The sequence below is a fragment of the Galbitalea soli genome (assembly GCF_010686725.1).
Lineage (GTDB): Bacteria > Actinomycetota > Actinomycetes > Actinomycetales > Microbacteriaceae > Galbitalea > Galbitalea soli.
Window position 1 is genome coordinate 173,015 of the sequence record NZ_JAAGWZ010000001.1, and the last position, 115,343, is coordinate 288,357.

A 115,343-nucleotide genomic window follows, 5' to 3' on the forward strand; every position below is an offset into this window, starting at 1 on the left:
CCCCGGGGTCGGCGCGTTCTCCGCGGTCATGCAGCAGCTGAATGCCGTGCGCGGGGGTGAGCTCATCGAGCGACGTCTCGCCGGCGGACGACCGGTGCTCGGCATCTGCGTCGGAATGCAGGTCATGTTCGAGAACGGAGTCGAGCGCGGCAACACGACGCCGGGCCTCGGTGAGTGGCCCGGTGTGGTGGACGAGCTCGATGCCCCGATCCTGCCCCACATGGGCTGGAACACGGTGGAGGTCGCCCCGGGCTCCGCGCTCTTCGATGGCATCGAGGACGAGCGCTTCTACTTCGTGCACTCCTACGCCGCCCAGCGCTGGACGCTCGACGCGATCGCGCCCTTTCCGGTGCCGCGCGTGACCTGGGCGACGCACGGGGTTCCCTTCGTCGCCGCCGTCGAGAACGGGCCGCTCGCCGCCACCCAGTTCCACCCCGAGAAGTCGGGCGAGCCCGGCATCCAGCTCCTGCGCAACTGGCTGCGCACTCTTTAGTCCGATCAGAAAGCACACCACGATGACCGACACCCCGCCCCGCCTCATCCTGTTGCCCGCCGTCGATGTGGCCGACGGGCAGGCGGTCCGGCTCACCCAGGGGGAGGCCGGCAGCGAGACCAGCTATGGCGACCCGCTGAGCGCGGCGACCGAGTGGATCGAGAACGGCGCGGAGTGGATCCACCTCGTCGACCTCGATGCCGCGTTCGGTCGTGGCAACAACTACGAGCTCATCGCCGGGGTGGTGCGCAGCGCACCCGCCTCGGTCGACATCGAACTGTCCGGCGGGATCCGCGACGACGCCTCGCTGGCGGCCGCCCTCGCGACCGGTGCTCGGCGCATCAACCTCGGGACGGCGGCGCTGGAGAACCCGGAGTGGGCTGCGCAGGTCATCCGGCGCTTCGGCGATGCGATCGCCGTGGGCCTGGACGTGCGCGGAACGACCCTCGCGGCGCGCGGCTGGACCCAGGAGGGCGGCGATCTGTGGGAGGTGCTCGAGCGGCTCGAAGCCGCCGGGTGCGCGCGCTACGTGGTGACCGACGTGACCAAGGACGGCACCCTGCGCGGGCCGAACCTCGACCTCCTCCGGCAGGTGACCGAGCGCACCGACAAGCCGGTCGTCGCTTCCGGCGGAATCTCCAACCTGGATGACCTCCGCGACCTTCGCGCCCTGGTGCCGTCGGGCGTCGAGGGCGCGATCGTGGGCAAGGCGCTGTATGCGGGCGCGTTCACGCTCACCGAGGCCCTCGCGGTCGCGGGCGACTGAGCCGGATCGACCGAGGTGTCGGCGGTGAGCGGAGCCGACTCGGCGGGAGTGCCGTGGGCGGGGAGATCGTTCGACCACGCGCCGCCCTCGACCGACGACGGTTCCGCCCCCGCGGAGCTGCTCCGAGTGCTGGACCGATTCCGCGCCGGTGAGGTCGATCAGGCCGCCGTGGTCGCCGTCATTCGAACCGTTCGACTGCTGATTCCGCTCGTCGCGGTGCTCGGCGAGGCGGGGGAGAACGCGCAGGGGCGGCGTGTCGACAAGAGCCAGGAGCTCTCCATCGTCACGGTCGCGGCGCCCGATGGGCGTGCGGCGCTCCCCGTCTTCTCCTCGGTCGCCGCGATGACCGCGTGGAATCCCCGGGCACGGCCGGTTCCCGCCGCCGGGACCCGCGTCGCGCTGGCCGCGGCGAGCGAGGGCACCGAGCTGGTCATCCTCGACCCCACCTCGCCCGGCGAGTTCGCGGTGCGGCGCCCGGCCCTGTGGGCCATCGCGCAGGAGCGCGACTGGGTGCCCGCGACCACGGATCCCGAGGTGCTCACGGCCTTCCGCGCCAGCGTGCGGGGCGAAGTCGACGTCGTGCGACTCGCCGCCACCGCCGGCGACCCGGATGCCCGCCTCGCGGCGCCCGAACTGATCGTGCAGCTCGCGCTCCGGCCCGGCCTCGACCGCGCGTCGCTCGACGCGCTGCTGGGTCGCGTGCAGGAGCGCTGGGCCGCGGACGCGATCATCGCGGAGCGCGTGGACTCGGTGGCACTACGGCTCGCGAGCGTGGACTGAGCTGGGCTCCGCCGCGATGATCTGTCGCGGACCGCTGCGCTGCGCCCCCCCGGGCGGGGATGCCGCTCTAGTTGACCGGCCCGGTCAGTTTCTCGCCCGGTCCCGCGCCCACCGCATCCGGATAGGGCGATGCCTCGCGGAAGGCGAGTTGCAGCGTGCGAAGGCCGTCGCGCAACGGGCGTGCGTGCTGGTCGCCGATCTCGGGGGCCGCGGAGGTGACGAGGCCGGCGAGCGCGGTCACGAGCTTGCGGGCCTCGTCGAGGTCGAGCTGCTGCCCCGGGTCGTCGGCGAGTCCGAGCTTCACGGCGGCCGCGCTCATGAGGTGCACGGCGACGGTGTTGATCACCTCGACGGCGGGCACATCGGCGATGTCACGCAGCTCCTCCAGCGGTTCGGAAAAGTCGGGCTCGCTCATCGCTTCGTTCCTCTGCTATTCTTGATCCGGCTCCGAGGGCCCTGCCCTCGGTACGAAAGTGGAGATTCTCCCACCCGTCGACCGCATCTCAAGGTTACCGGGTTGTTACACCCCGCCAGTGCTTGCGACAGTTGCAGTGCCGATGTGCGCGGGAAAGCGATGTCTGCGATTTTCAGGTGGCGCTTTTCGGCGAGTATCCGCTGCGGGTGGCGCAAGGCAGGCCGGCCTCGGCCGGTGATGGTAGCCAGGGTGTGGTGCGGTTCGCCGCACGGAATCCTCTCTTTCGCGAGCACGACCGCATCCGCGTTCGTTCCCGGCCGGTCATCACCCACCGAAAGAGAGAAACGCATCAGCGATCCCCGTACCAATGACCGAATCCGCGTTCCGGAGGTCCGTCTTGTTGGCCCCAATGGCGAGCAGGTCGGTGTCGTCCGCATCGAAGACGCCTTGCGACTGGCCCAGGAGGCCGATCTGGATTTGGTCGAGGTAGCTCCCAATTCCAAGCCACCCGTCGCGAAGATCATGGACTTCGGAAAGTTCAAGTACGAGACGGCGCAGAAGGCGAAAGAGGCCCGGCGCAACCAGGCGAACACGATCCTCAAGGAGGTCCGTTTCCGCCTCAAGATCGACAAGCACGACTACGAGACGAAGCGCAAGCGCGCAGAGGGATTCCTCCAGGCGGGCGACAAGGTCAAGGCAATGATCCTGTTCCGTGGCCGCGAGCAGTCCCGACCCGAGCAGGGCGTTCGTCTGCTCCAGAGATTTGCCGAGGATGTGGCGGAGTTCGGCTCCGTCGAGTCAACACCCACCATCGACGGTCGCAACATGGTCATGGTCATCGGCCCGCTGAAGAACAAGGCGGAGGCGAAGGCCGAGGCCGAGGCACGACGGGCCGCCAACAAGCCGGCACGCACATCCGCCGCTCCCCAGACTTCACCCGCGGAGGCAGCGCCCCAGGCGCCCGCGGCTGCAGCACCCACCAACACGAAGGACAACACAGATGCCTAAGCAGAAGACCCACTCGGGCGCCAAGAAGCGTTTCAAGCTGACCGGATCCGGCAAGGTCATGAAGCAGGGCGCCGGCATGCGTCACAACCTCGAGAAGAAGTCGAGCGAGCTCACTCGCCGACTGAACCGTGAGGTCGTGCTCGCCCCGCAGGACGCCAAGACCATCAAGCGCCTCCTCGGCAAGTAGTAGACGCTCAGAGATTTAGGAAACCAGAGAAATGGCAAGAGTAAAGAGGGCGGTCAACGCCGCCAAGAAGCGTCGCACCACGCTCGAGCGCGCCGAGGGCTACCGCGGCCAGCGTTCGCGCCTGTACCGCAAGGCGAAGGAGCAGGTCACCCACTCCCTCGTCTACGCGTACCGTGACCGCCGCCAGAAGAAGGGCGACTTCCGTCGCCTGTGGATTCAGCGCATCAACGCCGCGTCGCGCGCGAACGGCCTCACCTACAACCGCCTGATCCAGGGTCTGAACCTGGCCGGCATCGAGGTCGACCGCCGCATCCTGGCCGACCTCGCGGTCAACGAGCCGGCCACCTTCGCGTCGATCGTGGCGACCGCCAAGGCGGCCCTCCCGGCCGACACCTCCGCGCCCAAGGTCGACGCAGCCTAGGCCTCGACACCGCGTTTCACGATCGCCCCGGCAGCTCTGCCGGGGCGATCGTCGTTGTGCGGGGTCGGCGCCGGAGGTTTCGTCCCCGCGCCGCCCCTACACTGGCCTCATGATCGACAATCCGCGCTCCCCGCGCGTGCGGGGAGTTGCCAAGCTCGCCAAGCGCGACGCGCGCGCCCAGACCCGTCAGTTCCTGCTCGAGGGCCCGCAGGCCGTCTCCGAGGCGCTCGCCTTCCGCCCCGAACTGCTCGTCGAGCTGTACGGCACGCCGACCGCGCTCGATCGTCACCCCTCGATCGCCCGCGCCGCGGCGGAGGCCGGGCTCGAGGTCGAATACGTCACCGAGCAGGTGCTCGACAGCATGGCCGACACGGTCACGCCGCAGGGGATCGTGGCGGTCTGCCGGCAGTTTCCCACGTCAGTCAAAGACCTCCTCGCGGGCTCTCCGCGCCTCATCGCCATCCTCGAAGAGGTTCGCGATCCGGGGAACGCGGGAACGATCATCCGGGCGGCCGACGCCGCGGGCGCGGATGGCGTGATCCTCACCGGTCGCAGCGTCGATCTCTACAACCCCAAGGTGGTGCGGTCGACGACCGGCTCGCTGTTCCATCTGCCGGTCGCGATCGGTGCCGACCTCGAGTCGGTCATCGAGCGCGCGCACGGCGCGGGGCTGCAGGTGGTCGCCGCCGACATCAAGGGGGATGACCTCCTCAGCGCCCGCGCCGACGGCCTCCTCGCCCGCCCCACCGCCTGGCTCTTCGGCAACGAGGCGCGCGGACTCACCGACGAGAACTACGCCCTGGCCGACCGCGCCCTCGCCGTGCCCATCTACGGAAGAGCGGAGTCGATGAACCTCTCGACCGCGGCCTCGGTCTGCCTGTACGAGAGCGCCTTCGCGCAGCACGAGGGGGGCGCCGCGCGCGGTGGGGGAGACGTCGCGCAGCCGGAGGCCGCGGAGTGAGCGACCTCACCGCTGCCGAGTCGCTCGCGCGCTCGATTCCCAAAATCAGCCTGCACTGTCACTTCACCGGCTCGGTCGACGCGCGCACCGCCGTGGAGCTCGCCCGCCGCTACGGTGTGGCACTGCCCGACGATCGCGGCGCCGACACTCTCTACGACCACCCCAGTTATGAAGACCTGGGGCGGTTCCTGGAGGTCTACGACATCGTCGGCTCGTGCATTCGCACGGTCGATGACTTCCGGCGCGTGAGCTATGAGGTGCTCATGGAGGCGGCCCGTCACACCGTGCTCTACCGCGAGATGTTCGTGAGTCCCGCCTCCCATGCCTTCGCCGATTACCCGACGATGCTCGAGGGGATTCTGCTCGGCGCCGCCGACGCGGAGGCGGACTCGGGCATCGTGTGCCGGATAATCCCGGCGATCCACCGCGAGCACAGCGTGGCCGAGGCCCGCGAACTCGTCGAGCTGGTGGTCGAGCACCGTCGCGACGAGGTGATCGGCATCGGCCTCGACTACGAGGAGGCGGCGGGTCCCCCGCACCCCTTCGCCGAGGTGTTCCAGTTCGCGAAGCGCAAGGGGCTGCACCGCACCGCGCACTCGGAGTCCGGCCCGCCCGCCCACATTCCCGTGCTTCTCGACGCGCTCGGCTGCGAGCGCATCGACCACGGCTACCACGTCATTCAGGATCAGCGCATCCTCGAGCGGGTCGTCGCCGAGCGCGTGCCCTTCACCTGCACGCCGGTGAGCAGCGACATCGGGCGGTACTCGGGCAGCGGAGACGGCACGCACGAGACGATCCGCGCGATGGTCGACGCCGGGGTCGCCGTGACGATCGATTCGGATGACCCGCCCATGTTCGGCACCGACGCCACGAACGACTTCCGGGTGCTGCACGAGACGCTCGGCTACGGTGCCGACCAGCTGCTCCGCTTCACTCGCACCGCCCTCGAGGCCGCGTGGCTCGACGCGGGGGATCGGGCGGCGCTGGGTCGGCGGGTGGACGCACTGGCGGCACGGCTGCCCTGAGGCGCTCGACTAAACTTGCGGCGTGTCAGATCCCATCTCCATCACCGAAGAGGCTGTCGACGAGGCGGTCACGGCGGCGCTTCAGGCCATCGCCGCAGCCACCACCTCCCTCGAGCTGAAGGCGGCTCGCACGGCGTTCACGGGGGAGTCCTCGGCGCTCGCGCGGCTGAACGCGCTCCTGCGCTCCGTGCCGGCCGAGCAGAAGGCGGCCCTCGGCAAGCTCGTCGGCCAGGCGCGTGCGCGCGTCGGCCAGGCGGTCGCCGCGCGCGAGGGCGAGCTCGTCGCGGCGGAGGAGTCGGCCCGGCTCGCGGCGGAGGCGCTCGATGTCACGGCGGTCGCGACCCGCTGGCGTGCGGGTGCGCGTCATCCGCTCAGCCTGCTCATGGAGCAGATGAGCGACATCTTCGTCGCGATGGGCTGGGAGGTCGCGGAGGGCCCCGAGCTCGAGAACGAGTGGTTCAACTTCGACGCCATGAACTTCGACGAGGATCACCCCGCGCGCGCGATGCAGGACACCTTCTTCGTCGATCCGGTCGAGTCGCACCTGCTCCTCCGCACCCACACGAGCCCCGTGCAGATCCGGTCGCTGCTCGAGCGCCCGCTGCCCGTGTACGTTGTCGCGCCCGGCCGGGTGTTCCGCACCGACGAGCTCGACGCGACCCACACCCCCGTCTTCCACCAGATCGAGGGTCTCGCGATCGATCGCGGACTCACGATGGCCCACCTGCGCGGCACGCTCGAGCACCTCGCCCGTGCGATGTTCGGCGAGGACGCCCGCATTCGCCTGCGGCCCAACTACTTCCCCTTCACCGAGCCGAGCGCCGAGATGGACGTGTGGCAGCCGAACGCGAAGGGCGGCGCACGCTGGGTCGAGTGGGGCGGCTGCGGGATGGTCAACGCGAACGTGCTGCGCTCCGCCGGGATCGATCCCGAGGAGTTCCAGGGCTTCGCCTTCGGCATGGGGATCGAGCGCACGCTCCAGTTCCGCAACGAGATGAATGACATGAGAGACATGGTCGAGGGCGATATCCGGTTCAGCCAGCAGTTCGGAATGGTGGTCTGATGCGCGTCCCGATCAGTTGGTTGCGCGAGTACGTCGACCTGCCCGAGGCGGCGACGCCGGAGGACATCCTCGCGTCGCTCGTCGCCGTGGGCTTCGAGGAGGAGGACGTGCACCGCTTCGGTGTCACGGGTCCGGTCGTCGTCGGCCAGGTGCTCGCCTTCACTCCCGAGCCGCAGTCCAATGGCAAGACCATCAACTGGTGCCAGGTAGATGTGGGCGAGCCGGAGCCGCGAGGGATCGTCTGCGGCGCGCACAACTTCGTGGTCGGCGACAAGGTCGTGGTCAGCCTGCCCGGCGCCGTGCTGCCCGGCCCGTTCCCGATCGCCGCGCGCACGACCTACGGTCACGTCTCCGATGGCATGATCGCCTCGGCTCGCGAGCTCGGGCTCGGTGATGAGCACGACGGCATCCTCCGCCTCGCTTCGCTCGGCCTCGACCCCGCCGTCGGCACCGACGCCCTCGCCCTGCTCGGCCTCGATGACGTGGCGGTCGAGATCAATGTCACCCCCGACCGCGGCTACGCCTTCTCGCTCCGCGGTGTGGCCCGCGAGTACTCGCACTCCACCGGCGCGGCCTTCCGCGATCCCGCATTGCGGGTCCCGCCGCGCGAGGGCCGGGGCTTCGCCGTCTCGGTCGACGACGCCGCTCCGATCCGCGGGCGCGTGGGCTGCAGCGTCTTCGTCACGCGCGTCGTCCGCGGCATCGATCCGAGTCTGGCCACCCCGACCTGGATGATCTCGCGCCTCGCTCTCGCGGGCATCCGCTCCATCTCCCTCGTCGTCGACATCACCAACTACGTGATGCTGGAGCTGGGCCAGCCGACCCACGGCTACGACCTCGACCGGCTCCGTGGCGGCATCACCGTGCGGCGCGCGCGGCCGGGAGAGACGCTGACGACTCTCGACGATCAGGTGCGCGCCCTGCACCCCGAAGACCTCCTCATCACGGACGACTCAGGTCCCATCGGCCTCGCCGGGGTCATGGGCGGGGCGTCCACCGAGATCGGTTCCTCGACCACGAACGTGCTCGTCGAGGCCGCCAACTTCGACCCCGTCTCGATCGCGCGGTCGGCGCGCCGCCACAAACTGCCGAGCGAGGCGTCGAAGCGGTTCGAGCGCGGCGTGGATCCACTGGTCGCCACGGCCGCCGCAGCGCGAGTCGTCGAACTGCTGGTCGACCTGGGCGGGGGAGTCGCCGACGACCTCGGCTCGACCCTGATCGAGGCATCGGCCCCCGTGTCGGTGTCGTTGCGCGACGGCTTCGTCGCCGCCCTCATCGGCGTCGACTACTCCGCAGCCGAGGTCGAGGGCACCCTCGCCGAGATCGGTGCGACGGTCGAGCGGGTTCCGGGCGGCTACACCGTCACTCCGCCCAGTTGGCGGCCCGATCTGACCGACGCGGCGACCCTCGCCGAGGAGGTGGCCAGGATCGTCGGCTACGAGCGGATCCCCTCCGTGCTGCCGGTCGCCCCTCCCGGGCGGGGTCTCAGCCGCGCACAGCGTCTGCGTCGCTCGCTCTCCACCGCGCTCGCCGCGGGCGGTCTCACCGAGGTGCTCAGCTATCCCTTCCTCTCGCGGGGAACGGTGGACGCCTTCTCGCCGGCCGCCGACGCGCCGCTCCCCGCGGTGGCGCTCGCCAATCCGCTCGACGCGGCCGCACCGCTCCTGCGCCCGACCCTCCTGCCGGGTCTCGTCGAGACCGCGCGTCGCAACCTCTCGCGCGGACTCACCGATCTCGCGCTCTTCGAGGTCGGCACCGTCGTCCAGCCGGAGCCGGGCGCGCGGTACGGCTCGGCGGCCCTCCCGGCGGGTGGCGCGCACCCGGGCGACACCGCTCTCGCCGCACTGAACGCGAGCATCCCGCCCCAGCACTGGCACGTCGGGGCGCTGTTCCTCGGCGATGCCATCACCAAGCAGCCCGGCCAGCCGGCGGTGCCGAGCGGCATCGCGGATGCCCTCGCCGCCGTCTCCCAGATCGCCGCCGCCCTCGGCACGCGCATCACCGTCGATCGTGGCGAGCACTCCGCACTCCACCCCGGGCGCACCGCCCGGTTGCTCGTCGGCGAGGTCGAGGTCGGGGTCGCGGGCGAGTTGCTGCCCGCGCTCGCCCAGGAGCTCGATCTGCCACGCGTCGTCGCCGTCGTCGAGCTCGACCTCGACGCGCTCATCGCGACCGCACCCGCCGAGGTCACGCCCCACCCGATCGTCGCGATGCCGGCGGCGACGCAGGATCTGTCGCTGATCATCCCGATCGAGACGGCGGCCGGTCAGGTGCTCGACACCGTGATCGAGGGGGCCGGCCCACTGCTCGAGCACGCCTCGCTCGTCGACGACTATCGGGGTGCGGGCGTGCATCCGGGTCACAAGTCGCTCACCTTCGCCCTGCGGTTCCGTGCACCCGATCGCACGCTCACGCAGGCCGAGGCGACGGAGGCGAAGAACGCCGCGGTCGCGCTGGCACAGCTCCGTCACGGCGCGGTGCTCAGGGAGTAGTGCGACGCTCGGCCCGCCGCGCAACAATCCGTCGATTGGCGCACGAATGCTGCGCGGAGTAGGGTGTGAGCCATGGACATCCGCGGACTGCGACAGGGCGAGCTTCGCCGCCTGGTCATCCGCGCGCGCCGATCGTAGGCGACGCCCGCCGCTGATTCGTCAGCACACTGTTCCGGCAGTGCGGAGCGTCGCCGCCCACGGTCATCTCGTCCGTTCCGATCAATAAGGTAGAGCCATGTCTCTCTCCGTTGCCGTGGCAGGTGCCAGCGGCTACGCCGGTGGTGAGGTGCTGCGGATCCTCGCCTCCCACCCCGAATTCACCGTCACGACGGTGACCGCCCACGCGAACGCCGGTCAGCCGCTCGCCAGCGTGCAGCCGCATCTGCGGTCGCTCGCGCACCTCACCCTCGTTGACACGACCGCGGAGAACCTCGCCGGACACGACGTCGTCTTCCTGGCCCTGCCGCACGGCAAGTCGGGCGAGATCACCGAGCAGCTGGGTGGTGGCGCCCTCGTCATCGACTGCGGCGCGGATCACCGGCTCACCGATGCGCGCGACTGGGCCGCGTTCTACGGCGGCGAGTACCACGGCGCGTGGGCCTACGGTCTGCCCGAGCTGGTCCACGCGGGCGGTGGAGCGCAGCGCGAGCTGCTCGCCGGCGCGACGCGCATCGCGGTGCCGGGATGCAACGTCACCGCGATCACGCTCGGACTCGCCCCGGCCATCCGTGCGGGCCTCGCATTCGCACAGGACATCGTCGCGGTGCTGGCGGTCGGACCGTCCGGAGCCGGCAAGACCCTCAAGACCGAGTACCTCGCGAGCGAAATCCTGGGCTCGGCATCGGCCTACGCCGTCGGCGGCACCCATCGCCACGTCCCCGAGATCCGGCAGAACCTCGCGGTCGCGGGCGGCGGCGATGTGAGCGTGTCGTTCACCCCCATGCTCGTGCCGATGTCTCGCGGCATCCTCGCCACCTCGACCGCACCGCTCGCGCCCGGCGCGACCCTCGTGTCGGTGCGGGATGCCTATGAGGACGCCTACGGCGACGAACCCTTCGTGCACCTCCTGCCGCAGGGACAGTTCCCCCGGGTCGCCGACACGATCGGTGCGAACACCGCCCTGATCGGCGTGGCCATCGACGAGGCCGCGGGCCGGCTCGTCACGATCACGGCGATCGACAACCTCGTGAAGGGCACCGCGGGTGCCGCCATCCAGTCGGCCAACATCGCGCTCGGTCTCCCCGAGACGCTCGGCCTCTCAGTGAACGGAGTCGCCCCGTGAGCGTCACCCATCCGAAGGGGTTCGCCGCGGCGGGCCTGGAGATCGGCCTCAAGAAGAGCGGCGGCAAAGACCTCGCCATCGTGCACAATCTCGGCCCCTCCATGGCGGCGGCGGTCGTCTTCACCAGCAATCGGGCGAAGGCCAACCCGATCATCTGGTCGCAGCAGGTCATCGCCGACGGCATCGTGGGCGCGATCGTGCTCAACTCCGGTGGCGCCAATTGCTACACGGGGGCGGCGGGCTTCCAAGTGACTCACGCCACGGCCGAGGCGGTCGGTCTCAAGCTGGGGGTCTCGGCGGGCGATGTGCTCGTGTGCTCGACCGGGCTGATCGGCGACCAGCTCCCGCTCGACACGATCCTGGCCGGGGTGTGCGCGGCCGAGCTCAGTGCGACGGGCGGGGAGGACGCCTCGCTCGCCATCATGACGACGGATTCACGACCCAAGCGCGCGGTGCACGAGGGCGCCGGCTGGTCGATCGGTGCCATGGCGAAGGGGGCGGGGATGCTCGCGCCCGGCCTTGCGACGATGCTCGTCGTCATCACGACCGACGCCGACCTGCCGTCCGACCTCCTCGATGCCGGCCTCCGGCGCGCCACTCGGGTGACCTTCGACCGCCTCGACTCCGACGGCTGCATGTCGACCAACGACCAGGTCTCTCTGCTGGCGAGCGGCGCATCCGGAATCTCTCCCGACCCGGAGGAGTTCGCCGCCGCGCTGACCGCGGTGTGCGCCGATCTCGCCGCGCAGCTTCAGGCCGACGCCGAGGGCGCGAGTCACGACATCGTCATCGAGACGGTCGGTGCGGCGAATGAGGATGACGCCGTCGAGGTCGGCCGTGCCGTCGCCCGCAACAACCTCTTCAAGGCCGCGGTATTCGGCAACGACCCCAACTGGGGCCGGGTGCTCGCGGCCGTGGGCACGACGGCCGCCGAGTTCGACCCCTACGCGATCGACGTATCGATCAACGGGGTCATGGTCTGTCGGAGTGGCGAACCGGGCGACTCGCGCGAACTCGTCGACCTGTCGCCCCGGCGCGTGCACCTGCTGATCGATCTCAAGTCGGGGGCCGCGACCGCGACGATCCTCACCAACGACCTCACCCACGACTACGTTCACGAGAACAGCGCCTACTCCTCATGACGATGCCCCTCAGCGACCTCGATGCCGCCGCGAAGGCCCAGGTGCTCATCGAGTCCCTCCCGTGGCTCAAGCGCTTCGCCGGATCGATCATGGTCGTCAAGTTCGGGGGCAATGCCATGGTGGATGACCAGCTCAAGCGTGACTTCGCCGCCGACATGGTCTACCTCCGTCACGCGGGCATCCGGCCGGTGGTCGTGCACGGGGGCGGCCCGCAGATCTCGGCCGAGCTCGCGCGCCGCGGGATCGCGAGTGAGTTCCGCGGCGGCTACCGCGTGACGACACCGGAGGCGATGGCGGTCGTGCGCGAGGTGCTGGCCACGCAGGTCAACTCCGAGCTCGTGGAGCTCATCAACGAGCACGGCGCCTTCGGCGTGGGGCTGTCGGGCGAGACCCAGGAGCTCTTCGGCGGCCGGCGGCGCGGCGTGCTCGTCGACGGGGTCGAGGTCGATCTCGGTCTCGTCGGCGATGTCGTCGAGGTCGATCCGGCGATCGTGCTCGAGGTGCTGGACGACGGCTTCATCCCGGTCATCGCGTCGGTGGCACCCGACCTCGACGCCCCCGGCAGCGTGCTGAACGTGAACGCCGACTCCGCGGCCGCCGCGCTCGCTGTGGCCCTCGAGGCGGCGAAGCTCGTCGTGCTCACCGACGTCGCGGGGCTGTACAGCGACTGGCCGCGGCGGGATTCGCTCGTCTCCCACCTCACCGCCGCCGAATTGACGGAGCTCTTGCCGACGCTCGAATCGGGAATGATCCCCAAGATGGCCGCGTGCCTCGAAGCGGTGGAGGGCGGCGTCGAGAAGGCCGCCATCATCGACGGCCGCATCCCGCACTCGATCCTGCTCGAGATCTTCACGCAGCAGGGAATTGGAACAGAGGTAGTCGCCGCATGACCACATGGAATGACCGGTTCGCCCAGGCGATGATGGGCTCGGCGCCTCCCCCCAGCCGGCAGCTGGTGCGCGGCGAGGGCTGCTACGTCTGGGACAGCGAGGGCACCCGGTACCTCGACTTCCTGGCCGGCATCGCCGTCAACGCACTCGGCCACGCCCACCCGGTCCTCGTCGAGGCGGTGAGCCGCCAGGTCGCGACGCTCGCGCACGTGTCCAACTACTTCGCGACCCCCTCGCAGATCGAGCTCGCCGAACGCCTGCGCCGCATTTCGGGCGCGGGGGAGGCGGGCCGCGTCTTCTTCGGCAACTCGGGCGCGGAGGCGATCGAGGCGGCGATCAAGCTCGCCCGGCTCAACAAGGGGCGCACGCGCATCGTCGCTCTTCACAACGCGTTCCACGGGCGCACGATGGGGTCGCTGTCGCTCACCGGCAAGCCTGCCCTGCGGGAGGCCTTCGAGCCGCTCCTGCCGGGTGTCGAGCACATCGACTCCACGATCGCCGCGCTCGAGGCCGCGATCGACGACACCGTCGCCGCACTCGTGGTTGAGCCGATCAAGGGCGAAGCGGGCGTCGTCGAACTGCCGGAGGGCTATCTCCAGGCCGCGCGCGAGCTCACGGCGCAGCACGGCGTTCTGCTCATCCTCGATGAGATCCAGACGGGAGTGGGGCGCACGGGGGAGTGGTTCTCCTTCATGCGCTCAGGGATCCAGCCGGATGCGATCGCGGTCGCGAAGGGCATTGCGGGCGGAGTTCCGATCGGCGCGCTGGTCACCTTCGGCTGGGCATCCGAGCTCTTCCAGCGCGGTCAGCACGGCAGCACCTTCGGCGGGAATCCGCTCGCGACCGCCGCGGCCAACGCGGTGCTCGGCGAGATCGAGCGCGCGGGGCTCATCCAGAACGCCGTCGTGCGTGGGCAGCAGCTCCGGAGTGCGCTGGCCGCCATGAACTCGCCGCTGATCGCCGAGGTGCGGGGGGCGGGCCTGCTTCTCGGCGTCGGCCTGTCGGCGCCCGTGGCGCAGCGCGTTTCCGACGCCGCACTCGAGCTGGGGCTCATCGTCAACGCCGCGAACGACACCAGTATCCGGCTCGCGCCGCCTCTCATCGTGGGCGACGACGAGATCGCGGAGTTCACCACCCTGTTCTCGAAGGCTCTGGAGGGAGCAGCATGACCCGGCACTTCTTACGCGACGACGATGTGACGCCCGAGGAGCAGAGGGCGATCCTCGATCTCGCGGAGACCCTCAAGAAGGACCGTTTCGGCACGAAGCCGCTCGCCGGCCCGCAGACCGTCGCGGTGATCTTCGACAAGTCGTCGACCCGCACGCGCGTGAGTTTCGCGGTCGGCATCGCCGACCTCGGCGGCAACCCGCTCATCATCTCGACGGCGAACAGCCAACTGGGTGGCAAGGAGACGGCCTCCGATACCGCGCGCGTGCTCGAGCGTCAGGTCGCCGCGATCGTGTGGCGCACCTACGCCCAATCGGGTTTGGAGGAGATGGCGCGGGGAACGACGGTGCCCGTCATCAACGCGCTGAGCGATGACTTCCACCCCTGCCAGCTGCTCGCCGATCTCCTCACCATCCGCGAGCACCGCGGTGAGCTCGCGGGATTGACCGTGACCTTCCTCGGCGACGGTCGCAGCAACATGGCGCAGTCCTACGTGCTCGCCTGCGCCGTAGCGGGGATCCACGTTCGGGTGGCTTCGCCGGCCGACTACGCGCCGGATGACGCCGTCGTGGCCGACGCCGATGCGATCGCGGCGCGCACCGGTGGCTCGGTCGTCCTGTTCACCGACCCGATCGAGTCGGTCGCGGGCGCCGATGTCGTCGTGACCGACACCTGGGTCTCGATGGGCAAGGAAGACGAGAAGGCGGAGCGACTCACCCGGTTCGGCCAGTACCAGGTCACCACCGAGCTCATGGCGCTGGCGAAGCCCGACGCGCTCTTCCTGCACTGTCTGCCCGCCGATCGCGGCTTCGAGGTCACCGCCGAGGTCATCGACGGTCCGCAGAGCGTGATCTGGGATGAGGCCGAGAATCGTCTGCACGCGCAGAAGGCCCTCATGGCCTGGATCCTCGACCAGGACTGACCCCCAATAAACTTTGACGCATCACGACAAGGAGAAACATGACTGAGCGCGTTGTCCTCGCCTATTCGGGCGGACTCGACACTTCCGTCGGCATCGGCTGGCTGAAGGATGCCACGGGCAAGGAGGTCGTGGCCCTCGCCGTCGACGTCGGCCAGGGTGGCGAAGACATGGAGGACATCCGCCAGCGCGCACTCGACTGCGGGGCGGTCGAGGCGGTCGTGGTCGACGCGAAGGACGAGTTCGCCTCCGACTACCTCATGCCGGCACTCAAGGCGAACGCTCTCTACCAGAAGCGCTACCCGCTGGTCTCGGCGCTCAGTCGCCCCGTCATCGCGCGACACCTCGCGCGAGTCGCCAAAGAGCTCGGCGCCGACTCGGTCGCGCACGGCTGCACCGGCAAGGGCAACGACCAGGTGCGGTTCGAGGCCGCGGTCGCGGCCCTCGCGCCCGAGCTGTCGAGCATCGCGCCGGTGCGGGACCTCGCGCTGACCCGCGACAAGGCGATCGTCTACGCGGAGCAGCACAATCTGCCGATTCGACAGAGCGCGAAGAACCCCTATTCGATCGACAAGAACGTGTGGGGTCGCGCCGTCGAGACCGGGTTCCTGGAGGATCCCTGGAACGCACCCATCGAAGACCTCTACGAGTACACCCAGGATCCGGCGATCGCGCGCGAGGCCGACGAGATCACGATCACCTTCACGGAGGGCATCCCCACCGCGATCGATGGTGTCGCCTACAGCCCGCTGCAAATCGTCGAGAAGATGAACGAGCTCGCCGGCCGTCACGGCGTCGGGCGCATCGACGTCGTCGAAGACCGCCTCGTCGGCATCAAGAGCCGCGAGGTCTACGAAGCACCCGCGGCGATCGCCCTGATCGCCGCTCACGAGGAGCTGGAGAGCCTCACGCTCGAACGCGACCTCGGCCGCTTCAAGCGCGGGATCGAGTCCGAGTGGGCCAATCTGGTCTACGACGGACTCTGGTACTCGGGACTGAAGCGATCGCTGGACGTCTTCATCGACGACACGCAGAAGTACGTCTCGGGTGAGATCCGTCTGTCGCTCCAGGGAGGCCGCGCGGTCGTGACCGGCCGTCGCAGCGAACAGAGCCTCTACGACTTCAGCCTGGCGACCTATGACACCGGGGACACCTTCGACCAGTCGCTGTCGAAGGGCTTCATCGAGATCTGGTCGCTGCCGAGCAAGATCTCGGCGCGGCGGGACCTGGCGGGGGAGTGACCCTGTCCACTCCCGATCACTCCTCCGGTGGATCGTCGGCGAAAGGCGCCCTCTGGGGCGCCCGCTTCGCCGACGGCCCGTCGACTGAGCTGGCGGCGCTGAGCAAGTCGACCCAGTTCGACTGGCAGCTGTATCCCTACGACATCGCCGGCTCGAAGGCGCACGCTCGCGCGCTCGCGGCGGCCGGGTACCTCACCGCCGGCGAAGAGGAGCGCATGCGCGCCGCGCTCGACGAACTGCGGGCCCGCATCGACAGCGGCGCGTTCGTCGCGCTCGAGTCCGACGAAGACGTGCATTTCGCGCTCGAGCGGGGCCTCGTGGAGATCGCGGGGGCCGAGCTCGGTGGCAAGCTGCGCGCCGGGCGCAGCCGTAACGATCAGATCGCGACGCTCATCCGGCTGTACCTCATCGACCACGCGGCCACGATCTCGCATCGGGTGATCCAGCTCATCGACGCCATCGCCGCCCAAGCGGAGGAAGCGGGCGAGGCGGCGATGCCGGGGCGCACCCACATGCAGCACGCGCAGCCGGTTCTCCTCGCGCACCACCTTCTCGCGCACGCCTGGCCGCTCGTGCGGTCGCTCGAGCGGATCCGCGACTGGCGCGTACGGGCATCCGCCTCACCGTACGGCGGGGGAGCGCTCGCCGGAAACGGCTTCGGGCTCGATGTCGCCCTCGTCGCCCGTGAGCTCGGACTCGACCGGCCGAGCGAGAACTCGCTTGACGCGACCGCGAGCAGGGATGTCGTGGCCGAATTCGCGTTCATCACCGCGCAGTTGGGTATCGACCTCTCCCGCTTCGCCGAGGACATCATCATCTGGGCCACCAAGGAGTTCGGGTTCATCCGTCTTCACGACGCCTACTCCACCGGCTCGTCGATCATGCCGCAGAAGAAGAACCCGGATATCGCCGAGCTTGCACGCGGCAAGGCGGGGCGGCTGATCGGCAACCTCACCGGCCTGCTCGCGACGCTCAAGGGGCTGCCGCTCGCCTACAACCGCGATCTGCAGGAGGACAAGGAGCCGATCTTCGACTCCGTGACGCAGCTGGAGGTTCTGCTGCCGGCGTTCACGGGCATGGTCACGACCCTGCAGTTCGACACCGCGCGAATGGCCGAACTGGCTCCCGCCGGGTTCTCGCTCGCGACCGACGTGGCCGACTGGCTCGTGCGCGACGGAGTGCCATTCCGAGAGGCACACGAAATCAGCGGCGCGCTCGTCCGGTTCTGCGAAGCGAACGGGCTCGAACTCGACGAGCCCAGCGATGAGCAGTACGCGAGCGTCTCCGCCCGCCTGCGTGGCGAGGTGCGGTCGGCGCTCACGGTCGAGGGGTCCCTCGCCGCGCGTTCGAGCCCGGGCGGCACCGCACCGCAGCGCGTCGCCGAGCAGCTCGCGCAGCTCACCCACCGTGTTCGCGACCTCGAGGAGAAGGCCCGATGACGCTTCAGGGAAAGAACCGTCCCGAACGACCGCCGCAGACCCGCACCCAGAAGATCGTGCAGTGGAGCATCTACGGTGTCGCAGCGGTGCTGCTGGTCATCGCGATCGTGGTGTTCATCTCGAGTGGCACCCACCTCTTCTGATCCGGCGGCGCTCCGGGCGGTGTTGGCGGCGCCGTCGGTGCAGGTGGCGCCGCTCCTCCTCGGCGCGCGCCTGAGCGCGAACGGCGTGACGGTACGGCTGACCGAGGTGGAGGCCTACCTCGGCGAGCTCGACCCGGGTTCGCACGCGTTCCGCGGCGAGACACCGCGCACGCGCGTCATGTTCGGCGAGCCCGGGCACCTGTACGCCTATTTCAGCTACGGCATGCACGTCTGCGCCAACGTCGTGTGCTCGCCTCAGGGCGTCGCCTCCGCGGTTCTCCTGCGCGCGGGTGAGGTGGTCGAGGGCGTCGAGCTCGCCCGCGAGCGACGGACGACCAGTCGGATGACCGCCGACCTCGCTCGCGGACCGGCTCGGCTGTGCGTGGCTCTCGGGATCACGCTCGGGGACGACGGTGCCGACCTGACGGGAGGGCGCGTGCGGCTCGACCGGGTGCCGGGCGGGGTACCGGAGTCGGTCATCCGCACCGGTCCGCGCACCGGGGTCTCGGGCGCGGGCGGGTCCGCGGACTACCCCTGGCGGTTCTGGATCGACGGCGATCCGACGGTGTCGCCCTACCGCGCGCAGGCGGTGCGGCGTCGCTGATCCCGGGGGCGCTCACACGTCGGCTAGCCTGTAACCCGTGCCAGCAGCATCCCTCGCTCCTGATCCGTCGGGTTCCGACGCCAGAGGACTCTCCGAACAGCGCAACGACGCCTCCTTCCCCGACCTGTGGTCGGAACTGGAATGGCGCGGCCTCGTGCATGTCTCCACCGACGCGGATGACCTGCGCGCCCTGCTCGCCGGTCCGCCCATCACCTACTACTGCGGTTTCGACCCCACGGCGCCGAGCCTCCACCTCGGCAATCTGGTGCAGCTCCTCCTCATGCGGCGCCTGCAACTCGCCGGGCATCGGCCCCTCGGACTCGTGGGCGGCTCGACCGGCCTCATCGGTGACCCGCGCCCCACGGCGGAGCGCACTCTGAACACCCGGGAAACGGTCGCCGAGTGGGTCGGCTATCTTCAGGCCCAGGTCAGCAAGTTCCTGAGCTTCGAGGGGGAGAACGCGGCCCGTCTCGTCAACAATCTCGACTGGACCGCTCCGCTCAGCGCCATCGACTTCCTGCGCGACATCGGCAAGCACTTTCGCGTCGGCACGATGTTGAAGAAGGACGCGGTGAGCGCACGACTGAACTCCGACGAGGGCATCAGCTACACCGAGTTCAGCTACCAGATCCTGCAGGGGCTCGACTTCCGTCAGCTCTACCTCGACTACGGCTGCGTTCTCCAGACGGGCGGTTCGGATCAGTGGGGCAATCTGACGAGCGGCGTGGATCTCGTGCGACGCGCCGAGGGTGCCTCGGTGCACGCGATCGGCACACCCCTCATCACCAACTCCGACGGGCGCAAGTTCGGCAAGAGCGAGGGCAACGCCGTCTGGCTCGACGAGTCGCTCACGAGCCCCTACGCGATGTACCAGTTCTGGCTCAACACCGACGACGCCGACGTGGTGGACCGGCTGAAGGTCTTCACCTTCCTGTCGCGTGCTGAGATCGAGGCGCTGGCCCGCCTGGTGGCCGACGAGCCATACCGTCGCACCGCGCAGCGCACGCTCGCGCTCGAGGTGACCACTCTCGTGCACGGACGAGGACCGGCGCTCGCCGCAATCGCCGCCGCGGATGCGCTGTTCGGGCAGGGCGAGCTCGCCGAGCTCTCGGCGGAGACGCTCGCGAGTGCGATCCGGTCACTGCCCAGCATCGTCGCGCCCGGATCGCTGACGGTCGCGCAGGCGCTCGTCGAGACGGAGCTCGTGGCGAGCCTCGGCGAGGCACGGCGGGCGATCGCCCAGGGTGGGGTCTACCTCAACAATGTGAAGGTCGGCGACGACGAGGTGACGGTGGGCGCGCACGCGTTGCCGGGCGGTTTCGCCATACTTCGTCGCGGCAAGAAGACGCTGGCAGGCGTAACAATCTCTTAGCCTGCTGAAACACTCCCGTGACAATTCGTCGGTATCCTGTAGCCATCGACGAGGGGAGAGTCGCATGGATGAGGCCGTGGTCCCCACCGATGCGCCTCCGCCGCGGGGCATGCCGGCGCCCTTCCCCCCTCCACCCGGCATCGCGATCGGCCGGTCTCCAGAGACGGCTTCTGCAGCCTTTGCGCCTTTCCCGCCCTTCGTCCCCACCTTCGACTCCGAGACGCCGGTGACGCCGGCGCCATTCCTGGCGATCCCCGATCAGAACGAACAGGCCGCGGCCCCGCACGCACTCGCGCCATCGATCTCTCCGGGGGTCGGCGGCTCACGTCCGCTCGACTCGGGATCTCCCGCCGCGTTCCCATTCGCTGGCGCATCCGCTCTGGCCTCCCCGTTCGCGGGCCTCGCCCCGCGTTCGTCCGCGGGATCCGTGAGCGATCCCGGCGTTGCGCCGCGTCGCACGCGCCGGCGATCGACCACGGCCGCCGACTGGGTCGCCCTCGTGCTCGCCGTGATCGCGCCACCTTTGGGAGTGGTCGTCGCGCTGGTCGACATCATCGCGAGTTCCCGGATGCGCGGCTGGAGCTCCAACCTGGCGAAGTCGGCGCTCGGGATCGCGATCGCGCTGTCGCTCGTCGTCGCGGGAGGCGTCGTGGTGCTGCAAGGCATCGCCGCCGATCGCGCGCGCGCCCAGGCCAGCCTCGCCGCCGCGGCGCCGCTGTGTGCGCTCCTGACCGCGAGCCCCGCCACGCTCGACAGCCCGACCTTCGGATGGCCTGCACCGGAGGAGTCCATCCCGCAGTCGATTGCGGCGATGAGGGCGTTCGATGTCGCCTGGCAGCGCAACGTCGCGGCCGCGCCGGCGGGGGTCAAGCGTTCGGTGCAGCTCGTCGAATCGGCGGCGCACGGAATCATCACCTCGGTGACCGCGACCCAGACGCTCGATGACGCCGCGAACGTCGGGCTCATGCAGCAGGCCGCCGCGGCCTCCGGTCTGAACAACTGGGCCGACGAGTACTGCACGGGGTAGCGCGGCCGAGCTGTCCTTCGCCTTCGCGCGACGCTCGCGTGGCCGGCCGACAGCCGTCCCGCGGCCGTGGGTGCGACCTTTGAACCCGCCTGTCTGGCGGTATCCGGATGCGACACGCCCGAGATGCGGCGAAATTTGCCCGACCCCCCGAACACCCGTAATGTAATCACCTGTCACCCCAAAGGTGCGGAAAAGCCGCAGAGCTTTCCGGCCTCAAGAGGGACTAAATCCAACTCCCAGCAGTCGATCTCTTGTAGAGCTCACAGTTCTTCTGAAAGCTCTCTTGAAAGCGCTGTGTCGGAGATTTAGGATGAATAACCCACTCCGAGAGGATGTCGAAACGGTTTGGCGAGCGGTTTTCACCGCGAGCGCTGATTTGACAAACACGATCGAAGTGATAGGTTAGACAAGTTGCCTGAAGCGGCGCCGGAAGGCGCGCCGGGCAACACAATAAAAGGTAAATGCCCTGGTTGAAGCTGCTCACGCAGTGGAGCCAGGTGCGTCCGATCCTTGAGAACTCAACAGCGTGCACAATGTCAAATGCCAAAAACCTCGTGCATTGATAACCGTTTCTAGCGGGGACAATGCAGGAGATTCCTTTGGAAAAAATTAAGACAACAAGCAAATGTCAGCAATGATGTTTGTTCTTGTCAGTATCAAACTTGCAGCGTTGTTCGTCTATTCCGACGGCTCGCTGCACTAGATGTGCCGGTCACTTGTGACCGTGCAATCAAACATTTACGGAGAGTTTGATCCTGGCTCAGGATGAACGCTGGCGGCGTGCTTAACACATGCAAGTCGAACGGTGAACGAGGAAGCTTGCTTCCTCCGGATCAGTGGCGAACGGGTGAGTAACACGTGAGTAACCTGCCCTTGACTCTGGGATAAGCGTTGGAAACGACGTCTAATACCGGATACGACCTACGAAGGCATCTTCTGTAGGTGGAAAGAATTTCGGTCAAGGATGGACTCGCGGCCTATCAGCTAGTTGGTGAGGTAATGGCCCACCAAGGCGACGACGGGTAGCCGGCCTGAGAGGGTGACCGGCCACACTGGGACTGAGACACGGCCCAGACTCCTACGGGAGGCAGCAGTGGGGAATATTGCACAATGGGCGCAAGCCTGATGCAGCAACGCCGCGTGAGGGACGACGGCCTTCGGGTTGTAAACCTCTTTTAGTAGGGAAGAAGCGAAAGTGACGGTACCTGCAGAAAAAGCACCGGCTAACTACGTGCCAGCAGCCGCGGTAATACGTAGGGTGCAAGCGTTATCCGGAATTATTGGGCGTAAAGAGCTCGTAGGCGGTTTGTCGCGTCTGCTGTGAAAACTGGGGGCTCAACCCCCAGCCTGCAGTGGGTACGGGCAGACTAGAGTGCGGTAGGGGAGATTGGAATTCCTGGTGTAGCGGTGGAATGCGCAGATATCAGGAGGAACACCGATGGCGAAGGCAGATCTCTGGGCCGTAACTGACGCTGAGGAGCGAAAGCATGGGGAGCGAACAGGATTAGATACCCTGGTAGTCCATGCCGTAAACGTTGGGAACTAGATGTAGGGACCATTCCACGGTTTCTGTGTCGCAGCTAACGCATTAAGTTCCCCGCCTGGGGAGTACGGCCGCAAGGCTAAAACTCAAAGGAATTGACGGGGGCCCGCACAAGCGGCGGAGCATGCGGATTAATTCGATGCAACGCGAAGAACCTTACCAAGGCTTGACATATACCGGAAAAGTTCAGAAATGTTCTCCCCGCAAGGTCGGTATACAGGTGGTGCATGGTTGTCGTCAGCTCGTGTCGTGAGATGTTGGGTTAAGTCCCGCAACGAGCGCAACCCTCGTTCTATGTTGCCAGCACGTAATGGTGGGAACTCATAGGAGACTGCCGGGGTCAACTCGGAGGAAGGTGGGGATGACGTCAAATCATCATGCCCCTTATGTCTTGGGCTTCACGCATGCTACAATGGCCGATACAAAGGGCTGCAATACCGTAAGGTGGAGCGAATCCCAAAAAGTCGGTCTCAGTTCGGATTGAGGTCTGCAACTCGACCTCATGAAGTCGGAGTCGCTAGTAATCGCAGATCAGCAACGCTGCGGTGAATACGTTCCCGGGCCTTGTACACACCGCCCGTCAAGTCATGAAAGTCGGTAACACCCGAAGCCGGTGGCCCAACCTTTTGGAGGGAGCCGTCGAAGGTGGGATCGGTGATTAGGACTAAGTCGTAACAAGGTAGCCGTACCGGAAGGTGCGGCTGGATCACCTCCTTTCTAAGGAGCATTTGGACCGCTCGTCTGTATACAGCGAGGCCACGGTTCCAGAGCCACTTCTCGAGCGAATGTCTCGAGGTGGTTAGCTCATGGGTGGAACATTGACATTGTGACCAGGTAAGAATCTCTCTCCTCAGTACGTCGACTTCGGTCGAAAGGAACAGGAGCGGGTGCCGAGCCTGGTCTTTGCACGCTGTTGGGTCCTGAGGGACCGGACCTCGCTCGAATGAGTGAGATCCCACCTCTGGATCCTGGTGTCGTCTTCGCTAAGAAGCCGGCAGGGGATACCGCCCGTATTTTGAGAACTACACAGTGGACGCGAGCATCTTAGATAGATGCGTATCGGCTTAGGCCGTACGCAGATATCACAAACAAAGACTTGGGTCATTCCACTTCGGTGGAGAGGCCCAAATCATTGGTCAATCTGCAGCGATGTCACCCTCGGGTGAGAGAGCTGCCGATCGATTCATACTCATGTGAAATCAAGTTTCTAAGAGCAGACGGTGGATGCCTTGGCATCTGGAGCCGAAGAAGGACGTATAAATCTGCGATAAGCCTCGGGGAGCTGATAATAGAGCTTTGATCCGAGGATTTCCGAATGGGGAAACCCCGCTGGGCGTTGCAAGACGACCTAGTGACTCCCGCCTGAATATATAGGGCGGGCAGAGGGAACGTGGGGAAGTGAAACATCTCAGTACCCACAGGAAGAGAAAACAACCGTGATTCCGTTAGTAGTGGCGAGCGAAACCGGAAGAGGCCAAACCGATCATGTGTGATAGCCGGCAGGCGTTGCATGGTCGGGGTAGCGGGACTTTTCAGCTGTTACTGCCGTACAGCAAGAGTTACAACGCAGCATAGACGAATGGCATTGAAAGGCCAGTCACAGAGGGTGCCAACCCCGTAGTCGAAATGTTGCAATGGCTCGAAGAGTATCCCAAGTAGGACGGGGCCCGAGAAATCCCGTTTGAATCTGCCAGGACCACCTGGTAAGCCTAAATACTCCCAGATGACCGATAGCGGACAAGTACCGTGAGGGAAAGGTGAAAAGTACCCCGGGAGGGGAGTGAAATAGTACCTGAAACCGTCTGCTTACAAACCGTTGGAGCCTCCTTAGTAGGGGTGACAGCGTGCCTTTTGAAGAATGAGCCTGCGAGTTAGTGATCAGTGGCGAGCTTAACCCGTTGAGGGGAATGCGTAGCGAAAGCGAGTCTTAATAGGGCGATTTAGTCGCTGGTCCTAGACCCGAAGCGAAGTGATCTATCCATGGCCAGGTTGAAGCGACGGTAAGACGTCGTGGAGGACCGAACCCACTTCAGTTGAAAATGGAGGGGATGAGCTGTGGATAGGGGTGAAAGGCCAATCAAACTTCGTGATAGCTGGTTCTCTCCGAAATGCATTTAGGTGCAGCGTTGCGTGTTTCTTGCCGGAGGTAGAGCTACTGGATAGCTGATGGGCCCCAAAAGGTTACTGACGTTAGCCAAACTCCGAATGCCGGTAAGTGAGAGCGCAGCAGTGAGACGGTGGGGGATAAGCTTCATCGTCGAGAGGGAAACAACCCAGACTACCAACTAAGGCCCCCAAGCGTGTGCTAAGTGGGAAAGGATGTGGAGTTGCATAGACAACCAGGAGGTTGGCTTAGAAGCAGCCACCCTTAAAAGAGTGCGTAATAGCTCACTGGTCAAGTGATTCCGCGCCGACAATGTAACGGGGCTCAAGCACACCGCCGAAGTTGTAGATTTCGTGTATTAGCTAGGCACCTTTGGTGTCCAGGCGCACGGAGTGGTAGGAGAGCGTCGTGTGGCGAGTGAAGCGGCGGAGTAATCCAGCCGTGGACGCCACACGAGTGAGAATGCAGGCATGAGTAGCGAAAGACGGGTGAGAAACCCGTCCTCCGAAAGACCAAGGGTTCCAGGGCCAGGTTAATCCGCCCTGGGTAAGTCGGGACCTAAGGCGAGGCCGACAGGCGTAGTCGATGGACAACGGGTTGATATTCCCGTACTGGCGAAAAACCGCCCAAGCTAATCCAGTAATGCTAAGTGTCTGAATCCCTTTGACGGATCCCTTCGGGGTGAAGCGTTGGGCCTAGCACACGACCCTATGCTGGTGCGGCTAGCGTATTAACAGGTGTGACGCAGGAAGGTAGCTGAGCCGGGCGATGGTTGTCCCGGTCTAAGGATGTAGGGCGAACGATAGGCAAATCCGTCGTTCACATAGCCTGAGACCCGATGGGTAGTCCTCACGGACGAAATCAGTGATCCTATGCTGCCAAGAAAAGCATCGACGCGAGGTTTTAGCCACCCGTACCCCAAACCGACTCAGGTGGTCAGGTAGAGAATACCAAGGAGATCGAGAGAATCGTGGTTAAGGAACTCGGCAAAATGCCCCCGTAACTTCGGGAGAAGGGGGGCCTGAGGCGTGAAGGGATTTACTCCTGGAGCGTTTGAAGGCCGCAGAGACCAGTGGGAAGCGACTGTTTACTAAAAACACAGGTCCGTGCCAAGTCGCAAGACGATGTATACGGACTGACGCCTGCCCGGTGCTGGAAGGTTAAGAGGAACGGTTAGCCGCAAGGCGAAGCTGAGAATTTAAGCCCCAGTAAACGGCGGTGGTAACTATAACCATCCTAAGGTAGCGAAATTCCTTGTCGGGTAAGTTCCGACCTGCACGAATGGCGTAACGACTTCCCAGCTGTCTCAACCGCGAACTCGGCGAAATTGCACTACGAGTAAAGATGCTCGTTACGCGCAGAAGGACGGAAAGACCCCGTGACCTTTACTACAGCTTGGTATTGGTGTTCGGTGTGGCTTGTGTAGGATAGGTGGGAGACTATGAAGCGTGGACGCTAGTTCATGTGGAGTCATTGTTGAAATACCACTCTGGTCATATTGGATATCTAACTACGAACCGTAATCCGGTTCTGGGACAGTGCCTGGTGGGTAGTTTAACTGGGGCGGTTGCCTCCCAAAAAGTAACGGAGGCGCCCAAAGGTTCCCTCAACCTGGTTGGCAATCAGGTGTCGAGTGTAAGTGCACAAGGGAGCTTGACTGTGAGAGTGACAACTCGAGCAGGGACGAAAGTCGGGACTAGTGATCCGGCAGTGGCTTGTGGAAGCGCTGTCGCTCAACGGATAAAAGGTACCTCGGGGATAACAGGCTGATCTTGCCCAAGAGTCCATATCGACGGCATGGTTTGGCACCTCGATGTCGGCTCGTCGCATCCTGGGGCTGGAGTAGGTCCCAAGGGTTGGGCTGTTCGCCCATTAAAGCGGTACGCGAGCTGGGTTTAGAACGTCGTGAGACAGTTCGGTCCCTATCCTCTGCGCGCGCAGGAAATTTGAGAAGAGCTATCCCTAGTACGAGAGGACCGGGATGGACGAACCTCTGGTGTGTCAGTTGTTCCGCCAGGAGCACCGCTGATTAGCTACGTTCGGAACGGATAACCGCTGAAAGCATCTAAGCGGGAAGCCGGCTTCAAGATGAGATTTCCATACCTTCGGGTGAGAGGCTCCCAGCTAGACTACTGGGTTGATAGGCAGGATGTGGAAGCGAGGACTAAAGACTCGTGCAGCTGACCTGTACTAATAAGCCGATAACTTGATAACACTCCATCCTTCGAGGATGAATGAGAAGATTTGCCCTAAAAGGCATGCGCTTGCGTCCACTTTGTGGTTCCCGATTTACGGTCGGGGATCAGAACAAGATTGACTAACGTCATGATTGTCTAATCACTTTTTGTAAATCAATAGTGTTTCGGCGGCCATAGCGAGAGGGAAACGCCCGGTTACATTCCGAACCCGGAAGCTAAGACTCTCTGCGCCGATGGTACTGCAAGGGGGACCTTGTGGGAGAGTAGGACACCGCCGGACTTCTTTGTGAAATGGCCACCCAGTGATGGGTGGCCATTTTGCTTTAACGTGTCGTCGAGGAGAGAACACGATCATGAGCGAACCTGGTGAGCGCGAGCGACGTCCGGGCGCCCGAAGTGGCACGCCCCGCTCCGGAGCCTCCCCTCGTGACGAGAACTCCCGGCCCGCCAAGGGGCGGCCCTCCGCCTCCGGCGCTCCGCGCCGCGACGGACAACCGCACCGCGATGGCCAAGCTCAGCGCCGAGACGACCAGGCTCCACGCCGCGATGGCCAGCCTCCGCGCCGGGATGACCAGGCTCCGCGCCGTGATGGTCAAGCTCGTCGTGATGGGCAGGCGCCGCGTCGCGATGGCCAGCCTCCTCGCCGAGAGGGCGAGAAGCGCCTGTGGACCCGAGACGGCAAGCCCGCACGCAACGATGCCAGCGCCCGGCAGCGCGAGACGCCCGAGGACCGCGACCCGTTCGGCACGCGGTCGGTGCGATCGCGACACGACGACCCGGTCATCCCGGACGGCGTGGAAGCCAGCGAACTGGATCGCGTCGCGCGCAATGAGCTGAAGACACTGAGTAAAGAGAACGCCGAGGGCGTGGCCCAGCATCTGGTGATGGCGGCCCGGCTGATCGACGAGGATCCGGCGCTGGCGCACCAGCACGCGATCTCGGCGGCGCGTCGCGCCGGCCGGATCGGCGTGGTGCGGGAGACCCTCGCGATCACGGCCTACGCGGTGGAGGATTACGCGCTCGCCCTGCGGGAGCTGCGCACCTACCGCCGGATCACCGGGCGCAACGATCAGTTGCCGCTCATGGTGGACAGCGAGCGGGGGATGGGGCGGCCGGAGCGCGCGCTCGAGGAGGGGCGATCCGTGCCGCGGGCATCCCTCGAGGTGGGTGTTCAGGTGCAACTGGCGATCGCGATGTCGGGAGCACGACTCGATCTGGGTCAGACCGAGGAGGCGCTGCTGGAGCTACAGATTCCGCAACTCGACCGCACGAAAGCTTTCGCGTACAGCCCTGAGCTGTTCGACGCCTACGCGACCGTGCTCGAGGAGCTCGGTCGGGCGGAGGAGGCCGCCGAGTGGTTCGAGTTGGCTGAGCGCGCTGAAGAGGCGCTGGAGCTCGCCGACGATCCCACCGCCGGAGATGTCATCGAGATCATCGAGGAGGACGGCGCCGAGCCCGGCGGCGGCGACGAACTCAGCCCCGATGACGGCGGCGACGGGAACCCCGGCGAAGGAGCGCGCGTCGATGGTTGACCCCTCTTCGCCGCTGTCCGGGGTCGATCTGCTGCTGCTCGATCTCGACGGCGTCGTCTATAAGGGGCACGACGCCATCCCATATGCCGTCGAGAGCATAAATGCGGCGGCGTCGAGCGCCCGGGTCGGTTACATCACCAACAACGCGTCACGGACCGACGCCGCAGTGGCAGCGCAACTCAGCACCTTCGGTCTCACCGTCGCGCCGAGCGACGTGGTGACTTCGCCTCAGGCCGCGGTCCGGCTCCTCGCGGGACTCGTGCCCGCCGGCAGCACCATTCTCGTGGTCGGCGGCGAGGGTCTGATCGTGGAGGTTGAACGGGCGGGCTTTCGCACGACGGACTCCGCGCTCGATGAGCCCGCGGCGGTCATCCAGGGTTTCGCACCGCAGGTGGGCTGGACCCAGCTGGCTGAGGCGTCGTTCGCGCTGCACACCGGTATCCCCTGGGTCGCGACCAACACGGACTGGACGATCCCCGTCGCCCGCGGAATCGCGCCCGGCAACGGGACCCTGGTCTCCGCGGTGCACACCGCCGTCGGGATCCTGCCCGTGGTGGCGGGCAAACCCGAGGCGGCGATTTACCACCAGGCCGTCGACCGATTCGGCGCGAGCCGGGCGCTGTTCATCGGCGACCGCCTCGACACGGACATCCTGGGGGCCAACCGGGCCGAGATCCCGTCCGCGTTGGTGCTGACCGGTATCGATGGCGCAAAACAGGTGATCGCGGCGAAGCCGGAGGAGCGTCCGACGTTCATCCTCGACGACCTTCGCGGACTGTTCGAGCCCTACCCGGTGATTCAGGCGGGCACCGACAGCGACGGGTCGATCGTGACGGTGGTGGGAGAGACGGTGATCCGCCGACGCGAGTCGGTGTTGACCATCGAAGACCGCGGTTCGAACCGGCTGGACCTGGTGCGGGCGGGCGCGGCGGCCGTGTGGACCTCGGGGCTGCCGATCTATGCTCTCGAGGTGCCCGCGGAGCTATATTCGTGAGCATGACCGACCCCGGCGAGGCGCGAGACACCGACACCGACACGAGTGCGCTGCTGTCGCGGTTGCGGGTGATCGAGGACCAGCCGCTGGAGGCGCGCGCCGAGGCCTTCGCGCACATCCACGACCAACTGCAGGCGAGGCTCGACGGCGGAGACACCCCGCGCGGCAATGCCTGACGCGCGGCTCGACGCGGCCCTCGCCGAGCGGGGACTCGCGCGGTCGCGCACCCACGCCGCGAAACTGATCGACGACGGCCTCGTCACCGTCGACGGACAGCCCCAGGTGAAGCCCTCCTACCGGGTGTCGGAGACGCAGTCGATCGAAGTCGCGGCGTCGGACCACTACGTCAGTCGCGCCGCCCACAAGCTCATCGCGGCGCTCGACGCGTTCCGGATTCCGATCACCGGCAGGCTCGCCCTCGACGTGGGAGCCTCGACCGGTGGATTCACGCAGGTGCTGCTGGAACGCGGCGCGCGCCGAGTCGTCGCCCTCGACGTGGGCCACGCGCAGCTCGCGCCGCTGGTGCGGGCCGACCCGCGGGTCGTCGTGGTGGAGGGGGAGAACGCGCGGTACCTCGACGAGGCGCGGTTCGCAGAGCTGAGCGGGTCATCCGACCGTCCCGACGTGGTGGTGGGTGATCTCTCCTTCATCGGACTCCCGCTCGTGATTCCCGCGCTTCGCGACGTCGCCGCGCCCGACGCCGATCTCGTGCTGCTGATCAAGCCGCAGTTCGAGGTGGGCAAGGGCGGTGTTCGCGAGGGGATCGTGCGCGATGCGGGGCTGCGCCACGACGCGGTGGCGACCGTGCTGTGGGCCGCCTGGGACGCGGGCCTCGGCACCGCCGGCCTCATCGACTCGCCCATCGCGGGCAACGCCGGCAACCGCGAGTATCTGGTCTGGTTCAGTGCCCGCGCCGGCAGCATCCCCGCGGAGTGGCGAGACGTCTTCAATGGCCTCGCCTGAGCGAGGGCTGCGCGACCGGGCTCCACAGGGCGGCGTCGCGGCCCGCACGCCGCAGTCGAATCCGACAGAATGGGGGGAGCGAATCACTGCTGAGACGTGACGAGCGCGACCACTCGAAGGGTTTCCCCTGTGACAGATCTCCCGACCGCTGAGCGGCACATCCTCATCGTCGCTCACACCGGTCGAACGGATTCTCTCGAGGCCGCGGTCTCGGTCTGCAGGCAGTTGCAGGAGGCAGGGCTCACGCCGGTGCTGTCGGGAGACGAGCTCGCCGACATGCGCGCCTTCGCGCCGGAGCTCGGGCCGATCGCGATGCTCGGAGACGCCGTCGCGATCCACGAACTCGAGATCGTGATCGTGCTCGGCGGCGACGGCACCATCCTGCGTGCCGCGGAGCTCACCCGGGGCTGCGGCGCCCCACTGCTCGGCGTCAATCTCGGCCACGTGGGGTTCCTCGCCGAGAGCGAGCGAGACGACCTCACCGACACGGTCGCGCGCGTACTCGCACAGGACTACGAGGTCGAAGAGCGCATGACGCTCAACGTTCGCGTGAAAGTCGACTCCGAGGTCGTCTACGAGACCTGGGCGATCAACGAGGCCACCGTGGAGAAGGCGAGTCGTGAGCGGATGCTCGAGGTCGTCATCGAGGTCGACGGGCGGCCGCTCTCCTCCTTCGGCTGCGACGGCGTCGTGATGTCGACGCCCACCGGCTCGACCGCCTACTCCTTCTCCGCGGGTGGGCCCGTGGTGTGGCCGAGCGTCGACGCGATGCTCCTCGTTCCGCTCAGCGCGCACGCGCTGTTCGCGCGTCCCCTGGTCGTCGGCCCGGATTCGGCTCTCGCCGTCGAGGTGCTCGACCGCACTCAGGGCACCGGCGTGCTCTGGTGCGACGGGCGCCGCACCCACGACCTGCCGCGGGGCGCCCGGGTGGTGGTGCGCAAGTCGCACACGCCCGTGCGTCTGGCACGGCTGGCCGAGGGTCCGTTCACGGACCGGCTGGTGCGGAAGTTCGAGCTGCCGGTCACGGGATGGCGTGGGGAGATCATCCGACCGTGATCGAAGAGATCTCCATTCGCTCCCTCGGGGTCATCGGGGAGGCCACACTGCCGCTCGGCCCCGGCTTCACCGCGATCACCGGTGAGACCGGCGCCGGCAAGACCATGGTCGTCTCCGCTCTCGGCCTCCTGCTGGGAGAGCGCGGCGACGCGGCGGCGATCCGCTCGGGGGCGACCCAGGCCGTCGTCGAGGGTCGCTGGCTCATCGATCCGGAATCGAGCGTCGCCGAGCGTGTTCGCGATGCCGGGGGCGACCTCGATGACGAGGGCTCCGCGGCCGGTCTCCTTCTCACGCGAGCCGTCACCCAGGAGGGGCGGAGTCGCGCGACGGTCGGCGGACGGTCGGCGCCGGTCAAGGTGCTCTCCGAGATCGGCGAATCCCTCGTGGTGGTGCATGGCCAGTCCGACCAGGTGCGGTTGCGCTCCGCGTCCGCCCAGCGCGAGGCCCTCGATCGCTTCGCGGGGGAGCCGGTCGCGGCCGTGCTCGGCGACTACCAGACCGTCTACCGCCGCTGGCAGGCCGCGCAGGCCGAGCTCGACCTCCTCACCGAGGAGCGCGATCGTCGCGGGCGTGAGGCGGATGACCTGCGCTCCGCCCTCGCCGAGATCGAGGCGATCGCGCCGCAGCGCGGCGAGGACGTGCAGCTCGCCGAGACGATCGACCGCCTCAGCAACCTCGAGGAACTGCGGCTCGCGGCCGCGCAGGCTCAGGAGCTCGTCTCGAGTCAGTCCGGCGAGGACGTGGGCGACGCGCTCGGGTTCCTCGACCAGGCGCGACGGCTCCTCGACCGCGCGAGCGAACACGACGCCTCCCTCGTGCCGGTGGTCGGGACCCTCGCTGAGGCGACCGCGCTCGCGGCCGAGGTCTCCGCACAGCTCGCCCACTATCTCGGCGGGCTCGACGCAGACGGTGCGGCCGAACTCGCCACGCTCCAGGAGCGTCGCGCAGAACTGGGGGCGCTCGTGCGCAAGCACGGGACCTCGCTCGATGATGTTCTCGACCGGTTCGAGAGCGGGGGCGAGCGCCTCATCGAGCTCGACGGCGACACGGACCGCATCGAGGCGCTCGGGGCCGAGGTGGGGGAGTTGCGCGAGCGGATCATCCTGCTCGGCGACCGATTGACGGAGCTGCGGTCGGCCGCCGCGACGCAGCTCGGCGAGCGGGTCACCGAAGAACTCGCTGCACTCGCGATGGCGACAGCCCGTGTCACCGTGCAGCTGAGCGACCGGCCCGAGTACGCGACGACGGGAAAAGACCAGGTCGAGTTCCTGCTGCAGCCGCACCCGGGCTCGGAGCCCCGGGCGCTGGCCCGCGGTGCCTCGGGCGGTGAGCTGTCGAGGGTCATGCTCGCGATCGAGGTGGTGATCGCGGCGACGGACCCGATTCCGACCTTCATCTTCGACGAGGTCGATGCGGGGGTGGGCGGTGCGAGCGCGATCGAGATCGGTCGACGCCTCGCGCGTCTCGCCACCACCGCGCAGGTCATCGCGGTGACCCACCTCGCGCAGGTGGCCGCCTTCGCCACCAACCATCTCACCGTCGTGAAGGACGTCGACGGCGCAGTGACCGCGAGCAGCGTTCGCCAGCTGAGCGGCGAGGATCGCGTGGCCGAAATGGCGCGGCTGCTGAGCGGACTGCCCGATTCCGAGAGCGGACTGACCCACGCGCGCGAGCTGCTCGACCTCGCCGCCGACGATCGCGCGACGGTCTGACCGGCGGCGCGCCGGTATCCCGCCCGCCTCGGGTGGGCGACCAGTTCGCGCGCCCGGATCAGCGCGTCGGGCGGTGCGGCTCAGGCTGTCGGTGGGATACGCTGTAATCCCGTGGTGGATAATTCTTCAGCGGTCGTAACCAAGCACATCTTCGTCACCGGTGGAGTCGTCTCCTCACTGGGCAAGGGACTCACGGCCGCCAGCCTCGGCAATCTGCTCACCGCGCGTGGGCTTCGGGTCGTCATGCAGAAGCTCGACCCCTACCTGAACGTCGACCCGGGCACCATGAACCCGTTCCAGCACGGCGAGGTGTTCGTCACCGACGACGGCGCCGAGACCGACCTGGACATCGGCCACTACGAGCGGTTCCTCGACATCAACCTCAGCCAGTCGGCCAACGTGACGACCGGACAGATCTACTCGCAGGTGATCGCGAAGGAGCGCAGGGGCGAGTATCTGGGCGACACGGTGCAGGTCATCCCACACATCACCGACGAGATCAAGCGACGCATGCGGCTGCAGGCGAACGACGAACCGCAGCCCGACGTGATCATCACCGAGATCGGCGGGACGGTCGGCGACATCGAGAGCCAGCCGTTCATCGAGTCGGCCCGGCAGGTGCGACACGAGCTCGGGCGCAAGAACGTGTTCTTCGTGCACGTCTCACTCGTGCCGTACATGGGCGCGTCGGGCGAGCAGAAGACGAAGCCCACGCAGCACTCGGTCGCCGCGCTGCGGTCGATCGGGATTCAGCCCGACGCGCTCGTGCTGCGCAGCGACCGACCCGTCTCCGAGGGCAATAAGCGCAAGATCGCGCTCATGTGCGACGTGGATGAGGCGGCCGTGGTCAACGCGATCGACGTGCCGAGCATCTACGACATCCCCACGATGCTGCACGATCAGGGACTCGACGCCTACATCATCGAACAGCTCGGGCTCGATGCGGGCGAGGTGAACTGGGACGGCTGGCGCAACCTGCTCGGCACCGTGCACGACCCGAAGTTCGAGGTGACGATCGGCCTGGTCGGCAAGTACATCGACCTCCCGGACGCCTACCTCTCCGTCACCGAGGCGCTCAAGGCGGGCGGCTTCGCGCACAACACGAAGGTGAACCTGCGGTGGGTTCCGTCCGACGAGTGCGAGACGCCCGAGGGGGTCATCCGCAACCTGGCCGACCTCGACGGGATCTGCGTTCCCGGCGGATTCGGCATCCGCGGGATCGAGGGAAAGCTCGGGGCGCTGAAGTTCGCCCGCGAGAACGGCATCCCCACGCTCGGCCTCTGCCTCGGCCTGCAGTGCATGGTCATCGAGTACGCGCGGGATGTCGCAGGGTTCCCGGGAGCCTCCTCGACCGAGTTCGACCCCGACACGGTCTACCCCGTGATCGCGACCATGGCGGAACAGGTCGACATTCTCGCCAAGGGCGACATGGGCCACACCATGCGCCTCGGTCTCTATGAGGCGGCACTCGCGCCGGGATCCCTCGTGGAGGAGCTCTACGGGGCCTCGACCGCGTCGGAGCGCCACCGCCACCGCTACGAGGTGAACAACGCCTACCGCGATGCGATCGCGAAGGCTGGCATGGTCTTCTCCGGAATCTCGCCCGACCGCACCCTCGTCGAGTACGTCGAGCTGCCGCGCGAGGTGCACCCCTTCTACGTCGGCACGCAGGCGCACCCCGAGCTGCGGTCGCGGCCCAACCGCGCGAACCCGCTGTTCCGGGGCCTCGTCGGGGCGGCGCTCGAGCGGCAGCAGTCCAGCCGCCTGTTCGAGGTGGCAGAGCCCGCCGATGCCTGACGGCGAGGCGCGCGGGCCGATCCGCGACGAGCGTACTCCGCCGCGGATCGTGAGCTCGGAACTCGCGTTCGCCGGACGGGTGTGGGACATCCGCCGCGATGTCTTCGAGTACAACGGCGAGCAGATCGCGCGCGACTACGTCGACCACTCGGGCGCGGTGGCCGTGCTGGCCATGGATGACGAGGGGCGGGTGCTGGTGATCCAGCAGTATCGCCACCCCATTCAGTCGCGCGACTGGGAGCTGCCGGCGGGGCTGCGGGACATCGCGCACGAGGATCCGCTCGTCGCCGCGCAGCGGGAGCTCGCGGAGGAGGTCGACCTCGTCGCCTCCGACTGGACGGAGTTGATCGACTTCTACACCTCTCCCGGCGGCAGCAACGAGCTCATCAAGGTCTACCTCGCCCGGGGGCTCAGCGCGACCGAGCAGGTCTACGAGCGGAGCGAGGAAGAGGCCGACATCGAGGTGCGCTGGGTTCCCCTCGACGAGATCGTCGACGGCGTGATCGAGGGCAGACTGCAGAACTCCATCCTCGCGATCGCGGCGCTCACCGCCCATGCCCGCCGCTGAGTACGACCTCACCCGAAGCCTCGACCGCTACCTGAGGTACGTCGCGATCGAGCGCGGCCTCGCCTCGAACACCGTCGCCGCCTACCGGCGCGACCTCACCCAGTACCTCGCCTGGCTCGAGGAGCAGGGCGTGCGGATGCCCGCCGAGATCCTCCCCGCACACCTCGCCGAGTGGCTCCGGCTGCTCCGCACCCGCGACGAGCGCCCGCTGTCGCCCGCCTCCACCTCGCGGATCCTCTCCTCGGTGCGCACCTTCCACCGCTACCTGCTGGAGGAGGGCCAGGTCGAGGTCGACGCGAGTGCGGACACCACCCCGCCGAAACTGGCCGGGCGCCTGCCCAAGGCCATCACCGTCGACCAGATGGCCGCGGTGCTCGCGGCGGTCGCGGGCGACAGCCCTCGTGAACTGCGCGATTCCGCCCTCCTCGAGCTGATGTATGCAACGGGAGCTCGCGTCTCCGAGGCGGTCGACCTCAACGTCGACGATGTGATCGACGGTGACGTCGTGCGCCTGTTCGGCAAGGGCGGCAAGCAGCGCATCGTCCCGCTGGGCAGCTACGCTCGAGCCGCGATCGACGCGTACCTCGTGCGGGCTCGTCCGGTGTTCTCGGTGATCGGCCCGTCGACGCCGGCGCTGTTCCTTGGGGCGCGGGGGCAGCGGGTGTCGCGCCAGAACGCCTGGCTGATCATCCGGGCGGCCGCGCGGAAGGCCGACCTTGCTGTGGAGATCTCGCCGCACACCTTCCGCCACTCCTTCGCCACCCACCTCCTGGAGGGCGGCGCCGACGTGCGCGTGGTTCAGGAGCTGCTCGGGCACTCCTCCGTGGCGACCACCCAGATCTACACGCGCGTCACCGCCGACCGGCTGCGCGACATGTACACGACGGCGCATCCGAGGGCCCGCGGATGACCGGCACACGCCGGGCCCGCCTCGACAGGCGCGCGCCCACGCCAAAGTAGACTGTCGTCATGGTCACCGCCGCTTCCCCCTCAGTCGGGCCGACGGGTCGGCCGATTCGCTCCTTTCCCGCCCCCGCGTCGCTGAAAGGGCACGGACCGGCCCGAATCATCGCCCTGTGCAACCAGAAGGGCGGCGTCGGCAAGACGACGACGACCATCAATCTCGGGGCGTCGCTGGCCGAGAGCGGTCGGCGCGTGCTGGCGATCGACTTCGACCCGCAGGGAGCCCTCTCCGCTGGGCTCGGCGTGCAGACGCACGACGTCACGACCATCTACGACCTGCTCCTCGGCACGGTGAAGGACGCGGCGTCCACGATCGTCCACACCTCGATCGCCGGACTCGACGTGATTCCGGCGAACATCGATCTGTCGGCGGCCGAGGTGCACCTCGTCAATGAGGTCGCGCGCGAGCAGATCCTGGCCCGCGTGCTGCGCCAGGTCACGGGCGAGTACGACGTGATCCTCATCGACTGCCAGCCCTCGCTCGGTCTTCTGACGGTCAACGCGCTGACGGCGGCGCACGGGGTGCTCATCCCGCTCGAGTGCGAGTACTTCGCACTGCGAGGTGTGGCTCTCCTGGTCGAGACCATCGACAAGGTGCGCGACCGTCTCAACCCGGCGATCACCCTCGACGGCATTCTCGCGACGATGTACGACGGACGCACGCTGCACGCGCGCGAGGTGCTGGAGCGCGTGGTCGACACCTTCGGTGACGACGTGCTCGAGACGGTGATCAGCCGCACGGTGAAGTTCCCGGATGCGAGCGTGGCCGGCGCGCCCATCATCACCTTCGCTCCCGAGCACCAGGCCGCGGAGGCCTACCGTCAGCTGGCGCGCGAGCTGATCTTCCGCGGCGCCGTCGCCTAGCGTGGTCGCGACCCGCGTTCCTGCCGCGGCGCCCGCCGCCGACGTCGAGGAGGCACCCTCCGGGTTCGCGGTGAGCCTCGCCAACTTCAGTGGACCCTTCGATCTGCTGCTCACCCTCATCGGAAAACACGAGCTCGACATCACCGAGGTCTCGCTCAGCCGGGTCACCGACGAGTTCATCTCCTACCTTCGCGGTCTCGATTCCCCGGAGGAGCTCGATCAGGCGAGCAGCTTCCTGGTCGTCGCGGCCACCCTGCTCGACCTCAAGGTCGCCGGGCTGCTGCCGCAGGGCGAGCTCGTCGACGCGGAGGACGTCGCACTGCTCGAGGCGCGCGACCTGCTGTTCGCCCGCCTGCTGCAGTACCGCGCGTTCAAGGAGGCGGCGCAGTGGTTCGGTGCGCGGATGGACGCCGAGTCCACCCGGCATGTCCGCTCGGTGCGATTGGAGGAGCGCTTCCGTCAGCAGACGCCGGAGCTGGTCTGGACCCTCTCGCTCGCCGACTTCGCCGCGATCGCCGCGCTCGCCTTCGCGCCGCGCGAGCTGCCGGTGGTGGGACTCGATCATCTGCACGCACCGCTCGTGAGCATCCGGGAGCAGGCCGCGCACGTCGTCGCCCTCCTGCGCGGTGGCGAGACGATGAGCTTCCGCCAGCTGATCGCGGGCGCCGACCAGAAGGGCGTCGTGATCGCGCGCTTCCTCGCCGTGCTCGAGCTGTACCGTCAGGGCTCGATCTCCTACGACCAGCTCGAACCGCTCGGCGAGCTGACCCTGCGCTGGACCGCCGAGCACTGGTCGGACGACAGCCTTGCTAACCTCGGAGCCGACTATGACTCCTGAGCCGCACCCCCTCGACCTCACCCGGGCCCTCGAGGCCATCTTCATGGTGGCGGATGAACCGCAGAGCCTCGTCTCGCTCGCGACGTCGCTCGGCGCGCCGGTCGCGGCCGTCCGGCAGGCCGTCGAGACCCTCGTCGCCGACTACGACGGCGAGTCAGGCGGGGTGCGCCGGGGATTCGAGCTGCGCGAGGTCGGCGGCGGCTGGCGCATCTATGTGCGCGACGAATTCGATGTCGCGGTGCGCGACTTCGTCCTCACCCAGAACCCGACGCGCCTGTCGCAGGCGGCGCTCGAGACGCTCGCGGTGATCGCCTACAAGCAGCCGATCACGCGGGGCGCGATCGCGTCGATCCGCGCGGTCAACGTGGACTCTGTGGTGCGCACGCTCCTCGGGCGGGGGCTGATCACGGAGGCGTTCACCGACAGCGAGACGGGCGCGATCCACTATGCGACGACCGACATGATGCTCACGCAGCTGGGCATCAACGCCATTGACGAGTTGCCGCCGATCTCGCCCCTGCTCGCCGACGGAGCGGAGGGATTCGATGACCTTCGATGAACCGCAGGCGGACGGTGAACGCCTGCAGAAGGTGATGGCCGCGGCGGGCGTCGCGAGCCGACGCGTCTCGGAGGACCTCATCGCGGCCGGCCGCGTGACCGTCAACGGCGAGGTCGTCACGGAGCCGGGGCGGCGCGTCCACGCGGCAACCGACCTGGTCTCGGTGGACGGCGTCGCGATCCAACTCGACACGAGTCGGCGGTACCTCATGCTGAACAAGCCGACGGGAATCGTGAGCTCGCTGCGCGACGAGAACGGCAACCCGGATCTCTCGCGCTACACGGCGCGCTACGAGGAGCGGCTGTTCAACGTGGGCCGTCTCGACGCGCAGACGAGCGGCCTGCTCATCCTCACCAACGATGGCGAGCTCGCGCACGTGCTCGCCCACCCCTCGTTCGGCGTCACCAAGACCTACGTGGCGAAGGTGCAGGGCGACGTGAGCGCCGCGACCCTGCGTCGCCTCACGACCGGGGTCGTGCTCGATGACGGCGAGATCGTCGCCGACAACGCCCGACTCCTCGGGAAGGCCTCTCGCGGCCAGTCGATGATCGAGATCGAATTGCACTCGGGTCGCAATCGCATCGTGCGTCGCATGCTGAACGCGGTCGGCCACCCCGTCGTCGACCTCGTGCGTCGCAGCTTCGGACCGCTGACCCTCGGCTCGCTGCAGGTCGGTCAGATCCGCGATCTCACGAAAGCCGAGCTGGGCGCGCTGCTGACGCTCGCGCGCGACCACGGCGCGACCCTGCGGCGCGGGACGGGGGAGGGCTCATGAGCGAGGCGAGAACGCGCGGACCCGTGCGGATCGTGGGCGCGGGGCTGCTGGGCGCGAGTATCGGGCTCGCGCTTCGCGCGAAGGGGGTGGAGGTCATCCTCGACGATGTCTCGCCCGCCACCGTCACTCTCGCAATCGACTACGGGGCGGGTCGCGCCGCGGCACCGGATGACCACCCCTCGCTCATCGTCGTCTGCGTGCCGCCCGACGTCACGGCCCGCACCGTCGCCGCAGAACTGGCCGCCCACCCGCACGCGCTGGTGACCGATGTGGCGAGCGTGAAGCTCGCTCCGCTCACCGAGCTGCGGGCGCTGGGCGCCGACGTGTCGCGGTACATCGGATCGCACCCGATGGCGGGCAGGGAGCGCGGGGGAGCAGTCTCGGCGCGCGCCGACCTCTTCGTCGGGCGCCCCTGGGTGGTGGCGAACCACGACGGCATCGCCGACCGGCGCACGGCTGACCTCACCATCGAGGCGCTCGCGCTCGACCTCGGCGCGGTGCCGATCGAGATGGAGGCCGCGGAGCACGACCGCAGCGTCGCGCTCGTCTCCCACGTGCCCCAGATCATCTCCTCCTTGCTCGCCGCGCGGCTCGAAGACGCGAGCGACGCGGCCGTCGGGCTCGCCGGCCAGGGGCTCCGCGACACCACGCGCATCGCGTCCAGCAACCCGGAGCTCTGGGTGCAGATCCTCACCGCCAACGCCGAGCCCGTGGTCGAGGTGCTGCGCGCCTACCGCGACGAGCTGGACGCGGTGATCGCCTCGCTCAGCGAGCACGCGGCACCCGGGGCGCGCCGCGCCATCGCCGAGGCGCTCGCGGGGGGCAATGCGGGTGTCGCCCGCATCCCGGGAAAGCACGGACAGGCGAAGCACTTCGCCTCGCTCGTCATCATGGTCGCCGACCGCCCGGGCGAACTCGCGCGACTGCTCACCGAGATCGGGGCGGCGGGCGTCAACATGGAGGACCTCCGGCTCGAGCACTCCCCGGGCGCGCAGATCGGCCTCGCCGAGATCGGTGTGCTGCCCGAGGTGGCCGGCCGCCTGGCCGAGGAGCTCGAGTCGCGGGGCTGGAAGATCGCGGGAGCATTCTCATGAGTATCGTCGTCGCCATCGACGGGCCGGCCGGCTCCGGCAAGTCGAGCGTGAGCCGCGCGGCGGCCCGGGCGCTGGGTTTCGCCTACCTCGACACGGGTGCGGCCTACCGCGCGCTCGCCTGGTCGGGGCTCGACCGCGGAATTCCGCTCGCCGACCCGGCGGCCGCGGCGGCGGCGTTCGAGGGTTTCGACTACTCCATCGGAACGGACCCCGACGACACGACCGTGCGGGTGGGTGCGGTGGACGTGACGGAGGCGATCCGCGAGCCGCGCGTGACCGAGGTGGTGAGTCTCGTGGCGCGGGTGCCCGAGGTGCGTGCGCGACTCGTCGAGTTGTTCCGCGGCATCATCGCGACGACGACCCGGCCGGGAATCATCGTGGAGGGGCGCGACATCACGACCGTGGTGGCGCCAGATGCCGCAGTGCGGATCCTGCTCACCGCAGACGAACAGGTTAGAATGGGCAGGCGTTCCGCGGAACTCTCAGGGGTTTCCGCTGAGACGACGGCTCGGCAGCTCGCCTCGCGGGATGCCCAGGACTCTCGGGTCGTTGACTTCATGAATGCCGCAGACGGTGTCACCACCGTCGATTCGACGGATCTCGACTTCGACCAGACGGTCGCCGCGGTCGTCGCGCTGGTGCGCGACACGACGCGGGTCGAGACCCCCACAGACTGAGGACACCCCATGGCAGACGAAAAAGACGACTTCCCCGAACTGGATGGTCAGCTCGTCGATCGTCTCAACGCACTGACGGAGGAGGAGGCGGCGCAGCGCGCGACCGCGCTCCGGGCCGGACTCGAGGACTACGACCTCGAAGACGACGACCTCGACATCCTGGAATCGGCGACCGAGGACCCGGACGCGATCGTCTACCTTCCCGCGCTTCCGGTGCTCGCGATCGTCGGTCGCCCCAACGTGGGCAAGTCGGCGCTCGTCAACCGCATCCTGGGCCGCCGCGAGGCCGTCGTGCAGGACACGCCGGGCGTCACGCGCGACCGCGTCAACTACAAGGCCGAGTGGGCCGACCGCCGCTTCACCATCGTCGACACCGGCGGCTGGGAGCCCGACGCGAAAGGCATCAACGCCTCGGTGGCGGCGCAGGCCGAGGTCGCGGTCGACCTCGCCGACGCGGTGCTCTTCGTCGTGGATGCGACCGTCGGGGCGACGGCGACCGACGAGCACGTGGTGCGGATGCTGCGGGGCTCGAAGAAGCCGGTCATCCTCGTGGCCAACAAGGTGGACGACGCTCGGCAGGAATCCGATGCCGCGGTGCTGTGGAACCTCGGTCTCGGCGAGCCGTGGCCGGTCTCGGCCCTGCACGGCCGGGGCGTCGCCGACCTCCTCGACAAGGTGCTGGAGGTGCTGCCCGAGACCTCCGCGGTCGCGAAGCGCGAGGTGGGCGGACCCCGTCGCGTCGCCCTCCTCGGGCGTCCGAACGTGGGCAAGTCGAGCCTGCTCAACAAGACCGCGGGCGAGGAGCGGGTGGTCGTCAACGAGCTCGCCGGCACCACGCGCGACCCGGTCGACGAGCAGATCGAGCTCGGCGGCAAGGTGTGGCAGTTCGTCGACACCGCCGGCATCCGTCGCCGCGTCAACCTCGCGCAGGGCGCCGACTTCTACGCGACCCTCCGCACGAGCGCCGCGCTCGAGAAGGCCGAGGTCGCGGTCGTGCTCATCGACGTGAGCGAGGTCATCAGCGTTCAGGACCTCAAGATCATCGACCTCGTGCTCGAGTCGGGCCGTGCCCTCGTGCTCGCCTTCAACAAGTGGGACCTTCTCGACGACGACCGGCGTCGCTACCTGGAGCGGGAGATCGAGCAGGACCTCTCGCACGTGTCGTGGGCACCGCGCGTGAACATCTCGGCGAAGACCGGGCGTCACATGGAGAAGCTGGTCCCGGCGCTCGAACTCGCGCTCGAGTCGTGGGACAAGCGCATTCCCACCGGAAAGTTCAACGCGCTGTTGGCCGAGCTCACGGCCGAGCATCCGCACCCGGTTCGCGGCGGCAAGCAGCCGCGCATCCTGTTCGGCACGCAGGCCGCGTCTCGGCCGCCGACGTTCGTGCTGTTCACGACCGGTTTCCTCGACCCGCAGTACCGGCGATTCATCACCCGGCGCCTTCGCGAGATCTTCGGCTTCGAGGGCAGCCCCATCAACGTCAACATGCGAGTGCGGGAGCGACGCAAGCGCTGATGACCGCGACCGCGCACCTCTCGTCCCTCGGCGCCTTCGTCGAGGCGTCCCCCTCCTCGTTCCACGCCGCCGCCGAGGCCGCGCGGCAGCTCGAGGGGGGCGGGTTCCGCCCTCTCGACGAGACGGAGGCGTGGGACGCGGGCCCGGGCCGCTGGTTCGTGGTGCGCGACGGCGCCATCGTCGCCTGGGTGACGCCGCTGGGTGCGGGCCCCGTGACGCCCTTCCGGATCGTCGGCGCCCACACCGACTCGCCCGGCTTCGCCCTCAAACCGAAGCCGACCACGGCGAGCAACGGCTGGTTGCAGGCGGGGGTCGAGGTCTACGGCGGCCCGCTGTACAACTCGTGGCTCGACCGCGAACTCGAACTCGCGGGTCGGCTCGTCTTTCGCGACGGCGAGACGGCGCTCGTCCGCACGGGACCGGTGCTGCGGATTCCGCAGCTCGCGGTGCACCTCGACCGCTCCGTCAACGCCGAGGGTCTCAAACTCGACCCGCAGCGGCATCTGAATCCCGTGCTCGGCCTCGCCGGGCACGATTCCGACATCGTCGGGCACCTCGCGGGGCTCGTCTCCCGCGACGGCTCCGAGGTGACCGGGTACTCCGTCGTCGTCGCCGACACGCAGCCCCCGGCACGATTCGGCATCGACGGCACGCTCTTCGCCTCCGGCCGGCTCGACAACCTCTCGTCTGTTCACGCCGGGCTCGCCGCCCTGCTCGACCTCGGCGACGACGTGGACGAGATCGCCGTGCTGGCCGCCTTCGACCACGAGGAGGTCGGCTCCGAGACGCGGTCCGGCGCGAGCGGGCCGCTGCTGGCCGATGTTCTCACCCGCATCGGGATCGGACTGGGCGCGAGCGAAACCGAGCGGATGCGCGCGCTGGCCGGGTCGTGGTGCCTCTCGGCCGACGCGGGGCACGCCGTGCATCCCAACTATCCTGACCGGCACGACCCGGCGAACCGGCCGATCGTGAACGGCGGCCCGCTCCTCAAGATCAACGCCAACCAGCGGTACGCGACCGATGCGCCAGGTGCGGCGGAGTTCGCCCGCGCCTGCGCGCAGGCCGGTGTGGAGTACCAGGAGTTCGTCTCCAGCAACGCCGTGCCGTGCGGGTCGACGATCGGGCCGCTCACCGCGACCCGTCTCGGAATCCGCACGATCGACGTGGGCATCCCCCTCCTCTCCATGCACTCCGCGCGCGAGCTGTGCGGTGCCGACGACCCCGCCGCGCTGTCGCGGGCGATGGGCGCCTTCCTGGCGCCGGCGGAGTAGCGATGTTCGAGATGCTGCGGCCGCTCGACCGCTTCGCTGCCGGGCGCCACGCCGACTACCGCGTCAGCGAGCACATGCTCGACCACCCGAGCACGCTGCGCAGCTTTCGCGGAATCCGCTGGATTCTCGCGGCGGAGGTGCTCGTCGGCGTCGCGGCCATCGTGATCGCGGTGGTGCTGCAGGCCCACGGCGTCACGGTGCAGTGGGCGGTGTGGTTCCGCAGCATTGCGGTGCTCGGCATCACGCTCACGCTCTACTACTTCGCCACCCGTGCTGCCGAGGGCTACTACTGGGCCTACTCGCGCCTGCGGCTGTTCAGTCGGATCTTCCCGATCGTCACCCTGGTCGTCGCCACTATCCCCGGCCTATACCCGCTGTGGATGACCATCGAGCAGGTCATCTTCAGTCTCCTCATGATCGGCATCGGCGACCTGCTGCTCACCGACCACATGCGCGAGGCGTTCCCGAAGCCGGTCGCGGCGAGCGGCGCCTGACGCGCGCCTGGTGACCGCGGGCTCGTGACAGACTGAGAGCGTGACCGCACGGCCCCCACTGCCCCCGCCGCATCTGCGCGACCCGGGCGACGCGTGGGTGGAGGGCCCCGACGGCACCCGTTACTGGGGTCGATACGGGGCCGCGGGACTGCTGGTCTGGCAGCCCGACCACGGCGTGCTACTGCAGCACCGCGTGGAGTGGAGCCACTTCGGCGGCACCTGGGGCATTCCGGGGGGCGCGCGCAAAATGGGCGAGTCCGCGGTCGAGGGCGCACTGCGCGAGGCCGCCGAAGAGGCGACCGTTCCGCCCGAGGTGCTGAGCATCCTGCACACCGCCGTCTTCGACCTCGGCTTCTGGTCGTACACGACCGTGGTCGCGCGCGCCGAGGCGCACTTCGATCCGGTGATGGCCGACCTGGAGAGCAACGAACTCCGCTGGGTCGCCGTGCACGAGGTGGATGCCCTGCCCCTGCATCCCGGATTCGAGGCGTCCTGGCCTGCGCTCCGCGAATTCCTGCACTGAGCGGACGCGACGCGTGCGGGGCCGTTCCTCGTTGCGGCCGGGAACCGGTAAGCTATTCGAGTTGCCCTCCACGGCAACGAGCCACGGGCTGTGGCGCAGCTTGGTAGCGCACTTGACTGGGGGTCAAGGGGTCGCAAGTTCAAATCTTGTCAGCCCGACGGAAACACGAGGATGAGCGCCGCCCCCACCAGGGCGGCGCTCATCCTTTTCTGCATTCTGAGATCTGGGATTCGGGGCCGCACTGGTCGTCCGCGGGCCTGCCCCCGCTTCCGCCGCGCGGGAGAACGCGGTAGGCAGGACGGACGGTAGCCGGACGTAGGCGAGATACGAACCGCCGGACAGAGGTTGTGTCATAATACTTTCCAAACAGAAAGTAATCCGACATGGCTGACCTCACTGCGACGGAACTCGCCGAGCGCCTCGGCGTGACTCGGCAGCATGCGCTCGGGCTGCTCCGTTCCGGCGCGATCGTAGGACGCCGACTGGCAAGCGGTGCGTGGCTGGCTGACGGGGATGCGGTCGCTCGCTACGAGATCGCTGCACGGCGCGGTAAAGGACGATCGCTCGATCCGAGCACGGCGTGGGGTCTGCTCTGGGAGCTCTCGGGACTCCGAGCTGACTGGCTAGGGGTGAGCACGCGCGCTCGGGTACGCCGCCGCGTTCGGGAATCGACGGCGGAGGACCTCGCCAAGGCGGTGGTCAAGCGCACGGTCGCGCACCGCTACACAGCGGCAAACGCGGAGAGCGCCGCCGCCGGGCTCATCGCGACCGGCCGTGCCGCCGCCGACACACTCGGGAGCGAACTCATGAGCGACCGGCGCCGCGTGTCCGGGTATGTGCGTTCCGGGAGTCCCGATGAGTACGCCGTTTCCCATTTCATGATCGCTGACGCCAATGGTCAGGACGTCGTCTATGAGAACACCCTCCCGATTGACTTCGGCGGAGACGTCATGCCGCAGGCCGTGATCGCGGCGGATCTCGCCACGAGCACCGACACGCGCGAACGCAGTGCTGGCCTCCGGGCAATCGAGGACATGAGGCAGGCATGGCTGGCCGCACGCTGACCGTCGACATGCGGGACGACGACCTGATCCCGGCCTGGGCGACCGTCATCGAGCTAGCCGAGATCGGCGCCGCCGCACAGTGGACGCTCGTCGGCGGCCTGATGGTCGCCGCGCACGCACGGCGGGCTGGAGTGCTCATGCGGCGTCCGACGAACGATGTCGATGCGCTTGTCGACTACATGACGAACCGCTCCAGTCTCTCGGAGGCGAGGGGCGCGCTTTCGACCATCGGGTTTCAGCTCAGCAGCGATGAGCAGCACGCATACCGGTTCCGTCACGAAGACGGCCGCAAGGTCGACCTCATGGTCGCCGACCATCTGCCGTCGCGAATGAGTCCACGCTTGGATCGCCGCCCGGCATTCGAGGCGCCGTCCGGTGAACAGGCGATCCGGCGTCGCGACGTCTACCGGTTGGAGTTCCACAGTGGCGCTGTCGTGGAGGTCGGCGTGCCGGATGAACTTGGCGCGCTGGTGGCCAAAGGTGCTGCCTGGCTGGCAGACAGGCGGGACCGGGACCGCCATCTCGACGATGCGGCAGTGCTGCTGGCGTGCGTCCACGACGCGTCCGACCTCGACTATGCCTCCACAAGTGCGAACGACCGCAAGCGCGTCGGCGCAGTCACCAAGGTGCTCGCTGGCGAGATGCATCCGTCGTGGGCGAACCTCGATGTCCCGGATCGACGACGCGGCCTGCTGAATCTCGCCCTGATCAGACAGGCGTTAGGGCTCTGAGCTGCGCGATGTGAGCCCTCGCCAAACACCGGCACTCGCTCCTCGAAATCACTCGATACCAGCCGAGCCGAACCGACACACCAGCCCCACGGCGTCAGCCTGGAATCCCTGATCAACCAAGAAATCCTGGCGGATTCCGAGGCCGTTCTAGTCGCAGGCGGGACCGCCCCACTTCCGCCGCGCGGGCGAACGCGGTAGGAAGGACGGACGGGTCCATCGCTGGGGAGGCACGCTCATGAGCGAAGTCGTGGTTCAGGCATTCATCACGCTGGACGGTGTGTCGCAGGCGCCGGGCGGGGTCGACGAGGATCGCGAGGGCGGCTTCGAGTTCGGCGCCTGGCAGTTCGACTACCCGCTCGGGGAGCTCATCCCGGAGTGGGAGAGCCGCACCGAGGCGCTGCTGCTCGGCCGGAAGACCTACGACATCTGGTCGAAGGCGTGGGGCGTCTGGGATGAGGATGCGCCGGGACTGCAGGGCGAGTTGACCCGCCGGTACAACCGCGTGCCGAAGTACGTGGCCTCGCGCACGCTCACCGAACTCGGCTGGGCGAACTCGCACCTGCTCGGGCCGGACGTGCCGGCCGCCGTGGCTGCGCTGCGGGAGCAGCCGGGCGGCGAGATCCGGGTGTGGGGGAGCACGGAGCTCATCCGAACGCTGGCCGAGCACGACCTGGTCGACGAGTACCGGATCATCACCTACCCGCTCGTGCTGGGCACCGGGAAGCGACTCTTCGCCGCGGGCTTCCCGCACACGCGACTCTCCCTCGTGGAGAGCTGGCCGCTCGACTTCGGTGCGATCGTGTCGCGACACCGGCGAGCCGGGAACTGAGGCGGGAGCGGGTCAGCCCGTGCCGGTCATCCGCCGACCTGGCGCACCTCGATGGGTGCGAAGCGGCTCTCGTGCAGGCGACCGGCGATCTCGCACGCCCGGTCGATGTCGACGCAGTCGAGCAGGTAGTACCCGGAGGCGAAGTCGGCCGAGTCGTACAGCGGCCCCGCGGTGATCGCGAGCTGCCCGTCGGTGGAGCGCACCACCCGGGCCCCTTCCCGCCTCGCGCTCTCTCAGACCCGGGCGGGGGCGGCCAGGTCGACCGCGACGGCGTCGCTCCCTGCTGCCGGAAGGCGGACGACCGCCGTCGTTCCGGTGACGCCGTCCGACTCGAGCGTGAAGGTGCCGTGCAGCGTGGCCGCGAGACCGGCCACGACAGCGAGTCCGAGCCCGGTGCCCTGGATGGAGGACGACAGGGTCGAGCGTCCGAACCGCTCCATCACATGGGGCAGTTCCTCGGGAGGAATTCCGATGCCGTCGTCGGCGACGGAGAGGATCACGCTGTCGCCGTCTTCGCGCGTCGTGATGGTGACCGTGCCTCCGGCGGGAGTGAACTTGATCGCGTTGGAGGTCAGGTTCGCGAGGATCTGGGTGACCTCCAGGGCGTACCCGGTCATCCGGGTGGAGTCGCGCGCGGAGAGATCGACGAGCCGAACCCCCTTCGCCGTCGCCATCGCGCTCAGGTCTTCGACGCACTCGGCCACGAGAGAGGACACGGCCACCGGTGCGCTCGCCACCGCAACGCTGCCGTGCTGCAGTTCGGCGAGCTTGAGCAGGTTGTTGACGAGGGCGAGGAGGCGCGTGGCATTGCGCGTGACCACCCTCAGGTAGCTGTTCTGCTCCTCCGTCAGCGGGGTCTCCTGAAGCTCCTCCGCGAAGCCCATGATGCTCGCGATGGGGGTGCGCAGGTCGTGGGTGACGGCGGACACGAACTCGTCCTGCCGCCGGCTCGCCTCGCGCAGCGTCGCCGCGGTCTGCGTCTCGTTCTGGAGCGCCGCGGCGAGTGCGCGCTCGGTCTGGTGCCGGATCGTCGTGTCGACGAGCTGGATCGTGTAGGCGTTCGGGCCGCCGACAGAGGGAATGCTGGCGATGAGCAGCTGGAGGTGGCGCCCCGAGGCGTCGTCCCACTCCTCGGAGGCCTGACCCGCCCGTCCGTGGGTCATCTGCTGGATGTGGGCGAGGATCCGGCCGTGGGTGGCCGCATCCACCTCCGCGGTGGTCGGGGACGCGCCGAGCGAGAGCATCTCGAGCGCCGCCGGGTTGATGTCGAGCACCTGCAGTTCGCCGGCGCTGGGGCTGAGGACCACGAACCCCACCTGGGCCTGACCGAGTCCGGCGCGGAGGGACCGTTCCGCCGCCGCGACCCGTCGCAGGAGAACCTCGCGCTCGTTGCGCAGGGCGCCCAGCACGAGCACCGACGCGCACATCGTGAGGAAGTACACCTGCACGAGCGTCGTCATGGACGCGGGGTTTCCGAGTTCGGTGCGGTGGAAGGGACCCCCACCGCTCAGCGTCAGGATGAGGGTGACACTCGCAGCGGTGACCAGTTGGATGACCACGACGGCGAGGGGGAACCGGAAGGCCGCCCAGAGCAGGAAGGGCAGGGGCAGGAAGGCGAGCGGCAGCGACTGGCCCGGCCAGAACACGCCGACGAACACCGCGGTCACGACGAGCGATTGGACGAGGAACTCCGACTTGGGGAGCGTGGTGCGCCGGAATCGCACGAGCACCAGAGGCACGATGAGCACCGTGGCCGAGAAGTGCGACGGCACGATCCTCGACAGCGCGGAGACCGGGTCGGCGTGCGTGACCAGCCAGATGCCGATCCCGCCGAGAATGCCCGCCATCGACGCGCTGAGGCCGCCCGCGATGAACACGCGCCGCACGTCGGCGAAGTGGGTGAGGATCGCCCGATGCCCCCGCCACAGGAGCACGCGAGCGAAGAGGTAGGTTTCCGCACCGTTGACCACACCGCCGATCACGGCGAGCGCGAGCGGTCGATGCGACACGAGCGCGACGGTGAGCATCGTCACGACGCCGATCACCGCGGCGACCACGAGCGGCCGGCGGTGCGCGAACAGCACGGCTGCGACCCCGACCCCGGCGGCCGGCCACCAGACGGCGACGACGCTTCCCGGCGGAGTCAAGGCATTGGAGGCGATGGCGAGAACGGCACTCACCGCCACGGTCAGCCCGATGACCCCCACTCGCGCGCGCGCCGAAAGATCGCGCACGCGAAGCACAACTGAACCGTCCACCCCACTCACCCCCCGATGACCGCTCCATGAGCGTAAAAACACACTACCCCGAGTGCAGTCGGGGGCCCAGCACCGCGGGGACCCCCCTTCACGGGGGAAATCGAAGCGGTTACTCGGCTTTCGGCGTCGCCGCGCGCCCGACGACCACTGCCGCGGCGATGGTGCCGATCTCGGCGAGCACCGTGACCAGGCCCTTCAGGTCGACGGGTTCACCCGCGCCGAGGCGCAGTCCGATCGCGTCCTCGCTGTGCCCGGCATCGAGGGGCAGTCCGACCAGGACGGCGTAGGCGTAGACGGCGAGGAGGGCGATCGACAGGGTGATGGCGAGGCCGAGCGCGCGGTCATCCCGGCGCAGGAGCACGACCGCGGCGAGCGCGAGCTGGGCGAGCCCCGCGACGAAGAACCCGGCACCGAGCAGGGTCGACTCGCCGAGGTGCTCCGGGGTCAGCATGAGGTGGATGCCCGCCGCCACGATGAGCGCCACCGCGAGCAGCACCCGCGCAACGTCCGCGCGCACGAGTCGCGTCGCGGTGCCGGGCACGACGATCGCGGTGGTGAGCAGTGCCGCGCCACCCGCCGCCATGAGCCACGGCCCCACGCCGGCGCTGGGCGCGGTGAGGGCGGCGGCAGGACCGGGCGCCGCGACGTAGGCGCCGATGCGGGCCGCGCTCAGGAGGCTGTCGGCGGCGATGAGCCCTCCCGCGAGGGCGGCGATCACGCGGAGCACGCGCGAGTCGCCGCGGCGTGCGATCGTCACCACGAGCGCGAGTCCGATGAGGCCGAGCACCGCGAGGGGGCCGCCGTCGAGGGCGATTCCCCGAACCGTGGTGAGCCCGTTGAAGAGCAGGAGCCACGGTGAGGCGGCTCCCGCGGTGAGGAGAAGGACCGCGGTGCCGCCGAGGCCGAGGGCGGGGAGCGATCGGGCACTCAGCGAGGGCGCCGGGTGGGCGAGGGAGTCGGTGGGGCTGAGCGGGGCGCGGGCGTGAAGGGTGCTCATGAGGGGTCCTGTCGGCACGGGGAGGGGGAACGGGGTTGCTTTTCAGCGGGGGACGCTGCGGGGCGCGATCGCTCGCGCCCCACAGCGTGCGAGGGGACGGGTCAGCGCTGTCCCACCACGTTGAAGAACAGGTACATGTTCGTCGGGATGGGACCGAGCACGCCGCTGTTCGAGGTGGCGAGCAGGGCATCCATCGTCGCCTGCGACTTGTCGGCGGCCAGCTTCGACCACGCGGCCTCGTTGGTGACGGCGACGATCTTTACCTGCCACCATCCGCCGGCGTTGCCGTCGAGGATGTGGCTGTGCGCGGGCAGCGGAACGTCGGCGACGGCGTCAGGCGACGCCCCGAGGGCACCTGCGATGCGCGACAGGTCGATGTTCATCGGGTGGTTGGGGCAGCTCGCCTCGGCACACATCGGGGCGGGGCTGGGGTTGGCGAAGAGCGGCACCAGCACATAGAGCACCGAGCGGTTGGGGTTCGCGACGGGGCCGACGTTCGCCGCCGTGCCCACCTCGCACCCGCTCGACGCGGACGAGCTGACGCTCGTGTCGCAGAAGTAGTTCTGCGGGTACTGGATGGTGACGGTCTGGCCATTGCTCCAGGCCGGCGTCTTCGCCGAGGAGACGGGATGCACGGTCGAACCGGAGGCGAACGCCGCCGTACCGATCGAGACCGATGCGATGACGAGTCCGGTGACGAGGGAGGCGGCGAGGCCGAGGCGACGCCGTCCCGCAGAGGTGAATCGATCCACGGTGATGATTTCCTTTCGGGCGCGGCCGGGGGTGGGGGAGACAACGCCTTGCCGGGGAGCGGACGGCCGCGGATCCGGTTCCGGTTCAGGTGACGGTTGTTCGGAGCGCCCGCCCCGGGCGATTGGTCGTGGTTCGCGCCGCGGCGTCGAGGCGGGCGTCTATCGCGCGACGCGGCCGGCGACTACCGTTGCCCGCATGATCTTCGACGTCGCGGCGGACTCCTATCAGCGGTTCATGGGACGGTACTCCGATCCGCTCTCCGCGCTCTTCGTCGATGCACTCGCCCCGACACCCGGTTCGCGCGCCCTCGACGTCGGCGCCGGCACGGGAGCACTGACCGCGCAGTTGGCGCGGGTGCTCGGCGAGGAGGCCGTGGCCGCGGTCGAGCCCTCCCCGCCCTTCCTGGCCGCGCTCCGCGAGCGGCTCCCGCGAGTGGATGCCCGGCTCGCGCCCGCGGAGGCCATCCCCTTCGCGGCGCACGCCTTCGATCTGACCGTCGCGGGGCTCGTCGTCAACTTCATGACCGAGCCGCTCGTCGGCATCGCGGAGATGCGCCGGGTCACCAGATCCGGCGGGCGCGTCGCTGCGTCGCTCTGGGATTTCTCGGGGGGACGCGCCCCGCTCTCGCTCTTCTGGCGAGCCGCCTCCGCGATCGATCCGGCGGCCGAGGATGAGGCGGCTCTCGTGGGCGCCCGGCCCGGGTACCTCGGCGAGCTGTTCGAGTCGGCCGGACTGCACGAGGTGCGCTCGGGCGAGCTGACCGTTCGGGTGCCCTACGCCGACTTCGAGGAGTGGTGGACGCCGTACACGCTGGGCGTGGGGCCCGCCGGTGCCTACGTCACGCGGCTGGACGACGAGGCCCGCGCCGCGCTCCGGCGCGAGTGCGAGGCGCTTCTCGGACCGGGTCCCGGCGCCATCGAGGGGACAGCGGTGACGACGGTCGGGGTCGTCTGAGTCCGAGGAGTTCGAGGGTGACGATCGCGAGCGCGGTCGCCACTGCCACGAGCGTTGCCGTCACGCCGCCGAGGGGTGCGAGTTCGAGGAAATCGGAGGCCAGTGGCACGAACAGCACCAGCCCGAGTCCGGCAACCGTCGCCAGGATGATCGCCGCGGTCGTCCGCGTGAGCGGCCGGGCGAGTGCCGTCAGAACCCACAGGGCGACCAGCGCGAGAAGGATCGTCGCGCCGGACCGCAGCTCTCGCTCCGGCACCCCCAGCGCCGACGCCGCGCGCGTGTAGGCGAAGAGGGTCACGCCGATCGTCGCGCCCGCCGGCACCGCGAAGCGCAGCGCACGCCCCAGGAAGCCGGCTCGATAGCGCCGCGCGTTCGGCAGGAGCGCGAGGAAGAAGGCGGGGATCCCGATCGTGAGGCCGTCGGTCACCGACAGCTGCCGGGGGAGGAACGGGAACGGCAGGGTCGCCGCACCGATCGCCACAGCGAGCGCGACGGCGTACACCGTCTTCGTGAGGAACAGCATCGACACCAGTTCGATGTTCGCCGCGACCCGGCGACCCTCGGCGACGATGCCGGGGAGCGCCCGGAAGCGCCCGTCGAGGAGGGTCATCCGCGCGACCGCCTTCGTCGCGGGGGCGCCCGACCCCATCGCGATACCGAGATCGGCTCGCTTGATCGCGAGGGCATCGTTGACGCCGTCACCGACCATCGCGACGACGTGCCCCGCGTCGCGCAGAGCCGCCACGATCGCGATCTTCTGCGCGGGGGTGACCCGACCCAGCACGAGACGGCTGGCGAGGGCATCCCTCAGCGCCCGCGGCTCGTCGGGCAAGTCGCGAGCGTCGTGGGCCGCCTCGACCGCCATGCCGGCCGCGCGCGCCACGGCGGCGACGGTCGCCGCGCTGTCGCCGGAGAGGATCCGCACCGCGACCCCCTCCCGCCGGAAGTACTCCAGCGTCTCGGCGGCATCCGGCCGGATCGTCTCGGTGAAGGTGAGCACGACCGCGGGGCCGAGCTCCGCGGGAAGCGCGACACCCTCGCCCGACGGTGCGGCGAGGGGATGCACACTGTGCGCGAGCACGAGGGTGCGGCGCCCCGTCGCCGACAGCTCGGCGGCGCGGCGGTGGAGCGCGTCATCCGCGGCGGGGAACAGCACGTCGGCGCCGCCCAGTACCCAGGAGCCGGGCGCGCCGTCGGCGAATTCGACGGCGCTCCACTTGCGCGCCGACGAGAACGGAACGCGGCGGATCGGGAGGAGCGCCGCCGTCGCCGGGAACGCGGACGAGAGGGAGCGCGCCGTCGCGTTCGACTCCTCGTCGGCCCCGTACCAGCCGAGCACCCGCTCCCAGCCCGTGGGCGCGGTCCCGCTCGCGGCGGCCGAGTTCTCCGCCGCGGCGAGCGCCTGCTCCTCCACGGCGTGTGCGGCCTCGAACGCGATGACGCCGTCGGTGAGCGTTCCCGTCTTGTCGAAGCAGATCACGTCGACCCGGGCGAGGAGCTCCACGGCGGCGAGTTCGTGCACGAGCACCCCGCGCAGGCCAAGCCGCGCCGCGCCCACGGCGAAGGCGATGCTCGTCATGAGCACGAGTCCCAGCGGGATCATCGCGACGACGGCCGCGATGGTGCCGACTGTCGCGCTGTGCCACTGCGCCGGGCTCAGGGCGGGCGTCCAGCCGCCCTCCGCGATCACCTGCGCGTTCAGCACGAGCGCGGCGATGGGAAGCAGGAGCCAGGCGATCCAGCCCAGCACGCGCGAGACCGATCGGCGCAGTTCGGAGTCGACGAGCGAGAACTGCCGGGCTCGGTCGGCGATGACGTTGGCGTAGGAGCCGCCGCCGACGCGCGTCGCGCGGGCGCGTGCGGTGCCGCTGAGCACGATCGACCCCGAGAGCAGTGCGGAGCCGTCCGGCTTGTCCACCGGGTCGGACTCGCCGGTCAGCATCGACTCGTCGACCTGGAAGCCGGTCGCGCTGTCGATCGTGGCGTCGGCGGGCACCTGGTCACCCGCGCGCAAGAGCAGAACGTCATCCACGACGACCTGGGTGATCGGAATCGCGACCGGCATGCCGTCGCGGAGGGCCACGACCTCGACAGGGTGAAGCACCGAGAGCCGGTCGAGGACGCGCTTCGCCCGCAGCTCCTGCACGATGCCGATGACGGTGTTGGCCAGTGCGCTCGCCCCGAACAGGGCGTCCTGCCACTGGTCGATCGTCAGCAGCGCGACGAAGCAGACCAGGATCACGCCGTTGAACAGGGTCAGCAGGTTGGCCCTCAGGATGCTGCTCACCGTGCGACTCGTGGGCGGCCGGAAGTCGTTGGTCTGACCCCGTTCGACGCGGTCGAGCACCTCGCCTCGGGAGAGCCCGCTACCGTCCAGTGGCACGGAATCGACTCCTCGGCGCGAGAGCCGCCCCTCGGGGGCGGGACGGGCGGAGGCCCATCATCCCCATCGTTCCCGCCCACCCGCGCCCGCGGTAGGGACGTTGGTCACGGCTGTGCGGCGCCGCACGCGCTTATCGTGCTCGCCGCGGTTTCCGGTCGGGGGCGATCTCGATCAGCTTGCCGCTGATGCGGGTGTCGCGCAGGCGATCGAGCACATCCGCGGGGAGGTCGGCGGGGAGCTCGACGAGAGAGAAGTCGGGCAGGATCTTGATGTGTCCGAAGTCCTCCCGGCTGAGGCCTCCCTCGTTGGCCAGCGCCCCCACGATCTGTCGGGGTTCGACGCGCTGACGCTTTCCCACCTCGATGCGGTAGGCCGTCATCGGGCCGCCCGCCGGACGCGCCCGGCGCTCGGGGCGGTCGCCACGGTCGGGCCGATCCGAGCGCTCGCGTCGGTCGGCACGATCGATCCGCTCGGGACGGTCACCCCGCTCGTGGCGCTCGGCGCGGTCGCGCTCCTCGCGGTCGAAGCGTTGCGCGCGCACCTCCTCGGCGGTGAGGAGCAACGGGGTCTCACCCTGAGCGACGACGGCGAGCGCCGCCGCGACATCCGACTCCGGAACGTCGTGATGCTCGACGTAGTGCGCGATGATGTCGCGGAAGCCGTCGATGCGGTCGGTCTGGCTGAGCGCCTCGGTGATGGCATCGTCGAATCGCGCGAGACGCGTCACGTTGATGTCGTCGACGCTGGGCAACTGCATCTGGGTGAGCGGCTGCCGCGTCGCGCGCTCGATCGCGTCGAGCAGTCGGCGCTCCCGCGGGGTCACGAAGCTGATGGCGGAACCGCTGCGCCCGGCGCGCCCCGTGCGTCCGATGCGGTGCACGTAGGACTCGGTGTCGATGGGGATGTCGAAGTTGACCACGTGGGAGATGCGGTCGACGTCGAGTCCGCGCGCGGCGACGTCGGTGGCGACCAGGATGTCGAGCTTGCCCGACTTCAGCTGCCCCACCGTGCGCTCGCGCTGGGCCTGAGCCACATCGCCGCTGATCGCCGCCGCGGAGTAGCCGCGAGCCCGGAGCTTCTCGGCGAGGGTCTCGGTCTCGCTCTTGGTGCGGACGAAGACGATCATGCCCTCGAAGTTCTCGACCTCGAGGATCCGCGTGAGGGCATCCACCTTCTGCTGGTAGGAGACGATGAGGTAGCGCTGCGAGGTATTGGCCGAGGTCGTCGTCTTGTTCGCGACGGTGATCTCTTCGGGGTCGTTCAGGTACTTCTTGGAGATGCGCCGGATCTGGGGCGGCATCGTCGCGGAGAAGAGAGCGACCTGCTTGTCATCGGGAGTGCTCGCGAGGATCGTCTCCACGTCCTCCGCGAAGCCCATCTTGAGCATCTCGTCGGCCTCATCGAGCACCAGGTATTTGAGCTCGGAGAGATCGAGCGTGCCCTTCGCGAGGTGATCCATGATGCGACCCGGGGTGCCGACCACGACGTGGACCCCGCGCCGCAGCGCGGAGAGCTGCACGCCGTAGGCCTGGCCGCCGTAGACCGGGAGCACGTGGACCCCGCGCAGGTGCGAGGCGTACTGCTCGAAGGCCTCGCACACCTGCAGCGCGAGCTCGCGGGTGGGGGAGAGGACGAGCGCCTGCGGGTTCTTCTGCGAGACGTCGAGTCGAGACAGGATCGGCAGGGCGAACGCCGCGGTCTTGCCCGTGCCGGTCTGAGCGAGCCCGACGACGTCGCGACCGGCGAGCAGCGTCGGGATGGTCGCGGCCTGGATCGCCGAGGGCGTCTCGTAGCCGATCTCGCGGACCGCGCGCAGAACCGGGTCGCTGAGACCGAGGTCGGTGAAGGTCACCGCTGAGAGGGCAGAGTCTGCCTCGCCCAGCGCCGTGGGATCCTGAGGCGTCATGCCCCCAACGGTAGTCGCTTCGGGCGTGCCGTGGCTTCGGGCGTGCCGTCGCGCGGGGCGTGCGGTCGTGCTGGGCGTGCCATCGCGCTGGGCGCGCCGCGAGCCGCGCCCCCGTCTCAGAGCTCGGCGACGAGCTCGAAGTCGTAGTGGTCGGCGCGAGCCAGGTACAGCGTCTGCGACGCGTGATTGCCGACGAACGCGACGTCGCCGCGCGGGCCCTCGAACCGGGTGCCGTCGACCACGCGGTCGGTCACGGCGACCTCGGCGCTCCCGGCGCGCCGCAGAATGGCGTGCAGGGCGAGGATCGACTCGTAGCAGGCCTCCGCCGCAGCACCCACCGCGGGCGCGTGCGGTCCGACCGCGCGCGCGTACCGGCCCGAGAAATCCAGAGCGTGCCCGGTCACGAGGCTGCGGAACCAGCCGCCCGTCGAGAACAGGTTCCGGGTGGCGCGGGCACCGCTCGCCATGAGCATGTTCTCCTCCATGAGCGAGCTAAGGCGGGTCATCCGCTCATCAAGGCCCGCCGCCGCGAAGGCGCGGTTGAACCGCACGGCGTTCTGACCGACCATGAGCACGAGCACGCTGTGCGCCCCGGAGGCGGCCGCGCTCGCGAGAGTCTCACGCACTCGGGCGTCGCTGTCGCCCTCGACGGCGAGGAAGCTCGCCCCGACGAACTCGATTCCGAGCTCGACCGCGCGGGCGCGCAGCACCGCGAACGTCGAGCGAGGCCAGGCGTAGTCGTCGCCGACGACGAACCAGCGCGACGCCCCGGTCTCCGCTCGCAGTCGCGCGAGAGCGGGGACGAGCTGCGCCGACGGAACCTCACCCGTGACGTACACCCCGGGGCGCGACTCCTCGCCCTCATAGGCGGCCGGGTAGCTGTAGGGGATGCGCGCCGCCACGACCGGGACGATGGCGTTGCGCACCGCCGAAGTGTGCCAGCCGCACAGTGCGTGCACGGCGCCCCGCGCCAGCCGCTCGCCCAGCTCGCGCCGGAGCGCGGCGAGCGGCTGCCCCGCGTCGATGACGTGCAGCTCCACCTCGCGCCCCAGCATTCCGCCCGCGCGGTTGATCTCCGCCACGGCGAGCTCCGACACCGCCTGACAGGCCGGCCCGTAGATGCCGCCGGGACCGCGCAGGGGGATGACCAGCCCCAGGTGGAACGCGCTCATGACCCCCCCTCGCGCGGTGCTGCGTGCGAGCCCGTCACGATGCGACGATTATAGGGAGACAGCCGAGGGGAGATGACGCGATGGCCACAGCGCCCGATGTGCCCGTCGATGCTGCCGCGCTCGATGCGCCAGCCGCGCCGGGTGCGGACGCCACGGCGCGCCCCGGGGTGAGTGCCGCGGTGCTCGACGGTGTGCGGCAGACCCTCGGCGAAGCCCGACGGCTCTCCGCGCGCCTGGCCTCCGTGCTCGCTCCCGAGGGTTTTCTCGTGGACGAGCTGCTCATTCTCGAGACCCTGCAGCGCCGACCCGGCCTCACCATGACGGAGCTGCACGAGGAGGTGCTGGCCGACAAGGCGACGCTCGGGCGGCGCATCGACGGCCTCAGCACCCGTGCCCTCGTCTTCCGCGAGGTAGATGCGACCGACCGTCGCGTGCTCAGGGTCTACCTTTCTCGCCGGGGTGCGGAGGAGCTGTCACGGCTGGCCGCGCTGCTGGCCGAGCCTTTTGCAGACTGACCAGCCAGACGCCCGCGAGCACGGCGGAGAGGATGCCCGCGGTGACGCCCATCGGCGGCACGGGTACGCCGATCGCCTCGCCCAGCTGCGCACCGCCGACGACGAGCGCGGTCACGATGGAGGCGGCCGCGGCGACACGCGCCGGGGTGGCGGCGTGTGCGGGCGAGAGTGCTGCCGGTGCGGGTGCGGGTGCCGGTGCCGGTGCCGGTGCGGGTGTGGCGCGTGCGGACGCGGCGGCGTGTGCGGCGGCCCGCGCGGCGGCGAGATAGCTGCGCCGGGCGAGCGCGCCCTGCACGGCGTCGAGCAGGCTCATGCCGGCCGCGAACAGCAGGGGAAGTGCGATCGAGGCCGCGAGGACGCCCTCGCTGGGCGCTCCGCCGCCCGAGCCCGCGCCCGTCGCCGTCGCCGCGAGCGCGAGGAGTGCCACCTCGGTCGCGGTGTCGAGGCCGAGACCGAACGCGATTCCGACGAGATAGAGGCGTGAGGGTCGCGCCACTCTGCCGAGGACGCGGCCCGCGGCGAGGGCGGCGACGGTGCGGGGCACGCTCGGGCCGGGCCCGGCCGCCCGAGGGTGCCGTGGTCGCCGCCGCGCGCCGATCAGCAGTGCGATGTTGACGATCGCGAGCAGCACGAGCACGAGCCCGGAGACGGTCGGCCCCCAGACCCGGGCGATGCGCAGGAGCGGGGCACTCTCGGGAAGAACTCGCGCGGCCACGCCCGTCGAGCCCGCGACGAGAAGGCACAGCGCGGTGACGACCGTCGAGTGCCCGAGCGAGAACCAGAGTCCGGCGCCGCGCGCCGGACGACCGCTCGCAACCAGCCCGCGCGTGGCGACGTCGATCACCGCGATGTGGTCGGCGTCGACCGCGTGGCGCAGCCCGAGCGCGTAGGCCGTCACGAGGGGACCGATCGGCAGCGCGGCGCCCAGGCCGCAGGTCACGCCCATCGCGACGCCGGCGAGGTGCAGTCCCATCACCGTGCTGGTGGTGGGCGAGGGCGCTCTCACCGGGCAGCGCTCCGCGGCACCCCGAACGGGCTCGCGTGGTAGTCGCCGCCGAGCCAGCGGTGCACGCGGCCGCCGCGCTCCAGCGCGAGCGTCACCGCGCCGTCGGGGTGGCCTGTGCCGGAATCGTCGCCGTCGGCGTCGCCGGGCTCGCCGGTGCTGACGCCGCCGTCGCCGTTGTCGGCGTCGTCGCCGTGGGCGCCGAGCTCGAGCACGCTGTCGAGCACCCGGTGCCCACCGAGCACCCCGGGCACGGGCCGCGCGCCGTCCACCGTCAATTCCTCGACGAGGAGCGGACCGTCGGGGTCGACGACGTCGGTACGGGCGACCGCTCGTCCGCCGCGCTCGCCGGAGCGACCGAGCACCAGGGTCTCGCGGAGCAGCAGGCGGGCGTTGTGCCCGAGTCGTGCGTGCAGGCTGCGGCGAACATCCGCGCCGTCGCAGACGACGAAGGGATGCGCGTGCCAGGCGACCCGCGCGCCCTCATCCACCACGAGCTCGGCGGCCCAGTGCGCGGTGCGCCCCTCGCCGTCGTAGGCGACCGTGCCTCCGACGTCGATGAGGGTGAGCCGGCACCCCGCCGCCACGCGGATGCCCACCCGCACGTCATCCCCGCCGAGCAGCATCGCTCCGCCGGCGACGAGCGCGACCTCGGCCTCCCGACGCGTGCGGTGCACGAGGCGGGCGGCCAGGAGTCCGCTCGAGAGGCGCACGCGCACCGGGGCGGCGTCGTCCCCCGGGGCGTCAACCGTGATCGTGGTGGTCGTCGGCGTCGTGCGGGTGTTCGTGATGAGCATCGTGGTCGTGGTCGTCGTCGTGCGCGTGCGAGTGGGGTGCCATCGGGCCCGGGTCGATGGGGGTGTGATCGCCCGACCGGTGGCGGTCGACCAGGGCGAGCACCCAGGCACGCAATTGCGCGACGGAGTGCGGGTCGTGCCGAGAGAGGGCGATGACGGGCGCGCCCGCCCGTGCGGTACGGGCATCCGCGACCATCGCGGACACATCCACGCCGACGTGCGGGGCGAGGTCGGTCTTGTTGACGATGAGCAGGTCGGCGCGGGCGATCCCGGGGCCGCCCTTGCGCGCCACATCCCCGCCGCCCGCCACATCGAGCACGAACAACTGCGCGTCGACGAGCGCGGGGGAGAAGGTGGCGGTCAGGTTGTCGCCGCCCGACTCGATGAGCACGAGGTCGAGCGGGGCGAAGTCCTGCTCGAGATCCTCGACCGCGAGAAGATTCGCCGTCACGTCGTCGCGGATGGCCGTGTGCGGGCACGCCCCCGTCTCGACCGCGCGGATCCGCTCCGGCGCGAGCACCCCCGCGGAGCGGAGGAATCGCGCATCCTCGTCGGTGTAGATGTCGTTGGTGATCACGCCGAGGGCGAGCTCGTCGCCGAGGGCGCGGCACAGCGTCGCGATGAGGGACGACTTGCCGACCCCGACGGGACCGGCGATGCCGAGGCGCAGGGAGCGGCTGGGGGAGTCAGGCACGGAACAGCCTTTCGGTCAGGAGGGAGTGGGCCTGGGTCCACCCCTCGGATTGCGGGGTCGACGCGGCGGGGATCTCCTCGGGCCGCCGGCAGGCGGCAACCGCCGCCACATGAGGTTCGGCGGCGGCGCAGGCGTCGAGGACGAATCCCGCGACCAGCAGCGGGTCCTGCGGTTCGAGCTTCAGAGCGGCGGATGCGGCTGCCTGCGCCTCCTCGTACACGACCAGCCGCACCAGACTCGCCGCCTCGATTCCCGCCGCCGCCGCGATCACCCCGAGCACGACGCTGCGGGGCGGTTGCGGGCCGCGGGGATTCATCGTGTCGCCCACCGCCGCAGCCCACACCGCGGTCGCGAGCCGCACATAGCCGCGGCCGAGCTGGCGTGAGAGCCGGCGCTGCACCGGCGAGGGGGTGCGGGCCGCCCACGCCGCGGTCACCGCGTCGAGCCCGGCGGCCGTGGTGTTCTGCCCCGGAGACCGGCGCGCGAGGTGCGCGGCGACGACCGCGGTGCCGGCCTCGGTGAGGCTGACGGTCGTGGCGCGGCCGATCATCCACTCGCGGATCGATTCGGCCGGCATGCCCCCGCGCAGCGCCGGTTCGAGTCCGGCCGAGGAGACGTGGCCTCCGGTCGGGAGCCGGCCATCGGCGAGGAGGAGAGCGACCGTCGCCGGATCGACCAGGGTGTCGGTGGGAGGCGCCATCAGAACAGGTTGTACCGCTGCGCGAGCGGCAGTTCCGTCGCGGGGCGCGGCTCGACCGGTACTCCGTCGATCGCGATCGCGAAGGTGTCGGGCCGGATCTCGATCGAGGGGAGCGCGTCGTTGTTGCGCAGATCCCGTTTGCCGATGTGCCGGGTGGGTGCGATCGGTCGCAGCGCGCGCCGGAGATCGAGCCGATCCGCGAGCCCGTCGTCGATCGCGGCCGGTGCCACGAAGGCCACGGCCACGTCGGCGCCGATCGCGTCTCCGAAGGCGGGTCGCATGAGCACGGGTTGGGGTGTGGGGATCGACGCGTTCGGGTCGCCGAGCGCGGCCCAGGCGATCACGCCGCCCTTGATCACGAGCTCGGGGCGGACGCCGAAGAAGCGCGGATCCCACAGGGCCAGGTCGGCCATCTTGCCGACCTCCACCGACCCGACCTCCCCGTCGATGCCGTGGGCGATCGCCGGGTTGATGGTGTACTTCGCGATGTAGCGCAGTGCGCGGTCGTTGTCGGCCGGTCTCGTCTGCTGCGCGGTGGGCCGGGCGAGCGCCATCACGTGGGCGAGCTGCCAGGTGCGCGTGATCACCTCACCGATGCGACCCATCGCCTGGGCGTCGGAGGAGGTGATCGACAGCGCGCCGATGTCGTGCAGGATGTCTTCGGCCGCGATCGTGGTCGCCCGGATCCTCGACTCCGCGAAGGCCAGATCCTCCGGTACCGAGGGGCTCAGGTGGTGGCAGACCATGAGCATGTCGAGGTGCTCGGCGACCGTGTTGCGGGTGTGCGGCAGCGTCGGATTCGTCGATCCCGGGATCACGTGCGGCAGCGACGCGATGCTCAGGATGTCCGGCGCATGCCCGCCCCCGGCCCCCTCCACGTGGAAGGCGTGGATGCCGCGACCGTCGATCGCCGCCACGGTCGACTCGACGAATCCCGCCTCGTTGAGCGAGTCGGAGTGCAGGGCGACCTGAAGTCCCCAGTGGTCGGCCGCCCGCAGCGCCGAATCGATGGCCGCGGGAGTCGCCCCCCAGTCCTCGTGGATCTTGTAGGCACCGGCTCCGGCGAGCGCCTGCTCGGCGAGCGCCGCCTCCGAGACCGTGCTGCCCTTGCCCATGAGGAGCACGTTCACGGGAACGTGATCGAGCGCGCGGAACATGGAGCGCAGGTGCCAGGATCCGGGCGTGACCGTGGTTGCCTTCGAGCCCTCGCTCGGCCCGGTCCCCCCACCGATCACCGTCGTGACACCGGTCGCCAGGGCCTCGTGCAGCTGGGAGGGCGAGAGGAGGTGAACGTGGGCGTCGATGCCGCCGGCGGTGAGGATGCGTCCCTCGCCGGAGATGACGTCGGTCGCCGGACCGATCACGAGGGAGGGGTGCACGCCGTCCCGGATGTCGGGGTTGCCCGACGCCCCGATCCCCACGATCCGTCCGTCGCGAATGCCGACATCCGCGCGAACGACCCCCCACCAGTCCAGCACCACCACGTTCGTGATGACGGTGTCGGGTGTTCCGTCGGCGCGAGCTCGATCGGACTGTGCCATCGACTCCCGGATCGACTTGCCGCCGCCGAACACGGCCTCCTCGCCGCCGACCGTCTCATCGCGCTCCACCTCGATCCACAGTTCGGTGTCGCCGAGGCGGAGTCGGTCGCCCACCGTCGGGCCGTATAGGGCGGCATACCGGGAGCGGTCAATCCAGACCATCGTTGCCGCCTTCCCGCGCCGAACGCACCGCGCCCGCCACGTCGGCCGAATCTGCCACGTCGACGGCCTCCTCGTCACCCACGTGCGCGCCCACGGCGTCCGCGCCCCACGGTCGGCGCTGGATACCCGGCACTCGCCGGGCGCCCCGCAGCGCGACCGCCGCCACCTCGCGGCTCGCCCCGGGCTCGAAGCGCTGCGAGGTTCCGGAGGGGATGTCCAGCCGGAACCCGCGCGCGGCCGCGCGGTCGAACCGCAGGCCGCTGTTCGCGTCGGGCAGGTGCAGATGCGAGCCGATCTGCACCGGGCGATCGCCGGTGTTGACGATGACGAGGGTGATGCGCTCTGCGGGGGAGCGATCGGCATTGAGCTCGAGTCGGCCCGGCGCGGCGCGCAGGGCGCCGGGGCCGGGTGGGAGGGCGTCGGACATGGCGGCTCCTGGTTACGGGATCGGGTGATGGAGGGTGACGAGCTTGCGACCGTCGGGGAAGGTGGCTTCGACCTGCACCTCGTGCAGCATTTCGGGCACGCCGAGCATCACCTGCTCTCGGGCGAGGACCTCGGTTCCGCTCGTCATGAGCTCCTGGACGGTCGCGCCCTCGCGCGCCCGTTCGATGATCCAGCAGCTCAGGAACGCCACCGTCTCGGGATAGTTGAGCCGGATACCGCGACCGAGCCGATCGCGGGCGACCATGCCCGCGGTCGCCAGCAGCAGCTTCTCCACCTCCGCCGGGGTCAGATGCATGATGAGAGCCTTTCGTTCACAGTGCCAGGACTCGGTGGGCCTCGGCGGCGGCACCGGGTCCGCCGGGGCCGCGATGGCTGAGCCGACCGGAGGTGAGGACGAGGAACTCGTCCGCGGCGGCGACCGCGAAGCCCACGTGCTGCTCCACGAGGAGCACCGAGAGCTCGCGCGCGCGGGTGAGGGTCGCGATCGCCTCCTGGATCTCGGTGACGACCGAGGGCTGGATCCCCTCCGTCGGCTCATCGAGCACGAGCAGTTCGGGGTCGGTCACGAGCGCTCGCGCGATCGCGAGCTGCTGACGCTGACCCCCGGAGAGCAGGCCGGCGGGGCGGGCGAGCAGCTCCCGCAGCGCGGGGAACAGGTCGAGCGCATCCGCAACCCGGCGGCGACCGGCCGCGCCGTAATAGTCGGCCACGAGCCGCAGATTCTCGGCCGCGGTCAACTGGCCGAAGGCCTGCTGGCCCTGGGGCACGTAGGCGAGCCCTCGACGCACCCGGAGGTGCGGCCGCAGCCTGCTCACCTCCGTGCCGGAGAAGCGGATGCTCCCCTCGCGAGCGGGCAGAACGCCGACGATCGCCCGCAGCAGCGTCGTCTTGCCCGCTCCGTTGTGACCCAGGATCGCGGTCAACCGTCCCGGTTCGATCGTGAACCCCACGTCGCGAACGACGGGGACTCGCCCGTAGCCGGTGCTGAGCCGCTCCACCTCGAGTCTCATCTCGTCTCCCTTCCCGTCGCCCTCGCCGTCGCTGTCGCCGTGGGCGCGTCGAGCGGAGCGCCCAGGTAGACCTCGATGACTCGGGGGTCGGACTGCACCTCGTCCACGCCGCCCTCGGCGAGGATGCTCCCGCGGTGCATGACCGTCACGGTGTCGGCGTAGTTGCGGAGGAACTCCATGTCGTGCTCCACCACCACGACGGTGCGGTCGCGGCTGATGCGGCGGAGGAGCTCGCCGGTCGCGGCGCGCTCCTCACCGCTCATGCCGGCGACCGGCTCGTCGAGGAGCAGGAGCCGGGCATCCTGCACCAGCAGCATGCCGATCTCGAGCCACTGCTTCTGACCGTGCGCGAGCTCGCCGGCGGGCCGATCGGCGAGGTCGTCGAGTCCGACGGTGTCGAGCGCGCGCAGCACCTCCTCCGGAACACCCCGTCGGCGGCGCAGCAGCGTCGTCGGGCGGCGGTGCAGCCCCGCCGCGATGTCGAGGTTCTGCAGCACGGTGTGGCCCTCGAACACGCTCGCGGTCTGGAAGGTGCGCCCGATCCCCGCGCGCACGAGCCGGTGCACGGGCCGGCCGAGCAGCTCGTGACCGTCGAACCGCGCGGTGCCGGTGCCACGGACGAGGCCGGTCAGGGCGTCGATGACGGTCGTCTTGCCCGCGCCGTTCGGCCCGATCAGGAATCGCAGCTCGCCCGCGGGCACGGTGAGGTCGACGTCGCGCACCGCGACGAAGCCGTCGAACTCCACGCGCAGGCCCGTGACCTCGAGCGCGAGTGGTCGCGTCGTCGTCATCGTGAATCCCCCTTCCGCCGCCGCAGCACGCCGCCGAGGGTGGCGAAACCCTGGGGCAGGAAGCCGAGCACGAGCACGAACAGCGCTCCCTGGAAGTAGCTCCACACGCTCGGGTAGTTGTCCTGCAGCTGGGCGCCGACCCACGACAGCGCGAGCGAGCCCAGCACCGGCCCCAGCAGCGTGGCCCGCCCGCCGATGGCGACGCCCGCGACGAACATGATCGAGGGGACGACCGCGACATCGGACGGCGAGATGATTCCCGCGATCGGCACGAACAGGGCGCCGCCGACCGCCGCGAACACCGAGGAGACGACGAAGGCGACCGTCTTCACGAGCGCCGGGTTGTAGCCCAGGAATCGAACGCGCATCTCCTGATCGCGCGTCGCGACGAGCAGCTCTCCGTAGCGCGATCGCATGAGCAGGCGCACGAGCAGCACCATGCCGATGAGGGTGCCCGCCGCGAGGAAGAACAGCAGCCGCTGATTGAGCGGATCGGCGAGCGAGTACCCGAAGAAGCCGCGGAAGTTGCTGAGCCCGGTGCTGCCCCCGGTGGACGCCTGCTGTCCGATCAGCAGGATCGCGAACGCGGCGACCAGGGCCTGCGAGAGGATGGCGAAGTAGGCGCCGCGCACCCGCCGGGCGAAGATCGCGTAGCCGAGCAGGGCGGCGAGCGCCGCCGGGAGCAGGATGATCGTGCCGATCGTGATCCAGGGGTCGCGGAACGGCTCCCACCACGCGGGCACCGTGCCCGAGCCGTACAGGCTCATGAAGGCCGGCACCCCGCCCGGACCCGCGTCGTCGAGCTGCAGGTGCATCGCCATCGCGTAGCCGCCGATGCCGAAGAACAGGCCCTGGCCGAGCGTGAGCATGCCGCCCTGTCCCCAGGCGAGACCGATGCCGACCGCAACCATGGCGTAGCAGAGGAACTGGGCCAGCAGGCCGAACTGGTAGCCCGAGAGCGCGGCCGGCGCGACGACGAACAGGATCAGGGCCGCCGCGAGCGTGCCGAGCCACAGCCGCGCCCTCGGGCGCAGAATGCGGCGGAGGCCCCGGGTGCGGGTCGCTGTCACGGCCGTGCGTTCGGCGGTGCTCATGCGATGCTCCTCGTGCGGAGGGCGATGAGGCCCTGTGGACGGAACTGCAGGAAGACGACCACGACGAGGAAGACGAGGGCCTGCGCCGTCGACTGCCCGATCGAGAACCCGATGAAGGATTCGAGGATGCCCAGGCCGAACGCCGCGACGACCGAGCCCCAGAGCTGTCCGATGCCGCCCGCGACGACCACGAGGAAGGCATTGACGATGTAGCTCGTTCCGAGGGTGGGGCTGATCGCCCCGAGCAGGGTGACGCCGACACCGGCGACGCCCGCGAGACCGGAACCGATGAAGAAGGTCATCCGGTCGGTGGCGGCGGTCGAGATGCCCGAGGTCTCGGCGAGATCCCGGTTCTGCACCGTCGCTCGGATGCGCCGGCCGAGGGGCGTCACGCCGAGCACGATACGCAGCCCCAGCACACAGCCGATCGAGAGCGCGAAGAGGAACACCCAGGTGCGCGGCACGTCGGCTCCCGCGATCACGAAGGGGTCGCCCGACAGCCAGGCGGGGGCGGTCACGTTCACGCTCGGAGCGCCGAAGAGGTCGCGGGCGAGCTGCTGGAGAACGAGCGAGACGCCGAAGGTGACGAGGAGCGTGTCGAGGGGGCGCCGGTGCATGCGGCGCAGGAGCGTGACTTCGAGCACGACCCCCAGAAGCCCGGCCGTGACGAAGGCGACCGGCAGGGAGAGCAGCAGGGACGATCCGGGATCGCCGAGCGCGCGCTGCACGAGATACGCGGTGTACGCGCCGATCATGATGAACTCCCCGTGGGCGTTGTTGATGACGCCCATCTGGCCGAAGGTGAGGCCGAGCCCGAGCGCGATGAGCAGCAGCAGCGAGCCGACGCACAGGCCCGACACGATGGTCGTGAGAACCAGGGTCATCAACGCGACCTTTCTGCGAGGGGGCGTGCCCGCCACCACGGTGGTGACGGCGGGCACGCCCGGTGGGTCTCCGGTCAGTTGCTGGGCGCCGCGCTCGCCCCGGTGGCGAGGCCCGCTGCCCAGGGGTAGTCGGGCCCGGTCAGGTACGGGTCGGGGGTGATGGCCGACGGCGACTGCCACACCGTGTCGATCAGACCGGACGGTTCGATGACGCCGATGCGGGCGGTCTTCGTCACGTGGTGGTTCTTGCCGCTGACTGTCATGGTGCCTTCCGGGGCGTCGTAGGAGACCCCGTCGCTGTTCTCCTGGATCGCCTTCACGTCGAAGGACTTCGCCTTCTCGACCATCGCCTTCCAGAGGAACAGCGAGGAGTAGGCGTCCTCCATCGGGTCATCGACCACCGCGTCCTGTCCGTATTCCTTCTGGAACGCGCTCACGAAGGCGTCGTTGGCGGGGGAGCCGATCGTCTGGTAGTAGTTCCAGGCCGTGAGCTGGCCCTCGATGTTCTGCACGCCGATGCCCTTGACCTCCTGCTCGGCGATCGACACGGAGAGCACCGGGACCGTCTTCGCCGTGAAGCCGGCGTTGGTGTACTCCTTGAAGAAGGCCACGTTGGAGTCGCCGTTGAGCGTGTTGAACACGGCATCGGCGCCCGACGCCTTCAGCTTGCTGACGATCGTGGTGAAGTCGACCGAGCCGAGCGGGGCGTACTCCTCGCCGACGATGTCGATGCCCTTCGCCTTCGCGTAGGCGTCGATGATCTTGTTGGCGGTGCGCGGGAACACGTAGTCGCTCCCGACGAGGAACACCTTCTTCTTGCCCTGCTGAGCGAGGTAGTCCATCGCGGGGACGATCTGCTGGTTGGTGGTGGCGCCGATGTAGAAGATGTTCTTGCTCGACTCCATGCCCTCGTACTGCACGGGGTAGAACAGCAGCCCGTTGTCGCGCTCGAAGACCGGGAGCATCGCCTTCCGGCTCGCGCTCGTCCATCCGCCGAAGACGGCGGCGACGCAGTCCTGCGTGAGCAGCTTGTCGGCCTTCTGGGCGAAGGTGTTCGGGTCGGAGGCGCCGTCGGAAGTGACGACCGACAGCGTCTTGCCGAGCACGCCGCCCGCGGCGTTGATCTGCTTCTCGGCGAGGTACAGCGCCTGCTGGACCGGCTTCTCAGAGATCGCCATGGTGCCGGAGAGCGAGTTGATGAACCCGATCTTGATCGAGTCGCCCGAGGTGTCGACGCACGACTTGGCGGAGGGTGCGCCGGACGCGCCCGCTCCGACTTTGGCGCCGGTACAGCCGGACAGGGTGAGGGTGGTGGCGAGCAGGGCGATGCCTGCAGCGCCGGTGATCAGGGTGCGAGGAAGGGACACAACGATGCCTTTCGTGTGGGATGGCCAGGAACTGGTCTGCGACCGAGGAACCGCACGACAGTTGTAGGCGACTCATGTTTCCCGTTTGTTTCAAATGAAAGTAGTTATGTGACGCGGGCGGCGATCACGCGTCGATTCGCGGATTGTTTCGTGCGGGTAAACAGTGCTCGCGCGATCTGGCGCGCCCGCGAATCGAGGTCTACATTCCTTAAACAACCAATCACTGGTTGTTTAGTTTTTTGGAGCCTGTTCGTGACCACTCTCGATGACGCGATCGATCGCCTCGCACCGCGGGCCTTCGAGGTGCTCGCCCGTCTCGTCGCCGAGCCGAGCATCGTCGGCCAGGAGCAGGGCGCGGAAGAGGTGCTCGCGGGCGAGCTGGACGCACTCGGCTTCGCGATCGACCGCTTCGCGATCCCCGCGGACATCGTCGACGACGAGGCTGCGGGAATCGCGCAGGGGAGCTACGAGGGTCGGTACGACATCGTCGCCGAGCGCGGCACCGGAAACCGCTCCCTCCTCATCAACGGGCACATCGATGTCGTTCCGGCGGACGACGCGACGCGGTGGACGAGTCCGCCCTTCGAGCCGACCGTGCGCGACGGCTGGATGATCGGCCGCGGCGCCGGCGACATGAAGGGCGGTTTCGCCGCGGGCCTGCTCGCCGTCCGGGCGCTCGACGAGGTCGCCCCCGGCTGGCAGCGCGGCACCCTCCGCTGGGTCGCCGCGATCGAGGAGGAGTCGACCGGCAACGGGACCCTGGCCTCGGGCCGCGCCGGACACCTCGCCGACGCCGCGCTGCTCCTCGAGCCCACCGATCTCGAGATCCTGCTCGGCGGCATCAGCCTCATCTGGGTCGGCATCGAGCTGGAGGGGCTCGCCGGGCACGCCGAGGCGGCCGGGGAGTCGGTCAATCCGATCCTCACCGCGCTCAGCGTGGTCGAGGCACTCCGCGGTTTCGAGGCGGAGATGAACCGCGCCCACCGCGAGGGCATCGATCGCGATGAGGCTTTCGGCGAGCTCGCCCACCCCTACAACGTCAATATCGGCACCTTCCACGCCGGCGACTGGGCATCGAGCGTGCCGCCGGTCGCGCGGCTGCAGGTGCGGGTCGGCCACCCGGCCGCCTGGACGAGCGAGGAGGCGCTCGCGCGGGTCGCGGCGGCGGTCACGGCCGGAACGGCCGATGTGGAGTGGCTCGTGGAGCACCCGCCGATCATCCGGATGACCGGCTACCGCGCCGAGCGCTACCTGCAGGACTCCACCGCACCCCTCGTCACCGCCGTCGCGGACGCGCACGCGGAGGCCCACGGCGCCAGGCCCGCGCTCGTCACGATCGGATCGACGACCGACGCGCGGTTCTACCTCAATCAGTTCGGGGTGCCGGCCCTTGCTTACGGCCCGCGCACCCGCAACATGCACGGCACCGACGAGGCGGTGGAGCTGGCGAGCATCGTCGAGTGCGCGAAGACGGTCGCGCGGTTCCTGCAGCGGTGGTTCGACGAGGGGAGCGGCGCGTGACGAACGCGGAGTCCGAGCCGGTCATCGGTGCCCTGCGACCCCTCGTCGCCGAGACGGCGGGCGCGCGCATCGCCGATCGCTTCGTGACCGCGATCGCGCTCGGGCAGTTCGTGGTCGGGCAGAAGCTACCGACGGTGCAGGAGCTCTCGAAGCTGCTGGAGGTGAGCCCGACGACCGTGCGCGAGGCGCTCACCCGGCTCGCCGCGCTCGGCTACGTGACGGTTCAGCGCGGTCGGCACGGCGGTACCGTCGTCACCTCGCAGTGGGGACCGGCCTCCGACTCGATGGTGCGCCGGGCGCTCGAGCCCGGCTGGGACCAGCTCGAGGTGACACTCGACTACCGCTCGCTCATCGAGCAGCAGATCGCGCGCACCGCGGCCGTGCGGCACACCGCGGAGGACGCGGATCGCATCCGGCGCGCGGTCGCCGGCTACGAGGCGGCCGACAGCGATCGCGAGTCCAGCCGGATCGCCGACCTCGAGGTGCACCAGGCGATCGCGGCGGCGACGCACAACGCGCAGCTCGCCGACCTGAGTCTGCGCATCCGTCGCGACGTGAGCCTCGGCTTCGATGCCGAGCCGTACAGCCCCGAGGTGCGGGCGCGCGCGATCGACCAGCACGCGCGGCTCGCGGAGGCGATCCTGGGGGCCCGCGCCGACGAGGCCGCCCGGCTCGCCGAAGAGCACTTCTCCCTCACCGCGGAGACCCTCCGCACCCTCCACACCCGCATCGAGTCCGCTGACCCGCGGCGGGTGTCGTCCGATCCGAATCCCACCGAAAGCTGACCGCAATGCCCGTGCTGAGTGCCAATGGAATCGACATGAACTACGCCGTCGACGGCGACGGTCCCGAGACCGTGCTGCTGATCAACGGCCTCGCCGACGACCTGGAGAGCTGGGGGTACCAGCTGCCCGCCCTCCTCGACGCGGGCTACCGCGTCGTGCGCTTCGACAACCGCGGGATCGGCGCGAGCAGCAAACCCGCCGGGCCCTACAGCACCGCGCTCCTCGCCGCCGACGCGAAGGCGCTCGTCGACCACCTCGGCCTCGACGACTACCACGTGATGGGGGTCTCGATGGGCGGGATGATCGCCCAGCGCTTCGCGCTCGAGCACCCCTCGGGCATCCGCAGTCTGACCCTGGCCAGCACCTACGCCGCACCCGGCCCCTTCTGCTCGCGCATGTTCGAGCTCTGGGCGGATACCGCGCGGGTGATGGGCGTGCCGACCGTGATGCGCGACGTGACGCTGTGGGCCTTCACCCTCGAGTTCTTCCAGCGCCGCCACGACGAGCTCGTCGAGTTCGAGACGGCGATGCGCTACATGGATCAGCCCGTGCACGCCTACCTCGCGCAGCTCGCCGTGATCCAGAACCACGACGAGACGGCGAACCTCGCCGAGCTGAGCATGCCGACGCTCGTGCTGACCGGTGAGCAGGACATCCTGATCCCGACGGCGCTCTCCCACGACCTGCACGAGCTCATTCCCGGCTCGGAATGGCGCACCACCCCGGGCGGCCACGGCTGCATCTGGGAATACCCCGACGAGTTCAACTCCGCATTCGTCGGCTTTCTGCGCGACAACGAAAGGACCAACTGATGACCATTCCCTCGGCCGCAGCACCCGACGCGGCCACCCTCGACTCCAAGAAGCTCGGCCTTCTCGGAGTCATGATGCCGGGCCTCGCCCAGATCGCCCCCGCCTTCAACCTGTTCTTCACCACGGGTGTCATGGCCAGTCTCGCCGGTGCCTCCGTGCCGCTCGTCTTCCTCATCAGCATGGTCGGGATGATCGCCACGGGCCTCAGCCTCGCGCAGTTCTCCAGCCTCTACCCGAGCGCCGGCTCCTTCATCACCTACATCAGCCGCTCCCTCGGGCCCCGCGTCGCCACCGCGACCGGCGTCATCGCGATCGTCGGCTACATCATCGCGTTCGGAGGGATCTACATCTTCGTCGGCAGCTACATCGTCGGGCTGCTGTTCCCGGGAGTCACCGATCACGGCAGCGTGACGGCGCTCACGATCGTGACGACCTTCGTCTACGGCGCCATCGTGACCGTGCCCGTGATCCTCGGCCTGCAGTTCGGGATCCGGGTGACGATCGTGCTCTACGTGATCGAGGTCGTTGTGCTGGTCATCCTGAGCCTCGCCATCATCGGGCAGGGCGGTGCGCAGGGCCTGTCCTCGGTGCCGTTCACCTGGCCGAGCGGGAGCGACGGGCAGAGCATCTTCCTCGCCTTCAGCCTCGCGGTGCTGGCCTTCGGCGGCTTCGAGGCATCGGCGCCGCTCGCCGAGGAGACCCGCAACCCGCGTCGCAACGTGCCGATCGCGGTCGTCGGAGCGGTCGTCGTGAGCGGCATCATCTACGTGCTGGGCTCCTACGCGATCGTGACCGCCTTCGGCGTCGACCACATGAAGCAGTTCGCGAGCGACGGCAACCCCTTCGCCACCGCGGCGGGCCGGTTCCTGCCGCTGTTCGTGCCGATCATCGCGGGGGTGTTCCTGGTCAGTGTGACGAGCTCCTACGTCGCCGCCAACACACAGACCTCGCGGGTGATCTTCGCCGGCGCCCGCGGTGGGCTGTGGCCACGAGGGCTCTCGCGCATCTCTCCGCGGTTCGAGACGCCGTGGGTCGCCGCGATCGCCTTCGTGGTGCCGAGCCTCATCATCGGCGCGATCTCGACGGCGTTCACCGATCCCGGCACCGCCTCGGGCTTCCTGGGCACCCTCGGGATCCTCGGCATCGTGATCATGTACATCGTCGCGAACGTCGCTTTGATCGTTCAGTACGCGAAGCTGCGCGCGGCGGGCGTGCGCAAGAACCCGCTGCTGTGGGTCGCGGTGCCGATCATCGGTCTCGTGGTGCTCGCCATCCCGGTCTACGGCGACCTGCACCCCGGCCAGCCCGCGCCCTACAACCTGCTGCCGGCCCTCGCCATCGGGCTCGTGGCGCTCGGCGTCATCTACGCGCTCGTGCTCGGAGCCGCGCGTCCGACCGTCATGGCGAACGCGCCCGCGCTGCTCGAAGGCGCTGAGGCGCTCGAGGGCGACCCGGTTCCGCCGGTCGCCTGAGCCGCAGGCGGGGGCGTGCCGAAACTCGGTGCGCCCCCGCCCGCGCATACTGGAGGCATGCCGGCGCCCGATCATGCGACGAACGGTGGCGCGACCGCGGATCGGGGCTCGCCCCGGGAGGCAGTGGGGCGATGAATGAGGGACTGACCGCGGGCGGCTCCGCCGATGCGCTGGAGGTGGCGCGCCGTGCCGTGAGTGCACTGGAGACCGAGCTGCGGGCCACCGTCGTGCGGCTCGTCGCCGCGGGGGCGCACGACGAGGCACTCGGCGAACTCGTGACCGGGAGACGGGTGTTCGGGTGGGGGCGGGGGCCGGTCATCCGCCCGGTCGGGCGTGCCTGGAGGGTGGGCGTGCTGCTTCTCGACCGCGAGGGGCGGCTCTATCGCGTCGGCGAGGTGACCCGGGCCGTCGAGCCGGGTCGGGCGGCCGTGAACCGATCGCCCGCTGGGGAGGCGCGGCGCGAGCTGCGGCGGATCGCCTCCCGCAGCCCCTTCCCGCCGGGAGAGGCGATCAACCTGGGGTGGCAGCCGCTCGACACCGCGGCGGAGTCGCTCGCCTCAGCCGCGGGCGAGGCACCCGGGCCCGACGCGGGTGCGGTGCGACTGGAGTGCCGCGACGGAGTGGTCATGCTGCGCTGGGACTCCGCGCCCGGGGCGCTCGGGGTCGCTCCGCTCGCGCGGTACCTGCACGACCGCGTCGAGCTCCTGCTCGACGGCGACCGCTGAGGCTGACCGGGTCAGACGAGGTGCTCGCGCGCGGCGTCGCGGATGACCGAGGCGATGAGGTCGATCGCGGCCGTGCGAATCGCCCACTGCTGCCAGAACAGCACGACGTCGATCGCGTGGGCGGGGTCGAGGTCGACGATCTCACCGGCCGCCTCGGCGCCGCCGGACTGCTGATCGGGCAGCATTCCCCAGCCGAGCCCCAGCCGCACCGCGGCGGCGAAGTCGAACGACCCCGGCACGTGGTGGCGCGGCGGGTCGATCCGCCGACGGGAGCGGAGCTGGAGATAGCGATCCTGCAGGGTGTCCTTGCGGTCGAAGACGACCATCGGCGCGTGCGCGAGCGCCTCTGCGGTGACGCCGCCCGCAAACCAGCGGGCCGCGAAGGCCGCGCTCGCGAAGGGGCGATAGCGCATGGTGCCGAGGCGCTCGACGGTGCAGCCCTGCACGGGTCTCGACTCGGTCGTGATCGCGGCGACGACGGTGCCGTCGCGCAGCAGCCGGGAGGAGTGATCCTGATCCTCGCGATGGAGGTCGAGGGAGAGGGAGTGGGGGAGGCGGGCCAGGGCGGGCAGCACCCAGGTGGAGAGGGAGTCGCTATTGATGGCGAGGGGCACGGTCACGGGCATCCCGTCGTTCTGCCCGCTCGGGCCTGAGGTCTCGCTGCCGCGCGTGACCTCGGTGACCAGCGCCTCGATCTGGCGCGCGAGCGTGACGTAGGGGAGACCCGCCTCGGTGGCGGTCGCGGGCTTGCCGCGGGTCACGAGGATTCGTCCCGCGCTCGTCTCCAGCGCCTTGATGCGCTGGCTCACGGCCGAGGGCGTGAGGTGCAGTGTCGTCGCGGCGGCGTCGAAGGAGCCGCCATCGATCACCGCGGCCAGTGCGCGGAGCTGGGCGAGGTCGACCGTCACATTAGCGATTCTAATGCGAGTGATGATTCTTTAGCTGGAATGCAGGGCGAGTGATCCGTACAGTCGACTCATGCCCTCCGGTTCACCGCTCGCCGATGCCGCGCTCATCGCCCTCGCCGGAGCGGGATTCGGATTCTCGCTCATCGTCGCGATCGGCGCGCAGAACGCCTTCGTGCTGCGACAGGGGCTGCGGCGCGAGCACATCGCCGTGGTGATCCTGATCTGCGCCGCGTCGGACGCCGTTCTCATCTCCGTCGGCGTGGGCGGCCTCGGCAGCCTGCTCCAATTGGCGCCCTGGCTGCTGACCGTCATGCGGGTGGTCGGAGCGGGATTTCTGCTCGTCTACGGCGCCCTCGCCGCGCGACGCGCCCTCCGCCCCGCGGTCCTGTCGACGGATGCCTCGGGCGCGCGGGCGTCGACCCTCGCCGTCGCGGGCACCGCCCTGGCGCTCACCTGGCTCAACCCGCACGTCTACCTCGACACGATCGTGCTGCTCGGCTCCGTCGCGGCGACGCACGGCGCGGACCGCTGGTGGTTCGGGGCCGGAGCCGCGCTGGCGAGCGTCGTCTGGTTCACCGGGCTGGGACTGGGCGCGCGGCTGCTGCGCCCCGTCTTCGCCCGCCCCGGCGCGTGGCGGGTGCTCGACGCGCTCGTCGCCGCCGTCATGCTGACGATCGCGGCCACGCTGCTGCTCGGGCTCGCCACGGGGTAGCCGCCCGGGGATGCCGATCGGTGCAGGGATCAGACGAGCGCCGTCGCCGGCTCCCAGCCGATCGCGGGGGCGATCTGGGTGGCCACCGTCTCCAGCAGGTGGGCGTTGTAGTCGACCCCCAGCTGGTTGGGGACGGTGAGCAGGATCGTGTCGGCCGCCAGCACGGCGGGGTCGTCGAGCAGCTCTTCAACGATCCGGTCGGGTTCGCCCACGTAGCTCTTCCCGAAGCGGGCGATCGTGTCGGCATCGAGGTAACCGACCTGATCGTGGCGCTCCTCGCGACCGCGCGCCCCGAAGTAGGCGCGGTCCTGGTCGGTGGTGATCGGAAGGATGCTGCGGCTGACCGAGACGCGAGGCTCCCGCTCCCAGCCGGCCTCCTTCCACGCCTCGCGGAAGATGGCGATCTGCTCGGCCTGCAACTCGCCGAACGACACCCCCGTGTCCTCCGTCAGCAGCGTGCTGCTCATGAGGTTGAGCCCCTGCTCGGCCGTCCACCGGGCGGTCTGGCGCGTGCCGGAGCCCCACCAGATCCGGTCGGCAAGACCGGGGGACTGGGGGAGCACGGGGAGGGGTGCCGTCGTCCCCGTCAGCTGGGGGTTCGCGGTCGCAACGCCCGCCCCGCGGAGCGCGGCGAGGAAGAGTTCGGTGTGAGCGCGGGCGAGGTCGGCGTCGGTCATCCCCTCGGGCGGCACAAACCCGAAGGCCTCCGAGCCGCGCAGCGCCGTCTCGGGTGACCCGCGGCTGACCCCGAGCTGGAGCCTGCCGCCACTGATGAGGTCCGCGCTCGCGGCCTCCTCGGCGGCATAGAGCGGATTCTCGTAGCGCATGTCGATGACGCCCGTGCCGATCTCGATGCGGCTCGTGCGCGCCCCGATCGCGGCGAGCAGCGGGTACGGCGCAGCGAGCTGCCGGGCGAAGTGGTGCACGCGCACAAAGGCGCCGTCGATGCCGAGCTCCTCGGCCGCGACCGCCAACTCGATCGTCTGCAGGAGCGAGTCGGCCGCGGTGCGCACCTGCGACCCCGGAACGGCCTGCCAGTGGCCGAACGACAGGAACCCGATCTTCTTCTTCACGACCGGTGCAACCCGCGGCTCGGCCCCGTCATTCCCCGGATGACCGGCTACGAGCCGCCCTCCGCTGAGTGCAGCGGCACCCAGCCCGCCCACGCGAGGCGGCGGTCCCGGCGCGTGTCCCGCTCCACCCGGTCCACCATGTCGTAGCTCAGGCTCTCGCGTCGCTCGGGGGAGTACCGGGGCCACGCCTCGGGGAGGGTGCCGGTGGCGGCGAAGGTGTACCAGTGCTCGCGCATCCGCTCGCCGACCGCCCGCAGATCGCGCGCGCCGCCGAGCAGCGTGCTGAGGCGGCCGACCCAGCCGCGCTCGCGCTCGAAGACCGTGATGAGGTCGGCCCCGTGGGTGGCGTCGATGCCGAGGAGCCGCAGCAGGGGCGGGGCGTAGTCGAGTCGGTAGAGCCACGCGGGGTGGCGCGCCGAGTGCTGCTCCGCGAGCCGCTGACTGGGGAACCAGAATGCGAAGTCGCCGCCGAAGTCCAGGTCGTCGCGGCGGGTGCCAAAGCGGTAGGCGCGCGCGAAGTGCTCGCGCGCGGCCGGTGGCGTCGCCGCGAGCAGCCCCTCGCGGCGGGAGCGAGTGGTGGCGAGGATCCGCCGCTTGCCCCAGAAGACGGAGCCCTCCCGCCCGGTCGTGCCGATGAGGAGGGGAATGTCGTGCTGGTGACCGCGACGGAATGCCTCGAAGGGATGCTCGGGAAGGTAGGCGCCGTCGACCACAGGGCTGAACGCGAGGTCGCCGGGGTAGGCGTCCGGTACCTCGGCGAACAGCAGTCGCGCGGCGGTGACGAGGGCGTCGGCGGACGCGTCGCGCAGGGCCTCCGCTTCGCGGCCGACGGGAGCCCCGAGCAGTCGCAGGAAGTCGCGGCCCGAGCGGCGCGTGTCGTGGGGCCAGTAGACGGCGTTGCTCGGCGGACTCTGCGCGATCGCCCGGGCGAAGAGTCCCCGTGCCACGGGCGTCGTCATCAAGGTGGTGACGGCATTGCCGCCGGAGCTCTCGCCGTACACCGTGACGCGCTCGGGGTCGCCGCCGAACCGAGCGATGTTGTCGCGCACCCACTCGAGCGCGGCGACCTGATCGCGCAGGCCGAGATTGGTGTCGAAGCCGAACTCGCTGAAGTCGAGGTAGCCGAGCGCATTCAGCCGGTAGTTGAGGGTGACGTGCACGACGCCGCGCCGCACGAACGTGGTACCGCGCCACGGGGAGTCGGCGGGGGAGCCCACGCTGTAGGCGCCGCCGTGGATGAACACCATCACGGGCAGGGAGTCGGCGCCCGACGGCGCCGCGATGTTGAGCGTGAGGCAGTCCTCGCTCCGTGGCGTCGACGGCGCCGCACCGCCGAACGGCCCCTTGCGATCCTGCGTCGCCACCGGGCCGAAGCGCGTCGCGTCGCGCACACCGGTCCACGGGATCACCGGGGCCGGCGCCCGCAGCCGTCTCGCCCCCACCGGGGGAGCGGCGTAGGGCACCCCTCGCCACTCGTCGATGGCGGCGGAGCTGCGGCCGCGAACGACGCCGCCCGTCACCGCCCGGTCGAGTCGATCATCGCTCACGGGGCGAGCCTAGACGGTGGGCCTGAACCCCACCCCCGGATGCCCGGCCTGCAGCCGCGGCGTCGGAGCCCCCGTCAGCATCTCTCGCAGACTCCCGTGGCGGGGATCCGCGGGCAGGAGCCCGCGGTCGCGCAGTCGCGGCATCACCTCGTCGATGAAGTCGCGGTAGGTGGCGATGCCCCCGAAGCTGTGCTCGATGAGGAACCCGTCCACGTCGGTGTCCCGCACGAGGGTTTCGATGTCGGCGGCGACGCTGTCGGGGGTTCCCGTGACCTTGGTGCCGCCGAGGGTGCGGGCGAGGGCGTCGAGAACCGTACCGACGGTCATCCCCTGCCCCTGGTACATCGCGAGGGTCGTCTGCCCGACCTGCGTGCTCAGCTCGTCGACGGGGGTGTCGGGGTCGATGCCCAGCAGGTTCACGCCGCTCCAGCCGAGGTACAGCGCCGCCATGGCGTCGCGGCTCGGCGCCGCGGTGAGGGAGTCGCGGAGGCTCTGCGCCGCGGCCGGCGTCGGGGCTGTGACGACGGAGATGCTGTTGATCACCTTGACCGAGTCGCCGCGGCGGCCGCGGGCGGCGACCTCCGCCCGGATGCGCGCGACGAGCGCCGCGGCCTTCGCCGGGTCGCGCTCCTGGATGAACACGCACTCCGCGATGCGGGCGGCGAATTCGACGCCCCGGGTGGAGGCGCCGGCCTGGAAGAGCGTCGGTGTGCGCTGGGGACCGGGGCTCACCGGAAAGTAGCCGTCGAGGGAGAAGAACTCGCCCTCGTGGCGGATGCGGTGCACGCGCGCCGGGTCGGTGAACACGCGGGCGGCCTTGTCGACGACCGCGGCGTCCTCCGACCAGCCGCCCTCCCAGAGCTGCAGCGCGACGTCGATGAACTCGTCCGCACGGTCGTAGCGGCGGTCGTGCGGCGTCACGCTGCGCAGGCCGAGCAGCTTCACGAGCGCCTGTTGCATGTCGGAGGTCACGACGTTCCAGCCGACCCGGCCGCCCGTCAGGGTGTCGAGGGTGGCGAAACGCCGCGCCAGCAGGTACGGCTGCTCGGAGGTCGTCGACGCGGTCACCACGAATCCCAGTCGATCCACCGTCGCGGCGAGAGCGCTCACGATCGTCAGGGGGTCGTGCACGGGGAACTGCACCGCCTCGCGGATGACCACTTCGGGTACCTCGCCCGCGTCATCCATCGGGTACCCGAGCGCGTCGGCGAAGAACAGGAAGTCGAATCCCGCGGCATCGAGCTCGCGCGCGAGGGACTGCCAGTACGGAAGGGTCGCGAATCCCGCCGGCGTGCTCCGCTCGTGCGGCCAGCCGTTGCTGATGAAGCTCGGCGTGAACTCCTCGAATGCGCCGAGCACGATCTCTTTGGGCACGCGGTACCTTCCCTGTGGTGATGTGCCGCCAGCCTAGGCACTGAATATTTCGGGCTGATTATCTCGCCGGGGCAGCGGGCGCTGATTACGCTGGCGGGTGGGGCGATGCGATCGAGGGAGACAGCATGCAGCGGATCATTCCTTTCCTGTGGTTCGACGATCAGGCGGTGGAGGCCGCGACCTTCTACACGGAGGTCTTCCCGAACTCCTCCGTCACCGGCATCATGGGCCCGGCCGACGCCCCGATGGGAGTCGACTTCGTGCTCGACGGCCTGCGCTGCCGAGCGCTCAACGGCGGCCCGGTGTTCTCGCTCACCGAGGCGTTCTCGATGTGGGTGACGGCCGAGACCCAGGAGGAGATCGACTACTACTGGTCGAGCCTCACGGCGGGCGGCGGCGAGGAGAGCCAGTGCGGCTGGCTGAAGGATCGCTTCGGCCTCTCCTGGCAGATCGTGCCGCCGATCCTCGAGCAGCTGCTCGCCGACCCCGATCCCGGCGCCTCCGGGCGCGTCATGCAGGCGATGCTCGGAATGCGCAAGCTCGTCATCGCCGATCTTCTGGCCGCCCGCGACGCCGCCTGAGCGCTCGCCGCAGCGAGTTGTCGGCGGCACCGGCGTAGCATCGGCTTCGCCCGGGCGCCCACTCCCGGCGGTGAAGGGGGATGACCATGCCCCCGTTCCCCGTCCTCCTCGGCAGCTGGCGGCTCGACCCCGTCGCCCTGACCCTCGCGGCCGTCGCGACCGGCCTCTACCTCTGGGGCGTGGCGCGGGTGCGCGCTCGGGGGCTCTCCTGGCCGCCCGCCCGCACCGCGGCCTTCCTGGGACTCGGGATCGGGTCGTACCTCGTGGTCTGCCTGGGGTTCCTCGGCGCCTTCAGCACTGAGCTGCGATTCGCGTTCAGCACCCGCACGGCCCTCCTGCTGTTCGTCGTGCCCGCGCTGCTCGCACTCGGTCGCCCGCTCACGCTCGCGCGCCGCGCGCTCGACGAGCCCGCCCGCGCGCGAGTGGAGCGGCTGATGGACAGCCGCTTTCTGAGAGTTCTCGGAAGCGCGATGGTGAGCCCGATCGTCGCCGTCCTGGTCTTCTCGGTGTTCCTCACCCCGCTCGCCGGGATTCTCCGCGCGACGGCCGTCGGACAGGGCGTCGTCACTGCGCTGGTGCCCGCGCTCGGGCTCGTGCTGGTCATCCCGCTCATCGAGGCGGGCGGTTCACGCACCGGCTTCTTCGTGACGGTGGAGTTTCTGCTCGCCTTCGTCGAGCTCGTGATGGACGCGATCCCGGGCATCGTGATCCGGCTGAGCGGCGGCATCCTCGACGGGGTGCACACCGCGGTCGGGTCGGGAGCCGCGTGGTTCCCCAGTCCGCTGCGCGATCAGCAGCTGTCGGGCGACCTGCTCTGGTTCATCGCCGAGATCGCCGACATCCCCGTGCTCGTGCTGCTGTTCGTGCGGTGGGCGCGGGTGGATCGCGGGGAGGCGCGCGGCTTCGACCAGTTGAGCGACGAGGAGATGGCGGAGCTCACGAGACAGCACCTCCGCGGTCGGAGGGACTGAGGCCTGCGTCAGTCGGCGGCGGCGCTCACCGGTTCGGCGGTGGCGGTGATCGTGTCGAGAGCCTTGCGCAGCGCGGTGCTCGAGGTGGTGATCGTGTAGGGGAAGTACACGACCTCGACGCCGACCTTCGCGAACTCGCGCTCGAGTCGCTCACCCTTCGCGGTGCCGCGCCAGTCGTCGCCCTTGAAGAAGACGTCGAACTTCAGCTCGCGCCAGACGTCGAGCTTGTCAGGCACGGTCTCGGCTACCGCATCGTCGACGAAGGAGATGTGGCGCACGATCTCCAGGCGCTCGGCGAGCGGGATGACCGGGGTGATGCCCTTGTTCTGGATGAGCATCTCGTCGGAGACGACCCCGGCGATCAGGAAGTCGCACTGGCTCTTGGCGTGCTTGAGGATGTTGAGGTGGCCGACGTGGAAAAGGTCGAAAGCACCTGCTGCATAGCCGATTTTTGTCACTGGTTCGGGTTCTCTCTTCGGGTGAAAGAGCTCGCGGCGCACCATCGGGCGCGAAACTGGGTGCGGCCAGCTTACCGCTTCGCCCGGCGGGAGCGAAGGACCATTGTGCCGATCTCCACCACGCCGAGCACATCGCGGCGGAACGCGGGCACGAACCAGACGACCGCGGCGCCGACCGCGAGAGAGATCAGCACGCTCGCGACGAGCTGGAGGATCTCGGGCGTCGCCGCGAGCATCCGCGTCACGGCGAAGGCCGAGACGGCGAGCACCCCCGCGACCACGATCACGCGCAGCGCACCGGTCACCAGGAGTTTCAGGGGGATGGGCGCCCGTCGGGACAGCCACCAGAGCGACAGCGGCCAGGCGAGCCCCGGGGCGATCGCGTAGCCGGTCGCGACCCCGATGATGCCCCACTGCGATCCCACGACGATGCAGGTGACCTTGATCACAGCGGTCACGATCGAGTAGCGCATGAGGTCGGAGGTGAGCCCGCGCGAGAGGTACACCCAGTAGCCCACGTAGGCCAGCGTCTGGAAGATGCCCGCCACCGCGAGCAGCCGCAGGATGGGGGCCACGCCGATCCAGTGCGAGCCGAGCAGCACCGAGGTGGCCGGGTCGGCGGCGCCCACGACGACGCCGAGCACCACGACGAGCGAGTAGCCGAGAGCGAGCTGACCGCGCGCGACGAAGTCGCCGTAGCGCTTCGTGTCGTCCATGAGGCGCGCGAGGATGGGCAGCGCGACGGTCGTGGTGGGAGCGCGCAATTGCGTCAAGGGGGTCATGAGCAACTGGAAGCTTCGGTTGTAGAGGCCGAGCTGGGTGGCGCCGAAGCGGATTCCGATCGTCAGGGAGTCGACGTTGTTGGCGGCGTATCCGATGAGCTGAGTCACCACGAGGTGACTGCCGAAGGTGAGGAAGGCCCGCATGGGCGCGGTGCGGTCGTAGGCCCGCGGGAGCCAGCCCGCGAAGGAGACGAGGCAGACCAGGAGCGCCGCCGACTGCATGAGCTGTTGCGCGACGAGCGCCCACGCGCCCCACCCGAGCGCGGCGCCGACGATCGCGGAGGCGAGCCCGATGGCGGGGGAGAGCACGTCGCCGGTCGTGAGCTGCATGAATTTCAGTCGCCGGTTCAGATCGGCGCGGTACTGGGTGGCGAGCCCGTTCATCAGGAAGGTCAGCGAGAGCGCTCGTGCGAGCGGCTCCACCTCCGGGTGGCGGTAGATGATCGCGATGAGCGGCGCGGCGAAGAACACGATGGTGGCCAGCACGAGCCCGATGCCGGCGTTCACCCAGAACAGGTTGTCGCGCTGTCCGCGCGAGAGTGTCTTCGACTGGATGGCGGCGGAGGAGAGCCCGAAGTCGCGGAAGATCTCGCCGATCCCGATGACGGCGAGCACCATCGCCACGACGCCGTAGGCGTGCGGTGTGAGGAGGCGCGCCAGCACGACCACGGAGACGACCTGAAGCAGGATGCGCGCGAACTGGCCGCTGAAGGTGATGAGGGCGCCCTTGGCCGCGCGCTCGCCGAGGCCCGGCCCGTGCTGCTGCTCCGGCGGGTCGATCGCGCCGAGCTCGGTGTCGTCCACTCCAGTCATGCGACCGTCTCCAATGCCGTCTCGGCTCGCCCCAACAATTCTTGCGCGCGGATGCCCACCGCGGCGACCTCGGCGCCGAGATCGGTGTCCAGACTCTCCATCACGGCCCGGGTCGGGTCCGGCTCCGACCGCAGGTCGACCGAGTGGCCCCAGCCCAGATCGCCGAGCAGCGGCGCGAACTTCCGGGAGTAGGCGAGCGGCACCGCGGGGGTGCCCACCGACAGCGCGTTCAGGCAGGCGTGCATCCGCGAGCCGATCACCAGCCCGGCGCCCGCGATCACGCTGCGCACCTCGGCGAGGTCGGCCGGAACGATCACCTCGGCGGTGGGAGCGACCGACTCGACGAAGGCGCGGATCGCCGGCACGTCGTTATCGGCCGACGGCGACTCCAGCACGTGCGCGAGCAGCGACACCCGGCGGCCCCGCGCGGTGAGCTCTCGGTACAGCGCGGTGACGGTCTCGCGGTAGACGGTCGCGTCGACGTGGGGGCTCTCCTGCCAGAGGAGTCCGGAGATGTTGAGCAGGACATCCCGTGGCGCCGCCGGCTGCGGTACCGGCAGCGCGAAGACGACGTCGGTCGTGAGCACGTCGACGGGGCGACCGAGGCTCTTCGCGTACTCGGCGCTCGCCGAATCTCGGGCCATCGTGAGAGCGGCGCGCTTCATCGAGAATCGACCGATGGCGCGGCCCTGGCGGGTCGTGAACGGCCCGATGGTCTGAGGGCCTAGCACGACCGGCGTCCCCGCCTCGCTCGCGAACTCAGAGACGGCCGACATCGTGCGGAGCCGGCCGATCCCGTAGATGTCGGCGAAGCTGTCACCGGCCCGGGTGTCGACGATCAGATCGAAGCCGGCGAGCCAGTCCTTCATCCCCGCGGCGTTCGTCAGCCGTTCCCTGACGATCGAGCGGATGCGCCCGATCGGCAGGTGCGGATTGCGCTGGCCGAAGTTCTGGTACACGACATCGGCGTAGGGCCAGATGCGGGTCACGAGGGCCGCGGTGCCCGAGGCGAGCACGCGCACGCCGAGGTTGGCCGACTTGTCGTCGGACCACAGGATGAGGACACGCATTGGGATACTCCGGCATTCTCGGGCGAATGGGGTGTTGGTGCAGGCTCTCAGACGTCTGTAGCATGCGGGGGACAGGTGGGTTAGGTCCGTCGTGTGCGCAACGATACACGAGCCGCATTTCGAGCGGATGACAGCTCTCCCGCCGCTCACCATCCGAGAGGGGACGGACATGGCCGCCAGCACGCTGCCCGTGCGCACCCTCCGGCCCGGCTCGGTGCTCTACGCCGACACCCGCCTCGACGACATCACGGTCTGGATCATGCGGCTGTCGGTCGCCCTCGTGGGCGCCCGGATCGCCCTGCCGCACAGCCTCGACGGTCGCTCGCTGCTCGCCCTCGCCCTGCTGCCCTGGTGGCTTCCGATCCTCGGCCGATTCGTGGGCGGTCGCCTGACGATCGGCGTCGGAGTGCTCGGCGTGGCGAACGGCCTCTGGCTCGCGGCTCTCTCCGCGAGCGACCACAGCATCAGTCAGACCGACCTCCGCACCGACGTGGTGCGCTTCGCCGGGCTCGTGGCGGGTGTCGGGGTGGTGCTGTGGGCGCGAACCCGGATGCGCGACTCCAGCATGTCGCTCTGGTTCTCGCTCGGCCTCTTCATCGGCATCTACCCCTTCGACCCGCAGTTCTCGAGCAACCCCTGGAAGTTCGGGATCGCCGTGCCCACCATCGTGCTCGTGCTCGCCGTCGCGGAGCACCGGCGAGCGCGCTGGCTCGAGGTGCTGGGACTGCTGGCGCTCGCGGGGGTCTGCGCGATCAAGGACTCGCGCTCGGAGTTCTCCATCCTCCTGCTCACCCTCGTGCTCGTGGTGTGGCAGCTCCGCCCCGGCGACCGCAGTCGTCGCAACTCGGCCGTCTCCGTTCTGGTCACGATGGCGGGGCTCGCGCTCGTGGTCTTCGCGGTCGGCCAGCAGCTCATTCTGAGCGGCTACCTCGGTCAGGCGGCGCAACAGCGCTCACAGGCCCAGATCGACTCCTCGGGGTCGATCATCGTCGGCGGGCGACCCGAACTCGCCGCCACCCTCTCGCTCCTGCAGACCCACCCGCTCGGCTTCGGCTCGGGCGTCGTGCCCAACCTCGGCGACATCGTCACGGCGAAGGAGGGCATGTCGGCGATCGGCTACCAGCCCGACAACGGCTACGTCGAGAACTACATGTTCGGCGGCCACATCGAGGTGCACTCGATCGTCGGAGACGTGTGGGCGCGCTACGGCTGGGTCGGGGTTCTGTTCCTCGTGCTCGTGCTCGTGTTCGCCCTGCGCTCGGTGGGATCCCGGATCGGATCGCGCACCGCGCCCGCCCTCGTGATCTTCGCGACCGTGAGCTTCGCCTGGAATTTCGCCTTCGGACCGCTGCTCAGCTCGACACCGCTGATCATCCTCTTCGCCGGCCTCGCACTCGATCGGCGCGTGCCGCCCACGACGGAGGGTCTCGTGGCCCCGGCGGGGCTCAGGCCAGGTTCGCGCGGAGCCAGTTCGCGAGTTGGTCGCTCGACGCGCTGACGACGCCGAGGGCCGACTTGTGGGCCCGCGCGTTCACGTTGTGACCGTCGGGAATGGTGAGGGCGTCGGCGGCCGACTCCTTCGTGCGCCGCTCGAACCAGCGATGCTTGCGCTCGATCGGGTGGGCGAGACCGCGCGCACCGTCGAGGCGGGCGACGAGCTCCTCGAAGCTCTCGCCGAGCGAGGGAAGGGCGATCCCGGCGCCGATCCGCTCCCGGCGCGAGGAGTCGATCGCTTCGGTGAGCGTGGCGGCCTCGATGAGGGTGAAGGTGCGGGAGCGCGCCGCGGGCGAGAGTCTCGCGACGGACGCGCGCTGCTTGAGCTCGGCGGTGAGGATGAGGTCGGCGCCCTCGATGAGCTTCGCGCTGAGGGGTCGCGCCACGTGCGTCTGGGCGAACTCGTTGTCGCCGAGCTCGGTGGCGACCACCGGGCAGATGTGCTGACCGGCCGTCGCGCGGGTGCCCGCGCTGCGCAGCTGGATCGTGTGATTGCGGTTCAACTGCTCCGCCAGGAGCGCGTGGGCGAAGGGCGAGCGGCACACATTGGCCGTGCAGACTACGAGGACAGAGGGCAAATCGTCACCGCCGGATTCAGGAGGAGTGCACAGGTCAGCACTCCCGATGATAGGGGGCGTTCGAGGGACCCTCGCACAACCGGTACTATTCTCGCCAAGCCACCTGTGCCCGACAGAAGCGAGTCCGCAATGCCCACGCCGGAATCCGAGTCGGTCAGTCGAATCGCCATCGTCGTCGTCAACTACCGCTCACACCAGCTCATCGACGAGAACTTCGCCGTGCCGCTCTGGCCCGCAGGCCAGGGTCGGGTCGTCGTCGTCGACAACTTCTCCGACGCCCTCGAGGCCGCTGCGATCCGCGAGCTCTGCGGCCGACGCGGCTTCGAGCTGGTCGAACCGGGCGCGAACCTCGGCTTCGGGGCGGGAATGAATCGCGGGGTGGAGCGCGCGATCGAGGGGGGCGCGACGCAGCTGCTCCTGGTCAACCCCGACGCGGTCATCCGGCCCGATGTGGTCGCGGCCCTCCGACGGCAATTGGATGACCAGCCGCTCACCATGGTGAGCCCGCGGGTCGTGCGTTCCGACGGCAGCACCTGGTTCGGTGGTGCCCGCGTCCTCCTCGACGAGGGCGTCACCACGACGCGGCCCGGTTCCGACTCCGGCGCCCCCGACGGCTGGCTCAGTGGCGCGTGCCTCGCCCTCACCGCGCGCCTCTGGGAGAGGATCGGCGGCTTCGACGACGACTACTTCCTCTACTGGGAGGACGTCGACCTGTCGTGGCGTGCCCGGGCCGCGGGGGGTGCGCTGCTCGTCCGCGGCGATCTCACGGTCGAGCACGCCGTCGGCGGAACGCAGGATCACGCGGGCAAGTCGCCCCTCTACGTCTATTACAACGTGCGGAATCGCATGGTCTTCGCCCGGAAGCACCTCACGCCCGCGCAGCAGCGGGCCTGGGCGCGAACCTCGTTGAGGTCGGCCCGGCGCGTCGTGCTTCGTGGCGGACGACGGGCGCTGGCACGACACCCCCTCGCGCTCGGCGGGGCGATGCTTCGGGGACTGCGGGATGGTGTGCGATGGCGCCCCGAGGAAGGGACGTCCCTGTGAGATGTACACCGAATGGGGGGCGTCGATTTCGTTCACGCCCCGTTAAGATTGAGGCTTACCCCGATCTGGAGGCAACCCGATGACCGCTCGTGGTGCACTTTCGGTGCTGCGCAAATACTGGGTGCTCATCGTCGTCCTCACCGTGCTCGGTGGAGGGGCCGGCTTCGTGTACTCCCTCACGCTGCCCGCGCTTTATCGCTCGACGAGCAGCGTCTTCGTCTCCTCCCAGCGGGGTGACACCACCTCGGAACTCGTGCAGGGCTCGACCTTCACGCAGAACCTTGTGCAGTCCTACGCCCAGCTCGCCACCCTGCCGGCGGTACTCACCCCGGTCGTCGACAGCCTCGGACTCAATGAGGATGCCCGCACCCTCGCGAAGTCGGTCACCGTCGACGTGCCGCTCAACACCGTCTTCGTCGATGTCACGGTGAGCGACACCTCGCCCAAGCAGGCGGCGGTCATCGCCGACGCCATCACCGCGTCGCTCACCACTCAGGCCGAGAAGCTCTCGCCGCCCACCGCGACCGGCCAGCCCTCGGTCACCATGACGGCCGTCGCTCCCGCGCAGGTGCCCATCGCGCCCTACGCGCCGAGCAAGGTGTTCAACACGCTCACCGGTCTCGTCGCCGGGTTCGCCCTCGCCGTGCTGTTCGCGTTCCTGCGCGAGTTCCTCGACACCCGCTTCCGCACGGAGGAACAGCTGGCCTCGGTCGCCGATGTGCCCGTGCTCGGCGCCATCTCGCGCCACGCGGCCAACCGCGTCGGCAACAACATCGTGATGCGCTCCGACCCGCACTCGCTCCCCGCCGAGGACTTCCGCCGCCTGCGCACCAACCTGGAGTTCTCCAACGTGGATGCAGCGGCCCGAGTGCTGCTCGTCACCTCGGCGCTCCCTGCCGAGGGCAAGACGACGACCACCGTCAACCTGGCCCTCGCGATGGCCGAGGGGGAGAAGCGCGTACTGCTGATCGACGCGGACCTGCGCCGGCCATCCGTCGCGGGGGTCACCCAGCTGGAGGGCTCGATCGGACTCACCTCCGTGCTCCTCGGCACCGTCGATGTGGAGGACGCGATCCAGCCGTGGGCGGGCGGGCGCATCGATGTGCTGCCCGGCGGGATCATCCCGCCCAACCCGAACCAGCTGCTCAGCTCGGCCGCGATGGAGAAGGTGCTCACCTCGCTGCTGCCGCGCTACGACTACATCGTCTTCGACTCCGCTCCGCTTCTGCCCTTCACCGACTCGCTCTCGCTCTCCAAGATCACCGACGGCGTCATCGTGGTCGCCCGGGCGAAGAAGACCCGTCGGGAGAGCTTCGTGCGCGCCATCGCCTCGCTCGAGGTGGTCAACGCGAAGCTCTTCGGGTTCGTGCTCAACGGTGTGCCGCCGGTGGAGACGAGCTCGTACTACGGCTACAAGCCCGCCACGGTCGAGGCGATCGCCGAGCAGACGGGTCTGAACCCCGACGAGGTGCTCGAGCTCGACGAAGAGCTGGCCAGCAAATAGCGGCCCGCATGCGGGTCCTGCAGTCGTTCCGGTCGGGGCGGGAGACAACGAACCCGTATCTCCTGCAACTCGTCGCCTCGCTGCCCGAGCCGGTTGAGGTCGCCACCTTCTCCTGGCGCGCCGCCCTGCTCGGCGACTGGCAGGTGTTTCATCTGCACTGGCCCGAGGTGCTGCTTCGGGGGACGAGTCCGGCGAAGACGGCGGCGCGGCGGTTTCTCTTCGCGCTCCTCCTGCTGCGAGTGCGTCTGACGGGTCGGGTGATCGTGCGCACGATGCACAACGAGTCCGCACACGAGGCGCAGGCGCCGCTCGATCGTCTGCTCACGAGGCGAGCAGAGCGGGCGACCACGGTCTGGATCCGCTTGAATCCCTTCACCGTGCCGCCCACTACCGCGCCCGTCGTGACGATCCTGCACGGCGACTACGCGCGCTGGTACGCCGATCACGTCGTCGGCGATCGGGTGCGGGGCAGGGTGCTCTACTTCGGCCTGGTTCGCGCGTACAAGGGCGTCGAGGACCTGATCGATGCCTTCCGCGCGCAGCCGGACCCGGAGCTCAGCCTCACGATCGCCGGGCGACCCGCCGACGCGTCGCTCGCGCGCCAGCTCGGGCTCCGCGCGGCGGGCGATCCCCGCATCCGGCTGGCGCTCGACTACCTGGGCGATGCCGAGCTCGCGACCGAGCTGGGGCGCAGCGAGCTCGTCGTGCTGCCGTATCGGCGGATGCACAACTCGGGCGCGACGATCCTGGCCCTCTCTCTCGGTCGGCCGGTGCTCGTGCCCGCGAACGATGTCACGCGCGCCCTGCGGGCCGAGGTCGGCGAGCGCTGGGTGCAGCTGTTCGAGGGCGAGCTGGACGCTGACGATCTCACCCGGGCGCTGCAGGCGGTCCGCGCGATCGCTGCCGACCAGCGCCCCGACCTGGGCGCACGCGACTGGGACGCCATCGGACGCCAGCACCGCGACGCCTACCGACTCGCCCTCGACACGCGCGTGGGGCGACGCGCATGACCCGCACCGTGCTCTTCGTACACTCGTCCAACGAGATGTTCGGCGCCGACCGGATCCTCCTCCAGGTGATCGAGTCGCTCGCGGGACGCCCCGACCTCCGCGCCGAGGTCTGGCTCCCCGACGACGTCGAGGCCGCTGCCGACTCCGTCGAAGCGCACCTCCGCGCCGCGGGCATCGCGGTGCGTGTGCTTCCGTTGCCGGTGCTCCGGCGCAGGGAGCTGACCATCGCGCGGCTTCCCGGGCTCGCGGCACGAGCGCTGCGATTCTGGGGGCGGGTAGTGCGCACCCGGCCGGTCGCCGTGTACTGCGCGACGAGCGCGCTGCTGATCGCCGCGCCACTGGCCCGGGTGGCGTGCGTGCGGACGGTCATCCTGCACAACCAGGAGATCTGGTCGGGGGGCGAGGCGCGAATCCTCGGACTGCTGGCGGGGTGGTGCACCCACGCGATCGCGATCTCGGAGTCGGCGCGCGCCTCCCTCCTCGGCCGGGTGCGGACGCGATCGCGCACCATCATGAACGCGGTGCCGGACGTGCTGCAGCCGGCCCCGCGGCCGATCCCGCCGGGGGAGCGGCCGCTGCGGTTCCTGATCGCGAGCCGCTGGAACGCCTGGAAGGGGCACGGCACGCTCCTCGAGGCGTGGGAGAAGCTCGGAGCCGCGGCGGGACGCCTCGTTATCGTGGGTTCGCCGCCCGAGGTCGGGATCGGGGTCGACGTGCCGGCAATGGTCGCTCGACTCAGTCACCCCGACACCGTCGACGTGGTCGGCCAGGTCGCCGGCATCACCGAGCACCTCGATCGGGCGGATGTGCTCCTCGTGCCCTCGGATGACCCCGAGCCGTTCGGGCTCGTCGCGGTCGAAGCGTTCAGCCGCTATCGACCCGTGATCGCCTCCGACGCGGGCGGAGTGACCGAGATCGTCACGAGCGGCCGCAACGGCCTGCTGTTCCCGCCCCGCGACGCGGATGCCCTTGCCGAGCTGCTCCGGACCCTGACCGTCGAGCGCGCCGCCGAACTCGGTCGCGCGGGGCGTTCTGACTACGAGGCGCACTACTCGGTGCCGCGGTACCTCGCCGAGTTCGCCCGATTCTGGGCCGAGGTGATTCCGGTGCCGACTCAGTCGCGCCGGTACTCGGCGTAGACCGAGCCGACCGCCCCAGCGAGCATGCCGGCGCCCCGGGCCCTCGTCCGCGCGCCCCGCGCCTGATGACTGAGGGAGCCGGTGAGTCGCCCCAGAGCGGCCTGCACCGAGCCGCCGAGCACGCGGACGAAGCCGCGCGGGGCCACCGACGCGCGCACGCGCAACCGGCCCAGCGCGGTGACCTCGAGCGCGAGCGAGGTGCGGGTCCAGCTGTTGCCGCTGCGGTAGGCGCGGCGGAGTACCCAGGAGCGGGTGAGGCGGTCATCCGGAACCATGTCGACCACGACGGCCTCGTCGCACCACACCAACGCTCCACCACGGGCGGCGAGCTGGCGCGAGAAGAGCGTGTCTGAGCCGCCGGTGAGTCCGAATCGCTCATCGAAACGAACACCTGCTGCACGAACACGGCGCAGGTCGAGGAGGAGGTTGTTCGTGGCGAACACCGTGATCGGGGTGCCGGTGGGAAGGCGGCGACGGTCGAAGAAGCGGCCGGCGGCCAGCCAGGGGTCCGGTTCGCTCGCGTACTCGGAGATGACCGCGCCGACGACCGCGGCGGGGGAGTAGCGTCGCCACGTCTCCAGCAGGTGGTCGAGCCAGCCCTCGAGCGGGCGTTCGTCGTCGTCGATGAACACGAGGATGTCATGGTGCGCCGCCTCGGCGAGGGCGCGATTGCGCGCGGCCACGATTCCGGGATGCGGTTCGTGCACATAGCTCACGACGATTGCGGTCGTCCCGGCGAATCCGCGCACGGAGTCTTCGGCGCCACCATCGGGATCGTTGTCGACGATGAGGATCTCCACCTCGGCGTCCACCGACTCGGCCTGCTCGACGAGCTTCGGCAGGATCGCCCGCAGATCCTCTGGTCGCTTGAAGGTGAGCGAGACCAGAAGGATCCGCGGGCGTTCCGGTGCGGTCATGGTGGGTCGGCGGGCCTCTCGGTTCGTCGCGCTACCGCGTCAGTGCTTGGATGCCGTGAGCTTATCGAAGGTCGTCGAGTAGGGCAGGGTGGTCGCGGCGCCGCCGAGGTAGGTGCCGATTCCGATCGAGCCGGCCGTTTGCAGGCCCGCCGTCGAGTCCGTCGTGCTCACCTGCCACGTGCTCGGCTCAGTCGTGCCGACCTTCCAGACGCGCGCCTGCACCGTCGTCGGCGAGGTGCCGAAGACCTGCAGTCGTAGCTGAAGCTGGTCGCCCGCGGTGTAGCTCAGTCCGCTCACGGTGACCGCCTTGAGCGTCGTGCTCCCGGCGATCGCCTGAATGACGACCTTGCCCGTGGGGTCGATGACGACTCGCGCGCGATAGTCGGTCGTGGCGACGCGACGCCCGATGAGGGAGAGGTACGCGCTGCTGCCGGTGATCGCCGACTGCGGTGCGACGACGACCTGCACGTCGGTGTCATCGGAGGAGACCGAGGACAGGTAGGCCTCGAACGTCGATCCGGCGGTCGCATTCTTGATGAGGGCGGTCGTTCCCGTCACCGAGAACGCGGATGCCGTTCCCTTGAGCGTCCACGCTCCACCGAGGTCGGCCGAGCCGAGGCCGTTCACGACGGTGCGCGTGAAGTCGTCGGTCGCGAACGCGCCCGGCGGCAGCACCGGTGCGGTCACGGTCACGGTGTGGGTGACCGTGCCGGTTGCCCCGCCGTTGTCGGTGACCGTCAGCGCGACCGTGTAGGTACCGGTCGCTCCGTAACTGTGCGACGGGGTCGCCCCGATTCCGGTCGAGCCGTCACCGAAGTTCCACGCATACGACGCGATCGTGCCGTCCGAGTCGGAGGAACCGCTGCCGTCGAAGGTCGCCGCGAGGCCCGCGGCGCTCGACGTGAACGCGGCCGTCGGTGCGACGTTGCTCGGAGGCGCGCCGCCTCCGGTCGTGGTCGCGGCGAGGTCATCGAACGACGTCACGAGCGGGATCGTGGTCGCGTTCGAGGCGAGGTAGGTCGCGAGCCCGATGGAGCCCGCGGTCTGCAGTGCCGCCGTGGAATCGGTCGTGGTGAGCTGCCATGCGGCGGGCTCGGTCGTGCCGACCTTCCACACCTTCGCCTGGATGGTCGTCGGCGAGGTTCCGGTCACCTGGAGTCGAACGCGCAACTGGTCACCCACGGCGTAGCTGAGCCCCGAGATCGTGGCGCTCTTCAGCGTCGTGCTGGTGCGCTGCAGCTGAAGCTGCACCGTTCCGGTCGGGGTCAGCAGCAGCCGCGCGCGATAGTCGTCCGTCGCGACGCGTCGCCCGATCACCATCGCGTAGGTGCCGGTGCCCGTCGCCGCGGCGTTCGTCGAGACGGTGACGCCCAGATCGGTGTCGGAGGACGACACCCCCGCGAGATAGCCGTTGAGGGTCAGCCCCGCCTTGGTCGCCGAGAACTTCGCGACGCCCGAACCCACCGAGTAGGAGGCCGACGGTGCCGTGATGGTCCACGGGCCGCCGAGGTCGGCCGTTCCCAGGCCACCGCTGACGGTGCGCCCGAAGGTGTCCGTCGCGAGGGCGACCGGGCCCACCGGTGCGGTGACCGTCACCGGATGCGTGACCGAGTTGGTCGCGCCCTTGTTATCGGTGACCGTGAGCGTGACGGAGTAGGTTCCCGCCGCCGCATAGCCGTGCGAGGGAGCGACTCCCGTGCCGGTCGTGCTGTCGCCGAAGTCCCAGGCGTAGCTGGAGACGGTTCCGTCGGTGTCGCTGGACCCACTGCCGTCGAACGTCGCGGTGAGCGCCGATACCGAAGACGAGAACGCGGCGGTCGGCGGCACGTTCGCGGCGGCGACGGTCACGCTGTGGGTCACGGAACCGGTCGCACCCAGGTTGTCGGTGACGACGAGGCTGACGACATAGCTTCCCGCGGTCGGGTAGCTGTGGCTCGGCTGAGCACCGGATCCGGTGGTGCCGTCCCCGAAGTCCCAGGCGTACGACGCGACGCTCCCGTCCGAGTCGGACGAGCTGCTCGCGTCGAAGGACGCGGTGAGGGCGTTCGACGACTGCGTGAACGCGGCGGTCGGTGCCGAGTTCGGGGCGGTGATCGTGATGGAGCCGGTCGTCGTCGCCGTCGCGCCACCGTTGTCGGTGACCGTGAGACCGACGCTGTAGGTGCCGCCGCCCGCGTAGCTGTGGGTCGGAGTCACCCCCGTGCCCGTGGTGCCGTCGCCGAACGTCCACGCGTAGGAGGCGATCGTGCCGTCACTGTCTGACGAGCCGCTCGCATCGAACGAGCCGGTGAGGCCGCTCGAACCGGAGGTGAACGAGGCGACGGGAGCAACGTTCGGGGCGGTCACAGTCACCGTGTGCGTCACGCTGTTGGTACCGCCGTTGTTGTCGGTCACCGTCAGTTGCACGACGTAGCTGCCGGGAGAGGCGTAGCTGTGCGTCGGTGTCGCACCGGTGCCCGTGGTGCCGTCGCTGAAGTCCCAGCTGTACGCGGCCACTGTGCCGTCGGGGTCCGACGATCCGCTGGCATCGAATGAGGCCGTCAGGTCGGAGGAGCTCGAGGTGAACGCCGCAACGGGGTTCTGGTTCGGCACGATGTTCTTGCCGATCGCGTACTGGTTGGCAACGGTCGACGCGCTGAGCACGGTGCTGAACACCGCGGCCTCATCGAGCGTGCCGTTGAAGTAGCTGCTCGAGGAGTTCCAGGTGGTGTCGCCGCCCACGCGCCAGTAGCCGTCGTAGGCCTGCGCCGCGGTGTCCGGGTTCGTCGCGACGAGCACGCCGTCGACGTAAAGGTTCATCCCGTCGCTGCCCTGCGTGGCGACGACCTGGTGCCATTGCCCGTCGTTGTAGGCCGAGGGTGAGATGGCGAGGTTGGTCTGGCCCGTCCAGGCGCCGAAGGCCAGACGGCCATCGTTCTGCATGTAGACGTGGCGGTCGTAGGAGCCGGATCCTCCGGTCTGGTTGCTGCCGAAGCCGATCAGCTTTCCGCCCACGTTCGTGGTCGTCTTGAACCAGATCTCCTCGGAGTACGTGGTGGGGTTGCTGAACTGCTGGTTGCTGTACACCCCACCGTTGGATCCGTTGAAGGATGCGGCGGTGTCGCTGGTCCCCGCGATCGCGCCGGCCACTCCCTGAGTGACACCGCCCGTGTAGGTTCCCGTGACGGTGCCCGAGCTCGAGGAGTCGGCCGCGATACTGCCGCTGCTCTCTCCCAGACGCCAGTACAGGTCGGGGGAGGAGTTGTACACCGCGGCGCCGTAGGCGTCGGCCGGGGCCGACTTGATGACGGATGCCCGTCCCGACAGCACCTGGTGGTTGTTGACCTGCGCGGCCGTCAGCGGCTGGGGGTAGATCGCCACGTCGTCGATGGAGCCGTCGAAGTAGTTGTCGCCGCCCCAACTCGAGTCGCCACCGATCCGCCAGTAGCCCGAGTACGACTGCCCGTAGGTGACGTCGGATCGCTGCGCGACTCGACGACCATCGATGTAGAGCTGCATCCCGGTCGAACTGAGGTTCGCCACGACGTAGTGCCACTGTCCGTCGTTGAGCCCGGCCGCACTCTGCACGGTCTGCACGCTGCCCGGGTAGACGCCGAAGTAGACACGCCCTGAACCGTCCATGAAGACGTGACGGTCATAGTTGCTCGAGTCGCCGGTGTTGCTGTTGCCGAAGCCGACGATCTTGCCGCCCGAGGTGCTCGTGGTCTTGAACCACGCCTCGATCGAGAAGGTGTTGGGTCCGGGGATCGAGGTCTGCGTCGCGGTGAGACCCGTGCCGTCGTTGGGGAACACGGCTGCGCTGCTCGTCTCGCTCTGCGATGAGCCCGGAGCGCCGAAGGTGACGCCGCTGCCCGCGACCATGTCGTTGTAGCCGACCCAGTCGTAGACCGCCGGCCCGTTCGACTCGTTGAGGCGCCACAGGTCGAGCGCGCCATCCGAGGTGACCTGGTTGACGTAGGAGCTGGGAGCGACGTTGGTGACCGTCGCGCTCACGGTCTGGCTGAAGGCGCTGTTACCGAAGGGATCCGTCGCTTTGATGGTGTACGTGTGAGTCGAGCCGGGCACGAGTCCCGAGTCGACGAAGCCCATGTTGGGGCGGTCCCACCAGATGCGCGACCCCTGCACCGTCGTGTAGATGGGTGTGGCGCTCTTGCCGTCTCGAATAACGCTGTACGTGAGGTACTGGTTGTCACGGTCGTAGTTCGCGAGCCAGCTCAGTCGAACGGAGCCGGAGGCGAGCGAGACGGCGTTGGGAACCCAGTTCGAGCCGCCGACCCGGGGGCCGTCCTTGTTGGGCGCGATGCTCTTCACTGCGAATCGCGCGAGACCCTGCTGGCGCTGGCCGTTGATCGCCGTGAACTCTCCCGCGTACAGCACGTAGTTGGGGTTGGATGCGGTGCTCCAGGCACCCTGATTCTGACCGGTGTACGTGCCCGTGTTGATGTCGGGCCACCAGTTCAGGATGTCGGGGGAGTGGAGACCCGCGAAGTTGTAGTAGCCGTAGGGGTCCGGCGTGATGACGTGGTCGTACTGGTTCTTCGACCAGGCCATGCCGCGCTGGAAGGTCCACGTGGGACTCGTCTGCGGCTGGCCGTTGCTGTTGCCGCAGTAGTGCGCGTGCCCGGCCGTGTAGAAGGTGTCTCCCGTGATCGTCGACGAGTAGGTGTCGCCGTGGCAGTCCTCGACCCACACGATCGATCCGTCGGACCAGTTGGCACGGAATGCGCCCTCGAGGGTTCCCCCGGCACCGAACACGTAGCCCGTGCCGTACACCGAGTCGGCGTCCGAGGTGAGGCTGTAGATGGCGGCCTGCGTTCCGGCATCGCGCACGTACTGGGTGTTCGCCTCCCACGGCATGAGCGCGCCGGTCACCGCATCGAGCGCTCCGAGGCCGTAGCCGGGGTTGCCCGAGCCATTGAGGGTGGTGAATGCTCCGCCGACGACGATCTTGCTCTGGTCGGGGGAGATGACGATGGCACGCACCGCGCCGCCCTCCGCGTCGGCGAGGAAGGGCAGGAGTGCGCCATTGCTCGCCTGAACCGCGGCGACGCGATTGCGGGTCGACGCTCCGATGGCCGTGAAGTTGCCGCCCAGGTAGACGGTGGTGTTCGTCGCGGCGATCGATTGCACGACCCCGTTGGCGGCCGGGGCGAAGGAGGTGAGGGCACCCGTCGAGGTGTTGAACGCCGCGACCCGGTAGCGGGTCGATCCGTTGACGGTGGAGAACTTGCCGCCGACGTACAGCTTCGTTCCATCGGGCGACGCCGCGAGGGTGTTGACGGAGCCGTTGAAGGTGGGTGCGAAGCTCGCGTTCAGAACACCGGTGGTGAGGTCATAGGCGAGGAGGTTCGAGCGAGGGACGGTGTTAACCCCCGCAGCGGCTCCCGCGGGCTGGGCCGTCGTGAACTCGCCACCCGCGTAGACCGTGTTGCCGATGATGACCTGACTCCACACCACGCCGTTGATCTGCACGGTGGGAAGCGAATCGGTCGAGACGGTGGCCGGAGTGTTCGGGGTCTGCGGCACGGTGTCGGCGCGAGCCGCTGTCGGGAACTGGAATGCAAGGAGCAGGGCTGCGATCACCGAGACGACCGCAAGGGTCGCGAAGGCGCGCAGGCGCGATGGGAGGGTAAAGCCCAAGGGGTGCCTCAATCGGGTACTGTGGCGGTTCGGGTAACGCCGGGTATCCGCCAGAATACCTCACGATTGAGAAATCTCCACCACTCTTTTCGCGCCTGCGCGTCGACGGCTAGCCGCGCGTCGTCTTGATCGCGTATCCGGTGTCGCTCCAGGTGTTGTTGCTGAGCGTCAGGATGGTCGTGTTCGGCACGATCACCGCGCAGCTCGCCTTCGCCTGGTGGCTGCCGAACTGGTTGTCGCGGAGCGACACTCCGCTCAGCGGTCCGTAGCTCTTCTCCGCGATGTTCACCGAGCACGTGCCGTTGTCGATCGAGTTGCCGACCAGGGTGAGGTTGCTGACCGGCCCGGTGTCTTGGGTCACCATGAGCGCGGCGTTGTAGGCGTCCTGCATCACGTTCCCGACCAGCCAGAGATTCGTGCCGCGTTGAATCTGCACCGTGTCATCGTGCGTCGGCGTGTAGTTCCGCGTCGGGTCCTGCGCGTAGTGCAGATTGCCGTGCATCCACGAGTGGGTGATCGCGACGTTGTCTCCCGTGATGTCGACGGCGTCGACGACACTGTGGATATTGACGCGCTCGGCCGAGAAGTTATAGCCCATGATCCCGTTGGTGTAGGTCGGGTAGGCCTGCGCCGCCAACTCGGTGTCGATGATCTTGAGCCCGTAGTAGCCCGAGAGATTCGAAATGAGGCCCCCGCTCATCTCCGTCGTGGGTGCGCCCCTGACGATGGTGTTGCGGATGGTCACGTTCGGAGCAGCGATGATGATCCGACCGCGCACATCGAGGCCGTCGATGATCTGTCCCGGCGTCGTGACCTTGATGTTGCCGGTCACGATCGTGAGCGGCGTGCCGGCGGGCACCCCCGTCGTCGTCGGTCCCGGTGTGGTCGTCGTGTCGCTGGCTACCGCCGTCGATGTGGACGTCGGTGTCGCTGTCGGCGTCACGACGGGCTCGGCGGTGGCCGGCGGGCTCGGCTCGGCGCTCGGTTCGGCGGTCGGGGCAGGCGTTGGAGCCACGGCCGCCGTCGGTTCTGCTGTCGGGCCCGGTGCCGGCGCGATCGTCGTCACGGGTGCGGCCGGATACGGAGTGTGCGTCACGGTGGCGATGGCCGCCGCGACGGCACGGGCATCGACCCGATTGCCGAGAGTGGCGACAGCGCGCTTGCTCGCCGCGAGTCTGACGCTCGCGACTCGGGACGACACCGAGGCGGTGACGTTCACTCTGCGCGACGACGGTCGCGCCAGGGCACTCGTGGCCTCGATCAGAACGCGGTGTCCCGCGGGCACGCCCGACAGTCTGATTTTCCGACCGTGCCCACTGACGACGGTCGAGCTGGCGTGGCGATTGTTCTTCGTCAGGTAGTGGAACACGGGCCTCGACCGAGATCCGGTGAAGTAGCCGACGACGGTGACCGAGACCGACCCGGTCGACCCCCGGTTGAAGGCGAGCACCTTGCTCGACTTCTTTCCCGTCCAGACGAGCACGGCGCGGCGCGATTCGGTGCCGTGCAGCGTGATCCTGCTCGATGATCCGGAGCATCGCGGATGCGCGGCGCTGGCCGGGCAGATCACGATCGTCGGTGATGTCGCATTGGACGCGGCGGCGGATTGGGCGAGCGCCTCGATCGGCGCCGAGGTGACGGCCAGACCGATGGCGGTAGCAAGAGCGACGACGATGAATCGCGTCTTCTTGGTGACTCGACGACGAAGGCTTCGTGGGCGCAGCGTCGAGCGGACAGCACGATGTTTCATAGGACCCCCCCAGGCCTATTGATCACTTCCCCGTGCCGAATCCCCCGATCCGGCACGGGCCTTTACTCGTTACCCCTTGCTGGGCTGGACCGTTGCGCCCGTGTCAGCCCAGACGTTGTTCACCATTTGGGGAACGCTTGTCGCCGGCGCGATGACGGCGCAGTTCGCGACCGTCATGTGGCGCTGGAATCGGTTGTTCGCGACGGAGACGCCCTTGAGCGGACCGTACGACTTCTGTGCGATGTTGACGGTGCAGGCGCCGTTGTCGAAGAGGTTGCCCGCGAGGGACAGCGTGCCGACCGAGCCCGCATCCTGCGTGACCATGAGCGCCGCGTTGTGGGCCCCATTGATCGCGTTGTTGGTGATCGAGATTCCGATCCCCTTCTGGATCTGGATCGAGTCGTCGTGACTCGGGGTTCCATTCCGTGTGGGGTCCTTCGCGTAGTGCAGATTGTTGTGCAACCAGGAGGACACGATGTGAACGTTGTTGCCGGTGATGTCCACCGCGTCCACCACGTTGTGGATATTCACACGGGTGAGCGAGAAGTTGAATCCCATGATGCCGTTGGCATAGGTCGGATAGGCACTCGCGGCGATCTCGGTGTTGATCACGCGCAGACCCGAGTACCCCTTGAGGTTCGAGATGAGGCCGCCGTTCATCATGGCGGTGGACGGTCCACGAACGATCGAGTTCTGGATCGTGACGTTGCTCGCCTCGACGAAGATGCGCCCGCGGATGTCGAGGGCATTGATCGTCGCGCCGGCCCGGGTCACGTGGATGTCTCCCCGGTGAACCGTGAGCCTGGTGCCCCGCGGCACTCCCGTGTTCGACGCGCCAGGCGTGCCGCCGGGGATGGTCACCTTCGGATACACGACCGCGGCGATCCAGGAGGCAAGCGTGCGGCTCGCGAGATGAGCGACAGAGCGCTTCGCGGCCGACACTCGCTCGGCGGCGGTGCGAGGCGCAACCGACATCTTGACAAGTCGGTTGGACGAGGTCTTGGGGGCCATTGCGGTCTTCACCTCGATGAGGAGTTTTGCGCCCTGCGGAACGCCGCGAACGACGAGCGTCTTCGAATGGCCCGACAGAGCCGAACCGATCGACCGTGAGGCGGATCGCGCGAAGTGGAAGCTCGTACCGGAGAAGTACCCCACGACGGTGATGATCACCTTGCCGCGCGCGAGTGTGTTGTTCACCATCAGGGTGCTCGACGCGCCCGAGAAGGTGATCACGCCCTGCACGCGCCTCGTTCCCCACACCTTCATTTCCGACGTTGCGCCGGCGCAGTTCGGTGTTGCCGAGGAGGCGGGGCAGATGATCGCGCCGCTCCACGATGACGCTTCGGCCGAGGCCGGTGCGACGAATCCGATCGCGGATCCGGCGAGCACGGCGGCGATGGTCGTCAGGATGACCGTTCGCCTCGCCCCCCGACGTGCACGCGAAAAGAATGTAGTAATACCCGTCTTCATAGTTGCCCCCCGGCTATGACCGCATTACTCCCCGAAGAGTGTCACGGCGCCGTTTCTACGTAGTTGCGGCTGTTGTCTAGCTTGAAGTGTAACGGATTGATGACGACACGACAAATAGCCGACTGACATTCCTTCTCCGGGGGGAGGGGAGTCAGGCCGGCGGTGGCGCTTCGGGGGAGCGCCGAGAGGGTGCGCGGGTACGCGTTTCGGGTTGGGTTACTTCGGTGCGGGCCCCCTGAGGACGATGACCGGGACCTTCGCGGAGTAATCGAAGGTCACGCTGAACTCGGCCCGGGAGTCGACGGGCACCGAGAAGACATACACGGCCGTGATCGTGGCGCCCGCCTTCACACTGGCGGCGAGCGGCACGGCACCGGGGCCGGAAAGGGGGGACGCGGGCGTGTTGGCGGCACCGTAGTAGGCGTTCACGATCGTGCTGGCGAGACTGATCGTCTTCGCCGTGCCGTTGGCGACCGCCAGCGTCACCTGCACGGCCGCGCCGGCGACCTCGCCAGGGCCCTGCGCGGTGCCGTCGACCGCACGCATCTTCGTGATGTGCACCGTCAACCCCGTGACCGGGTGCGGCCTCGCGGTGATCGCGACCGGGGGAGCGGCACGCAGGATCCCGTTGGTCGAGCTGGAGGGCGCCGGGGTCGGCTTCGCCGGTGCCGTCGGCGCGGGGGTGACGCTCGCCGACGCGGTCGGTGTGGCGGATCCCGGGCTCGCGGAGGCCGGAGGGGTCGCGGGGGCCGAGCTGAGCTGTGTCGCCCTCGGGATCAGCGCCCAGGCGAGCAGCCCAGCGATGATGACGAGGGTCGCGAGCGCCACCCATCGCGCGGGTCCGGACCGGAAGAACGATCCACTCGAGTCACTCACTGTGCGCCCTCGCTCCCAGCGACGTGCTCCGAGGCGAACGTGCCGCGCGGCGCGGCGGTGGAGACGCCCGCCGAGTCGAGGGACGCCATATCGCGGAACCATTTCACGGAGGCCAGGGCCAGATACCCCGCCGTCGCGATGAAGATGAGGGTGTAGATGACGAAGAACACGATCGGCGCTCCGAGCGCGACGAAGATCAGACAGAGCAGTCCGTAGTCGGTGGGGAGGACGAGCAGGGAACGCCGGAGGCTGCCCGTGCGGGTCGGCGCGACCACGACGCCGAACTTCGCCGCGTGCACGGCCTTCAACTGGTCGTTCAGGATCATCGCGAAGAACAGCACTGTCGCCACGGCCGTGAAGGCGACGGGCACCAGCAGCCACGCGGGGGAGTTGAGCGAGAAGTTCCGGTATGCCGAAATCAGCACCGCGAGATGGAGCGTCACGATCTTCAGCGAGTCGACGACATGATCGAGCCATTCGCCCGCTCGTGATCCTCCGCCCCGCAGGCGCGCCACTTGGCCGTCGGCCGAATCGCACGCGTACCCGATGGCAAGCAGCAACCACACCGCGATGCCGAGTCCCCAGCTGACCGGCAGGACCGCGAGCAGCAGGATGCCGACGAAGGTGAACGTGGCGCTCACGGCGGTCACCATGTTGGGAGTCAGCCCTAAGCGGAACGCGAGTGCGGCGATCAACCGACCCGCGGGTCGATTCACCAGGATCGAGTAGGCGGGCGCGCCCGGTGCCGCCTTTTTCTGCGCCGAGGCGAGTCGTCGCACGGTGTCGAGGTAGCTCTCAGTCACGATCGGGCGTCCTCGTTCTCTCGGCGCGGAGCGGTCTCGTCGATCCAGGTGGATGCGGCCCGCGATCCGCGACGCCGTCCCCGGGTGCTGTAGCCCCGATGGAGGCGACGCGCCAGTTCTTCGTAGCCATCGGTGACGACATCCCAGTTGTAGATCTGCTCGGCACGGCCCTGAAGGCGGTGCCCGAGAACGCGGGACTCTTCGTCCGCCGCCTCGACCTCGTGAACCCGCTCGGCGACGTCCGCCACCGTGGAGAAGAATCGTCCGTCCTCGCCGAGCACCTCTCGGTTGAAGGAGACGTCGTACGCGGCGACGGCGGTTCCGGCCCCCATCGCCCGGAGCAGCGACGGATTCGTTCCGCCGACCGAGTGCCCGTGCAGATACAGCGCAGCGTTGGCATAGAGCTGGTCGAGGAGGTCTTGATCCCAGACCCCGCCGAGCATCGTGATCCGCGGATCGCTCTCCGCGACCGCAGCGATGCTGTCCGTGTAGGCGGCGGAGTAGGGCGCGGAACCGACGACGACGAGGGGCAGGGTCGCGTGACTCGCGGCGTAGCCCTGCACGACGACGTCGACGTGGTTCTCGGGCTCGAATCGCGCGACCACGAGGTGGTACCGGCCCGCTTCGAGTCCGAGACCCGCGAGCTTGTCTCGCGCGGGTTCGCGGATGATGTTGGTGCCGTAGCTGATCAGCTCGCTCGCGATCCCGAACTCGAGCGTGTAGTAGTCGGCGATACCCTGCGCGTCGGAGATGAGGGCGTCACTCCAGCGCACCGCCAACTGCTCGGCCAGGCGGTAGTAGCGCTTGCCCCAGGTGCCCCACTTGCCGCGCTTCCACTCCAGACCGTCGACGTGAACCGCGACCGGGGCCCGCCTCGTTCGGATCAGCGGAAGGAAGGGAGAGTTCGCCGCATTGAAGACGAAGCTCACGTCGGGACGACGATGGAACACCGCGTGGGCGGCGGACAGCGCGGTATGGCTCAGGGTCTCGAGGCTCTTCGATCGCAGCGCAGGCAAATGGACGAGCCGCATGCCCAGATGGTGGCGCGGCTTCGATCCATCGGCACTGCGGCAATACACCGTCACCTCATGGCCACGTGCCGCGAGCCGCTGACCGATCTCTTCGATCGCCGTCTCGAAGCCGCCATAGGCGGCGGGGACCCCCCGCGTGCCGAGCATCGCTATGCGAAGCATCGGCCCGTCACTCATTGCTAATACGCCCCCGTTGGTTGCTTCATCGCCTGGACAGTGCGCCAGATGATGACGAGATCGCCAGTGAGCGACCAGTTCTCTACATAGTAGAGATCGAGGCGCACGCTTTCGTCCCACGCGAGGTTGGATCGCCCGTTGATCTGCCACATGCCGGTCAGACCCGGCTTGATGAACAAGCGGCGTCGCACATGGCTCTCGTACTGCTCCACCTCGCGCATGAGCGGCGGTCGTGGGCCGACGAGACTCATGTCACCCACGAGGACGTTCCACAACTGCGGCAACTCGTCGAGCGAGTACTTGCGGAGCACACGCCCGATCTCGGTTACGCGAGGGTCGTCGCGGAGCTTGAAGAGAACGCCGGCGCCCTGGTTCTTCGCGAGCAGTCCCTCCAGGTCATCCTCAGCGGTCGTCACCATGGAGCGGAACTTCAGCATCTTGAAGGTGCGACCGTTCCGACCCACGCGCTCCTGTTTGAACAGCGCAGGGCCCGGCGAGTCGGTTCGGACCAGAATCGCGAGCACCGCGAACAGGGGGAGCAGGATGAGAAGGGCTCCACCCGCGACGACGATGTCGAAGGCACGCTTGACGACGTGCTTTCCGCCCTCGAACTGCGGCAGTTCGACGTGCATGAGGGGGAGCCCCTCCACCGGCCGCACATGGATGCGCGGGCCGGCGACGTTGGTGAGGCGAGACGCGAGCACGAGCTCCGCGTTGGTGCCCTCCAGATCCCAGCCGAGATTCTGGATGAAGTGTGATCCGCCGGCCGGCTGGCCCGCGACGATCACGACGTCGACCTCAAGTTCTCGCGCGACCGCTGCGACATTGTCGATGTCGGCGACCACCGGAATGCTGCGGCCGTCGATGCTCTGGTAGCTCTCCCTGGCGTTCTTGGTGGCGATCCCGATCACGCGGTACGCAGCACCCGACTTCTTCTCGATCTGGCGCACGACGTACTCCACGTCACGCCGGCGCCCGACCACGATGGCCTGCGACAGGTAGTGGCCGAACTTGCGCTGGCGGGTCAGCCACTGGCGCCACATCCACCGGCTCGCGGTGAGGCCGCCGACCCCGAGAGGGAAGGTGATGACGAAGAAGCTGCGCGCCACGTCGAGTTTGAGGACGAAGAAGACGATGGCGAGGAGCCCGAAGGTCGTGAGGCTCGCGGCGACGATCCGCTTGTACTCCGCCGAGCCCACACCGACGACGCGGGCATCGCGGGTGCGGTAGGCGCCGATCGCGAAGAGCCAGGCGAGCGCGACGAGAGCGGAGATCAGCCAGTAGTCGATCGCGTGGCCGGCAAGCGTGACGGCGGCATCGGTCGTGACGCCGAAGCGCACGACGACGGCGAGAACGACCGTGGTCGTGACGATCGCGACATCGCTGAGCTGCAGCAGGGTGCGGTAGTGGCGCGCCCACCGCTTGCTCTTGGCGCGAGAGGCCGCCGGCGCGCCGACCACATCGATGGCGCTCGTGACGAGGCCCTCGATCTGGGTGCGCACCGAGGTGCTCGGCGCACCGGGGGTGACAGACGTGGGGGAAGACAATATGGGCCTGCATTTCGGGTTTACAGGTACTGCTCGGGTGGGTTACAGGCGTGCGGCGTTTCGGTCGCTGCGAGCCATGTGTTCCGGTCGCGCTGGGTGGGCGCGCCCGGAGTAGGGGCTGTGCGACGGTCTAGGGGACCGTCAGGGTGGTGCGGTGGTGCGGACTCGATCTCTGGGTGGTGCCTCGATGCGTGCCGACACGACTCGATTCCGATGGGTTTCGGAAGGGAGGAGCCGCTACGGTGCGGAACGCCGAGGGCGTTGGTGTACCGGAATCGTAGGCCAGAGACACGGTCTCGGTCGAGGTCGACGCGCTGCGAAAGCGAGAACTGTTTGCTTTTCTTAACACGCCGGAAATAAACGAGCCGCGAGACGGCACGCGACGTGGAAGACGCGACGACAACATGAGGCCTGCTATTCGGGTACAGGAGGAGCGGCGGGTACCGCTGCCGACGAGTGGGTGGCTCGTGACTTCCTCAATATAGCCGCTAGCGCGGCCGCCGGGCAACGGATCGCGCGGCGGAAATCGCCCGGATCGGCAGATTTCTTGCGCCCGACCACCGTTCGGCCCGCCGAACCTCCCGTGTGACGCGATCCAGGAATGCGCGCGCGGCCTGGGAATCGGGAAACAGACCTCGGCCGGTCCAGAACTCGACGAGCGCGCTTCCCGCGTCCGGCGCGAGTGACGCGATGGCACGCCGATGAATCGAGAAGACGGGCGAGGGGGAGACGTCCGACTTCTCGATCGCACGGGCGATTCCCGCGGGGTTCGCATCCTTCGGCCACACGGCCGGGGCGGGAGCCTGAGTGAGGTCGTACACCTCGTCGAGCGAGCGGCCGGAGGCGACGATCCAGCCCGAGTAGAGGAAGAACTCGGTCAACCGGCGCGTCACGAACTCGCGGGCGAATGGCCGGCCGGCCTTCGCGGTCACGTCGGCGATCATCCGCCTGACCTCGCCGGAGTAGAGCGCGAACGGGGTGACGGTCGCGGTGAAGCGATCGAGGAAGACGGCGCTGTCCACCCCCAGATAGTCGAGCACGCGAACGAGGCTCTCCTGCAGAGGGTGCGTCCGGTAGCCATAGCTCGTTCCCCGCAGGCGGCCCTCCGGCGACCAGAAATATGTCTCGGCGACGGTCGCGACGAAGTGGTTCTTGGCATCGAGAACGACGTAGTGCTCGGCGCGCAGTCGATCCACGACGCACAGCTTGAGCACCTGCTGACTCCGCCATCCGGTGGCGAGCGGCACTCGCACGATGTCCCGGGGGCGAAGAATGCGCACGCGGTCTCGCAGGGGCCCGTACTCGTCGAGCAGCGAATCCCTGCGGCCCCGCGACATGCCCCGCGCAGAATTGTCGATCACGACGATCTCCGCTGCCAGCTCGGACGGCAGGAATCGCGCCATCGAGCGGGCCTGCAGTTCGAGAAGCGCGAACTCGCTCTCGAAGACGACGGTCACGAAGGCGAGTGGTTGAGCGGCCACGGGAGGAGCCTTTCGTTGGAGTGAAACATCGACGCGTGGTTCCACGCTATAGCTCGTCACGGCCGCGAAGTCGCTCGATCTCGCGACGTTCGCGCTTCGTGGGTCGCCCCGCGCCGCGGTCGCGAACGGGCAGCCGGGCGCGCTCGGCGGGCTCGGGTCGCGGCGGGGTGCGATCCAGATAGGCCAGGCGGGCCACGTCGGCGCCCACCCGCTTGCTGAGGATCACCGCCACCACGACGATCGTGTCGAACCCCGCCGAGCGGAGCCGCACCTCATCGCCCACGCGCACCGGCTGTGCCGCTTTCGCACGCTCCCCGTTCACGCGCACGTGCCCCGCTCGGCAGGCGGCCGTCGCGAGCGACCGTGTCTTCACCAGTCGGACGGCCCAGAGCCAGCTGTCGACGCGGGTGGAGGATGAGTCGGTCATCCGTGCGTCGTCGCTCAGACGGCCGCGAGCTTGGACTTCCAGCGGACCAGGCTGCGAACGGTCTCACTCGGGTCGTCGGCGAGCGCGCGCATGACGTCGTCGGGAACGAAGTGGTTCACGGCCAGCCACCCGCGCACGGTCTCCGACTCGTCACCCGCCATCGACCGGAGGATGTCGCAGGAGGTGGTCTCGTTGCGTGCGACGCAGCCGCGCACGCCCGCGTCGGGGTCGCGTGCCAGCTGCGCCATCACGTCCTCCGGTGTGTGCAGGCTGCTCGCCACGCTCTCGCGGATCTTCGGGTTCGCATCTCGCGCGAGCAGTCGCAGCCGAGCGATCTTCGTCGCGGTCACCGGGGGAGCGGGGTGCTGAGCGGTAGCGAAGGCGGCCGCCTCCTCCGCGCTCATCATCCGAGGCGCTGCGGCCTTCAGCGCCGCACGCTGGGCGGGGGTGTTGAAACGGATGCACGACATGCCCTCCACGCTAGCGCGACGTCACGCCTCCGCGGGTTCTCCGCGCCGACGCGGGGGCCAGGGAATGATGGGCGAGGTCGTCTCCCGGTACATCGCGTACTCGGGATACCTCGACAGCGTGATCGACTCCGTGAACGACGTGGACCCGATGAACAGCACGGTGAGCAGCGCGGCCCCGAGGACCGTCCACTGCAGCAGGGATCCCGCGGCGATCGCACCGAAGAGGAACACGGCCCACCACTGCGCCTGCTCGAAGAAGAAGTTGGGGTGGCGGCTGTATCGCCAGAGTCCGGTCTGGACGAACCGCGCCTCGGGCGTCTGGCCCGACGCGATCGTCGCCTTCTTGCGCGTCTGGAACCGCCACTGCTGCTGGTCGGCGACGGTCTCGCCGGCGAGGAGCGCCACGAAGACGACGGCGAGGATCGCGTCCAGCGGGGTGAGCGGTGACCCCCGGTGCTCCCACGCGGTGAGCGCGGGCAGCGTGATCAGCACGAGCAGGAGGTTCTGGTACAGCGTGATGAAGAACAGGTTGAAGAGCTCGAACTGCCAGCGCGGCATGCGCTCGCGAAGCACCGCCCAGCGGTAGTCCTCCACCCCGCTGTAGCCGCCCTTGCGAGCGAAGTTGAACGTGAGCCGGGCTCCCCACAGCGTGACCAGGGCCGCCATGATGTCGAGACGGAGGTCGGCGAGCCCCGCGGCGCCCGCGAATATCCAAAGGTAGGCCACCGGCACGATCGACCAGATCCGGTCGACCCAGGAGTGGTCGTGCGTCAGCAGCGAGGCGACCCAGACGGCGACACAGGCGATCGCGGCGACCACGACCACGGTGACGAGAGGGTTCACGTCGGCATCCTACTGCGCCGTCGGGGGCCTCTAGACTGAAGTCATTATGGATGCGATGGGCCAGCGACAGGTCTCCTCGCGCATCCTGACCGTACCGAACGTTCTGAGCTTCATCCGGCTGCTCCTCGTTCCGGTGTTCCTTGTCCTCATCGTCGTCGGTCAGGATTTCATCGCCCTCATGGTGCTCATCGTCTCGAGCATCTCCGACTTCTTCGACGGGATGATCGCCCGTCGCTTCGACCAGATCACCCGGCTGGGCCAGCTCCTCGATCCGCTCGCCGATCGGCTGTTCATCCTTGCCGCGCTCGTGGGGCTGACGGCCCGCGGCATCATTCCCTGGTGGCTCCTGGTCGTGATCGTCTCGCGCGACCTGATGCTCATCGTCCTGGGGATCACGCTGGCGAATTTCGGCTATGGCCCGCTGCCGGTGCATCACCTCGGCAAATTCGCCACCCTCTGCCTCTTCTACGCGTTCCCGATCCTGATGCTCGGCCAGGCCTTCACGTCGGTCGCGCCCGTGATGAATCCCGTAGGCTGGGCGTTCGCGATCTGGGGCGCCTTCTTGTACTGGTGGGCGGGAGTGATCTACCTTCGGGAGACCCTTCGCGTGATTCGAATTCCGCTTGAGTCCCGGCCGACTCGATCGGATACGCTGAAGAGCTAGATGGAGGTTCACGATGGTTGATTCCCACGACGTGGGCCCGGCGGGAGACGCCGTTCGTCCACCCGTTCCCGGGACCGACACGACGCTGACTTTCACGGGCGAGTTCGGTGCCCAGCTCGCCTCGCTCGACAGCAATGTGACGACCGAGGAGCACGAGGCGATCGCTGCCCTGCCCTCCGGCTCTGCGCTTCTCGTGGTGCGCCGTGGTCCCAACGTCGGCGCCCGGTTCCTTCTCGACGCGGATGTGACCACGGTCGGCCGGCATCCAGATGCCGACATCTTCCTCGACGACGTGACGGTGTCCCGGCGGCACGCGGAGTTCCTCCGCTCCGGTGTGACCTTCGAGGTCAAGGACCTGTCGTCGCTCAACGGCACCTATTTCGACGGCACTCGCATCGACGTCGCCCGTCTGACCGACGGTTCCGAGGTGCAGGTCGGCAAGTTCCGTCTCACGTTCTACGCCTCGCGGGTCGATCTCGCGAACCTGGCTCGCCGGTAGTGGCGCGCACTGCAACGCAGGCGCGAGAGTCCGGGGGCTCCGCCCTGCTCAGCATCGGTCAGGTCCTCGCGCGGCTGAACCCCGAGTTTCCCGATCTGTCTCCCTCCAAGCTGCGGTTCCTCGAGGAGCGTCAGCTGGTCACGCCGGCACGCACCGAGTCCGGCTATCGCAAGTTCTCCTCGGCCGACCTCGACCGGCTGCGGTTCGTGCTCACCATGCAGCGCGACCACTACCTGCCGCTCAAGGTCATCCGTGGCTACCTGGACGACATGGATGCGGGTCGCCAGCCCTCGCTTCCGGGTGGCGCCACGCCCGCCGCCTCCATGCTCTCCACCGAGAAGCGACGCAGCCGCGACGAGCTGATCCGCGAGGCCGGCGCGACGGTGATGCTCTTCAACGACGCGATCTCGGCGTCGCTCATCCTTCCTGCCGAGCTGTTCGGCGAGGACGCCCTCCAGGTGCTCCGCTCGCTGGTCGAGCTTCAGAAGTCGGGCATCGAGCCGCGGCACCTGCGCGGCTTCCGTGCGGCGGCCGAACGCGAGCTCGGCCTGATCGAGAGCGCGCTCATCCCGGTGGCGCGTCGAAAGGACGCGTCGAGCCGCGCGAAGGCGGCCGAGCTGGCGCGCGAGATCGCCGGTCAGCTCGAGGTGGTGCGCGGGAGCATCATCCGCTCGGCGCTGTCGAAGCTGTGATGGCCCGCGGAGAGCGCCCGACCGTACCCCCCTTTTCGACACGCCGTCGCCATTTCGACGGATGTCGTTGATCGCCGTTGCCCACGTCGGTAGCGTGGGATCACATCAAACCGTCAATGTTAACTTCAAGCTGAACGTTAGAGCTGAGGCGATCACCGGGCGGAATGCCAGCAACTCAGTGAAGGGCACGTGCCATGAGTGAACTCAGCCGTAGCGAGGATTCCCGCTACGACCTCGGCCTGTTGTTCACCGATGGAATGCCCGAGCTCGACGACACCTCCGGCTACCGCGGCGCTGTTGCGGCCCGCGCTGCCGGAATCAGCTACCGCCAGCTCGACTACTGGGCCCGCACGCAACTCGTCGAACCGACGGTTCGGGGTGCGGCGGGCAGCGGATCACAGCGGCTCTACGGCTTTCGCGACATCCTCGTTCTCAAGCTCGTCAAGCGACTCCTCGACACCGGGATCTCGCTCCAGCAGATCCGCACCGCGGTCAACCAGCTTCGCGAGGCGGGCGTGAACGACCTCGCCCAGACGACCCTCATGAGCGACGGGGCGAGCGTCTACCTGTGCACCTCCAACGACGAGGTCATCGACCTGGTGAGCCGGGGGCAGGGCGTATTCGGCATCGCCGTCGGCAAGGTGCTGCGCGAGGTCGAGTCAAGCCTCGTCGAGCTCGACTCGATCAAGGGTGAAGACCCCGCCGACGAACTCGCGGCCCGTCGGGCGACGCGCGCCAGCTGAGGCGAGTCGACGACTCGGGCCGGTCGCCGACTCAGGTCAGTCGACGACTCGGGCCGGTCGCCGACTTAGGTCAGTCGCCGACTCAGGCCAGTCGCCGGCTGACGTCGGCGTTGACGCCGACTCGTCGCTCAGGCGAATTCGCCGAGCTTCGCCGTGCGCATGACCCGCTCCAGCAGCTGGTCGAAGTTTCGCGCCATCTCCTGAGCGCTCTCACCCGGCCAGACGTGGAGCGGCTTCGCCGCGCCCTGCGCCTGCTGCAGGGAGGTGCGCTCCGGCAGCTGCGGGCTCAGCACGAGCGGGCCGAACATGTCGCGCAGTTCTTTGATGCGGAACTGGTGCTCGAGCGACTGCACACGAGCGCGGTTCACGATGATGCCGAGCGGCTGCAGGCGCGGCGATAGACCCCGACGGATCTCCTCGATGGCGCGCAGCGCGCGATCCGCGGCGGCGACGGAGAACAGACCGGGTTCGGTGACGACGGTCACTCGATCGCTCGCGGCCCAGGCGGTCCGGGTGAGCGCGTTGAGCGAGGGTGCGCAGTCGATCAGCACGAGGTCGTAGTCCGCCTCGACATTCGCGAGGGCCTCTTCCAGCTTCCAGATGTCACGGATGCTGGGGTGCGGCCCATCGAAGTTGATCGCCGACGGCGAGCCGATCATCACGTCGATCTTGCCGGCGCGGCCCTTGGTCCACCCGCTGGGGACGATCGCGGCGCGCACGATCTTCTCCTTCGGCGAGGCGAGCACGTCGGCGACGTTCAGGTGCCCGGCGACGTTGATGTCCATTCCCGTCGACACGTCCGACTGCGGATCGAGGTCGACGACGAGGGTGCGGAGGCCCTTCGCGAAGGCGGCTGAAGCCAGCCCGAGCGTCACCGTGGTCTTTCCCACGCCCCCCTTGAGGGAGCTGACGCTGAGTACATGCATGAGTAACGACGATACCGTCCGAAGCGGGAAACAACCTAAATGAGTCCTGAGCGTGGCGGGTCGCCGGTGGCGCCGGAGCCACCCTCGGCCTCCCCATAGAATTGCTCCAACGGAGAGGACCCTATGTTCACGAAGATCCTTGTCGCCAACCGCGGTGAAATCGCTATTCGCGCTTTCCGCGCGGCCTATGAGCTGGGAGCCGCGACGGTTGCCGTCTTCCCCTACGAAGACCGCAACTCTCTGCACCGCCTGAAGGCGGATGAGGCCTACCAGATCGGTGAGAAGGGTCACCCCGTCAGGGCGTACCTCGACGTTGCGGAGATCATCCGCGTTGCCAAGCAGTCGGGTGCGGACGCGATCTACCCGGGGTATGGATTCCTCTCCGAGAATCCCGACCTCGCCCAGGCTGCCGCAGACGCCGGCATCACCTTCATCGGCCCGCCCACGAAGGTGCTCGAAATGGCCGGCAACAAGGTCACCGCGAAGGAGCACGCGATCAGCGCGGGCGTCCCGGTGCTGAAGTCCACGCCGGCCTCCCGCGACATCGAAGAGCTCCTCGCTGGTGCGGCCGAGATCGGCTTCCCGATCTTCGCGAAGGCCGTCGCGGGCGGCGGCGGACGCGGCATGCGCCGGGTCAACTCCGCCGCTGAGTTGCGCCCCGCGCTCGAGGAGGCGATGCGCGAGGCCGACAGCGCCTTCGGCGACCCGACGATGTTCCTCGAGCAGGCTGTCGTGCGCCCTCGTCACATCGAGGTGCAGATCCTCGCCGACGCGACTGGCGAGACCGTGCACCTCTTCGAGCGCGACTGCTCGGTGCAGCGTCGGCACCAGAAGGTCGTCGAGATCGCGCCCGCCCCGAACCTGGATGAGGGCATTCGGCAGGCCATGTATCGCGACGCGATCGCTTTCGCGCGCTCGATCGGGTACGTGAATGCCGGCACGGTGGAGTTCCTCCTCGACACGGCGGGGGAGCGCAAGGGCCAGCACGTCTTCATCGAGATGAACCCCCGAATCCAGGTGGAGCACACGGTGACCGAGGAGGTCACCGATGTCGACCTGGTCCAGTCGCAGATGCGGATCGCCTACGGCCAGTCGCTCAAGGAGCTCGGTCTTCAGCAGGAGAACCTGCGTCTGCGCGGCGCGGCCCTGCAGTGCCGCATCACGACCGAGGACCCGGCCGCCGGCTTCCGCCCCGACACCGGCAAGATCACGAGCTACCGTTCGCCGGGTGGCGCGGGTGTGCGCCTCGATGGCGGCACCATCAACGCGGGCGCCCAGATCTCGCCCCACTTCGACTCGATGCTCGTCAAGATGACGTGCCGTGGTCGCGACTTCGCGGCAGCGGTCACCCGCGCCAAGCGCGGCCTCGCCGAGTTCCGGATGCGCGGCGTGACCACGAACATCCCCTTCCTGCAGGCGGTGCTGGAGGACCCCGATTTCGAGCAGGGCGACCTCAGCACCTCCTTCATCGACGAGCGCCCGTGGCTCGTCCGCGGACACCAGTCGAAGGACCGCGGCACGAAGGTTCTGAACTGGCTCGCCGATGTGACCGTGAATCAGCCGAACGGCGACGGGGCGGGCGTCATCAATCCCGCGCTCAAGCTTCCCGCGCTGGATCTGTCGCAGCCGGCGCCGGCGGGCTCGCGCCAGAAGCTCCTCGAGCTGGGGCCGGTGGGATTCGCCACCGCCTTGCGGGCGCAGACGGCGTTGGCCGTCACGGAGACGACGATGCGGGATGCGCACCAGTCGTTACTCGCGACCCGGGTGCGCACGCGCGATCTCGTGGCTGTCGCCCCGTACGTGGCGCGCATGACGCCGGAGCTGTTGTCGGTCGAGGCGTGGGGCGGGGCGACCTACGATGTCGCGCTCCGGTTCCTCGGCGAGGACCCGTGGGAGCGCCTGGCGACCCTGCGGGACGCTCTGCCGAACATCAACATCCAGATGCTGCTGCGCGGTCGTAACACGGTCGGGTACACCCCCTACCCGACGGAGGTGACGGACGCGTTCGTACGGGAGGCGGCCGCGACCGGCGTCGACATCTTCCGGATCTTCGACGCGCTGAACGATGTCTCGCAGATGCGACCGGCGATCGATTCGGTGCTGGCCACCGGGTCGACGGTCGCGGAGGTCGCGGTCTGTTACACCGCGGATCTCCTCGACCCGAATGAGCAGCTCTACACCCTCGACTACTACCTGCGTCTGGCCGAGCAGATCGTCGACGCGGGCGCGCACATCCTCGCGATCAAGGACATGGCGGGGTTGCTGCGGGCCGAGGCGGCGGAGAAGCTCGTGACGGCCCTACGCGCCCGGTTCGATCTGCCGGTTCACGTGCACACCCACGACACGGCGGGCGGGCAGTTGGCGACCCTGCTCGCGGCGAGCCGCGCCGGCGCGGACGCGGTCGACGTGGCGAGCGCGCCGATGGCGGGCACGACCAGCCAGCCCTCCGCCTCCGCGCTCGTCGCGGCGCTCGCCCACACCGAGCGCGACACCGGGCTCTCCTTGCAGGCCGTCTCCGACCTTGAGCCCTACTGGGAGGCGGTCCGTCACGTGTACAAGCCGTTCGAGTCGGGTCTGCCCGGCCCGACCGGCCGGGTGTACAAGCACGAGATCCCCGGCGGGCAGTTGTCGAACCTTCGTCAGCAGGCCATCGCGCTCGGACTGGGCGACCAGTTCGAGAAGGTCGAAGACCTCTACGCGGCCGCGAACCTCATGCTCGGACGCCCGCCGAAGGTGACCCCGTCGTCGAAGGTCGTGGGAGATCTCGCCCTCGCGCTCGCTGCAGCCGGCGCCGACCCCGCCGACTTCGAGCAGAACCCGCAGCGCTACGACATCCCGGACTCCGTCATCGGATTCATGGCGGGCGAACTCGGCGACCTGCCCGGCGGCTGGCCCGAACCCTTCCGCAGCAAGGTCCTCGAGGGACGCACCGTCAAGATCGGCGTCGAGGAACTCGGTGAGCAGGACCTCGCCGACCTTGATGCAGACAGCGCGACGCGTCGCCGAGCGCTCAACCGGCTCCTGTTCCCCGCGCCCACCAAGATCTTCGAGCAGAACCGCGATACCTACGGCGATCTCTCGG

104 protein-coding genes, 1 tRNA gene and 3 rRNA genes (2 of these 108 running past the window's edge) are annotated in these 115,343 nt (G+C 68.9%); 67 read left to right on the forward strand and 41 right to left on the reverse strand.

The window, feature by feature from the left end:
• The 3 genes in view from hisH to G3T37_RS00795 are tightly spaced (at most 24 nt apart) and all read left to right on the forward strand, a layout consistent with a single transcriptional unit that may run on beyond the window.
• A protein-coding gene (gene hisH, locus G3T37_RS00785; RefSeq protein WP_163471564.1) for an imidazole glycerol phosphate synthase subunit HisH crosses the window boundary here: on the forward strand, positions 1-493 show its 3' portion. 140 nt of this gene lie to the left of the window's left edge; 493 of the gene's 633 nt are visible here — the last part of the coding sequence; its start codon lies beyond the left edge, outside the window; it ends in the stop codon at positions 491-493.
• A gap of 22 nt (positions 494-515) precedes the next feature.
• Entirely contained in the window at positions 516-1,259 is a 744-nt protein-coding gene (gene priA / locus G3T37_RS00790; protein WP_163471566.1) for a bifunctional 1-(5-phosphoribosyl)-5-((5-phosphoribosylamino)methylideneamino)imidazole-4-carboxamide isomerase/phosphoribosylanthranilate isomerase PriA, read from the forward strand.
• Between the two features lie 24 nt (positions 1,260-1,283).
• Positions 1,284-2,039 (forward strand): SseB family protein, encoded by a 756-nt coding sequence (locus G3T37_RS00795; protein ID WP_163471567.1) that lies wholly within the window; start codon positions 1,284-1,286, stop codon positions 2,037-2,039.
• A gap of 67 nt (positions 2,040-2,106) precedes the next feature.
• Here G3T37_RS00795 and G3T37_RS00800 read toward each other — a convergent pair whose 3' ends face one another.
• Complete coding sequence (locus tag G3T37_RS00800) at positions 2,107-2,454, reverse strand: DUF1844 domain-containing protein (RefSeq protein WP_163471569.1); 348 nt, start codon at positions 2,452-2,454, stop codon at positions 2,107-2,109.
• A gap of 348 nt (positions 2,455-2,802) precedes the next feature.
• On the opposite strand from G3T37_RS00800, the gene infC reads away from it, so the two are divergent.
• The 44 genes from infC (at position 2,803) to G3T37_RS01015 (ending at position 47,504) form a co-directional block, all read left to right on the forward strand.
• Positions 2,803-3,462 (forward strand): translation initiation factor IF-3, encoded by a 660-nt coding sequence (gene infC, locus G3T37_RS00805; RefSeq protein ID WP_163472536.1) that lies wholly within the window; start codon positions 2,803-2,805, stop codon positions 3,460-3,462.
• On the forward strand, positions 3,455-3,649 hold the full coding sequence (rpmI, locus tag G3T37_RS00810; RefSeq protein ID WP_163471571.1) for a 50S ribosomal protein L35: 195 nt from the start codon (positions 3,455-3,457) through the stop codon (positions 3,647-3,649). Before infC ends, rpmI begins: the two co-directional genes overlap by 8 nt.
• A 31-nt stretch (positions 3,650-3,680) precedes the next feature.
• Positions 3,681-4,070: a 50S ribosomal protein L20 gene (gene rplT / locus G3T37_RS00815; protein WP_163471573.1), complete on the forward strand. Its 390-nt coding sequence runs from the start codon at positions 3,681-3,683 to the stop codon at positions 4,068-4,070.
• A gap of 109 nt (positions 4,071-4,179) precedes the next feature.
• Positions 4,180-5,031 carry a TrmH family RNA methyltransferase gene (locus tag G3T37_RS00820; RefSeq protein ID WP_163471575.1) on the forward strand — a complete coding sequence of 284 codons (852 nt, stop codon included), beginning with the start codon at positions 4,180-4,182 and terminating at the stop codon, positions 5,029-5,031.
• Positions 5,028-6,056 (forward strand): adenosine deaminase, encoded by a 1,029-nt coding sequence (gene add / locus G3T37_RS00825; protein ID WP_163471577.1) that lies wholly within the window; start codon positions 5,028-5,030, stop codon positions 6,054-6,056. Before G3T37_RS00820 ends, add begins: the two co-directional genes overlap by 4 nt.
• 22 nt (positions 6,057-6,078) lie before the next feature.
• Complete coding sequence (gene pheS, locus G3T37_RS00830) at positions 6,079-7,119, forward strand: phenylalanine--tRNA ligase subunit alpha (protein ID WP_163471579.1); 1,041 nt, start codon at positions 6,079-6,081, stop codon at positions 7,117-7,119.
• A complete protein-coding gene (gene pheT / locus G3T37_RS00835) occupies positions 7,119-9,611 on the forward strand; it encodes a phenylalanine--tRNA ligase subunit beta (protein WP_163471581.1) in 2,493 nt (830 codons plus the stop codon). Before pheS ends, pheT begins: the two co-directional genes overlap by 1 nt.
• 235 nt (positions 9,612-9,846) lie before the next feature.
• Entirely contained in the window at positions 9,847-10,893 is a 1,047-nt protein-coding gene (gene argC, locus G3T37_RS00840; protein ID WP_163471583.1) for an N-acetyl-gamma-glutamyl-phosphate reductase, read from the forward strand.
• Complete coding sequence (argJ, locus tag G3T37_RS00845) at positions 10,890-12,035, forward strand: bifunctional glutamate N-acetyltransferase/amino-acid acetyltransferase ArgJ (RefSeq protein ID WP_163471585.1); 1,146 nt, start codon at positions 10,890-10,892, stop codon at positions 12,033-12,035. The genes argC and argJ overlap by 4 nt, the downstream gene beginning before the upstream one ends.
• The gene (gene argB / locus G3T37_RS00850; protein WP_163471587.1) at positions 12,032-12,925 is read left to right on the forward strand and encodes an acetylglutamate kinase; all 894 of its coding nucleotides are present in this window, start codon (positions 12,032-12,034) and stop codon (positions 12,923-12,925) included. The genes argJ and argB overlap by 4 nt, the downstream gene beginning before the upstream one ends.
• Positions 12,922-14,094: an acetylornithine transaminase gene (locus G3T37_RS00855; protein WP_163471589.1), complete on the forward strand. Its 1,173-nt coding sequence runs from the start codon at positions 12,922-12,924 to the stop codon at positions 14,092-14,094. The genes argB and G3T37_RS00855 overlap by 4 nt, the downstream gene beginning before the upstream one ends.
• Complete coding sequence (argF, locus tag G3T37_RS00860) at positions 14,091-15,014, forward strand: ornithine carbamoyltransferase (protein WP_163471591.1); 924 nt, start codon at positions 14,091-14,093, stop codon at positions 15,012-15,014. The genes G3T37_RS00855 and argF overlap by 4 nt, the downstream gene beginning before the upstream one ends.
• 38 nt (positions 15,015-15,052) lie before the next feature.
• Positions 15,053-16,252, forward strand: coding sequence for an argininosuccinate synthase (locus G3T37_RS00865; protein WP_163471593.1), 1,200 nt, complete (start codon positions 15,053-15,055; stop codon positions 16,250-16,252).
• The gene (gene argH / locus G3T37_RS00870) at positions 16,249-17,691 is read left to right on the forward strand and encodes an argininosuccinate lyase (RefSeq protein WP_163471595.1); all 1,443 of its coding nucleotides are present in this window, start codon (positions 16,249-16,251) and stop codon (positions 17,689-17,691) included. Before G3T37_RS00865 ends, argH begins: the two co-directional genes overlap by 4 nt.
• Positions 17,688-17,834: a hypothetical protein gene (locus tag G3T37_RS00875; RefSeq protein ID WP_163471596.1), complete on the forward strand. Its 147-nt coding sequence runs from the start codon at positions 17,688-17,690 to the stop codon at positions 17,832-17,834. The genes argH and G3T37_RS00875 overlap by 4 nt, the downstream gene beginning before the upstream one ends.
• A complete protein-coding gene (locus G3T37_RS00880) occupies positions 17,815-18,438 on the forward strand; it encodes a DNA-3-methyladenine glycosylase (RefSeq protein WP_163471597.1) in 624 nt (207 codons plus the stop codon). The genes G3T37_RS00875 and G3T37_RS00880 overlap by 20 nt, the downstream gene beginning before the upstream one ends.
• 37 nt (positions 18,439-18,475) lie before the next feature.
• Positions 18,476-19,810: a tyrosine--tRNA ligase gene (gene tyrS / locus G3T37_RS00885; RefSeq protein ID WP_163471598.1), complete on the forward strand. Its 1,335-nt coding sequence runs from the start codon at positions 18,476-18,478 to the stop codon at positions 19,808-19,810.
• Positions 19,811-20,237: 427 nt separating this feature from the next.
• A complete protein-coding gene (locus G3T37_RS00890; protein WP_163471599.1) occupies positions 20,238-20,837 on the forward strand; it encodes a hypothetical protein in 600 nt (199 codons plus the stop codon).
• A gap of 737 nt (positions 20,838-21,574) precedes the next feature.
• A 16S ribosomal RNA gene (locus G3T37_RS00895) occupies positions 21,575-23,097 on the forward strand.
• 480 nt (positions 23,098-23,577) lie between these two features.
• A 23S ribosomal RNA gene (locus G3T37_RS00900) occupies positions 23,578-26,698 on the forward strand.
• 147 nt (positions 26,699-26,845) lie between these two features.
• Positions 26,846-26,962, forward strand: a 5S ribosomal RNA gene (gene rrf, locus G3T37_RS00905).
• Together the 16S, 23S and 5S rRNA genes form the textbook arrangement of a ribosomal RNA operon.
• A 475-nt stretch (positions 26,963-27,437) precedes the next feature.
• Positions 27,438-28,214: a tetratricopeptide repeat protein gene (locus tag G3T37_RS00910; RefSeq protein ID WP_338401140.1), complete on the forward strand. Its 777-nt coding sequence runs from the start codon at positions 27,438-27,440 to the stop codon at positions 28,212-28,214.
• A complete protein-coding gene (locus G3T37_RS00915; RefSeq protein WP_163471600.1) occupies positions 28,207-29,208 on the forward strand; it encodes an HAD-IIA family hydrolase in 1,002 nt (333 codons plus the stop codon). Before G3T37_RS00910 ends, G3T37_RS00915 begins: the two co-directional genes overlap by 8 nt.
• Before the next feature lie 2 nt (positions 29,209-29,210).
• Entirely contained in the window at positions 29,211-29,384 is a 174-nt protein-coding gene (locus tag G3T37_RS14535; protein ID WP_174247713.1) for a hypothetical protein, read from the forward strand.
• On the forward strand, positions 29,377-30,171 hold the full coding sequence (locus G3T37_RS00920) for a TlyA family RNA methyltransferase (RefSeq protein WP_163471601.1): 795 nt from the start codon (positions 29,377-29,379) through the stop codon (positions 30,169-30,171). Before G3T37_RS14535 ends, G3T37_RS00920 begins: the two co-directional genes overlap by 8 nt.
• A 129-nt stretch (positions 30,172-30,300) precedes the next feature.
• Entirely contained in the window at positions 30,301-31,227 is a 927-nt protein-coding gene (locus G3T37_RS00925; protein WP_163471602.1) for an NAD kinase, read from the forward strand.
• Positions 31,224-32,939: a DNA repair protein RecN gene (recN, locus tag G3T37_RS00930; protein WP_163471603.1), complete on the forward strand. Its 1,716-nt coding sequence runs from the start codon at positions 31,224-31,226 to the stop codon at positions 32,937-32,939. Before G3T37_RS00925 ends, recN begins: the two co-directional genes overlap by 4 nt.
• Positions 32,940-33,050: 111 nt before the next feature.
• Positions 33,051-34,736 carry a CTP synthase gene (locus tag G3T37_RS00935; protein WP_422110962.1) on the forward strand — a complete coding sequence of 562 codons (1,686 nt, stop codon included), beginning with the start codon at positions 33,051-33,053 and terminating at the stop codon, positions 34,734-34,736.
• On the forward strand, positions 34,729-35,304 hold the full coding sequence (locus tag G3T37_RS00940; RefSeq protein ID WP_163471605.1) for an NUDIX domain-containing protein: 576 nt from the start codon (positions 34,729-34,731) through the stop codon (positions 35,302-35,304). The genes G3T37_RS00935 and G3T37_RS00940 overlap by 8 nt, the downstream gene beginning before the upstream one ends.
• Entirely contained in the window at positions 35,291-36,214 is a 924-nt protein-coding gene (gene xerD, locus G3T37_RS00945; RefSeq protein ID WP_163471606.1) for a site-specific tyrosine recombinase XerD, read from the forward strand. The genes G3T37_RS00940 and xerD overlap by 14 nt, the downstream gene beginning before the upstream one ends.
• Positions 36,215-36,273: 59 nt before the next feature.
• A complete protein-coding gene (locus G3T37_RS00950; RefSeq protein WP_163471607.1) occupies positions 36,274-37,131 on the forward strand; it encodes a ParA family protein in 858 nt (285 codons plus the stop codon).
• A gap of 1 nt (position 37,132) precedes the next feature.
• Entirely contained in the window at positions 37,133-37,969 is an 837-nt protein-coding gene (locus tag G3T37_RS00955) for a segregation/condensation protein A (RefSeq protein WP_163471608.1), read from the forward strand.
• The gene (scpB, locus tag G3T37_RS00960; RefSeq protein ID WP_163471609.1) at positions 37,959-38,528 is read left to right on the forward strand and encodes an SMC-Scp complex subunit ScpB; all 570 of its coding nucleotides are present in this window, start codon (positions 37,959-37,961) and stop codon (positions 38,526-38,528) included. Before G3T37_RS00955 ends, scpB begins: the two co-directional genes overlap by 11 nt.
• Positions 38,515-39,303, forward strand: a complete 789-nt coding sequence (locus G3T37_RS00965) for a pseudouridine synthase (protein ID WP_163471610.1) — start codon at positions 38,515-38,517, stop codon at positions 39,301-39,303. The genes scpB and G3T37_RS00965 overlap by 14 nt, the downstream gene beginning before the upstream one ends.
• On the forward strand, positions 39,300-40,397 hold the full coding sequence (locus tag G3T37_RS00970) for a prephenate dehydrogenase (RefSeq protein ID WP_163471611.1): 1,098 nt from the start codon (positions 39,300-39,302) through the stop codon (positions 40,395-40,397). Before G3T37_RS00965 ends, G3T37_RS00970 begins: the two co-directional genes overlap by 4 nt.
• A complete protein-coding gene (cmk, locus tag G3T37_RS00975; protein WP_163471612.1) occupies positions 40,394-41,074 on the forward strand; it encodes a (d)CMP kinase in 681 nt (226 codons plus the stop codon). The genes G3T37_RS00970 and cmk overlap by 4 nt, the downstream gene beginning before the upstream one ends.
• 9 nt (positions 41,075-41,083) lie before the next feature.
• On the forward strand, positions 41,084-42,592 hold the full coding sequence (der, locus tag G3T37_RS00980; protein WP_163471613.1) for a ribosome biogenesis GTPase Der: 1,509 nt from the start codon (positions 41,084-41,086) through the stop codon (positions 42,590-42,592).
• The gene (locus G3T37_RS00985; RefSeq protein WP_163471614.1) at positions 42,592-43,863 is read left to right on the forward strand and encodes a M18 family aminopeptidase; all 1,272 of its coding nucleotides are present in this window, start codon (positions 42,592-42,594) and stop codon (positions 43,861-43,863) included. The genes der and G3T37_RS00985 overlap by 1 nt, the downstream gene beginning before the upstream one ends.
• A gap of 2 nt (positions 43,864-43,865) precedes the next feature.
• Entirely contained in the window at positions 43,866-44,357 is a 492-nt protein-coding gene (locus G3T37_RS00990) for a hypothetical protein (protein ID WP_163471615.1), read from the forward strand.
• Between the two features lie 40 nt (positions 44,358-44,397).
• A complete protein-coding gene (locus G3T37_RS00995; RefSeq protein WP_163471616.1) occupies positions 44,398-44,880 on the forward strand; it encodes an NUDIX domain-containing protein in 483 nt (160 codons plus the stop codon).
• A gap of 84 nt (positions 44,881-44,964) precedes the next feature.
• Positions 44,965-45,038: transfer RNA gene (locus G3T37_RS01000), tRNA-Pro, on the forward strand.
• 225 nt (positions 45,039-45,263) lie between these two features.
• Positions 45,264-45,944, forward strand: coding sequence for a hypothetical protein (locus tag G3T37_RS01005; RefSeq protein ID WP_163471617.1), 681 nt, complete (start codon positions 45,264-45,266; stop codon positions 45,942-45,944).
• The gene (locus G3T37_RS01010; RefSeq protein ID WP_163471618.1) at positions 45,926-46,675 is read left to right on the forward strand and encodes a hypothetical protein; all 750 of its coding nucleotides are present in this window, start codon (positions 45,926-45,928) and stop codon (positions 46,673-46,675) included. The genes G3T37_RS01005 and G3T37_RS01010 overlap by 19 nt, the downstream gene beginning before the upstream one ends.
• A 235-nt stretch (positions 46,676-46,910) precedes the next feature.
• The gene (locus G3T37_RS01015) at positions 46,911-47,504 is read left to right on the forward strand and encodes a dihydrofolate reductase family protein (protein ID WP_163471619.1); all 594 of its coding nucleotides are present in this window, start codon (positions 46,911-46,913) and stop codon (positions 47,502-47,504) included.
• A 26-nt stretch (positions 47,505-47,530) separates the two neighbouring features.
• Here G3T37_RS01015 and G3T37_RS01020 read toward each other — a convergent pair whose 3' ends face one another.
• The 4 genes from G3T37_RS01020 to G3T37_RS01035 all read right to left on the reverse strand — a co-directional run bounded on the left by G3T37_RS01020 (position 47,531) and on the right by G3T37_RS01035 (position 51,511).
• Entirely contained in the window at positions 47,531-47,710 is a 180-nt protein-coding gene (locus G3T37_RS01020) for a YciI family protein (protein WP_163471620.1), read from the reverse strand.
• A gap of 27 nt (positions 47,711-47,737) precedes the next feature.
• The gene (locus G3T37_RS01025; protein WP_163471621.1) at positions 47,738-49,762 is read right to left on the reverse strand and encodes an ATP-binding protein; all 2,025 of its coding nucleotides are present in this window, start codon (positions 49,760-49,762) and stop codon (positions 47,738-47,740) included.
• Between the two features lie 109 nt (positions 49,763-49,871).
• Complete coding sequence (locus tag G3T37_RS01030) at positions 49,872-50,759, reverse strand: hypothetical protein (RefSeq protein WP_163471622.1); 888 nt, start codon at positions 50,757-50,759, stop codon at positions 49,872-49,874.
• 101 nt (positions 50,760-50,860) lie between these two features.
• Complete coding sequence (locus tag G3T37_RS01035; RefSeq protein WP_163471623.1) at positions 50,861-51,511, reverse strand: hypothetical protein; 651 nt, start codon at positions 51,509-51,511, stop codon at positions 50,861-50,863.
• 196 nt (positions 51,512-51,707) lie between these two features.
• Between G3T37_RS01035 and G3T37_RS01040 the strand changes: the two genes are divergently transcribed.
• Positions 51,708-52,466 carry a class I SAM-dependent methyltransferase gene (locus tag G3T37_RS01040; protein ID WP_163471624.1) on the forward strand — a complete coding sequence of 253 codons (759 nt, stop codon included), beginning with the start codon at positions 51,708-51,710 and terminating at the stop codon, positions 52,464-52,466.
• Here G3T37_RS01040 and G3T37_RS01045 read toward each other — a convergent pair.
• From G3T37_RS01045 to G3T37_RS01055, 3 genes are all read right to left on the reverse strand, one after another.
• Entirely contained in the window at positions 52,351-54,849 is a 2,499-nt protein-coding gene (locus G3T37_RS01045; protein WP_163471625.1) for an HAD-IC family P-type ATPase, read from the reverse strand. The two genes, G3T37_RS01040 and G3T37_RS01045, sit on opposite strands and share 116 nt — an antisense overlap.
• Positions 54,850-54,979: 130 nt before the next feature.
• Positions 54,980-56,755, reverse strand: coding sequence for a DEAD/DEAH box helicase (locus tag G3T37_RS01050; RefSeq protein ID WP_163471626.1), 1,776 nt, complete (start codon positions 56,753-56,755; stop codon positions 54,980-54,982).
• A 116-nt stretch (positions 56,756-56,871) separates the two neighbouring features.
• Positions 56,872-57,927, reverse strand: a complete 1,056-nt coding sequence (locus tag G3T37_RS01055; protein ID WP_163471627.1) for a substrate-binding domain-containing protein — start codon at positions 57,925-57,927, stop codon at positions 56,872-56,874.
• Positions 57,928-58,007: 80 nt separating this feature from the next.
• Between G3T37_RS01055 and G3T37_RS01060 the strand changes: the two genes are divergently transcribed.
• The gene (locus tag G3T37_RS01060) at positions 58,008-58,442 is read left to right on the forward strand and encodes a MarR family winged helix-turn-helix transcriptional regulator (protein WP_163471628.1); all 435 of its coding nucleotides are present in this window, start codon (positions 58,008-58,010) and stop codon (positions 58,440-58,442) included.
• On the opposite strand, the gene G3T37_RS01065 is transcribed toward G3T37_RS01060, so the two are convergent.
• From G3T37_RS01065 to urtA, 12 genes are all read right to left on the reverse strand, one after another.
• Complete coding sequence (locus G3T37_RS01065) at positions 58,363-59,448, reverse strand: HoxN/HupN/NixA family nickel/cobalt transporter (protein ID WP_163471629.1); 1,086 nt, start codon at positions 59,446-59,448, stop codon at positions 58,363-58,365. The two genes, G3T37_RS01060 and G3T37_RS01065, sit on opposite strands and share 80 nt — an antisense overlap.
• A complete protein-coding gene (locus G3T37_RS01070) occupies positions 59,445-60,242 on the reverse strand; it encodes an urease accessory protein UreD (RefSeq protein ID WP_163471630.1) in 798 nt (265 codons plus the stop codon). The genes G3T37_RS01065 and G3T37_RS01070 overlap by 4 nt, the downstream gene beginning before the upstream one ends.
• On the reverse strand, positions 60,190-60,936 hold the full coding sequence (ureG, locus tag G3T37_RS01075) for an urease accessory protein UreG (RefSeq protein WP_163471631.1): 747 nt from the start codon (positions 60,934-60,936) through the stop codon (positions 60,190-60,192). Before ureG ends, G3T37_RS01070 begins: the two co-directional genes overlap by 53 nt.
• Positions 60,929-61,636 (reverse strand): urease accessory UreF family protein, encoded by a 708-nt coding sequence (locus G3T37_RS01080; RefSeq protein WP_163471632.1) that lies wholly within the window; start codon positions 61,634-61,636, stop codon positions 60,929-60,931. The genes ureG and G3T37_RS01080 overlap by 8 nt, the downstream gene beginning before the upstream one ends.
• Positions 61,636-63,339 carry an urease subunit alpha gene (locus G3T37_RS01085; RefSeq protein ID WP_163471633.1) on the reverse strand — a complete coding sequence of 568 codons (1,704 nt, stop codon included), beginning with the start codon at positions 63,337-63,339 and terminating at the stop codon, positions 61,636-61,638. Before G3T37_RS01085 ends, G3T37_RS01080 begins: the two co-directional genes overlap by 1 nt.
• On the reverse strand, positions 63,326-63,766 hold the full coding sequence (gene ureB / locus G3T37_RS01090) for an urease subunit beta (RefSeq protein WP_163471634.1): 441 nt from the start codon (positions 63,764-63,766) through the stop codon (positions 63,326-63,328). Before ureB ends, G3T37_RS01085 begins: the two co-directional genes overlap by 14 nt.
• A gap of 12 nt (positions 63,767-63,778) precedes the next feature.
• On the reverse strand, positions 63,779-64,081 hold the full coding sequence (locus G3T37_RS01095) for an urease subunit gamma (RefSeq protein ID WP_163471635.1): 303 nt from the start codon (positions 64,079-64,081) through the stop codon (positions 63,779-63,781).
• 16 nt (positions 64,082-64,097) lie between these two features.
• Complete coding sequence (locus tag G3T37_RS01100; protein ID WP_163471636.1) at positions 64,098-64,796, reverse strand: ATP-binding cassette domain-containing protein; 699 nt, start codon at positions 64,794-64,796, stop codon at positions 64,098-64,100.
• A complete protein-coding gene (urtD, locus tag G3T37_RS01105; RefSeq protein ID WP_163471637.1) occupies positions 64,793-65,587 on the reverse strand; it encodes an urea ABC transporter ATP-binding protein UrtD in 795 nt (264 codons plus the stop codon). The genes G3T37_RS01100 and urtD overlap by 4 nt, the downstream gene beginning before the upstream one ends.
• A complete protein-coding gene (gene urtC, locus G3T37_RS01110; RefSeq protein ID WP_163471638.1) occupies positions 65,584-66,681 on the reverse strand; it encodes an urea ABC transporter permease subunit UrtC in 1,098 nt (365 codons plus the stop codon). Before urtC ends, urtD begins: the two co-directional genes overlap by 4 nt.
• Positions 66,678-67,565: an urea ABC transporter permease subunit UrtB gene (urtB, locus tag G3T37_RS01115; RefSeq protein ID WP_163471639.1), complete on the reverse strand. Its 888-nt coding sequence runs from the start codon at positions 67,563-67,565 to the stop codon at positions 66,678-66,680. Before urtB ends, urtC begins: the two co-directional genes overlap by 4 nt.
• 74 nt (positions 67,566-67,639) lie before the next feature.
• Positions 67,640-68,932 (reverse strand): urea ABC transporter substrate-binding protein, encoded by a 1,293-nt coding sequence (gene urtA / locus G3T37_RS01120; RefSeq protein WP_163471640.1) that lies wholly within the window; start codon positions 68,930-68,932, stop codon positions 67,640-67,642.
• Positions 68,933-69,184: 252 nt separating this feature from the next.
• Here urtA and G3T37_RS01125 point away from each other — a divergent pair, with 252 nt between their 5' ends.
• From G3T37_RS01125 to G3T37_RS01145, 5 genes are all read left to right on the forward strand, one after another.
• The gene (locus G3T37_RS01125) at positions 69,185-70,453 is read left to right on the forward strand and encodes an ArgE/DapE family deacylase (RefSeq protein ID WP_163471641.1); all 1,269 of its coding nucleotides are present in this window, start codon (positions 69,185-69,187) and stop codon (positions 70,451-70,453) included.
• Positions 70,450-71,238, forward strand: coding sequence for an FCD domain-containing protein (locus tag G3T37_RS01130; RefSeq protein WP_163471642.1), 789 nt, complete (start codon positions 70,450-70,452; stop codon positions 71,236-71,238). The genes G3T37_RS01125 and G3T37_RS01130 overlap by 4 nt, the downstream gene beginning before the upstream one ends.
• A 5-nt stretch (positions 71,239-71,243) precedes the next feature.
• On the forward strand, positions 71,244-72,050 hold the full coding sequence (locus tag G3T37_RS01135) for an alpha/beta fold hydrolase (protein ID WP_163471643.1): 807 nt from the start codon (positions 71,244-71,246) through the stop codon (positions 72,048-72,050).
• Positions 72,050-73,522, forward strand: a complete 1,473-nt coding sequence (locus tag G3T37_RS01140) for an APC family permease (protein WP_163471644.1) — start codon at positions 72,050-72,052, stop codon at positions 73,520-73,522. Before G3T37_RS01135 ends, G3T37_RS01140 begins: the two co-directional genes overlap by 1 nt.
• A gap of 131 nt (positions 73,523-73,653) precedes the next feature.
• On the forward strand, positions 73,654-74,247 hold the full coding sequence (locus tag G3T37_RS01145; RefSeq protein ID WP_163471645.1) for a hypothetical protein: 594 nt from the start codon (positions 73,654-73,656) through the stop codon (positions 74,245-74,247).
• A gap of 11 nt (positions 74,248-74,258) precedes the next feature.
• Here the strand turns inward: G3T37_RS01145 and G3T37_RS01150 are convergent, their stop codons facing one another.
• A complete protein-coding gene (locus tag G3T37_RS01150) occupies positions 74,259-75,155 on the reverse strand; it encodes an ArgP/LysG family DNA-binding transcriptional regulator (RefSeq protein ID WP_163471646.1) in 897 nt (298 codons plus the stop codon).
• 70 nt (positions 75,156-75,225) lie between these two features.
• Between G3T37_RS01150 and G3T37_RS01155 the strand changes: the two genes are divergently transcribed.
• Entirely contained in the window at positions 75,226-75,867 is a 642-nt protein-coding gene (locus G3T37_RS01155; RefSeq protein WP_163471647.1) for a LysE/ArgO family amino acid transporter, read from the forward strand.
• 29 nt (positions 75,868-75,896) lie between these two features.
• Here the strand turns inward: G3T37_RS01155 and G3T37_RS01160 are convergent, their stop codons facing one another.
• The 3 genes from G3T37_RS01160 to G3T37_RS01170 are packed head-to-tail and all read right to left on the reverse strand — an operon-like array spanning position 75,897 to position 79,861.
• Positions 75,897-76,940, reverse strand: a complete 1,044-nt coding sequence (locus G3T37_RS01160; RefSeq protein ID WP_163471648.1) for an LLM class flavin-dependent oxidoreductase — start codon at positions 76,938-76,940, stop codon at positions 75,897-75,899.
• Positions 76,941-76,987: 47 nt separating this feature from the next.
• On the reverse strand, positions 76,988-78,487 hold the full coding sequence (locus G3T37_RS01165; protein WP_163471649.1) for a carboxylesterase family protein: 1,500 nt from the start codon (positions 78,485-78,487) through the stop codon (positions 76,988-76,990).
• 9 nt (positions 78,488-78,496) lie between these two features.
• A complete protein-coding gene (locus G3T37_RS01170; protein WP_163471650.1) occupies positions 78,497-79,861 on the reverse strand; it encodes an NtaA/DmoA family FMN-dependent monooxygenase in 1,365 nt (454 codons plus the stop codon).
• A 125-nt stretch (positions 79,862-79,986) separates the two neighbouring features.
• Between G3T37_RS01170 and G3T37_RS01175 the strand changes: the two genes are divergently transcribed.
• Together G3T37_RS01175 and G3T37_RS01180 are read left to right on the forward strand one after the other, a co-directional pair.
• Positions 79,987-80,442, forward strand: coding sequence for a VOC family protein (locus G3T37_RS01175; RefSeq protein WP_163471651.1), 456 nt, complete (start codon positions 79,987-79,989; stop codon positions 80,440-80,442).
• Positions 80,443-80,522: 80 nt separating this feature from the next.
• On the forward strand, positions 80,523-81,413 hold the full coding sequence (locus G3T37_RS01180) for a cytochrome c oxidase assembly protein (protein ID WP_241732048.1): 891 nt from the start codon (positions 80,523-80,525) through the stop codon (positions 81,411-81,413).
• A gap of 8 nt (positions 81,414-81,421) precedes the next feature.
• Here the strand turns inward: G3T37_RS01180 and G3T37_RS01185 are convergent, their stop codons facing one another.
• The 3 genes from G3T37_RS01185 to G3T37_RS01195 all read right to left on the reverse strand — a co-directional run bounded on the left by G3T37_RS01185 (position 81,422) and on the right by G3T37_RS01195 (position 84,536).
• Positions 81,422-81,871: an FAD synthase family protein gene (locus tag G3T37_RS01185; RefSeq protein ID WP_338401141.1), complete on the reverse strand. Its 450-nt coding sequence runs from the start codon at positions 81,869-81,871 to the stop codon at positions 81,422-81,424.
• Between the two features lie 71 nt (positions 81,872-81,942).
• Positions 81,943-83,466, reverse strand: a complete 1,524-nt coding sequence (locus G3T37_RS01190) for a lipopolysaccharide biosynthesis protein (RefSeq protein WP_163471653.1) — start codon at positions 83,464-83,466, stop codon at positions 81,943-81,945.
• Positions 83,463-84,536, reverse strand: a complete 1,074-nt coding sequence (locus G3T37_RS01195; protein ID WP_163471654.1) for a polysaccharide pyruvyl transferase family protein — start codon at positions 84,534-84,536, stop codon at positions 83,463-83,465. Before G3T37_RS01195 ends, G3T37_RS01190 begins: the two co-directional genes overlap by 4 nt.
• Before the next feature lie 169 nt (positions 84,537-84,705).
• Here G3T37_RS01195 and G3T37_RS01200 point away from each other — a divergent pair, with 169 nt between their 5' ends.
• Positions 84,706-86,034, forward strand: a complete 1,329-nt coding sequence (locus tag G3T37_RS01200; RefSeq protein WP_163471655.1) for a hypothetical protein — start codon at positions 84,706-84,708, stop codon at positions 86,032-86,034.
• Here the strand turns inward: G3T37_RS01200 and G3T37_RS01205 are convergent.
• Positions 85,982-86,608 (reverse strand): arsenate reductase/protein-tyrosine-phosphatase family protein, encoded by a 627-nt coding sequence (locus tag G3T37_RS01205; RefSeq protein WP_241732050.1) that lies wholly within the window; start codon positions 86,606-86,608, stop codon positions 85,982-85,984. The two genes, G3T37_RS01200 and G3T37_RS01205, sit on opposite strands and share 53 nt — an antisense overlap.
• 129 nt (positions 86,609-86,737) lie before the next feature.
• Between G3T37_RS01205 and G3T37_RS01210 the strand changes: the two genes are divergently transcribed.
• The 4 genes from G3T37_RS01210 to G3T37_RS01225 all read left to right on the forward strand — a co-directional run bounded on the left by G3T37_RS01210 (position 86,738) and on the right by G3T37_RS01225 (position 91,305).
• A complete protein-coding gene (locus G3T37_RS01210; protein ID WP_163471657.1) occupies positions 86,738-87,652 on the forward strand; it encodes a glycosyltransferase family 2 protein in 915 nt (304 codons plus the stop codon).
• 79 nt (positions 87,653-87,731) lie between these two features.
• Positions 87,732-89,156: a tyrosine-protein kinase domain-containing protein gene (locus G3T37_RS01215; RefSeq protein ID WP_163471658.1), complete on the forward strand. Its 1,425-nt coding sequence runs from the start codon at positions 87,732-87,734 to the stop codon at positions 89,154-89,156.
• Positions 89,157-89,164: 8 nt separating this feature from the next.
• Positions 89,165-90,166 carry a glycosyltransferase gene (locus G3T37_RS01220; RefSeq protein ID WP_163471659.1) on the forward strand — a complete coding sequence of 334 codons (1,002 nt, stop codon included), beginning with the start codon at positions 89,165-89,167 and terminating at the stop codon, positions 90,164-90,166.
• Positions 90,163-91,305, forward strand: a complete 1,143-nt coding sequence (locus tag G3T37_RS01225; RefSeq protein WP_163471660.1) for a glycosyltransferase family 4 protein — start codon at positions 90,163-90,165, stop codon at positions 91,303-91,305. The genes G3T37_RS01220 and G3T37_RS01225 overlap by 4 nt, the downstream gene beginning before the upstream one ends.
• Here G3T37_RS01225 and G3T37_RS01230 read toward each other — a convergent pair.
• From G3T37_RS01230 to G3T37_RS01285, 12 genes are all read right to left on the reverse strand, one after another.
• A complete protein-coding gene (locus G3T37_RS01230) occupies positions 91,281-92,222 on the reverse strand; it encodes a glycosyltransferase family 2 protein (RefSeq protein WP_163471661.1) in 942 nt (313 codons plus the stop codon). The genes G3T37_RS01225 and G3T37_RS01230 overlap by 25 nt on opposite strands.
• Before the next feature lie 39 nt (positions 92,223-92,261).
• Positions 92,262-97,862, reverse strand: coding sequence for a PKD domain-containing protein (locus G3T37_RS01235; RefSeq protein WP_163471662.1), 5,601 nt, complete (start codon positions 97,860-97,862; stop codon positions 92,262-92,264).
• Positions 97,863-97,971: 109 nt separating this feature from the next.
• Positions 97,972-99,612, reverse strand: coding sequence for a PT domain-containing protein (locus tag G3T37_RS01240; protein WP_163471663.1), 1,641 nt, complete (start codon positions 99,610-99,612; stop codon positions 97,972-97,974).
• Positions 99,613-99,681: 69 nt separating this feature from the next.
• Positions 99,682-101,001 carry a hypothetical protein gene (locus tag G3T37_RS01245; protein WP_163471664.1) on the reverse strand — a complete coding sequence of 440 codons (1,320 nt, stop codon included), beginning with the start codon at positions 100,999-101,001 and terminating at the stop codon, positions 99,682-99,684.
• 297 nt (positions 101,002-101,298) lie between these two features.
• Positions 101,299-101,958, reverse strand: coding sequence for a hypothetical protein (locus G3T37_RS01250; RefSeq protein ID WP_163471665.1), 660 nt, complete (start codon positions 101,956-101,958; stop codon positions 101,299-101,301).
• Positions 101,955-102,764, reverse strand: a complete 810-nt coding sequence (locus G3T37_RS01255; protein ID WP_163472538.1) for a CDP-alcohol phosphatidyltransferase family protein — start codon at positions 102,762-102,764, stop codon at positions 101,955-101,957. Before G3T37_RS01255 ends, G3T37_RS01250 begins: the two co-directional genes overlap by 4 nt.
• Positions 102,758-103,954, reverse strand: coding sequence for a glycosyltransferase (locus G3T37_RS01260; RefSeq protein WP_241732052.1), 1,197 nt, complete (start codon positions 103,952-103,954; stop codon positions 102,758-102,760). The genes G3T37_RS01255 and G3T37_RS01260 overlap by 7 nt, the downstream gene beginning before the upstream one ends.
• Before the next feature lie 17 nt (positions 103,955-103,971).
• Positions 103,972-105,516 carry a sugar transferase gene (locus G3T37_RS01265; RefSeq protein ID WP_241732054.1) on the reverse strand — a complete coding sequence of 515 codons (1,545 nt, stop codon included), beginning with the start codon at positions 105,514-105,516 and terminating at the stop codon, positions 103,972-103,974.
• A gap of 488 nt (positions 105,517-106,004) precedes the next feature.
• Positions 106,005-106,997, reverse strand: coding sequence for a DUF6492 family protein (locus G3T37_RS01270; RefSeq protein ID WP_163471667.1), 993 nt, complete (start codon positions 106,995-106,997; stop codon positions 106,005-106,007).
• Between the two features lie 46 nt (positions 106,998-107,043).
• Positions 107,044-107,424, reverse strand: a complete 381-nt coding sequence (locus G3T37_RS01275) for an RNA-binding S4 domain-containing protein (protein ID WP_163471668.1) — start codon at positions 107,422-107,424, stop codon at positions 107,044-107,046.
• A gap of 14 nt (positions 107,425-107,438) precedes the next feature.
• On the reverse strand, positions 107,439-107,894 hold the full coding sequence (locus tag G3T37_RS01280) for a hypothetical protein (RefSeq protein ID WP_163471669.1): 456 nt from the start codon (positions 107,892-107,894) through the stop codon (positions 107,439-107,441).
• Positions 107,895-107,915: 21 nt separating this feature from the next.
• Positions 107,916-108,737 carry a DUF1295 domain-containing protein gene (locus tag G3T37_RS01285; protein ID WP_163471670.1) on the reverse strand — a complete coding sequence of 274 codons (822 nt, stop codon included), beginning with the start codon at positions 108,735-108,737 and terminating at the stop codon, positions 107,916-107,918.
• A gap of 46 nt (positions 108,738-108,783) precedes the next feature.
• Between G3T37_RS01285 and G3T37_RS01290 the strand changes: the two genes are divergently transcribed.
• From G3T37_RS01290 to G3T37_RS01305, 4 genes are all read left to right on the forward strand, one after another.
• Positions 108,784-109,401, forward strand: coding sequence for a CDP-alcohol phosphatidyltransferase family protein (locus G3T37_RS01290; RefSeq protein ID WP_163471671.1), 618 nt, complete (start codon positions 108,784-108,786; stop codon positions 109,399-109,401).
• A 13-nt stretch (positions 109,402-109,414) separates the two neighbouring features.
• A complete protein-coding gene (locus G3T37_RS01295) occupies positions 109,415-109,900 on the forward strand; it encodes an FHA domain-containing protein (RefSeq protein ID WP_163471672.1) in 486 nt (161 codons plus the stop codon).
• The gene (gene ftsR, locus G3T37_RS01300; RefSeq protein ID WP_163471673.1) at positions 109,900-110,592 is read left to right on the forward strand and encodes a transcriptional regulator FtsR; all 693 of its coding nucleotides are present in this window, start codon (positions 109,900-109,902) and stop codon (positions 110,590-110,592) included. The genes G3T37_RS01295 and ftsR overlap by 1 nt, the downstream gene beginning before the upstream one ends.
• A gap of 194 nt (positions 110,593-110,786) precedes the next feature.
• Positions 110,787-111,335 carry a MerR family transcriptional regulator gene (locus G3T37_RS01305; RefSeq protein WP_163471674.1) on the forward strand — a complete coding sequence of 183 codons (549 nt, stop codon included), beginning with the start codon at positions 110,787-110,789 and terminating at the stop codon, positions 111,333-111,335.
• 128 nt (positions 111,336-111,463) lie between these two features.
• On the opposite strand, the gene G3T37_RS01310 is transcribed toward G3T37_RS01305, so the two are convergent.
• Positions 111,464-112,261 carry a ParA family protein gene (locus tag G3T37_RS01310; protein WP_163471675.1) on the reverse strand — a complete coding sequence of 266 codons (798 nt, stop codon included), beginning with the start codon at positions 112,259-112,261 and terminating at the stop codon, positions 111,464-111,466.
• 123 nt (positions 112,262-112,384) lie between these two features.
• On the opposite strand from G3T37_RS01310, the gene G3T37_RS01315 reads away from it, so the two are divergent.
• A protein-coding gene (locus tag G3T37_RS01315; RefSeq protein ID WP_163471676.1) for a pyruvate carboxylase crosses the window boundary here: on the forward strand, positions 112,385-115,343 show its 5' portion. It continues 440 nt past the right edge of the window; only the first 2,959 of its 3,399 coding nucleotides appear in the window; it begins with the start codon at positions 112,385-112,387; the stop codon falls past the right edge of the window.

Excerpts from the sequence above, each read along its gene's own strand:
- priA (WP_163471566.1), top strand. The coding sequence starts at position 516 with ATGACCGACACCCCGCCCCGCCTCATCCTGTTGCCCGCCGTCGATGTG.
- G3T37_RS00800 (WP_163471569.1), bottom strand. The coding sequence starts at position 2,454 with ATGAGCGAGCCCGACTTTTCCGAACCGCTGGAGGAGCTGCGTGACATC.
- rpmI (WP_163471571.1), top strand. The coding sequence starts at position 3,455 with ATGCCTAAGCAGAAGACCCACTCGGGCGCCAAGAAGCGTTTCAAGCTG.
- rplT (WP_163471573.1), top strand. The coding sequence starts at position 3,681 with ATGGCAAGAGTAAAGAGGGCGGTCAACGCCGCCAAGAAGCGTCGCACC.
- G3T37_RS00820 (WP_163471575.1), top strand. The coding sequence starts at position 4,180 with ATGATCGACAATCCGCGCTCCCCGCGCGTGCGGGGAGTTGCCAAGCTC.
- pheT (WP_163471581.1), top strand. The coding sequence starts at position 7,119 with ATGCGCGTCCCGATCAGTTGGTTGCGCGAGTACGTCGACCTGCCCGAG.
- argC (WP_163471583.1), top strand. The coding sequence starts at position 9,847 with ATGTCTCTCTCCGTTGCCGTGGCAGGTGCCAGCGGCTACGCCGGTGGT.
- argB (WP_163471587.1), top strand. The coding sequence starts at position 12,032 with ATGACGATGCCCCTCAGCGACCTCGATGCCGCCGCGAAGGCCCAGGTG.
- G3T37_RS00855 (WP_163471589.1), top strand. The coding sequence starts at position 12,922 with ATGACCACATGGAATGACCGGTTCGCCCAGGCGATGATGGGCTCGGCG.
- argF (WP_163471591.1), top strand. The coding sequence starts at position 14,091 with ATGACCCGGCACTTCTTACGCGACGACGATGTGACGCCCGAGGAGCAG.
- G3T37_RS00865 (WP_163471593.1), top strand. The coding sequence starts at position 15,053 with ATGACTGAGCGCGTTGTCCTCGCCTATTCGGGCGGACTCGACACTTCC.
- G3T37_RS00875 (WP_163471596.1), top strand. The coding sequence starts at position 17,688 with ATGACGCTTCAGGGAAAGAACCGTCCCGAACGACCGCCGCAGACCCGC.
- G3T37_RS00915 (WP_163471600.1), top strand. The coding sequence starts at position 28,207 with ATGGTTGACCCCTCTTCGCCGCTGTCCGGGGTCGATCTGCTGCTGCTC.
- G3T37_RS14535 (WP_174247713.1), top strand. The coding sequence starts at position 29,211 with ATGACCGACCCCGGCGAGGCGCGAGACACCGACACCGACACGAGTGCG.
- G3T37_RS00920 (WP_163471601.1), top strand. The coding sequence starts at position 29,377 with ATGCCTGACGCGCGGCTCGACGCGGCCCTCGCCGAGCGGGGACTCGCG.
- G3T37_RS00940 (WP_163471605.1), top strand. The coding sequence starts at position 34,729 with ATGCCTGACGGCGAGGCGCGCGGGCCGATCCGCGACGAGCGTACTCCG.
- xerD (WP_163471606.1), top strand. The coding sequence starts at position 35,291 with ATGCCCGCCGCTGAGTACGACCTCACCCGAAGCCTCGACCGCTACCTG.
- G3T37_RS00950 (WP_163471607.1), top strand. The coding sequence starts at position 36,274 with ATGGTCACCGCCGCTTCCCCCTCAGTCGGGCCGACGGGTCGGCCGATT.
- scpB (WP_163471609.1), top strand. The coding sequence starts at position 37,959 with ATGACTCCTGAGCCGCACCCCCTCGACCTCACCCGGGCCCTCGAGGCC.
- G3T37_RS00965 (WP_163471610.1), top strand. The coding sequence starts at position 38,515 with ATGACCTTCGATGAACCGCAGGCGGACGGTGAACGCCTGCAGAAGGTG.
- G3T37_RS00970 (WP_163471611.1), top strand. The coding sequence starts at position 39,300 with ATGAGCGAGGCGAGAACGCGCGGACCCGTGCGGATCGTGGGCGCGGGG.
- cmk (WP_163471612.1), top strand. The coding sequence starts at position 40,394 with ATGAGTATCGTCGTCGCCATCGACGGGCCGGCCGGCTCCGGCAAGTCG.
- der (WP_163471613.1), top strand. The coding sequence starts at position 41,084 with ATGGCAGACGAAAAAGACGACTTCCCCGAACTGGATGGTCAGCTCGTC.
- G3T37_RS00985 (WP_163471614.1), top strand. The coding sequence starts at position 42,592 with ATGACCGCGACCGCGCACCTCTCGTCCCTCGGCGCCTTCGTCGAGGCG.
- G3T37_RS00990 (WP_163471615.1), top strand. The coding sequence starts at position 43,866 with ATGTTCGAGATGCTGCGGCCGCTCGACCGCTTCGCTGCCGGGCGCCAC.
- G3T37_RS01005 (WP_163471617.1), top strand. The coding sequence starts at position 45,264 with ATGGCTGACCTCACTGCGACGGAACTCGCCGAGCGCCTCGGCGTGACT.
- G3T37_RS01010 (WP_163471618.1), top strand. The coding sequence starts at position 45,926 with ATGGCTGGCCGCACGCTGACCGTCGACATGCGGGACGACGACCTGATC.
- G3T37_RS01015 (WP_163471619.1), top strand. The coding sequence starts at position 46,911 with ATGAGCGAAGTCGTGGTTCAGGCATTCATCACGCTGGACGGTGTGTCG.
- G3T37_RS01030 (WP_163471622.1), bottom strand. The coding sequence starts at position 50,759 with ATGAGCACCCTTCACGCCCGCGCCCCGCTCAGCCCCACCGACTCCCTC.
- G3T37_RS01040 (WP_163471624.1), top strand. The coding sequence starts at position 51,708 with ATGATCTTCGACGTCGCGGCGGACTCCTATCAGCGGTTCATGGGACGG.
- G3T37_RS01050 (WP_163471626.1), bottom strand. The coding sequence starts at position 56,755 with ATGACGCCTCAGGATCCCACGGCGCTGGGCGAGGCAGACTCTGCCCTC.
- G3T37_RS01055 (WP_163471627.1), bottom strand. The coding sequence starts at position 57,927 with ATGAGCGCGTTCCACCTGGGGCTGGTCATCCCCCTGCGCGGTCCCGGC.
- G3T37_RS01060 (WP_163471628.1), top strand. The coding sequence starts at position 58,008 with ATGGCCACAGCGCCCGATGTGCCCGTCGATGCTGCCGCGCTCGATGCG.
- G3T37_RS01070 (WP_163471630.1), bottom strand. The coding sequence starts at position 60,242 with ATGCTCATCACGAACACCCGCACGACGCCGACGACCACCACGATCACG.
- G3T37_RS01080 (WP_163471632.1), bottom strand. The coding sequence starts at position 61,636 with ATGGCGCCTCCCACCGACACCCTGGTCGATCCGGCGACGGTCGCTCTC.
- G3T37_RS01085 (WP_163471633.1), bottom strand. The coding sequence starts at position 63,339 with ATGGTCTGGATTGACCGCTCCCGGTATGCCGCCCTATACGGCCCGACG.
- ureB (WP_163471634.1), bottom strand. The coding sequence starts at position 63,766 with ATGTCCGACGCCCTCCCACCCGGCCCCGGCGCCCTGCGCGCCGCGCCG.
- G3T37_RS01095 (WP_163471635.1), bottom strand. The coding sequence starts at position 64,081 with ATGCATCTGACCCCGGCGGAGGTGGAGAAGCTGCTGCTGGCGACCGCG.
- G3T37_RS01100 (WP_163471636.1), bottom strand. The coding sequence starts at position 64,796 with ATGAGACTCGAGGTGGAGCGGCTCAGCACCGGCTACGGGCGAGTCCCC.
- urtD (WP_163471637.1), bottom strand. The coding sequence starts at position 65,587 with ATGACGACGACGCGACCACTCGCGCTCGAGGTCACGGGCCTGCGCGTG.
- urtC (WP_163471638.1), bottom strand. The coding sequence starts at position 66,681 with ATGAGCACCGCCGAACGCACGGCCGTGACAGCGACCCGCACCCGGGGC.
- urtB (WP_163471639.1), bottom strand. The coding sequence starts at position 67,565 with ATGACCCTGGTTCTCACGACCATCGTGTCGGGCCTGTGCGTCGGCTCG.
- G3T37_RS01135 (WP_163471643.1), top strand. The coding sequence starts at position 71,244 with ATGCCCGTGCTGAGTGCCAATGGAATCGACATGAACTACGCCGTCGAC.
- G3T37_RS01140 (WP_163471644.1), top strand. The coding sequence starts at position 72,050 with ATGACCATTCCCTCGGCCGCAGCACCCGACGCGGCCACCCTCGACTCC.
- G3T37_RS01145 (WP_163471645.1), top strand. The coding sequence starts at position 73,654 with ATGAATGAGGGACTGACCGCGGGCGGCTCCGCCGATGCGCTGGAGGTG.
- G3T37_RS01155 (WP_163471647.1), top strand. The coding sequence starts at position 75,226 with ATGCCCTCCGGTTCACCGCTCGCCGATGCCGCGCTCATCGCCCTCGCC.
- G3T37_RS01175 (WP_163471651.1), top strand. The coding sequence starts at position 79,987 with ATGCAGCGGATCATTCCTTTCCTGTGGTTCGACGATCAGGCGGTGGAG.
- G3T37_RS01180 (WP_241732048.1), top strand. The coding sequence starts at position 80,523 with ATGACCATGCCCCCGTTCCCCGTCCTCCTCGGCAGCTGGCGGCTCGAC.
- G3T37_RS01190 (WP_163471653.1), bottom strand. The coding sequence starts at position 83,466 with ATGACTGGAGTGGACGACACCGAGCTCGGCGCGATCGACCCGCCGGAG.
- G3T37_RS01195 (WP_163471654.1), bottom strand. The coding sequence starts at position 84,536 with ATGCGTGTCCTCATCCTGTGGTCCGACGACAAGTCGGCCAACCTCGGC.
- G3T37_RS01200 (WP_163471655.1), top strand. The coding sequence starts at position 84,706 with ATGGCCGCCAGCACGCTGCCCGTGCGCACCCTCCGGCCCGGCTCGGTG.
- G3T37_RS01210 (WP_163471657.1), top strand. The coding sequence starts at position 86,738 with ATGCCCACGCCGGAATCCGAGTCGGTCAGTCGAATCGCCATCGTCGTC.
- G3T37_RS01215 (WP_163471658.1), top strand. The coding sequence starts at position 87,732 with ATGACCGCTCGTGGTGCACTTTCGGTGCTGCGCAAATACTGGGTGCTC.
- G3T37_RS01220 (WP_163471659.1), top strand. The coding sequence starts at position 89,165 with ATGCGGGTCCTGCAGTCGTTCCGGTCGGGGCGGGAGACAACGAACCCG.
- G3T37_RS01225 (WP_163471660.1), top strand. The coding sequence starts at position 90,163 with ATGACCCGCACCGTGCTCTTCGTACACTCGTCCAACGAGATGTTCGGC.
- G3T37_RS01230 (WP_163471661.1), bottom strand. The coding sequence starts at position 92,222 with ATGACCGCACCGGAACGCCCGCGGATCCTTCTGGTCTCGCTCACCTTC.
- G3T37_RS01240 (WP_163471663.1), bottom strand. The coding sequence starts at position 99,612 with ATGAAACATCGTGCTGTCCGCTCGACGCTGCGCCCACGAAGCCTTCGT.
- G3T37_RS01260 (WP_241732052.1), bottom strand. The coding sequence starts at position 103,954 with ATGCTTCGCATAGCGATGCTCGGCACGCGGGGGGTCCCCGCCGCCTAT.
- G3T37_RS01275 (WP_163471668.1), bottom strand. The coding sequence starts at position 107,424 with ATGACCGACTCATCCTCCACCCGCGTCGACAGCTGGCTCTGGGCCGTC.
- G3T37_RS01280 (WP_163471669.1), bottom strand. The coding sequence starts at position 107,894 with ATGTCGTGCATCCGTTTCAACACCCCCGCCCAGCGTGCGGCGCTGAAG.
- G3T37_RS01290 (WP_163471671.1), top strand. The coding sequence starts at position 108,784 with ATGGATGCGATGGGCCAGCGACAGGTCTCCTCGCGCATCCTGACCGTA.
- G3T37_RS01295 (WP_163471672.1), top strand. The coding sequence starts at position 109,415 with ATGGTTGATTCCCACGACGTGGGCCCGGCGGGAGACGCCGTTCGTCCA.
- G3T37_RS01305 (WP_163471674.1), top strand. The coding sequence starts at position 110,787 with ATGAGTGAACTCAGCCGTAGCGAGGATTCCCGCTACGACCTCGGCCTG.
- G3T37_RS01310 (WP_163471675.1), bottom strand. The coding sequence starts at position 112,261 with ATGCATGTACTCAGCGTCAGCTCCCTCAAGGGGGGCGTGGGAAAGACC.